Source organism: Streptomyces cylindrosporus, assembly GCF_022698165.1.
Lineage (GTDB): Bacteria > Actinomycetota > Actinomycetes > Streptomycetales > Streptomycetaceae > Streptomyces > Streptomyces cylindrosporus.
In genome coordinates, this window is sequence record NZ_JALDAY010000008.1 from 115344 (window position 1) to 227498 (window position 112155).

General features: G+C 71.0%; 109 protein-coding genes, 5 tRNA genes and 1 pseudogene (2 of these 115 running past the window's edge). 61 read left to right on the forward strand and 54 right to left on the reverse strand.

Annotated elements, in window-relative coordinates; genetic code table 11:
* The 4 genes in view from MQP27_RS26160 to MQP27_RS26175 are tightly spaced (at most 10 nt apart) and all read right to left on the reverse strand, a layout consistent with a single transcriptional unit that may run on beyond the window.
* On the reverse strand, positions 1-394 hold the 5' portion of the coding sequence (locus tag MQP27_RS26160; RefSeq protein WP_242768073.1) for an SDR family NAD(P)-dependent oxidoreductase. It extends 368 nt beyond the left edge of the window; the window shows 394 of its 762 coding nt (coding positions 1-394); the start codon lies at positions 392-394; its stop codon lies off the left edge, out of view.
* Positions 391-864 (reverse strand): cupin domain-containing protein, encoded by a 474-nt coding sequence (locus MQP27_RS26165; RefSeq protein ID WP_242768075.1) that lies wholly within the window; start codon positions 862-864, stop codon positions 391-393. Before MQP27_RS26165 ends, MQP27_RS26160 begins: the two co-directional genes overlap by 4 nt.
* A 10-nt stretch (positions 865-874) precedes the next feature.
* The gene (locus MQP27_RS26170) at positions 875-1453 is read right to left on the reverse strand and encodes a GNAT family N-acetyltransferase (protein ID WP_242768077.1); all 579 of its coding nucleotides are present in this window, start codon (positions 1451-1453) and stop codon (positions 875-877) included.
* The gene (locus MQP27_RS26175; RefSeq protein WP_242768079.1) at positions 1446-3554 is read right to left on the reverse strand and encodes a penicillin acylase family protein; all 2109 of its coding nucleotides are present in this window, start codon (positions 3552-3554) and stop codon (positions 1446-1448) included. The genes MQP27_RS26170 and MQP27_RS26175 overlap by 8 nt, the downstream gene beginning before the upstream one ends.
* 91 nt (positions 3555-3645) lie before the next feature.
* Between MQP27_RS26175 and MQP27_RS26180 the strand changes: the two genes are divergently transcribed.
* The 4 genes from MQP27_RS26180 to MQP27_RS51040 all read left to right on the forward strand — a co-directional run bounded on the left by MQP27_RS26180 (position 3646) and on the right by MQP27_RS51040 (position 5516).
* A complete protein-coding gene (locus tag MQP27_RS26180) occupies positions 3646-4239 on the forward strand; it encodes an HhH-GPD-type base excision DNA repair protein (RefSeq protein ID WP_242768081.1) in 594 nt (197 codons plus the stop codon).
* A 60-nt stretch (positions 4240-4299) separates the two neighbouring features.
* The gene (locus tag MQP27_RS26185; protein WP_242768082.1) at positions 4300-4965 is read left to right on the forward strand and encodes an HdeD family acid-resistance protein; all 666 of its coding nucleotides are present in this window, start codon (positions 4300-4302) and stop codon (positions 4963-4965) included.
* Between the two features lie 66 nt (positions 4966-5031).
* Positions 5032-5346, forward strand: coding sequence for a hypothetical protein (locus MQP27_RS26190; protein ID WP_242768084.1), 315 nt, complete (start codon positions 5032-5034; stop codon positions 5344-5346).
* A 47-nt stretch (positions 5347-5393) separates the two neighbouring features.
* On the forward strand, positions 5394-5516 hold the full coding sequence (locus MQP27_RS51040; protein ID WP_278196563.1) for a hypothetical protein: 123 nt from the start codon (positions 5394-5396) through the stop codon (positions 5514-5516).
* Positions 5517-5538: 22 nt separating this feature from the next.
* Here the strand turns inward: MQP27_RS51040 and MQP27_RS26195 are convergent, their stop codons facing one another.
* The gene (locus tag MQP27_RS26195; protein ID WP_242768086.1) at positions 5539-7104 is read right to left on the reverse strand and encodes a helicase HerA-like domain-containing protein; all 1566 of its coding nucleotides are present in this window, start codon (positions 7102-7104) and stop codon (positions 5539-5541) included.
* 106 nt (positions 7105-7210) lie between these two features.
* Between MQP27_RS26195 and MQP27_RS26200 the strand changes: the two genes are divergently transcribed.
* Both MQP27_RS26200 and MQP27_RS26205 read left to right on the forward strand, forming a co-directional pair.
* Entirely contained in the window at positions 7211-7507 is a 297-nt protein-coding gene (locus MQP27_RS26200) for a type II toxin-antitoxin system VapB family antitoxin (protein WP_003999914.1), read from the forward strand.
* A 111-nt stretch (positions 7508-7618) separates the two neighbouring features.
* Positions 7619-8269: a LytR C-terminal domain-containing protein gene (locus MQP27_RS26205; protein WP_242768088.1), complete on the forward strand. Its 651-nt coding sequence runs from the start codon at positions 7619-7621 to the stop codon at positions 8267-8269.
* Between the two features lie 97 nt (positions 8270-8366).
* Here MQP27_RS26205 and upp read toward each other — a convergent pair whose 3' ends face one another.
* The gene (gene upp / locus MQP27_RS26210) at positions 8367-9002 is read right to left on the reverse strand and encodes a uracil phosphoribosyltransferase (protein ID WP_242768090.1); all 636 of its coding nucleotides are present in this window, start codon (positions 9000-9002) and stop codon (positions 8367-8369) included.
* A 94-nt stretch (positions 9003-9096) separates the two neighbouring features.
* Here upp and MQP27_RS26215 point away from each other — a divergent pair, with 94 nt between their 5' ends.
* The 9 genes from MQP27_RS26215 (at position 9097) to MQP27_RS26255 (ending at position 14523) form a co-directional block, all read left to right on the forward strand.
* Positions 9097-9291 carry a hypothetical protein gene (locus tag MQP27_RS26215; RefSeq protein WP_242768092.1) on the forward strand — a complete coding sequence of 65 codons (195 nt, stop codon included), beginning with the start codon at positions 9097-9099 and terminating at the stop codon, positions 9289-9291.
* A 240-nt stretch (positions 9292-9531) separates the two neighbouring features.
* Positions 9532-10062, forward strand: coding sequence for a tRNA adenosine deaminase-associated protein (locus MQP27_RS26220; protein ID WP_242768761.1), 531 nt, complete (start codon positions 9532-9534; stop codon positions 10060-10062).
* 65 nt (positions 10063-10127) lie between these two features.
* The gene (tadA, locus tag MQP27_RS26225) at positions 10128-10553 is read left to right on the forward strand and encodes a tRNA adenosine(34) deaminase TadA (RefSeq protein WP_242768094.1); all 426 of its coding nucleotides are present in this window, start codon (positions 10128-10130) and stop codon (positions 10551-10553) included.
* Between the two features lie 63 nt (positions 10554-10616).
* A tRNA-Ser gene (locus tag MQP27_RS26230) sits at positions 10617-10701 on the forward strand.
* Positions 10702-10994: 293 nt separating this feature from the next.
* Positions 10995-11171 (forward strand): hypothetical protein, encoded by a 177-nt coding sequence (locus MQP27_RS26235; protein ID WP_242768096.1) that lies wholly within the window; start codon positions 10995-10997, stop codon positions 11169-11171.
* Positions 11172-11191: 20 nt separating this feature from the next.
* Positions 11192-11485 carry a Dabb family protein gene (locus MQP27_RS26240; protein ID WP_242768097.1) on the forward strand — a complete coding sequence of 98 codons (294 nt, stop codon included), beginning with the start codon at positions 11192-11194 and terminating at the stop codon, positions 11483-11485.
* A gap of 195 nt (positions 11486-11680) precedes the next feature.
* Positions 11681-12517, forward strand: coding sequence for an RNA polymerase sigma factor SigF (locus MQP27_RS26245; RefSeq protein ID WP_242768762.1), 837 nt, complete (start codon positions 11681-11683; stop codon positions 12515-12517).
* 316 nt (positions 12518-12833) lie between these two features.
* Complete coding sequence (locus MQP27_RS26250; RefSeq protein WP_242768099.1) at positions 12834-13724, forward strand: RNA polymerase sigma factor SigF; 891 nt, start codon at positions 12834-12836, stop codon at positions 13722-13724.
* A 55-nt stretch (positions 13725-13779) separates the two neighbouring features.
* A complete protein-coding gene (locus tag MQP27_RS26255; protein ID WP_242768101.1) occupies positions 13780-14523 on the forward strand; it encodes a hypothetical protein in 744 nt (247 codons plus the stop codon).
* A 9-nt stretch (positions 14524-14532) separates the two neighbouring features.
* Here the strand turns inward: MQP27_RS26255 and MQP27_RS26260 are convergent, their stop codons facing one another.
* Complete coding sequence (locus MQP27_RS26260; RefSeq protein WP_242768103.1) at positions 14533-14733, reverse strand: hypothetical protein; 201 nt, start codon at positions 14731-14733, stop codon at positions 14533-14535.
* A 195-nt stretch (positions 14734-14928) separates the two neighbouring features.
* Here MQP27_RS26260 and MQP27_RS26265 point away from each other — a divergent pair, with 195 nt between their 5' ends.
* From MQP27_RS26265 to MQP27_RS26280, 4 genes are all read left to right on the forward strand, one after another.
* Positions 14929-15438 carry a MarR family winged helix-turn-helix transcriptional regulator gene (locus MQP27_RS26265; protein WP_242768105.1) on the forward strand — a complete coding sequence of 170 codons (510 nt, stop codon included), beginning with the start codon at positions 14929-14931 and terminating at the stop codon, positions 15436-15438.
* Between the two features lie 85 nt (positions 15439-15523).
* Positions 15524-18001 carry an MFS transporter gene (locus MQP27_RS26270; RefSeq protein ID WP_504979083.1) on the forward strand — a complete coding sequence of 826 codons (2478 nt, stop codon included), beginning with the start codon at positions 15524-15526 and terminating at the stop codon, positions 17999-18001.
* Between the two features lie 114 nt (positions 18002-18115).
* Complete coding sequence (locus tag MQP27_RS26275) at positions 18116-18937, forward strand: YceI family protein (RefSeq protein ID WP_242768109.1); 822 nt, start codon at positions 18116-18118, stop codon at positions 18935-18937.
* A gap of 9 nt (positions 18938-18946) precedes the next feature.
* Complete coding sequence (locus MQP27_RS26280) at positions 18947-19420, forward strand: PPOX class F420-dependent oxidoreductase (protein WP_242768111.1); 474 nt, start codon at positions 18947-18949, stop codon at positions 19418-19420.
* Between the two features lie 70 nt (positions 19421-19490).
* Here MQP27_RS26280 and MQP27_RS26285 read toward each other — a convergent pair whose 3' ends face one another.
* From MQP27_RS26285 to MQP27_RS26330, 10 genes are all read right to left on the reverse strand, one after another.
* Positions 19491-20246 carry a TetR/AcrR family transcriptional regulator gene (locus MQP27_RS26285; protein ID WP_242768113.1) on the reverse strand — a complete coding sequence of 252 codons (756 nt, stop codon included), beginning with the start codon at positions 20244-20246 and terminating at the stop codon, positions 19491-19493.
* A gap of 42 nt (positions 20247-20288) precedes the next feature.
* Positions 20289-21689, reverse strand: a complete 1401-nt coding sequence (locus MQP27_RS26290; RefSeq protein WP_372511317.1) for an MFS transporter — start codon at positions 21687-21689, stop codon at positions 20289-20291.
* A 57-nt stretch (positions 21690-21746) separates the two neighbouring features.
* On the reverse strand, positions 21747-24005 hold the full coding sequence (locus MQP27_RS26295) for an ArnT family glycosyltransferase (protein ID WP_242768121.1): 2259 nt from the start codon (positions 24003-24005) through the stop codon (positions 21747-21749).
* 2 nt (positions 24006-24007) lie between these two features.
* Positions 24008-25534, reverse strand: a complete 1527-nt coding sequence (locus MQP27_RS26300) for a bifunctional glycosyltransferase family 2/GtrA family protein (RefSeq protein WP_242768123.1) — start codon at positions 25532-25534, stop codon at positions 24008-24010.
* Positions 25535-25548: 14 nt separating this feature from the next.
* A complete protein-coding gene (locus tag MQP27_RS26305) occupies positions 25549-27165 on the reverse strand; it encodes a sensor histidine kinase (protein WP_242768130.1) in 1617 nt (538 codons plus the stop codon).
* Positions 27162-27902 carry a response regulator transcription factor gene (locus tag MQP27_RS26310; RefSeq protein ID WP_278196566.1) on the reverse strand — a complete coding sequence of 247 codons (741 nt, stop codon included), beginning with the start codon at positions 27900-27902 and terminating at the stop codon, positions 27162-27164. The genes MQP27_RS26305 and MQP27_RS26310 overlap by 4 nt, the downstream gene beginning before the upstream one ends.
* A gap of 244 nt (positions 27903-28146) precedes the next feature.
* Entirely contained in the window at positions 28147-29022 is an 876-nt protein-coding gene (locus MQP27_RS26315; protein ID WP_242768132.1) for an amidohydrolase family protein, read from the reverse strand.
* Entirely contained in the window at positions 29015-29455 is a 441-nt protein-coding gene (locus MQP27_RS26320) for an antibiotic biosynthesis monooxygenase family protein (RefSeq protein ID WP_242768134.1), read from the reverse strand. Before MQP27_RS26320 ends, MQP27_RS26315 begins: the two co-directional genes overlap by 8 nt.
* Before the next feature lie 136 nt (positions 29456-29591).
* Entirely contained in the window at positions 29592-30470 is an 879-nt protein-coding gene (locus tag MQP27_RS26325) for a DUF2797 domain-containing protein (protein ID WP_242768141.1), read from the reverse strand.
* 59 nt (positions 30471-30529) lie between these two features.
* Complete coding sequence (locus MQP27_RS26330) at positions 30530-30913, reverse strand: HGxxPAAW family protein (RefSeq protein WP_242768143.1); 384 nt, start codon at positions 30911-30913, stop codon at positions 30530-30532.
* A 108-nt stretch (positions 30914-31021) separates the two neighbouring features.
* Between MQP27_RS26330 and MQP27_RS26335 the strand changes: the two genes are divergently transcribed.
* Positions 31022-31498: a MarR family winged helix-turn-helix transcriptional regulator gene (locus MQP27_RS26335; RefSeq protein ID WP_242768170.1), complete on the forward strand. Its 477-nt coding sequence runs from the start codon at positions 31022-31024 to the stop codon at positions 31496-31498.
* 343 nt (positions 31499-31841) lie between these two features.
* Positions 31842-32048 carry a hypothetical protein gene (locus MQP27_RS26340; protein ID WP_242768172.1) on the forward strand — a complete coding sequence of 69 codons (207 nt, stop codon included), beginning with the start codon at positions 31842-31844 and terminating at the stop codon, positions 32046-32048.
* A gap of 99 nt (positions 32049-32147) precedes the next feature.
* Here the strand turns inward: MQP27_RS26340 and MQP27_RS26345 are convergent, their stop codons facing one another.
* Positions 32148-32444 carry a zinc-ribbon domain-containing protein gene (locus tag MQP27_RS26345; protein ID WP_242768179.1) on the reverse strand — a complete coding sequence of 99 codons (297 nt, stop codon included), beginning with the start codon at positions 32442-32444 and terminating at the stop codon, positions 32148-32150.
* Positions 32445-32636: 192 nt separating this feature from the next.
* On the opposite strand from MQP27_RS26345, the gene MQP27_RS26350 reads away from it, so the two are divergent.
* The 3 genes from MQP27_RS26350 (at position 32637) to MQP27_RS26360 (ending at position 34066) form a co-directional block, all read left to right on the forward strand.
* Positions 32637-33077 (forward strand): VOC family protein, encoded by a 441-nt coding sequence (locus MQP27_RS26350; protein ID WP_242768181.1) that lies wholly within the window; start codon positions 32637-32639, stop codon positions 33075-33077.
* Positions 33078-33317: 240 nt separating this feature from the next.
* Positions 33318-33524 (forward strand): hypothetical protein, encoded by a 207-nt coding sequence (locus tag MQP27_RS26355; RefSeq protein ID WP_242768764.1) that lies wholly within the window; start codon positions 33318-33320, stop codon positions 33522-33524.
* A gap of 71 nt (positions 33525-33595) precedes the next feature.
* Positions 33596-34066, forward strand: a complete 471-nt coding sequence (locus tag MQP27_RS26360) for a hypothetical protein (RefSeq protein WP_242768183.1) — start codon at positions 33596-33598, stop codon at positions 34064-34066.
* Between the two features lie 66 nt (positions 34067-34132).
* On the opposite strand, the gene MQP27_RS26365 is transcribed toward MQP27_RS26360, so the two are convergent.
* The 4 genes from MQP27_RS26365 to MQP27_RS26380 form a co-directional block, all read right to left on the reverse strand.
* A complete protein-coding gene (locus MQP27_RS26365) occupies positions 34133-34357 on the reverse strand; it encodes a cold-shock protein (protein WP_242768185.1) in 225 nt (74 codons plus the stop codon).
* 349 nt (positions 34358-34706) lie between these two features.
* Entirely contained in the window at positions 34707-35069 is a 363-nt protein-coding gene (locus MQP27_RS26370) for a hypothetical protein (protein WP_242768187.1), read from the reverse strand.
* Positions 35070-35186: 117 nt separating this feature from the next.
* Positions 35187-35259: transfer RNA gene (locus MQP27_RS26375), tRNA-Arg, on the reverse strand.
* A gap of 187 nt (positions 35260-35446) precedes the next feature.
* Positions 35447-35537 (reverse strand) — tRNA-Ser (locus MQP27_RS26380).
* Between the two features lie 263 nt (positions 35538-35800).
* Here MQP27_RS26380 and MQP27_RS26385 point away from each other — a divergent pair.
* Together MQP27_RS26385 and MQP27_RS26390 are read left to right on the forward strand one after the other, a co-directional pair.
* Positions 35801-36418 carry an SSI family serine proteinase inhibitor gene (locus MQP27_RS26385; protein WP_372511318.1) on the forward strand — a complete coding sequence of 206 codons (618 nt, stop codon included), beginning with the start codon at positions 35801-35803 and terminating at the stop codon, positions 36416-36418.
* A 337-nt stretch (positions 36419-36755) separates the two neighbouring features.
* A complete protein-coding gene (locus MQP27_RS26390; RefSeq protein ID WP_242768189.1) occupies positions 36756-41348 on the forward strand; it encodes a hybrid sensor histidine kinase/response regulator in 4593 nt (1530 codons plus the stop codon).
* A gap of 161 nt (positions 41349-41509) precedes the next feature.
* On the opposite strand, the gene MQP27_RS26395 is transcribed toward MQP27_RS26390, so the two are convergent.
* The 6 genes from MQP27_RS26395 to MQP27_RS26420 form a co-directional block, all read right to left on the reverse strand.
* On the reverse strand, positions 41510-43192 hold the full coding sequence (locus MQP27_RS26395; RefSeq protein ID WP_242768191.1) for a long-chain fatty acid--CoA ligase: 1683 nt from the start codon (positions 43190-43192) through the stop codon (positions 41510-41512).
* A 138-nt stretch (positions 43193-43330) separates the two neighbouring features.
* Entirely contained in the window at positions 43331-43888 is a 558-nt protein-coding gene (locus tag MQP27_RS26400; protein WP_242768194.1) for a SigE family RNA polymerase sigma factor, read from the reverse strand.
* A gap of 332 nt (positions 43889-44220) precedes the next feature.
* The gene (locus tag MQP27_RS26405; RefSeq protein WP_242768196.1) at positions 44221-45387 is read right to left on the reverse strand and encodes a lipid-transfer protein; all 1167 of its coding nucleotides are present in this window, start codon (positions 45385-45387) and stop codon (positions 44221-44223) included.
* Positions 45384-45821 carry a MaoC/PaaZ C-terminal domain-containing protein gene (locus MQP27_RS26410; RefSeq protein WP_242768198.1) on the reverse strand — a complete coding sequence of 146 codons (438 nt, stop codon included), beginning with the start codon at positions 45819-45821 and terminating at the stop codon, positions 45384-45386. Before MQP27_RS26410 ends, MQP27_RS26405 begins: the two co-directional genes overlap by 4 nt.
* Positions 45818-46747, reverse strand: coding sequence for a bifunctional MaoC family dehydratase N-terminal/OB-fold nucleic acid binding domain-containing protein (locus MQP27_RS26415; protein ID WP_242768200.1), 930 nt, complete (start codon positions 46745-46747; stop codon positions 45818-45820). The genes MQP27_RS26410 and MQP27_RS26415 overlap by 4 nt, the downstream gene beginning before the upstream one ends.
* A 358-nt stretch (positions 46748-47105) precedes the next feature.
* A complete protein-coding gene (locus MQP27_RS26420; protein ID WP_242768202.1) occupies positions 47106-47417 on the reverse strand; it encodes a hypothetical protein in 312 nt (103 codons plus the stop codon).
* Positions 47418-47766: 349 nt separating this feature from the next.
* Here MQP27_RS26420 and MQP27_RS26425 point away from each other — a divergent pair, with 349 nt between their 5' ends.
* Both MQP27_RS26425 and MQP27_RS26430 read left to right on the forward strand, forming a co-directional pair.
* A complete protein-coding gene (locus MQP27_RS26425) occupies positions 47767-48636 on the forward strand; it encodes a bifunctional DNA primase/polymerase (RefSeq protein ID WP_242768204.1) in 870 nt (289 codons plus the stop codon).
* Between the two features lie 108 nt (positions 48637-48744).
* The gene (locus MQP27_RS26430) at positions 48745-49173 is read left to right on the forward strand and encodes a hypothetical protein (RefSeq protein ID WP_242768206.1); all 429 of its coding nucleotides are present in this window, start codon (positions 48745-48747) and stop codon (positions 49171-49173) included.
* Between the two features lie 25 nt (positions 49174-49198).
* On the opposite strand, the gene MQP27_RS26435 is transcribed toward MQP27_RS26430, so the two are convergent.
* The 3 genes from MQP27_RS26435 to MQP27_RS26445 form a co-directional block, all read right to left on the reverse strand.
* Entirely contained in the window at positions 49199-50083 is an 885-nt protein-coding gene (locus MQP27_RS26435) for a hypothetical protein (RefSeq protein ID WP_242768207.1), read from the reverse strand.
* Between the two features lie 184 nt (positions 50084-50267).
* A tRNA-Ser gene (locus MQP27_RS26440) sits at positions 50268-50354 on the reverse strand.
* A 111-nt stretch (positions 50355-50465) separates the two neighbouring features.
* Positions 50466-51938, reverse strand: a complete 1473-nt coding sequence (locus MQP27_RS26445) for a S1C family serine protease (RefSeq protein ID WP_242768208.1) — start codon at positions 51936-51938, stop codon at positions 50466-50468.
* 256 nt (positions 51939-52194) lie between these two features.
* Here MQP27_RS26445 and MQP27_RS26450 point away from each other — a divergent pair, with 256 nt between their 5' ends.
* From MQP27_RS26450 to MQP27_RS26460, 3 genes are all read left to right on the forward strand, one after another.
* Positions 52195-53034: a glycerophosphodiester phosphodiesterase gene (locus tag MQP27_RS26450; protein WP_242768209.1), complete on the forward strand. Its 840-nt coding sequence runs from the start codon at positions 52195-52197 to the stop codon at positions 53032-53034.
* Positions 53035-53180: 146 nt separating this feature from the next.
* A complete protein-coding gene (locus MQP27_RS26455; protein ID WP_242768210.1) occupies positions 53181-53828 on the forward strand; it encodes an ATP-binding protein in 648 nt (215 codons plus the stop codon).
* 157 nt (positions 53829-53985) lie between these two features.
* Entirely contained in the window at positions 53986-54951 is a 966-nt protein-coding gene (locus MQP27_RS26460; protein WP_242768211.1) for a DUF5926 family protein, read from the forward strand.
* Between the two features lie 244 nt (positions 54952-55195).
* Here the strand turns inward: MQP27_RS26460 and MQP27_RS26465 are convergent, their stop codons facing one another.
* Both MQP27_RS26465 and MQP27_RS26470 read right to left on the reverse strand, forming a co-directional pair.
* Entirely contained in the window at positions 55196-55753 is a 558-nt protein-coding gene (locus tag MQP27_RS26465) for a hypothetical protein (protein WP_242768212.1), read from the reverse strand.
* Between the two features lie 55 nt (positions 55754-55808).
* Entirely contained in the window at positions 55809-56474 is a 666-nt protein-coding gene (locus tag MQP27_RS26470) for a bifunctional DNA primase/polymerase (protein WP_242768213.1), read from the reverse strand.
* Positions 56475-56926: 452 nt separating this feature from the next.
* On the opposite strand from MQP27_RS26470, the gene MQP27_RS26475 reads away from it, so the two are divergent.
* The 4 genes from MQP27_RS26475 (at position 56927) to MQP27_RS26490 (ending at position 62737) form a co-directional block, all read left to right on the forward strand.
* A complete protein-coding gene (locus MQP27_RS26475; RefSeq protein WP_242768214.1) occupies positions 56927-58438 on the forward strand; it encodes a PP2C family protein-serine/threonine phosphatase in 1512 nt (503 codons plus the stop codon).
* An 83-nt stretch (positions 58439-58521) separates the two neighbouring features.
* Positions 58522-59988: an aminopeptidase P family protein gene (locus MQP27_RS26480; RefSeq protein ID WP_242768215.1), complete on the forward strand. Its 1467-nt coding sequence runs from the start codon at positions 58522-58524 to the stop codon at positions 59986-59988.
* Positions 59989-60054: 66 nt separating this feature from the next.
* A complete protein-coding gene (pdxR, locus tag MQP27_RS26485) occupies positions 60055-61422 on the forward strand; it encodes a MocR-like pyridoxine biosynthesis transcription factor PdxR (protein ID WP_242768216.1) in 1368 nt (455 codons plus the stop codon).
* A 67-nt stretch (positions 61423-61489) separates the two neighbouring features.
* A complete protein-coding gene (locus MQP27_RS26490) occupies positions 61490-62737 on the forward strand; it encodes an MFS transporter (RefSeq protein WP_242768218.1) in 1248 nt (415 codons plus the stop codon).
* Positions 62738-62843: 106 nt separating this feature from the next.
* Here MQP27_RS26490 and MQP27_RS26495 read toward each other — a convergent pair whose 3' ends face one another.
* A complete protein-coding gene (locus MQP27_RS26495; RefSeq protein ID WP_242768226.1) occupies positions 62844-63677 on the reverse strand; it encodes a triphosphoribosyl-dephospho-CoA synthase in 834 nt (277 codons plus the stop codon).
* A 170-nt stretch (positions 63678-63847) separates the two neighbouring features.
* Positions 63848-64297, reverse strand: a complete 450-nt coding sequence (locus MQP27_RS26500; RefSeq protein WP_242768233.1) for an ATP-binding protein — start codon at positions 64295-64297, stop codon at positions 63848-63850.
* Between the two features lie 223 nt (positions 64298-64520).
* On the opposite strand from MQP27_RS26500, the gene MQP27_RS26505 reads away from it, so the two are divergent.
* The 9 genes from MQP27_RS26505 (at position 64521) to MQP27_RS26545 (ending at position 74919) form a co-directional block, all read left to right on the forward strand.
* A complete protein-coding gene (locus tag MQP27_RS26505) occupies positions 64521-65357 on the forward strand; it encodes a hypothetical protein (RefSeq protein ID WP_242768235.1) in 837 nt (278 codons plus the stop codon).
* 111 nt (positions 65358-65468) lie between these two features.
* Positions 65469-66206: a YcnI family copper-binding membrane protein gene (locus MQP27_RS26510; RefSeq protein WP_242768237.1), complete on the forward strand. Its 738-nt coding sequence runs from the start codon at positions 65469-65471 to the stop codon at positions 66204-66206.
* 103 nt (positions 66207-66309) lie between these two features.
* Positions 66310-66963, forward strand: coding sequence for an SCO family protein (locus tag MQP27_RS26515; RefSeq protein WP_242768239.1), 654 nt, complete (start codon positions 66310-66312; stop codon positions 66961-66963).
* Positions 66960-67418, forward strand: a complete 459-nt coding sequence (locus MQP27_RS26520; RefSeq protein WP_242768241.1) for a copper chaperone PCu(A)C — start codon at positions 66960-66962, stop codon at positions 67416-67418. The genes MQP27_RS26515 and MQP27_RS26520 overlap by 4 nt, the downstream gene beginning before the upstream one ends.
* A gap of 13 nt (positions 67419-67431) precedes the next feature.
* Positions 67432-69987 carry a copper resistance CopC/CopD family protein gene (locus MQP27_RS26525; protein WP_242768243.1) on the forward strand — a complete coding sequence of 852 codons (2556 nt, stop codon included), beginning with the start codon at positions 67432-67434 and terminating at the stop codon, positions 69985-69987.
* Between the two features lie 8 nt (positions 69988-69995).
* Positions 69996-71321 (forward strand): iron uptake transporter deferrochelatase/peroxidase subunit, encoded by a 1326-nt coding sequence (gene efeB, locus MQP27_RS26530; RefSeq protein ID WP_242768245.1) that lies wholly within the window; start codon positions 69996-69998, stop codon positions 71319-71321.
* A 33-nt stretch (positions 71322-71354) separates the two neighbouring features.
* The gene (gene pheA / locus MQP27_RS26535) at positions 71355-72287 is read left to right on the forward strand and encodes a prephenate dehydratase (RefSeq protein WP_242768247.1); all 933 of its coding nucleotides are present in this window, start codon (positions 71355-71357) and stop codon (positions 72285-72287) included.
* Positions 72288-72847: 560 nt separating this feature from the next.
* Positions 72848-74125, forward strand: coding sequence for a serine--tRNA ligase (serS, locus tag MQP27_RS26540; RefSeq protein ID WP_242768255.1), 1278 nt, complete (start codon positions 72848-72850; stop codon positions 74123-74125).
* Positions 74122-74919, forward strand: coding sequence for an HAD family hydrolase (locus MQP27_RS26545; protein ID WP_242768257.1), 798 nt, complete (start codon positions 74122-74124; stop codon positions 74917-74919). The genes serS and MQP27_RS26545 overlap by 4 nt, the downstream gene beginning before the upstream one ends.
* Before the next feature lie 15 nt (positions 74920-74934).
* On the opposite strand, the gene MQP27_RS26550 is transcribed toward MQP27_RS26545, so the two are convergent.
* The 6 genes from MQP27_RS26550 to MQP27_RS26575 form a co-directional block, all read right to left on the reverse strand.
* Positions 74935-75022, reverse strand: a tRNA-Ser gene (locus MQP27_RS26550).
* 251 nt (positions 75023-75273) lie between these two features.
* Positions 75274-75474, reverse strand: coding sequence for an SGM_3592 family protein (locus MQP27_RS26555; protein ID WP_242768259.1), 201 nt, complete (start codon positions 75472-75474; stop codon positions 75274-75276).
* A 93-nt stretch (positions 75475-75567) separates the two neighbouring features.
* Positions 75568-76287 (reverse strand): ABC transporter permease subunit, encoded by a 720-nt coding sequence (locus MQP27_RS26560; protein WP_242768261.1) that lies wholly within the window; start codon positions 76285-76287, stop codon positions 75568-75570.
* A gap of 10 nt (positions 76288-76297) precedes the next feature.
* The gene (locus MQP27_RS26565) at positions 76298-77209 is read right to left on the reverse strand and encodes an ABC transporter ATP-binding protein (RefSeq protein ID WP_242768263.1); all 912 of its coding nucleotides are present in this window, start codon (positions 77207-77209) and stop codon (positions 76298-76300) included.
* The gene (locus MQP27_RS26570) at positions 77206-78123 is read right to left on the reverse strand and encodes an ABC transporter permease (RefSeq protein WP_242768265.1); all 918 of its coding nucleotides are present in this window, start codon (positions 78121-78123) and stop codon (positions 77206-77208) included. The genes MQP27_RS26565 and MQP27_RS26570 overlap by 4 nt, the downstream gene beginning before the upstream one ends.
* Complete coding sequence (locus MQP27_RS26575; protein WP_242768766.1) at positions 78113-79075, reverse strand: ABC transporter ATP-binding protein; 963 nt, start codon at positions 79073-79075, stop codon at positions 78113-78115. Before MQP27_RS26575 ends, MQP27_RS26570 begins: the two co-directional genes overlap by 11 nt.
* Positions 79076-79327: 252 nt before the next feature.
* Between MQP27_RS26575 and MQP27_RS26580 the strand changes: the two genes are divergently transcribed.
* The 6 genes from MQP27_RS26580 to MQP27_RS26605 all read left to right on the forward strand — a co-directional run bounded on the left by MQP27_RS26580 (position 79328) and on the right by MQP27_RS26605 (position 85516).
* Positions 79328-80170, forward strand: coding sequence for a M24 family metallopeptidase (locus tag MQP27_RS26580; RefSeq protein WP_242768267.1), 843 nt, complete (start codon positions 79328-79330; stop codon positions 80168-80170).
* 2 nt (positions 80171-80172) lie between these two features.
* Complete coding sequence (locus tag MQP27_RS26585; RefSeq protein ID WP_242768767.1) at positions 80173-81924, forward strand: SDR family oxidoreductase; 1752 nt, start codon at positions 80173-80175, stop codon at positions 81922-81924.
* Between the two features lie 31 nt (positions 81925-81955).
* The gene (locus tag MQP27_RS26590) at positions 81956-82894 is read left to right on the forward strand and encodes a MerR family transcriptional regulator (protein ID WP_242768269.1); all 939 of its coding nucleotides are present in this window, start codon (positions 81956-81958) and stop codon (positions 82892-82894) included.
* Positions 82895-83015: 121 nt separating this feature from the next.
* Positions 83016-83564, forward strand: coding sequence for an RNA 2'-phosphotransferase (locus tag MQP27_RS26595; protein ID WP_242768271.1), 549 nt, complete (start codon positions 83016-83018; stop codon positions 83562-83564).
* 82 nt (positions 83565-83646) lie between these two features.
* Positions 83647-84552, forward strand: a complete 906-nt coding sequence (locus MQP27_RS26600) for an LLM class flavin-dependent oxidoreductase (RefSeq protein ID WP_242768273.1) — start codon at positions 83647-83649, stop codon at positions 84550-84552.
* Positions 84553-84628: 76 nt separating this feature from the next.
* Positions 84629-85516 carry a Cof-type HAD-IIB family hydrolase gene (locus MQP27_RS26605; RefSeq protein WP_242768275.1) on the forward strand — a complete coding sequence of 296 codons (888 nt, stop codon included), beginning with the start codon at positions 84629-84631 and terminating at the stop codon, positions 85514-85516.
* A gap of 83 nt (positions 85517-85599) precedes the next feature.
* Here the strand turns inward: MQP27_RS26605 and MQP27_RS26610 are convergent, their stop codons facing one another.
* The 6 genes from MQP27_RS26610 to hisC all read right to left on the reverse strand — a co-directional run bounded on the left by MQP27_RS26610 (position 85600) and on the right by hisC (position 95926).
* Positions 85600-86658, reverse strand: a complete 1059-nt coding sequence (locus MQP27_RS26610; RefSeq protein ID WP_242768277.1) for a M23 family metallopeptidase — start codon at positions 86656-86658, stop codon at positions 85600-85602.
* Positions 86659-86762: 104 nt separating this feature from the next.
* Positions 86763-88448: a sensor histidine kinase gene (locus MQP27_RS26615; RefSeq protein WP_242768286.1), complete on the reverse strand. Its 1686-nt coding sequence runs from the start codon at positions 88446-88448 to the stop codon at positions 86763-86765.
* A 54-nt stretch (positions 88449-88502) separates the two neighbouring features.
* Positions 88503-92081: a thiol reductant ABC exporter subunit CydD gene (gene cydD / locus MQP27_RS26620; RefSeq protein ID WP_242768288.1), complete on the reverse strand. Its 3579-nt coding sequence runs from the start codon at positions 92079-92081 to the stop codon at positions 88503-88505.
* A 35-nt stretch (positions 92082-92116) separates the two neighbouring features.
* The gene (cydB, locus tag MQP27_RS26625; RefSeq protein ID WP_242768291.1) at positions 92117-93121 is read right to left on the reverse strand and encodes a cytochrome d ubiquinol oxidase subunit II; all 1005 of its coding nucleotides are present in this window, start codon (positions 93119-93121) and stop codon (positions 92117-92119) included.
* Positions 93122-93139: 18 nt separating this feature from the next.
* A complete protein-coding gene (locus MQP27_RS26630; protein WP_242768293.1) occupies positions 93140-94648 on the reverse strand; it encodes a cytochrome ubiquinol oxidase subunit I in 1509 nt (502 codons plus the stop codon).
* A 198-nt stretch (positions 94649-94846) separates the two neighbouring features.
* Positions 94847-95926, reverse strand: coding sequence for a histidinol-phosphate transaminase (gene hisC / locus MQP27_RS26635; RefSeq protein ID WP_242768295.1), 1080 nt, complete (start codon positions 95924-95926; stop codon positions 94847-94849).
* 419 nt (positions 95927-96345) lie between these two features.
* Between hisC and MQP27_RS26640 the strand changes: the two genes are divergently transcribed.
* From MQP27_RS26640 to MQP27_RS26650, 3 genes are all read left to right on the forward strand, one after another.
* On the forward strand, positions 96346-97458 hold the full coding sequence (locus MQP27_RS26640; protein WP_242768297.1) for a LacI family DNA-binding transcriptional regulator: 1113 nt from the start codon (positions 96346-96348) through the stop codon (positions 97456-97458).
* A gap of 200 nt (positions 97459-97658) precedes the next feature.
* The gene (locus MQP27_RS26645; RefSeq protein WP_242768299.1) at positions 97659-98735 is read left to right on the forward strand and encodes a metallophosphoesterase; all 1077 of its coding nucleotides are present in this window, start codon (positions 97659-97661) and stop codon (positions 98733-98735) included.
* A gap of 193 nt (positions 98736-98928) precedes the next feature.
* A complete protein-coding gene (locus tag MQP27_RS26650) occupies positions 98929-99792 on the forward strand; it encodes a hypothetical protein (protein ID WP_242768301.1) in 864 nt (287 codons plus the stop codon).
* Positions 99793-99891: 99 nt separating this feature from the next.
* Here the strand turns inward: MQP27_RS26650 and MQP27_RS26655 are convergent, their stop codons facing one another.
* Entirely contained in the window at positions 99892-100596 is a 705-nt protein-coding gene (locus MQP27_RS26655) for a LysR substrate-binding domain-containing protein (protein ID WP_242768309.1), read from the reverse strand.
* Positions 100597-100671: 75 nt separating this feature from the next.
* Between MQP27_RS26655 and MQP27_RS26660 the strand changes: the two are divergent.
* Positions 100672-100875, forward strand: a pseudogene (locus MQP27_RS26660) (VOC family protein); the annotation flags it as partial.
* A gap of 25 nt (positions 100876-100900) precedes the next feature.
* Here MQP27_RS26660 and MQP27_RS26665 read toward each other — a convergent pair.
* Complete coding sequence (locus MQP27_RS26665; protein WP_242768311.1) at positions 100901-101311, reverse strand: winged helix-turn-helix transcriptional regulator; 411 nt, start codon at positions 101309-101311, stop codon at positions 100901-100903.
* 94 nt (positions 101312-101405) lie between these two features.
* Here MQP27_RS26665 and MQP27_RS26670 point away from each other — a divergent pair, with 94 nt between their 5' ends.
* Entirely contained in the window at positions 101406-102344 is a 939-nt protein-coding gene (locus MQP27_RS26670) for an NADP-dependent oxidoreductase (RefSeq protein WP_242768313.1), read from the forward strand.
* A gap of 43 nt (positions 102345-102387) precedes the next feature.
* Here the strand turns inward: MQP27_RS26670 and thiC are convergent, their stop codons facing one another.
* Entirely contained in the window at positions 102388-104187 is a 1800-nt protein-coding gene (gene thiC, locus MQP27_RS26675; protein WP_242768315.1) for a phosphomethylpyrimidine synthase ThiC, read from the reverse strand.
* Positions 104188-104440: 253 nt separating this feature from the next.
* Between thiC and MQP27_RS26680 the strand changes: the two genes are divergently transcribed.
* A complete protein-coding gene (locus MQP27_RS26680) occupies positions 104441-105880 on the forward strand; it encodes a YibE/F family protein (protein ID WP_242768317.1) in 1440 nt (479 codons plus the stop codon).
* A 235-nt stretch (positions 105881-106115) separates the two neighbouring features.
* Here the strand turns inward: MQP27_RS26680 and MQP27_RS26685 are convergent, their stop codons facing one another.
* From MQP27_RS26685 to MQP27_RS26700, 4 genes are all read right to left on the reverse strand, one after another.
* The gene (locus MQP27_RS26685; protein ID WP_242768319.1) at positions 106116-106553 is read right to left on the reverse strand and encodes an SsgA family sporulation/cell division regulator; all 438 of its coding nucleotides are present in this window, start codon (positions 106551-106553) and stop codon (positions 106116-106118) included.
* Between the two features lie 98 nt (positions 106554-106651).
* A complete protein-coding gene (locus tag MQP27_RS26690) occupies positions 106652-107386 on the reverse strand; it encodes an IclR family transcriptional regulator (RefSeq protein WP_308290005.1) in 735 nt (244 codons plus the stop codon).
* Between the two features lie 512 nt (positions 107387-107898).
* Positions 107899-108111 carry a DUF5326 family protein gene (locus tag MQP27_RS26695; RefSeq protein WP_242768329.1) on the reverse strand — a complete coding sequence of 71 codons (213 nt, stop codon included), beginning with the start codon at positions 108109-108111 and terminating at the stop codon, positions 107899-107901.
* 210 nt (positions 108112-108321) lie between these two features.
* Complete coding sequence (locus MQP27_RS26700; RefSeq protein WP_200703065.1) at positions 108322-108639, reverse strand: cupin domain-containing protein; 318 nt, start codon at positions 108637-108639, stop codon at positions 108322-108324.
* A 59-nt stretch (positions 108640-108698) separates the two neighbouring features.
* Between MQP27_RS26700 and MQP27_RS26705 the strand changes: the two genes are divergently transcribed.
* The 5 genes from MQP27_RS26705 to MQP27_RS26725 all read left to right on the forward strand — a co-directional run.
* A complete protein-coding gene (locus MQP27_RS26705; protein ID WP_242768332.1) occupies positions 108699-109076 on the forward strand; it encodes a phage holin family protein in 378 nt (125 codons plus the stop codon).
* A 7-nt stretch (positions 109077-109083) separates the two neighbouring features.
* Positions 109084-109575 carry a low molecular weight protein-tyrosine-phosphatase gene (locus MQP27_RS26710; protein WP_242768334.1) on the forward strand — a complete coding sequence of 164 codons (492 nt, stop codon included), beginning with the start codon at positions 109084-109086 and terminating at the stop codon, positions 109573-109575.
* Positions 109572-110717, forward strand: a complete 1146-nt coding sequence (locus tag MQP27_RS26715) for a cystathionine gamma-lyase (RefSeq protein ID WP_242768336.1) — start codon at positions 109572-109574, stop codon at positions 110715-110717. The genes MQP27_RS26710 and MQP27_RS26715 overlap by 4 nt, the downstream gene beginning before the upstream one ends.
* A 241-nt stretch (positions 110718-110958) precedes the next feature.
* Entirely contained in the window at positions 110959-111864 is a 906-nt protein-coding gene (locus tag MQP27_RS26720) for a LysR family transcriptional regulator (protein WP_242768339.1), read from the forward strand.
* 99 nt (positions 111865-111963) lie between these two features.
* On the forward strand, positions 111964-112155 hold the 5' end (the start) of the coding sequence (locus MQP27_RS26725) for an NUDIX hydrolase (RefSeq protein WP_242768341.1). 291 nt of this gene lie beyond the right edge of the window; 192 of the gene's 483 nt are visible here — the first part of the coding sequence; it begins with the start codon at positions 111964-111966; its stop codon lies off the right edge, out of view.

The following is a 112155-nucleotide window of genomic DNA, read 5'->3' on the forward strand; positions in this document are numbered from 1 at the left end:
CCCGCATGACCTCCGCGGCCGCCTGCGTGCACGCGAAGACGCTCGACAGGTTGGCGTCCACGACCGCCCGCCACTCGCCCGCCGTCATCCCGGTCAGCTCCCGCACCGGCTGCACGCCCGCGTTGTTGACCAGCGCGTCCAGCCCGCCGCCCCACTCGGCCGCCTCTCCCACCACACGCGCGCACGCGCGCGCGTCGGTGAGGTCGCCCTGCAGGACGACGGCCCGCCCGCCGAACTCCTCGATCCGGTCCGCCACTTCCCGCGCCGCCGCCACCGCCGTACGGCAGTGCAGCGCGACCGCGGCGCCCTCCTCGGCGAACCGCAGCGCGATCCCCCGGCCGATTCCGCCGCCCGCGCCCGTGACCAGGGCGACCTGTCCTTCGAGGAGTGTCATGGACGGGAGAGTTCCAGGATCCGGGCGGCCCGGTCCGGATACCGCGCCGTCAACTCCGCCGCGTCCCCGTGCTCGTAACCCTCGAAGGTGAAGCCGGGCGCCATCGTGCAGCCGAAGAGCGTCCACGCGCCGCCCGCCCGGACCCGGGCGCCCATCCAGGTCCCGGCGGGCACGGTCAGCTGCACCTGATGGCCGCCGAGGACGTCCGGTCCCAGCACGGCCGTGGTGGACGTCCCGTCGGGGGCGAGGAGCAGGAGTTCCAGCGGATCGCCGAGGTAGTGGTGCCAGATCTCGTCGCTCGGCAGGCGGTGCAGGGCGGAGAAGTCGTCCGCCGTCAGCAGGGCGACGATCGCCGTGCCCTCCGGGCGTCCGTCGGGCCGGTCCGGACCCGCCCAGGTCTGGCGGTACAGGCCGCCCTCGCGCGGTATCGGCGTGAGGGCGTAGTGGGCGACGAGCTCTTCTGGGGTCACGCCGGGAAGGCTACTCCCGCTCCAGGAACGCCAGTTGTGCCTTCTTCTCGGGCAGGTACACGTCCGGCAGGTCGATCTCCGGCAGCGTCACCGACTCCCCGGCCACGAAGCCCTGGCGCAGGAAACGGGCGATGGCCTTCTCGTTCCGTACGTCCGGATCGACCACCACCCGGCGCCGGCCGAGCCCCGGCAGGACGTACGACACGACGGCGTCGAGCAGTTGCGCCGACCAGCCGGACCGCGCGCCGCCCTCCCCCGGGGGCGCGAGCAGCACGTGCACGCCGATGTCGCCGTCGCGCACCTCGTAGCAGTCGCCGACGCGGTCGGCCTCCGGCTCGTAGGTCTGGAGCAGGCCCACCGGTTCGCCGTCCCTGACCAGCAGGAAGGCGTGATGGGTGTCGAGGGTGTCCATGTGGGCGTAGATCTCGGCCACTTGGTCGCGGGTGAGGCCGTTCATGCCCCAGAAGGCGGCGCGCTCCTCGCGCACCCAGCGGTGCAGCACGTCCGCGTCGGCGTGCGCGTCGAGGGGCAGGACGCGGACGGCGCCCGTCTCGTGGACGGCGCCGCGGGTGGCGTACGGGTCAGACATCGCTCTCCTTGCCGAGCCGGTCGAAGTCGGTGACGACCGGGACGAGATCTCCCTTGAGCCACAAGGGGAGTTGATCGGTGTGGTGGGGCGAGCCGGGCAGGCCGGAGGCCCCGAGCGGCACCACCCACAGGCTGTCCTCGCGCCGGGCCAGGTCCCACACATAGCGGGCGGCGGGACCGCGCGCGCTCAGGTCGGTCAGCCCGGGCACGGCCGAGGTGCACAGCACGCAGTCGTGGTCGCCGGACAGACCGGGTCCTGCGTACGACGGCTGCGGCAGCGCCCGCCAGGGGGCGAGGCGGTGGGTGTCGCCCCAGGTGCCGGCGGGCGGTGCGGCGGCCACCTCCTCCAGGGCGGCCCGTACGGCTTCCGCGCGGTCGACGCCGTACAACTCCTCGGCGCGCAGCAGGTGTTTGAGGGCGAAGGCGATGCGCGGGAGCAGGGCGAGCCAGGGGAGGAGGACCTCGGGGTAGGCGGGCGGGGTGGTGAGGGCGGCGAACGCCGGGTGGGCCGCGAGCCGTCGTACGACCGCGCCGCGCACCGCCGCGTAGGCGGCCGCGTCCGTGGCGGCGGCGTCCATGCGGCGGTCCCAGCGCAGGAGGCGGTCGCGGAGGGCGGTGGCCTCGGGGGACAGCTCGGTGAGGGCCGCCAGGTGGTCCAACAGGGGTGCGGCGGAGGCGAGATGGGTGTCCATGTGGATCGCGGGCATGTCGCCGGCCGACCAGAGGTCCTGCTCCGCCAGCCGGGCGGCGATGCGGTCGGCGCGGTGCGGCGGCGCGAACTCCACGCCGAACGGGGTCGCCGGGCCGCGCTGGTTGGCCATCACGGCGACGCCGTCGGTCAACCCGGCGTGGGGCATCTCGGCCCATCCCCGCCACTCGTGCCCGGGCTCCCAGGCGGGCACCGGCCGCACCCGGTTGGCCTCGGCCCGCACCGGCACCCGCCCCGCGACCCGGTGCAGCAGCCCGCCCTCGGTGTCGGCGGCCTGCACGACGTTGACGGGCTCGGCCCACAGGTCGAGGGCCCGGTCGACGTCGGCGACGCGGCGGGCGCGCAGGAGCGGGAGGAGGGCGCCGAAGCCCAGGTCGGAGGTGACGCGGGGTGGGTAGCGGAGGCTGAGGGCGAGGGGCGCGAGGGACTCCTCCACCGGCATCGAGCCGTCCGCCCCGACCACCCCGCTCTCCAGACCCTCCGGCCCCCCGACGATCACCGGCCCCCGTTCCGTCTCGATCACCTCGACCTCGACCGGTGCCTCCCCCGCCACCTCCACGGTCTCCGTGTGCCGGGAGGCGCGGTACCAGTTGCCGTCGGGGCCGAGGGCCTCCACGCCCGCGCCCGTGCGCCGCAGTCGCTCGCGGTAGAGGTCCTGGTAGTCGGCCATGGCGTTGGTGATGGCCCAGGCGACCGTGCCGGTGTGGCCGAAGTGGGCGATGCCCGGGACGCCGGGGACGGCGAGGCCGACGACGTCGAACTCCGGGCAGGACAGGTGGATCTGCTGGTAGACGCCGGGGTCCTCGACGAAGCGGTGCGGGTCGCCGGCGATCAGCGCGTGCCCGGTCGTGGTCCGTTCGCCGCTCACCAGCCAGCCGTTGCTGCCGGAGGTGCCGGGCCCGTCGGTGGCGAAGAGCCCCACGGCCTCCTCGCCCAGGTGCCGGATCGCCTGCTCGCGCCAGAGCTTGGCCGGGAAGCCGGCGAAGAGGATGTGCGTGGCGAGCCAGACGCCGAGCGGGGTCCAGGGCTCCCAGCGGCCGGGGGAGAGGCCGGTGCGCTCGAACTCCGGCGCCGTGCTGCCCGGCAGCTCCGCGTTGATGCCGTCGACGTACGCCCGTACCCACTCGGCAGTCTCGGAGTCGCGCTCGGCCAGCGCCGCCCAGCAGCGGCGGGCGGTGTCGTCGAGGCGGGCCCGGCGGGCGAGCAGGTCCCAGTGCAGGGCCTCGGTGCCGAGAAAGGCCGCCGAGGTGCCCTGCGCGCGGTGCCGTTCGACCTCCAGCTGCCAGGCTCGGTCGCGGGCGGTGACGACGCCCTGGGCGCGGGCGAGTTCACGGACGCCGCCCGCCCGCAGATGCGGGATGCCCCAGGCGTCCCGGTAGATCCCGGTCGTCACGCTGCGACCCCTTTGCACATTAAGCTTAGCCTTACCTTATTAAGTGGTGGTGGAATCGTACGCGAGCCGTGAAAGAGGGATGATCGGGGTCATGGACGTCACCCTGCACCTCGCCCAGGACCCCGAGGCCGACGAGCTCCTCGGGCGCTCCCCGCTCGCCGCGCTGACCGGGATGCTGCTGGACCAGCAGGTCCCCATGGAGTGGGCGTTCAAGGGGCCGCGCACCATCGCCGACCGGCTCGGGCTCGACGACCTGGACGCGCACGAGATCGCCGCCCAGGACCCGGAGGCCTTCGCCGCGCTGCTCTCGCAGAAGCCGGCCGTGCACCGCTACCCGGGCTCGATGGCCAAGCGGATCCAGCAGCTGTGCCAGTACCTCGTCGAGCACTACGACGGGAACGCCGAGCTGGTCTGGAAGGGCGTCACCGACGGCCGCGAACTGCTGCGCCGCCTGGAGGAACTGCCCGGCTTCGGCAAGCAGAAGGCACAGATCTTCCTGGCGCTGCTGGGCAAGCAACTCGGCGTACGGCCCAAGGGGTGGCAGGAGGCCGCGGGCGCCTACGGCGAGAAGGGCTGCCACCGCTCCGTCGCCGACATCACGGGCCCGGACTCGCTGGCCAAGGTGCGCGCGCACAAGCAGGAGATGAAGGCGGCCGCCAAGGCGGCGAAGGCCGCCGGGAAGTAACCGTCAGCCGGGTGGGTCCCAGGGGTGGCGCCACGGCCCCCGCCGGTCCAAGCATGGAACATGACAGACCCGCCGAAAACCTCGTCCTGGGGTCCGGAGTTCGACGACCGGAAGGTCCACGCCGCCGGACCCGCCACGGGCCCCCTGCCGCCCGAACCGCCCTTCGAGGGCCCTCTGCACGCCCTGTCCAAGGCCGCCTGGCAGGTCGTCCTGCTCACCGGCGTCGCCTCCCTGATCCTCGGCGTCCTGGTCCTCGTCTGGCCGGGCGCCTCCCTCCTGGCGGCCGGCGTCCTGTTCGGCCTCTACCTCCTGTTCAGCGGCGTCTTCCAGCTGATCGCCGCCTTCGGCACGCACAAGACGACCTCGCTGCGCGTCCTGGCCTTCATCAGCGGCGCCCTTTCGATCCTGCTCGGCCTGTTCTGTCTGCGCGGCCCCATGCGCTCGATCCTGCTGCTCGCCCTGTGGATCGGCATCGGCTGGCTCATCCGCGGCATCACCCAGACCCTGGCCGCGGCCTCCGACAGCTCCATGCCGGCCCGCGGCTGGCAGATCTTCCTCGGCGTCCTCACCTTCGTCGCCGGCATCGTCCTGATCGACTCCCCCTTCGAGTCCGTCGCCGTCCTCACCCTGGTCGGCGGCATCTGGCTGGTCGCGGTCGGTGTCGTCGAGATCATCACGGCGATCCGCATCCGCGGCCGGGCCGAGCGGATTCCCCGGTCCGTGTAGCCCGTACGGGCGGATCTCGCCCCCGGCGTGCTGAACGACGGGCGTGTCGGGGGCAGATCACCTCCCGTGAGCACCGCACGCCGCCTCCCGCACAGCCGCGCCTGGCTGCGGGTGCTCGTGCTGCTGTTCGCCCTGCTGGTGCCGGGCGCCCAGGCCGAGGAGCACGCGGCGCCGGTCGCGTCCGTGGAGACGGTCGAGTACGACGTCCTGGACGCGGCGGTACGGCCACCGGCCGACGCCGTCCGCCGGGCCGCCGTACCCCTGCGCCCCGCGCCTGTCCCGGCCCCGGCCCCGCACGCCGCGCCGGGCCGCCCCCGGCCCGCGTCGCCGCAACCGCCGTACACCCTGCGCTCCTTGCGCACCGTCGTCCTGCGCTGCTGACGGACCCCGCTCCGGGAAAGGTCAGTCACGACGCGAGGAACACAGTCATGCCCACCGACCCTTACGCGGTCCTGCGCGCCCTGCTGCGCGCCGAGGCCGCCCGCAACGCACCGAAGCCCACCGAGAAGAAGCCGCAGCCCCAGCAGCCCCCGGAGAAGCGGGGCCGCTGACGGCAGGCAGGCCCGGCGGGGGTCAGCGCCTTCGCCGGGCCGTGCCGAACAGGGAACGGGTGATCTCGCGGCCGATCTGCGTGCCGACGGACCGGGCCAGGGACTTGAACATGCCGCTGCCGACGACCTGTTGGACCATGGACGGCTCCTCCTTGGCCTTGGCCTTCGGTGTCTCCTGCGGTTTTGCCGGCGCGGCGGTCAGCTTCTCGTACGCCGATTCTCTGTCCACAGCCTGTGCGTAACGTCCGTACAGCTGCGAGGACTTCACCGCCTGGTCCAGAGCCGTGTCCTCCACCGGTCCCATCAGCGACTCAGGGGCGCGCAGGCGCGTCGCGGCGACCGGGGTCGGGGCGCCCTTCTCGCTCAGGACCGTCACCACGGCCTCGCCCGTCCCGAGGCCGGTGAGGAGTTCCTCCAGGTCGTAGGCGGAGTCGGGGAAGGTCTTCACGGTCGCCTTGAGGGCCTTCTGGTCGTCCGGGGTGAAGGCCCTGAGCGCGTGCTGGACACGGTTGCCGAGCTGGGCGAGGACGTCGGACGGTACGTCCTTCGGGGTCTGCGTGACGAAGAAGACACCGACCCCTTTCGAGCGAATCAGCCGGACGGTCTGCGTGATCGAGTCCAGGAAGGCCTTGGAGGCGTCGTCGAAGAGCAGATGCGCCTCGTCGAAGAAGAAGACCAGCTTCGGCTTGTCGGCGTCGCCGACCTCCGGCAGGTCGTGGAAGAGATCCGCGAGCAGCCACATCAGGAAGGTCGAGAACAGCTGCGGCTTGTCCTGTACGGCGGGCAGCTCCAGGACCGACACGACTCCCCGCCCGTCGGGCGCCGTACGCAGCAACTCGCTCGTGTCGAACTCCGGCTCCCCGAAGAAGTCGGCCATCCCCTGCGCCTCGAAGGCGGTGAGGGAGCGCAGGATCACGCCGGCCGTGGCCGTGGACAGCCCGCCGATGTTCTTCAGCTCCGCCTTTCCCTCGTCGGAGGTGAGGAAGGCCACGACCGCCCGCAGGTCCTTGAGGTCGACCAGCTCCAGGCCCTTGGTGTCCGCGTAGTGGAAGATCAGGCCGAGGGACTGCTCCTGGGTCTGGTTGAGCTGGAGCACCTTGGAGAGCAGGACCGGGCCGAAGCTGGTGATCGTGGCGCGTACGGGGATGCCGTGGCCGTATCCGCCGAGCGCGAGGAACTCGGCCGGGAAGCCGGTCGGCGTCCACTCCTGGTGGACCTCGGCGGCGCGCCCCTGGACCTTGTCGTTCGGCTGCCCGGCGGCCGAGATCCCGGACAGGTCGCCCTTGATGTCGGCCAGGAAGACCGGGACGCCCTGCGCGGAGAGCTGCTCGGCGATCAGCTGGAGCGTCTTGGTCTTGCCGGTGCCGGTGGCGCCCGCGACGAGGCCGTGGCGGTTGAGCATGGGCAGGGGGATGCGGATCTGCGCGTCGGGCAGGCAGTTTTCGGCCCACATCAGGGCGCCGAGGTCCAGCGCCGGACCGGTGAAGGCATACCCGGACGCGATCTCCAGCGCCTCCCTCGGGAGGGCGGAAGCGCTGCCCGGAGCCTCGGGTGCGGTTGCCGGTGGCATGGTCTCGCGGTCGCTCATGTCAGACCCTCTGTTTCCTTTTTGCCCCGACTTACGGCATCTTTTCCAGCGTCGCACTCCGTCTCCATGGCTGCGCCCGGAACGTCTTGACCGGTAGGCTTTCCGTGTGATCTTCAAGCGCATCGGAAACGGCCGGCCGTACCCCGACCACGGCCGGGAAAGCACCCGGCAGTGGGCGGACGTCGCGCCGCGCCCGGTCCGCCTCGATCAGCTCGTGACGACGAAGGGGCAACTCGACCTGGAGACCCTCCTGGCCGAGGACTCGACCTTCTACGGCGACCTGTTCGCACACGTGGTCAAGTGGCAGGGCGACCTGTACCTGGAGGACGGCCTGCACCGAGCGGTCCGGGCGGCACTCCAGCAGCGCCAGGTCCTGCACGCACGCGTACTCGAACTGGACTGACCCGCCCAAGTCGAGGCCGGTCGGCAAGGGCTTGGCCCTTTCGGGTTCACCTGCGTGGCGTGGAATGATCATCTAGTAGGCATCGCCGCTCGGGCGCACTACGCTGCGCCCATGAGCATGCTGACTCCCCCAGGCATGGGCGGCAAATACCGGATCACGGGGGACAAGTACCCGCGCATGCGACAGCGCCGGCGGCGCGGCAGGCTCGTGCTCGCCGTGGTGGCCTCCGTGGTCGCGCTCGGCGTGATCGGCTGGGGCACGCTGCAGCTCATCGACGTCTTCACCGGGGGCGGCAAGAAGGCCTCGGCCGCCGGGCCCAAGGCGGACTGCGCGACCAAGGCGAGCCCGTCCGCGTCCGCTTCCGTGTCCACCGCCGCGCTGCCCAAGCCGGGCCAGATCACCGTCAACGTCTACAACGCCACGCCCCGCAGCGGGCTGGCCAAGGACACCGCGGACGAGCTGGAGAAGCGGGGCTTCAAGATCGGCGACGTGGGCAACGCGAGCAAGGAGTTCGACAAGAAGGTCAAGGGCGCGGGGATACTGCTGGGCCCGTCCTCGTCCCTGAACACGAGCCTGCCGGTGCTGGCGACGCAGCTGGCGTCCGCCGAGCGCCGTACGGACGCGGCGCGCAAGGGCACCGACGTCGACCTGATCATCGGCACGGCGTTCAAGAACCTGACGGCGAAGGCGGCGGCCGACAAGGCGCTGGCCGCGCTGGGCAACCCGCAGCCCACGCCGACTTCTTCAAAGAAGAGTTGCTGAGACGCCCTGCTTTTGAGGGGCGCGGGGAACTGCGCGACAAGCCACAGCGAGCCCGCAGCCGCCGCGACACCCGCACCCCTACGGCGCTAGCGCAAAATCACTCAGCCGCACCGTAAAGACGATCCCCGGCATCCCCCAGCCCCGGCACGATGTACCCGTGCTCGTTGAGCCGCTCGTCCACCGCCGCCGTCACCACCGTCACCGGCGTGCCCGCCAGCTCGCGCTCCATCACCTCGACGCCCTCGGGGGCGGCCAGCAGGACCACCGCCGTGACATCGTCCGCGCCGCGCTTGATCAGCTCCTGGATCGCCGCCACCAGTGTGCCGCCCGTCGCCAGCATCGGGTCCAGGACGTACACCTGGCGGCCGGAGAGGTCCTCGGGCATGCGGGAGGCGTAGGTCGAGGCCTGGAGCGTCTCCTCGTTGCGGATCATGCCCAGGAAGCCCACCTCGGCGGTCGGCAGCAGGCGGACCATGCCGTCGAGCATGCCGAGGCCGGCCCGGAGGATCGGCACGACCAGCGGTCGCGGGTAGGACAGCTTGACGCCCGTCGTCGAGGCGACCGGGGTCGTGATGTCGACCTGCTCGGTGCGCACGTCGCGCGTGGCCTCGTAGGCGAGCAGGGTGACCAGCTCGTCGGCGAGACGGCGGAAGGTCGCGGAGTCGGTGCGCTGGTCGCGCAGCGTGGTGAGCTTGTGGGCGACCAGAGGGTGGTCGACGACGTGGAGACGCATGGCCTAACAGTAACCGTGCCCAGGTGAGGCTCGCTCTGGCATCAAACCGCCCATCAGAGGGAAAGTGGGAGGGACACAGCGGGGTGGTGAGCAGATGGCCGAGCCCGAGTCCCAGGCGGACGCGTCACAACAGGAGCGGTCGGAGACCGACGCCGAGCGCAGGCGCCGCAGGGCCCAGTTCCTGCGTGACCTCGCCGAGGCCCGCGAGTTGCGGGACCGCGTACAGCCCAGACGCGCCAAGGTCGCGCGCATGCGCCACGCGATGCGCATGCGCACCTTCCGCTGGTAGACGTAAGCCGCCTCACAGCCGTCGTAACGCCGACCGGGTGCATGAGTCTCATGATTGCCGCGTACGATCCCGCTGGTGGTCGATCAAAACGGGCGGACACAGGGAGCCGAAGACGTCCCCTGAACGCCTTGTTTCTGCCACGATTCCGAGTGGGTGGGGCTCGGAGCACAGCTCTCCCCGCCCAAGCCTCCGCCGGGGGGACCCCCAACCGGCACGCCTATGACCAGTGGGAGAGTCACGGTGTACTTCGCCGCACTGCTCGCGCGCACCGAAGACGGGTGGGAAGCGAGCGACACAGAGCTCCTCGACAATGTGGAGACGCTGTCGGATCTGGCCGACCTCGCCCGGGAGGCCTCGGCCGAGGACGACACGGTGCTCGTACTCATCGAGCAGGAAGAGACATGGTTCGGCGTCGTCCGGATCGACGGCGAGGACGACCCTCGTATCTACGTCTCGGACGCCGCCGCCGCTGCCCGCAGCAGTTACGGCGAGATCCTGCTCACCGACGAACTGCTCGGCCGGGAGCCCGGTGACGACGGCCCCGACCTGGACGCCCTCGACCTCGACGGGACCGAGGACGGCGAGGACGAGGAGGACGGCGACGACGACGCCCCGTCCGCCGAGTCCGTGCCGCACAGCCCCGTCGGCGACGCGGAGATCCTCGACGACCTCGGTGTCAGCGCCAAGGAGCTGCGCGCCCTGGACGAGGACGCGCTGAGCGCGATCGCCGAGGCGCTGGGTGCCTCGGAGGTCCTGGAGACCGTCCGCTGACACCGGCGACCGAAGCCGGCGCACCGGGCGCACCGGACCCGGTACGCGACCGCTGGCGGGCCGCGATGCGGCTCGCCCTGGACCAGGCCGAGCGGGCCGGCGGGGACGTCCCCGTCGGTGCCGTGGTGCTGGCCGCGGACGGTACGACCGTGCTCGGGGCCGGGCACAACGAGCGCGAGGCCACCGGCGATCCGACGGCGCACGCCGAGGTCCTCGCGATCCGCCGGGCGGCGGCGGACCTCGGTGAGTGGCGCCTGTCGGGCTGCACGCTCGTCGTGACTCTCGAACCCTGCACGATGTGCGCGGGCGCGATCGTGCAGTCCCGGGTGGACCGGGTCGTCTACGGCGCCCGCGACGAGAAGGCCGGCGCGGCGGGCTCCCTCTGGGACGTCGTACGCGACCGTCGGCTCAACCACCGGCCCGAGGTGATCGAGGGCGTGCTCGCGGACGACTGCGCCCGCCTCCTCACGGAGTTCTTCCGGGACCGCTGACCGGCGCTCCTCTCCCCGATACCGATTTCAGAGCATGCCCCGGCGTGCTGTAAGGTCTCCCTCGGTAGCGTGTCCGAGCGGCCGAAGGAGCTCGCCTCGAAAGCGAGTGTGGCGCAAGTCACCGAGGGTTCAAATCCCTCCGCTACCGCTTGAGAAGGGCCCCGTCGCGAGACGGGGCCCTTCGTGCGTTCCGGACCCGCAAGTGCGCGTCGCCGACGGGGGAGAGCGGCGGTGCGCACCCCGCAGTGGGGTCCGTTCCGGCCCCGCGGGTTCCTGCCAGATCCGCCGGGCATGTCTCCATGGTCCCTCCCGGGGCGCCGCCCGGGAGCCGCCGAAGGCCCTTCACCTGCGGGCCGTTGGTCCCTAAAGGGGGTGTGAAGGTTACACTCGCGCCCGGCAACAGGGGGCCCTAGGGGCACATCAGTCACACAGGAGGCCGCGATGGCGGTGAACGCGAAGAAGATCGCCGTCTATTTGCTCGTGGTCTTCGTGATGTACGTGATCATCAAGGACCCGGCCAAGGCCGCCGACTACGTCCAGATAGGGTTCGAGGGCATTTCGGACGCCGCCAAGGCCATCGGCGACTTCTTCAGCTGGATCGCCGACGGCGCCCACTAGCCCGGAGCCCAGGAGCACACATGATCCGCCACCTCGTCCTGTTCAAGCTCAACGACGGCGTCGGGCGGGACGACCCGCGTGTCCTGGAGGGCGTGGACGCCTTCCGGTCACTGGACGGGAAGATCCCCGAGATCCGGTTCTGGGAGCTCGGCTGGAACCTCAGCGACCGGCCCATCGCCTACGACTTCGCGATCAACTCCGGGTTCGAGGACGCGGCCGCGCTGCGCGCCTACGTCGAACACCCGGAGCACCAGGCGGGCGTGACCCTGTGGAAGGAGTTCGCCACCTGGGTGATCGCCGACTACGAGTACTGAGGTACCCGAGCCGGACCCGCAGAGCCCTCCGCGCAACCGCGGAGGGCTCTCACGCGTCTTTCGCCCCAAATCTCCCAACTCTCCCTCAACACGGTGTTATGCGGTGCTTGCACACAGTGCACATGTCTTGTGATGCTATGACCGCTTTTGACGGATGAGTTGACCGATGGTGACCGATGGGTGACCGATGAAGAGGTGGCGTTGACGGTGTCGGCCAGTACTGCGCCTCCCCAGGAAGTCGCCGAGCCCCCGGCGGCAGCACCCCGCAGCCGCGGTGCCGACACCCGGGCGCTCACCCAGGTGCTCTTCGGCGAGCTCAAGGCGCTCCGGCCGGGCACGCCGGAGCACAACCGGGTGCGGGCGGCGCTCATCGAGGCCAACCTCCCGCTCGTGCGCTACGCGGCCGCCCGCTTCCGCTCCCGCAACGAGCCGATGGAGGACGTGGTCCAGGTCGGGACCATCGGACTGATCAACGCGATCGACCGGTTCGACCCGGACCGGGGCGTGCAGTTCCCGACCTTCGCGATGCCGACCGTCGTCGGCGAGATCAAGCGGTACTTCCGCGACAACGTACGGACCGTGCACGTGCCGCGCCGGCTGCACGAGCTGTGGGTGCAGGTCAACAGCGCGACCGAGGACCTGACCACCGCCTTCGGGCGCACCCCGACCACCGCCGAGGTCGCCGAGCGGCTGCGCATCTCCGAGGACGAGGTGCTGTCCTGCATCGAGGCCGGCCGCTCATACCACGCGACCTCCCTGGAGGCCGCCCAGGAGGGCGACGGACTGCCGGGACTGCTGGACCGGCTCGGCTACGAGGACCCGGCCCTGGACGGCGTCGAGCACCGCGACCTCGTCCGCCATCTCCTCGTACAACTCCCGGAGCGCGAACAGCGGATCCTTCTGCTGCGCTACTACAGCAATCTCACCCAGTCCCAGATCAGCGCCGAACTCGGTGTGTCGCAGATGCACGTATCGCGGCTACTCGCGCGTAGCTTCCAGCGGCTGCGATCCGCGAATCGGATCGAGGCATAAGAGGCGCACGGGCGCACGCGCGGAATCACGCGCGGAACACCGCAGTTCGCAAGCAGGATCGAGTTGTCACCGGCGCGAGCGAATCGCTCACCAGGGCCGTTCCCGACAGTTCTGGGCTGAAAAAGGCTCAGACCCCCTCTTTCCAGGGCCGATTCGCATCTCGCATGTCGACATGTCACTACAGCGTGTTGCCGACATGTGACATTCTTCCGGCAACGCGTTTGCCGTGGCTTCGGCTCCGGTATTCAGGTGAAGGCTGAACTCCTCGCCGAGGGGAGCGTCGGCCGCGACCGTCCCGCGACCCAGAGGGGGTGGCATGTCCGCAGATCAGGGCAGCTCCAAGGTGCTCACGCTCACGAAGAGCGACTCCGCGCCCGACGACGCCGTTCTCGACGTTTCGACCCTGGAGGCCGTGCCGGCCCCGGCCCTCCCCGCCTCGTCGGGAGCCATCGACACCCGCACCCTGTCCCGCTCCCTTTTCCTGCGGCTCGCCGCACTGGACGAGAACAGCCCCGAGCGCGCGTACGTCCGGGACACGCTGATCGAGCTCAACCTCCCGCTGGTGCGCTACGCGGCGGCCCGCTTCCGCTCGCGCAACGAGCCGATGGAGGACATCGTCCAGGTCGGCACGATCGGCCTGATCAAGGCGATCGACCGGTTCGACTGCGAACGGGGCGTGGAGTTCCCGACGTTCGCGATGCCGACGGTCGTGGGTGAGATCAAACGGTTCTTCCGCGACACCTCCTGGTCGGTGCGCGTCCCGCGCCGCCTCCAGGAGCTGCGGCTGGCCCTCACCAAGGCCAGCGACGAGCTCTCGCAGAAGCTGGACCGCTCCCCGACCGTCCCCGAACTCGCCGCCGTGCTCGGCGTGTCCGAGGAGGACGTGGTCGACGGCCTCGCGGTCGGTAACGCGTACACGGCGTCCTCGCTGGACTCGCCGGCCCCGGAGGACGACGGCGGCGAGGGCTCGCTGGCGGACCGGCTCGGCTACGAGGACACGGCGCTCGAAGGCGTCGAGTACCGCGAGTCGTTGAAGCCGCTGCTGGCCAAACTCCCGCCCCGCGAGCGGCAGATCATCATGCTCCGCTTCTTCGCGAACATGACCCAGTCGCAGATCGGCGAGGAGGTCGGCATCTCGCAGATGCACGTCTCCCGCCTGCTGACCCGCACGCTGGCGCAGCTGCGTGAGGGTCTCATCTCCGACTGACCCGGAAACCCGCCCGGGGGTTCCTATTTGACGGAGTGTCAGCCACCATGGCGCGATGCTGCGTGGAACTCCTGGGACCGCATGGACGGCACGGAAGACCCGGACGACCCTGACACATGGCCGTCGAGGCGCCGCGATCGGCGCGTCGGCGGCCGTCGTCTGCCTGGCCGCGGCGCTGGCCGCGTGCGGGGGCGGCACGCGCGAGGGTTACGTCGCGACCGGCGTGGTCGGCGGCCCTCAGCCTTCCGGTACGGCGGTGCGGCCGACGGGGAGCGTGACGCTGGTGCCGCTCGACGGGGACCGCGCGGCGAGCGGACGGGCCGGCACCGCCACCGACTCCCCTGCGGGCAGCGGCGATACGGAGAGAGGCACACCGGAGGCGGAGGCGACGGCGAAGGCGACCGCGGGCTCCGGCACTTCCGCCGACGGCCCCAAGTCCGGTCGTACGACCACGGGTTCACCGTCCGCGACCACAGCCCCCAGCCCCGCCACCCCCGCCGCCCTCACCTGGGGCGATCCCACCCGCAAGGCCACGGACAAGCGGTGGTGCGAGGACGTGACGCTGGAGTTCGCCAACTCCGGGGGCACCGCGGTGCGTTCGGGCGAGGTCACCTTCGGGACGCACATCATCGGGGCGCTCGGGCTCGACTGGGGGACGGTCGAGTCGACCGCCGGTCTTCCGGTGCCGATCGAGGCCGGCGCCAGGAAGGAGAAGACCTGGACGGTGTGCGTCGAGTCCTGGCGCGTGCCGCTGGGCATGCACATCGAGACGCGGGACGTCGCCGTCCGGTGGAAGTAGTGCCGTGCGTTACTTGAGCGCGAGCCAGGCCACCGCGGCCACGACCGCCACGGCCACCACGATGCCGACGATCAGGCCGATGCGGGGGCCGGCCGGCGCGGGCGCCTGCTGCTGCTGACGGCCCTGCGGACCCTCGTCCACGAACGCGCGGAACATCTGGGTGCTGCCGGCGGGGTCGTAGTTGCCCTGGGGGTTCTGGGGGTTAGCCATAGCTGGAGACCCTAGCGAATACGCGTGTGCAGCCCAAGTGGGGGTCCGCAGGTGCCCGTAACCGCCCCCACCTGCGTGTTTACACGCGCAATACTTGTCTTTGCCAAGTTTTTATGCCGCTCACACCCCAGTTTGTTTGCCTGTAGCAACCAACGACTCTTATGGTTGCCCTAAGCAACGAATGCGGGAGGTGTGATGGCCGAGCGGGCGCAGTACGAGGAGCTGGTACGTCAGTTCAGTGCCTTCGGCGCCGTGAAGCGGGAGCTGGGACGGATCCTGCCGTCCGACTGCCCGAGCGGCAGCGCTGCCGTGCTGACGCTGCTGGGCCGCCACGGCGACATGCGCATGAGCCGGCTCGCGGAGCTGCTCGCGGTGGACATGTCGGTCACCAGCCGCCATGTCACGCACCTCGCCGAGCGCGGCTGGATCGACCGCTCCCCCGACCCCGCGGACAAGCGGTCCCGGATCCTGCACCTCACCCCGGACGGCACGACCCGCCTGGAGGCGCTGTCCGAGCGGACCACCCAGCTGCTGGCCGAGCGGCTCGCGGACTGGAGCGACGAGGAGGTCGCCCAGCTCACCCGGCTGATGGCACGCCTGCGCTCCAGCTTCGACGACAGCCGCGCCGCCGCCGTACCGCCCCGGCTGCCGCCTCCCGCACTCGAGGCAACCGAACCGACCACCCGTACACCCGCGAACACGTAAGAGAAGGAAGCCCATGGCAACGACCACACCAGCCGGTGTGCGGGCTCATGCCAAGCACGGGGGAGGCTCCGCCGAGTACGCCCCGATGACCCATCGGCAGATCATGGAGGCCATCTCCGGTCTGCTGCTCGGCATGTTCGTGGCGATCCTGTCGTCGACGATCGTCACCAACGCCCTGCCGCACATCATCAGCGACCTCGGCGGCGGCCAGTCCGCCTACACCTGGGTCGTCACCGCCGCCCTGCTGTCGATGACCGCGGCCACCCCGCTGTGGGGCAAGCTCGCCGACCTGTACAGCAAGAAGGCCCTCGTCCAGATAGCCCTCGTCATCTACGTGCTGGGGTCCGCGGCGGCCGGACTCTCGCAGAACGCCGGCATGCTCATCGCCTGCCGTGTCGTCCAGGGCATCGGCGTCGGCGGTCTGTCCGCCCTCGCCCAGATCGTCATGGCCGCGATGATCTCCCCGCGTGAGCGCGGGCGTTACTCCGGCTACCTCGGCGCCACCTTCGCCGTCGCGACCGTCGGCGGCCCGCTGCTCGGCGGTGTCATCACCGACACCTCGTGGCTCGGCTGGCGCTGGTGCTTCTACGTCGGTGTCCCCTTCGCCGTGATCGCGCTGATCGTGCTGCAGAAGACGCTGCACCTGCCGGTCGTGAAGCGGGACGTGAAGGTCGACTGGGCCGGCGCGTTCTTCATCGCCGCGGCCGTCTCGCTGCTGCTGGTCTGGGTCACCTTCGCCGGTGACAAGTACGACTGGATCTCGTGGCAGACGTACGCGATGGTCGGCGGATCGATCGTCCTCGGGCTCGTCTTCGTGCTCATCGAGTCGAAGGCCCGCGAGCCGATCATCCCGCTGCGGCTCTTCCGCAACCGCACCATCACGCTCGCGTCGCTGGCCTCGCTGTTCGTCGGTATCGCGATGTTCACCGGCACGGTCTTCTTCAGCCAGTACTTCCAGCTCGCCCGCGACAAGTCCCCGACGATGTCCGGCGTGATGACGATCCCGATGATCGGCGGCCTGTTCGTCTCCTCCACCGTCTCCGGGCAGTTCATCACCCGCACCGGGCGCTGGAAGGCGTGGCTGGTCAGCGGTGGCGTGCTGGTGACGGCGGGCCTGGGCCTGCTCGGGACCATCCGGTACGACACGGCCTACTGGAAGATGTCGATCTTCATGGCCCTGCTGGGTCTCGGCATCGGCATGATGATGCAGAACCTGGTGCTGTGCACGCAGAACCAGGTCGAGCCGGGCGACCTCGGCTCCGCGAGCTCGACGGTCACCTTCTTCCGTTCCCTCGGCGGCGCGGTCGGCGTCTCGGCGCTGGGCGCGGTGATGTCCCACCGGATCACGCACTACGTCACGGACGGCATCGCCTCCCTCGACCCCAAGTACCGGGCCGCGCTGGCCGGTTCGAGCTCCTCGACCGACAGCATCCCGGACCTCGCCAAGCTGCCCGCCCCGATCCGCACGCTCATGGAGAGCGCGTACGGCCACGGCATCGCCGACGTCTTCCTGATCGCCGGCTGCCTCGCGGCCCTGGCGTTCCTGATCACCCTGTTCATCAAGGAGGTCCCGCTGAGGACCAAGGGCGCGCTGGCGCAGGCCGCGGCGGCGGAGGAGACCCCGGCCGAGACGCCGGCCGAGGCGGAGACCGCTCCGGCCGCCGCCGAGGCGCAGGCTCCGGCCGCCGAGCACGTGCCGAGCTGGGCCGTGACCGCCTCCGAGACCGAGACCGCCGCCGACGGCACGCAGCGGCTGGCCGCGGTGGCCACCATCGCGCGGCCCGAGGAGTCCGCGGGCAGCGGTGGCATCCCGGTGCGCGGCTTCGTCCGCGGCAACGAGAGCGCGCCGGTCCCGGGGGCCGCCGTCACCCTGATCTCGCTGGCCGGACGCCAGCTGGGACGGTCGGTGGCGCAGGCCGACGGGTCGTACGCGGTGGACGCGCCGAGCGTCGGGTCGTATGTGCTGATCGCGGCGGCGGACGGGTTCCAGCCGCAGGCGTCCACGGTGGTCGTCAACGGCGAGCCGGTCTCGTACGACGTCCTCCTGAGCGGCACCAGCGGGCTGAACGGGCTGGTGCGGGTCGCGGAGAGCGGGCTGCCGGTCAAGGACGCGATGGTCATCGTGACCGATGTGCGCGGGGATCTGCTGGCCACCCAGGCCACGGGCGAGCAGGGCGAGTTCTCGTTCGCCGAGCTGGTGCCGGGGTCGGTGACCGTCGCGGTGAACGCCGCCGGGTACCGGCCGCGGGCGCTGCCCGTCGAGGTCGGCGGCGCCGGGGTCACCCGGATCGAGGTCGACCTGGACTCCGGGGCCCAGCTCCAGGGCGTCGTACGGGCGCCGCACGGTCCGCTGGCCGACGCGCGGGTCACGCTGGTCGACGCGGCGGGCAACGTGGTCGGCACCGCGACCACCGGTCCGGACGGGGCGTACGCCTTCACCGACCTGAACGGCGGCGACTACACGGTCATCGCGACGGGTTACCCGCCGGTGGCGACGGCGCTGACGGTGAACGGCCGTGGCGTCGACGACCACGACATCGAACTGGCCCATCCGGGCGAGTAGTTCGGACCCCGGCCCGTGGCGGGCGGTGTGTGCGCGCTCTGAGCGGAGGCGCGCGCCCGACGCCACGGGCCGGTTCTTTTCACGACCATCGCAGCACCGCAGGGAGAGAACGGGATGGGACTGACCGCGAAGATCCGTACCAGGGACGGATGGGCCGTGTCGCACGCGGTCGTCACGGTGACCGACATGAGCGGCACGCAGGTGCTGCGGGCCGAGGCGGACGCCGAGGGGGCCGTGCGGGACACGACCTCGCTGACGCCCGGGCCGTACGTCGTCATCGTCACCGCCGTCGGGTACGCGCCGGCCGCCTCCACGGCGATCGTCACCGCGAGCGGGCGGGCCGAACTGGGGAACGTCACGCTGGCCCGGCAGGGCGGTACGGAGCTGCCGCCGCCGGGACCGTGGACCGTCGACCCGGCGCACTCGAGCGTGGCGGCGGTGGCCCAGCACCTGGGGATCTCCAGTGTGCGCGGGCGTTTCACCGACTTCGCGGGGCGGATCGAGATCGCGCCGGACGAGGTGGAGAAGTCGCGGGTGGAGGCGGTGATCCGGGCGGAGTCCATCGACACGGGGAACGGGATGCGGGACCAGCATCTGCGGTCGGCGGACTTCCTGGACGTGGAGCGGTTCCCGCGGATCACGTACCGGTCGAGCGGTCTTACGGCGGCGGGGGCCGACCGGTGGACCGTGCACGGGGAGCTGACGCTGCACGGGGTGGTGCGGCCGGTGGACCTGGACCTGGCGTACCTGGGGACGGGGTCCGACCCGTGGGGCGGGACGCGGGCGGCCTTCCGCGCCACGACCGAGCTGCGGCGGGAGGACTTCGCCATGAACTACAACCAGGTGGTGCAGGCGGGGATCGCGGCGATCGGTACGACGCTCAGGGTGGAACTCGACATTCAGGCGGTGCAGGGGGAGTCGCTGCCCCAGGCCTAGGCTGAGGGCATGGCACCCAACATCGCTACGAACACGACTGTCTCCCTTGAAGAGTTGCTGGACTTCGTACGGCCGCGGCACCGGGCGATCCTGCTGACGCGACGGGCCGACGGCAGCCCGCAGGCCTCGCCGCTGACCTGCGGGGTCGACGACTCGGGGCGGATCGTCGTCTCGACGTATCCCGACCGGGCGAAGACGCGGAACGCGAAGCGGGACGAGCGGGTCAGCGTCGTCGTGCTGAGCGACGAGTGGAACGGGCCGTGGGTCCAGGTGGACGGGACGGCCGAGGTCATCGACTCGCCGGAGTCCGTGGAGCCGCTGGTGGAGTACTTCCGGAACATCTCGGGGGAGCATCCGGACTGGGACGAGTACCGGGAGGCGATGGTGAAGCAGGGGAAGTCGATCATCCGGGTCACGCCGGTTAAGTGGGGGCCGGTGGCTACCGGGGGCTTTCCGGCCCGGCTGGCTTCGCCGGACGCCTAGGAGCTCGAGGCCATCGGTGGTCGGGCGAGTGCGGGTTCGGTGTGGCTGGTCGCGCAGTTCCCCGCGCCCCTTAAGGGCGTTGCACCATAGCCTCGATTCCAGCCACCAGTAGGTCCAGGGCGAACCTGAAGTCCCGTTCGCGCATCTCCTCCACCGTGTCGCCCCCTCGGGCCGCCATGATGTCGGCGTTCTCCTCGATGATCGCGGCGGCCTCGGGGGCCTGGGTCACCGCGCTCATCGCGTGCTGGAAGTACTCGTCCTGGGACATGCCCGCCGTGGCGCAGCGCGCGATGAAGTGGCCCTCGATCGTGCCGAAGCCGTACACGAACTGGAAGACGGCCGAGATGGCGCCGGACAGTCCGTGCACGGGCAGGCCCGTCTTGCGGAGGACCTGCTGGACGACCCGGGAGAAGGCGAGGCTGTTCGGCCCGATGTTCAGGAACGTGCCGGCCAGCGGGGACAGCCACGGGTGGCGGACCAGCAGGGCGCGGTACTCCGTTGCCACGGTGCGCAGTTGGTCGCGCCAGTCCTCGTCGGCCTCCGGGGAGGGGAGGGCCAGCTCGCCGTAGGCCGCGTCCAGGGCGAGTTCGAGGAGGTCGTCCTTGGTGTCGACGTACCAGTAGACGGACATCGCGGTGACGCTCAGCTCCGCGGCGAGGCGCCGCATGGAGAACTTGGCGAGTCCCTCGGAGTCCAGGAGACGCACGGTGACCTCGGTGATGCGGTCACGGTCGAGGCCGGACGGCTGACCGCCGCGCCCACCTCGCCGGACCTTGCCCTCCAGCCACACACTGGTCCGCGCCGCCCGCTCGGCTGCCCTCACCATTGGCGCACCTTCCTCGACTTCCACGGTTCACTGATCAAGATGCTAGGCCGCAGCCATCTCCGAGTCTGCCCGCTGCGCGCGGCGCAGCAACGCCGCGGCCACGAACCCGCCCAGCAACACGGCCACGGCACCCACCAGCTGACCCGCCCTCAGCCCCTCCGCCAGCTCCCCGGAGGAGCTCAGCACCGCCCCGAGCACGGCTACCCCGAGCCCGTTCCCGAACTCGGCCAGGGTGCCGTTGATCCCGGCCCCGACCCCCGCCTTCTCCGGCGGGATCGAGCTCATGATGGCGTGCGCCATGGCCGGGTTGGCGATCGCGCAGCCACCGCCGATCAGCAGGAGCCCGAGCAGGGTCCCGCCGTAACCCCCGGCGTCGAACACGGCGATCGACACCAGCCCGCCCGCCATCAGCACCATCCCCAGCGCGATCGACACCGGCGTCCCGAGCCGCGCCGCCCACTTAGCCGACAGTCCCGAGAAGTTCAGGACGACCACGGTCAGCGCGAGCGGTGCCGTACGCAGACCCGCCTCCAGGGGGCCGTAACCCAGTACCAACTGCAGATGCTGGGTGAGGAGGAAGAGCGCGCCGCCCATGCCGAAGGTGATCAGGACCGCTCCGGTGACCGCGCCCGTGAAACGGCGGTCCCGGAAGAAGTTCAGGTCGAGCATGGGGCACGGGATCTGGCTCTCCCAGTACGCGAAGGCGCCGAGGACGGCCACGGCGACCGCCGCCGTCAGCAGGACGCGGGGCGACAGCCAGCCGTGGTCCGGGCCGGAGATGATCGCGAACACCAGCGAGGCCATGCCGATCGTGGAGAGCAGGGCGCCGAGGACGTCCGGGCGGTCGCCGGCTGGATTCTTGGATTCCGGGACCAGGGCCACCACCGCCACCAGGCCCAGCGCCGCCACCGGCAGGTTGATCAGGAAGATCGCGCCCCACCAGAAGTGGTTCAGCATGAAGCCGCCGATGAGCGGGCCCGCAGCGAAGCCGAGCGCGTTGACCGCCGCCCAGACGCCGATCGCCTTCGGCTGCTCCGCGGGCGCGAAGATCTGCATCGCCACGGCCAGGGTGGTGGTCAGCAGCAGCGCGCCGCCGACGCCCATGCCGGCCCGCGCGGCGATCAACTGGCCGGTGGAGCCCGCGAATCCGGCGACCAGTGAGCCGATGCCGAACAGGGCGAGTCCGGCCAGCAGCATCTTCTTGCGGCCGTAGCGGTCGGCCGCGCTGCCCGCCGTGAGCAGCAGGCCGGACTGGACGAGCGAGTACGCGTTGATCATCCACTGGATGTCGGAGGTCTCGGCGTGCAGCTCCCGGGTGAGGGAGGGGATCGCCACGTTCAGGACGGTGTTGTCGAGCAGCACGGTGAGCTGGGCCAGACAGATGACACCGAGGATCAGCCAGCGTCGCGGGTGACCGTGAGGGGACGTAGACATGCCGTACACCGTATAGCTGGCTGCTATACGGTGTACAACGCGTTTCGTTCGACCGGCTGCCGGCTGCTAGCTGCTCGCCTTCTGCGTCAGGTCGTAGAAGGTGGACGAACCCACCGTCACCTTCTTGAAGTTCTTCTCGACCCACGAGGTGATCTGCGAGGACGTGCCGTTGCTGCTGCCGCCCATGCCGCCGCCCGTGCCGGACGAGATGAAGTAGTGGATCTTTCCGTCCGCCACGTACTGCTTGAACTGGGCCAGTGTCGGGGACGGGTCCGTGCCGTTGAAGCCGCCGATCGCCATGACCGACTGGTCGGTGGCGAGCTGGTAGCTCGCGGCGTTCTGGGCGCCGATGGCCGCGGCGACCCAGGTGTACTTCGAGGAGTCCGCCTCCAGCAGCTTCTTGGCCTCGGAGCTCACGGTCGCGCCGTTCAGCAGGCCGCCGACGCCGCCGCCCATGCCGCCGCCGTCGCCCATCCGACCCGGGCCGCCCTGCTGGTTCTGGGTGGTGCCGTTGCCGTTCTGCTGGCCCGGCATTCCGCCGCCGAAGCCGCCGTTGCCGTTGCCGGTCGTGCCGCCGCCCGGGAAGCCGTTGCCGTTCTGGGTGGTGCCGCCGGTGCCGTTCTGGCCCTGCTGACCGGGCATACCGCCGCCGAAGCCGCCGCGGTTGCCACCGCCGCCGGGACCGCCGCCCATGCCCATCATGCTCGCGCCGGCCGGACCGGCCGTCGGGATGGAGCCGGTGTGCGCGGAGTTGACCGTGCTCAGCGTGTACGCCGCCGGGCCCGCCAGCGCGGCCACCAGGCCCACCGCTGCTGCCCCGAGGGCGAGTTGACGCGAGATACGGCCCGCGAAGATCAGGCCGAGCGCGGCGGCCAGACCGCCGATCAGGACCAGGTACTTCAGCCAGGGCAGGTAGGTGGAGGTGCGGTTGAGCAGGACGTAACCCCAGACCGCGGCCGAGACGACGGCGGCGGCGAGGGTCATCGACGCCCACAGCTCGGCGCGCTTCTCCCACAGGAGCCCGGCGCCCATGCCGATCACCGCGGCGATGTAGGGGGCGAGGGCGATCGTGTAGTACTGGTGGAAGATGCCCGCCATGTAGCTGAACACGATCATGGTCATCAGCAGCGAGCCGCCCCAGACCAGGAACGACGCCCGGGTCACCGAGGTCCGCTTCAGCTTGCGGGTCGCCACCAGGCCGCCGGCGAGCAGGATCAGCGCGGCCGGGATCAGCCAGGAGATCTGGCTGCCGATCTCGGAGTTGAACATCCGGTCCCAGCCGGTCGCGCCCCACTGCCCGGTGCCGCCACCGCCGCCACCGCCGCCGACGCTGCCGGTCTCGTCGCCGCTGAGGCGGCCGAGGCCGTTGTAGCCGAAGGTCAGCGACAGGAAGCTGTTGTCCTGCGAACCGCCGATGTAGGGGCGGGAGGAGGCGGGCCACAGCTCGACGATCGCGACCCACCAGCCGCCGGAGACGACCAGCGCGACCGTGGCCAGGGCGAGCTGTCCGATGCGCTTCCTCAGCCGGTGCGGGCCGACGGCCGCGTAGACGAAGGCCAGCGCCGGCAGGATCAGGAAGGCCTGCAGGGTCTTGGCGAGGAAGGCGAAACCGATCGCCACGCCCGCCCACACCAGCCACCTGGTCTTGCCGTCCTCGACGGCCCGTACGACGAAGTAGCAGGCCAGCGCCATCAGCAGGGCCAGCATCGCGTCCGGGTTGTTGAACCGGAACATCAGCGCCGCGACGGGAGTGAGCGCGAGTACCGCACCCGCGATCAGACCTGCCCCGGGGCTGAACCGGCGGCGCACGGAGGCGTAGACGACGGCGACCGTGCCGACGCCCATGAGGACCTCGGGGCCGAGGATCGTCCAGGAGTTCAGGCCGAAGATCCTGGCCGCGATCTCCATCGGCCACATGAACGCCGAGGGCTTGTCGACGGTGATCGCGTTGCCCGCGTCCAGCGAGCCGAAGAACATCGCCTTCCAGCTCTTGGTGCCGGCCTGGACGGCCGCCGAGTAGAAGGAGTTGGCGTAGCCGGACGCGCTCAGGTTGTAGAAGTACAGCAGCGCTGTGGCGAGCAGCAGGCCCCAGAACGCGGGGCGCGCCCAGCGGGGATCCTCGGGGCGGCCGCGCCACAGTCTCTGCCCGAAGGGCTGCTTGGGCTCACCGGACCGGGGTTCGGCGGGCAGGGACTGGTCGGGAAGGGGCTCGGCGGGGAGGGCCGGCTCCCGCACCGGGGAGTCGATCGTCTGCGACGGCCCCCAGGAGGACGGGCCGGGCCCGGACCCTCCCTGATGGGTCGTCCGGTCGTAGTGGGTGGTCATCGTCAGTCCCTCGGATCGGTGTCGGTCGGGCGCACCGGCTGCAGATGCATGGTGGCGTCCTCCCAGCGGCGGTCCGCGACTTCACCGGCGCGGAACTGGGTCGTCTCATGGCTCTGGTACGTGCCGTTCGGGCGGCCGACCGGCCGCTGCGGCAGCGGCGGCTGCGGGCTGTACGGCTGCCGGAACTGGTCCTGGTGCTGGTACTGCGGGTGCGCGGGCGCGGTCGTCGCGTACGTCGGCGAGGACGGGTTGGGGCTGTGCGAGGCAACCACCGTCGACGGCTCGCCGTCCCTGCGGTCGGAGAAGACCCAGGCGCGGAAGAGCAGGAAGCGCAGCACGGTCGCCGCGAGGTTGGCGGCGATCAGGACCGCCAGCTCGGTGGAGTGCGCGGGGTCGGAGGTCGCCGCGTTGAGGGCGGCGAGCGAACCGGCGGTCAGCGCGAGGCAGATACCGAAGACGACGAGGCCCTGAGCCTGGTGCCGTACGGCGCCGCCCCTGCCGCGCACGCCGAAGGTGAGGCGCCGGTTGGCCGCCGTGTTGGCGATCGTCGAGACCAGCAGGGCGAGCGCGTTGGCGATCTGCGAGCCGGAGAAGGTCCTGAAGCCGCTGTAGAGGAGGAGGTAGAAGAGGGTCGACAGACCGCCGATGACGCAGAACCCGACGAGCTGGCGGGCCAGCCCCTTCGGCACGTCCTGGATCTCGCGGTCGCGCGGGTCGTCGCCGAACGGCCGGGCGATCCGGTCCAGCGGCAGCGAGCCGGTGGCCAGGGCCTTGCCCACCCGCCACACCCCCTTGAGGTCCTCGGTCGCCGTCTTCACGATGTGGACGGTGGAGTTCGGGTCGTCGACCCAGTCGACGGGCACCTCGTGGATACGGAGCCCCGCGCGCTCGGCGATGACCAGCATCTCGGTGTCGAAGAACCAGCCGGTGTCCTCGACCAGCGGCAGCAGCACCTGGGCGACGTCACGGCGGATCGCCTTGAACCCGCACTGCGCGTCCGAGAAGCGGGCCTGCAGCGAGCCGCGCAGGATGAGGTTGTACGAGCGGCTGATGAACTCCCGCTTCGGTCCGCGCACCACGCGCGAGGAGCGGGCGAGCCGCGAGCCGATGGCCAGGTCGGAGTGGCCCGAGATCAGCGGGGCCACCAGCGGGAGCAGGGCGTTGAGGTCGGTGGACAGGTCCACGTCCATGTAGGCGAGGATCGGGGCGTCCGAGGCGGACCACACGGTGCGCAGGGCGCGACCACGGCCCTTCTGCTCCAGGCGGAAGTTGCTGACCTCGGCGATCTCCGCCTCCAGCCGTGCCGCCACCTGGGGAGTGGTGTCGGTCGACGCGTTGTCCGCGATCGTGATGCGGAACGCGTACGGGAACGTGCGCTTGAGGTGCTCGTGCAGTCTCAGCACGCACGGCTGGAGGTCCTTCTCCTCGTTGTAGACGGGGATCACTACGTCCAGGACAGGCGTACCGGCGTCGCCGGCCGGGAGGTGCTCCCGCGCCGGCAGGGTGCCGGGAGAAGAGTCGGTTCGCATGGCATCGACTCTGGTCAAGTGCCCTGTTGCACCCATGTGGTGGCACTGTGCTGTACCTGTGAGTGCGATTGCCAATTCGTTTCGGGGGCGGGCTGCGGAATCGCGGGGGCAAGCGCCGGCAAATGCACGGTAAACACGGTGCACCCCGGAACGCTGTCCACGGTTACGGCACCGCCGTGCGCGGTCGCGACGGCCTGCACGATGGCGAGCCCGAGGCCGGTGGAGCCGGTCGCCCGGGAGCGCGCCGAGTCACCGCGCGCGAACCTCTCGAAGACGTGCGGGAGCAGGTCCGGCGGGATACCGGGGCCGTTGTCCTCGACGTCCACGCACATCCACGGGCCGCGCCGCTGGACGCGGGCGGTGACGGTCGTACCGGGTGGGGTGTGCTTGCGGGCGTTGCCGAGCAGGTTGACCAGCACCTGCTGGACCCGGGCCGCGTCGGCCGAGACCAGGGCGGGCTCGTCGGGCAGGTCGAGGCGCCAGTTGTGCTCCATGCCGGCCGCGCGCGTGTCGCTGACGGTGTCGACGACCAGCGGGATGAGGTCGGTCTGCTCGAACTGCAGCGGACGGCCCGCGTCCAGCCGGGCGAGGAGGAGGAGATCCTCGACCAGCAGGGTCATCCGCCCCGCCTCGGACTCGATACGGCCCAGGGCGTGCCGGGTGTCCGGGCCGACCTGCTCTCTGCCGCGCCGGGTCAGCTCGGCGTACCCGCGGATGGAGGCGAGCGGGGTTCTGAGCTCGTGGCTGGCGTCGGCGACGAACTGCCGTACCCGCATCTCGCTCTGTTGCCGTGCGTGCAGGGCGCCGTGGACGTGGTTCAGCATCCGGTTGAGCGCGGCGCCGACCTGGCCGACCTCGGTGTGCGGGTCGGTCTCGGACTCCGGGACCCGCTCGCTGAGGTTGACCTCGCCGGTGTGCAGGGGCAGTTCGGAGACACGGGTCGCGGTGGCGGCGACGCGGCGCAGGGGGCGGGTGGCGACGCCGACGAGGACGTAACCGGCGATGACGGCGGCCCCGAGACCGGCGGCGGTGACGCTGACCTCGACGAGGATCAGCGTGTTGATGGTGCTGTCGACCTCCGTCGTGGGGAGGGCGACGTAGTACGAGTACTTGTCGTTGCTGGTGTACGTGACCTGGTAGGTGCCGAGGCCGGGCAGGTCGACCGTGTGGATCTTGTTGTCCTGGGGGACGGTGTTGAGCACCTTCTTCTGCTCGTCCGTGAGCGACGTGTTGCTCATCGCGAAGTTGTCCGAGGAGTCGGCCTTCACACCGCGCTGGGCGTCGGTGATGGTGCCGTTCACGATCTTGGCCGCGATCATGCCGTCGCTCTGCGGCCCCCTGGTGACGAACGTGCTGAGCGTGGTCTCCGCCGGGCCGTTGTTGTCCTGCCCGCTGGGATCCTTGCCCTGGTTCGGCCCGCCGAATTCCCGCGGTGCCACCCGCGCCGCGACCTCGCCCAGCTTGTCGTTGAGCTGGTCGTACAGATGCGACCGCAGCGCCAGCGTCGTCACCGTGCCGATCACCGCACACACCACGGCGATCAGCACCACGGATGCGACGACGAGCCGCGTCCGCAGGGTGCGCGGCTGTCCCCGTCGCTTCTGCGGACGTGGTCGTCGTCGCCCGCTCATGAGGCGGCGGGCTTGATCAGGTAGCCGGCGCCACGCCGGGTGTGGATCATCGGCTCCCGGCCGGCGTCGATCTTCCGGCGCAGATACGAGATGTAGAGCTCGACCACGTTCGCCTGGCCGCCGAAGTCGTAGGACCAGACCCGGTCGAGGATCTGCGCCTTGCTGAGCACGCGCCGCGGGTTGCGCATCAGGAAGCGCAGCAGCTCGAACTCGGTGGCGGTGAGGTGGATGGACTCGCCGGCCCGGCTGACCTCGTGGCTGTCCTCGTCCAGCGTCAGGTCGCCGACGACGAGCACGGAGTCCGAGCGGCGGTCGGCGGCACCGGAACGGCGGATGAGCCCGCGCAGCCGGGCCACGACCTCTTCGAGGCTGAAGGGCTTGGTGACGTAGTCGTCGCCGCCCGCCGTCAGGCCCGCGATGCGGTCCTCGACGGCGTCCTTGGCGGTGAGGAAGAGGACGGGGACGTCGGGCAGCTCGCGCCGCAGGCGGCCGAGGACCGTCAGGCCGTCCATGTCCGGCAGCATCATGTCGAGTACGACGGCGTCGGGCCGGAACTCCCGGGCGGTCTGGATGGCACCCGTGCCATCTCCGGCGGCCCGGATCTGCCAGCCCTCGTAGCGGAGGGCCATGGAGAGGAGTTCGGTGATCGACAACTCGTCGTCCACCACAAGCACTCGGACGGGGCTCCCGTCCGGCCTCAGCAGTTCGGTGCGCCCCTGGGGCGAGGTCGTGGTCATGGTGGACACACTGTCTGGATCCTCTGAGAGCACCCTTTCGACAACCTGTGATTTCCCTAAGAAACGCACAGGCGCCTCTCAGGGAACGCTTGGGAATCTCTTGACCAGCGATACCAGGAGGCACTTCTGCGGACTCGGATACATCATGTGCGGGTCAAGGTGATCAGGGCGTAAAGGGTGGCTGTGAGGGGGCTGGGCGTGGGGCGCGCTGGGGTGGGGCGGGCTGAGGTGGAGCGACTGGGCCTCACAGTCCGAACAGGCTCGCCGCGTTGTCGTGGCACACGGCCCGCAGCCAGTCGTCCCCGAGGCCCAGTCGCTCCAGGGCGTGGAGCTGATGGATGTACGGGTACGGGATGTTCGGGAAGTCGGTGCCGAGGAGGATCCGGTCCCCGAGATCCGCGAGCCGCGGCAGCGCCCGGCGCGGGAACGGCGCGAACCGCTCGCAGAAGTCGGTGAACGCCGACGTCGTGTCCAGCCGCACCTCCCCGAACCGCTCGGCCAGGTCGAGGAAGTCCTCGTACTCGGTCATCCCCATGTGCGCGATCACGAGCCGCAGCCGGGGGTGCCGGGCCAGCACGCGCGCGACCGGCTCGGGCCCCGTGTGCTTGCCGGGCGCGGGCCCGGACCCGCAGTGGATGACCACGGGCACCCCGGCCTCGGCGAGCAACCCCCAGGCAGGGTCGAGGAGTTCACTGGCCGGGTCGTACGCACCCACCTGCACATGCGCCTTGAAGACCCGGGCGCCGGCTTCCAGGGCCTCCCGGACGTAGACCTCGACTCCCGGCTCGGGAAAGAGAGTCGAGGTGTGCAGGCAGTCGGGCGTACGGGCGGCGAACTCCACGGCCCAGCCGTTCAGCCACTGCGCCATCCCCGGCTTGTGCGGATAGAGCATGGCGGTGAAGCCCCGCACCCCGAACTCCCTTATCAGCGCGACCCGTTCCGCCTCCTCCTTCCGATACGTGATCGGCCACTCCAGCCCACCGGTCAGCGGCCCGAGCGAGTCGAAGTACGCCCAGACCTTGCGCAGCACCCGCTCCGGCATGAAGTGCGTGTGCACATCGACGAGCCCGGGCAGCCCGAGCCGCCCCCAGAACCGCCGGATCTCCTCGGCCTCAGTCATGGGACACCCCTCGGCCGACGGCCCGTTCGAACCCGTGGCTGTGCTCGACCCTGGCGATGTGCAGCGAGTACCGCTCGTACCAGTGCTCACGCCCGTACGCCTTGGCCGCCCGGTGCTCCTCGTGCCGACGCCACGCCTCGATCCCGGCCAGGTCGCGGAAGTAGGCGACGGTGACGCCGAGCCCGCCCGGCGTACGCGCGGAGTCCTCTCCCAGGAACCCCGGGATGTCCTTCACCAACTCCCCGAGCCGCTCGGCGGTCCGGTCGTACCCGTCGTCGATGTCTCCCGCTGCCTCGGTGCGCAGGGAGGTGAAGACGACGGCGTAGTAGGGCGGCTCGTGGGCGGCGACGGGCCCATCGACTGGCGCACTGGCCGGCGCACTGGCTGGCGCATCGACAGCCACTCCGACAGGTGCTATCCGGTGATCACTCATGTCCTTCACGATCGTCCGCGCTCCGCCCCCACGTCCACCTCCTTGCCGAAAGGGATCCGGAAGGGATCCAACTCTTGACCGTGCCCAGCAGTACGACCAGCCCCGCAGTACGGGCACTGGCTACCGCCGGCGGCAGTCAGAACAACCCGTCCTGAACCCCCGCGGCCTCCCTGAACTCCCGTACCGGCACTGTGAATCCGGCCTCACCCCCGGCCGCCGGCACCAGGTCCCAGCCCGTCATCAGCCGGGTGTCGAGCACGACGACCCCGCGGCCGGTCGCGAGGTGGAGGTCCGGTCCCGCGGCGGCGACCAGTTCCCCGCTCACCCAGCCGCCCGCGACCAGCTCACCCACCTCCCCGACCGCGCCCGGCAGCCCCGCCAGCCCGAACACCCCGACGTGATCGACCACTTGGCACGGCTCCCGCGTCAGCGACTCCGGCCACTCGGCCAGCCCCACGGCCCGCCCGTGCAACGCCTCCACCTCGGCCGCCCGCTCCGCCTCCGACGCCGGCAACCGGGACCGCACGGCCCGCTTCTCGCCGTACGGAATCCGGTCCGGTACCCGGAGCGCGGCCCGCAGCAACTCCTCCGTGCGCCGGGCGGCCATCAGCGGTCCGAGCCCCAGCCAGCTGAAGCAGACGGCCCCCTGCTCAAGCAGCCGCGCCGAGCCCCGCTCCTCGGCGGTGATCCCGACCTTGACCATGCCGGGCCCGAACCAGGCCAGATATACGTGGTACGGCCGCGGATCGTCCGCGATCGTGTCGGCGGCCACCGAGTGCGCCCGGTCCAGCCGCGCACACTCCTCGCACCGCGCCCCCGTACTCCGGCCCGGCACCACCGCCCGTACCGGACACGCATGCCCGCGCGCTCCCACACACGTCCGCACACCCCCGTCCGCGGCCCCGAAGGCCACCCGTTTCCCCCAGGTCAGCGCGGAGCGCCGACCGCCGTCCCACAGCAGCACGGGACCACCAGCCGCCCACCGCAGCCCCGAGCACTTCCATGCCTGTGCCATTGCTCCCGAGACTAGAGGCCGCCACTGACAACGGCCTCAGAGGCGGGCATTCGCGCAGTTCAGCGGCTGTCTTCGACGGAGAGGGCGGGTGCGGGTTCCGGGCTGCCGGCCACGACCGGATCGCCGTACGACTCCGCCGTACGAACCCGCCGCCCCGCCAGTCGACACCCCACGCACCCGGGATGCCCCTCCCGCGCCGTCAGATCCCGCGCCCGCCACCCCCACTGCTCCTGCGGCCGCCGGCCCGGCGGCTTGCCCCAGCCCGTGAGGTGGAGCGCCCAGGTGACGAGGACGCTCACCACCACGATCCCGACCCCGCCGGCCAGGATCGCGGCAGAGGCCGTACACACGCCCAGCCCCAGCACCACCGTCCCGACGGTCGCGACGGCGAAACCGGTCCACCCGGCGACCGTGTGCCCCTCGTCATACTGATGTGCACTCATGTGTCCGCCTCCAGATCACGGGAACCGCGGCCCATCTCCCAAATCTCTCACCACCTAAGAAATTTAGCCCAGAAACCTCTCACAAGCTAAGGGAATCAGGGAATCCGGATGCAAGCGAAGCCGCGCCCGTCCGCGACACCGGCCCAGGCGCTGTCGGCCATGGACCACCTCATCGCGACCAGCATGATCGGCCAGCAGGAGATGGCCCAGCGGGTGGGCCTGAACGTCACCGACCTGACCTGCTTCGCCTACGTCATCGAGGCCGGCGAGAACCTCCTCACGGCCGGTGACCTGGCGGCCCGCGCACACGTCACGACCGGCGCGGTCACCGGAATCCTCAACCGCCTCGAACGCGCCGGTTACGTCACCCGCCGCCCCGACCCGAACGACCGCCGCCGGGTCCGCGTGGCGGCACAACCGGAGGCGGAGGCCCGCGTACGCGAGCTCTACGAGCCGTACTACGCCCGCCTGATGACCCTCTTCGCCGACTACTCCCCCGAGGAGATCGCGGTCCTGACGGACTGGTTCACGCGCGCGAGCGCGTTGGCGGCGGGGTATCTGGAGGAGCACTGCGGGACGGAGTGAGGCGGGGCCGGCCGTGGTTGTCCCAGATCCGGTATCCGCCGGGCACGCCTCGGGCGACGTAACGCCTCCGACCCACCTCCGCAACCCCCTGACCCCTCGTCGTTCCGCGCACGAAGGTACGTATGGTGGAGGGGATACGGCGCGCGAGTTCTGGCGCGTGCCGGGAAGCCTCAGGGGGAGGGCAGCCCCCCTCGGGGGTACGGCCAGCTCCACCATCGGTCCGGTAGGACGCTTCATGGTGGGGAGGGGCCGGCCGACGGCATCGTAGAACCCATCGACCCATCGAGGAACCGAGGAACCGATCGAGCCCCGGCCTCCACCACTTCCTGGAAGGGAAACCCCGATGAAGCCGCTGCAGCCCACCAAGCCGAACACCACGACCGGCGAAGCGCCCAAGGCCCCCCACGAGAACGACCTCGCCCCTCTCCTCACCGCCTGGGACCAGGCCCACCCGTCCCCCACGGACCCCGACTGGCGCCACCTCCTGGACGAACTCGCCCACCCGCACACCACGCAGGCGTTCCACCGCCTGGCGGAGGCGGCGGCTTGATCCCGTACGCGACCGTTTCCAACTGCCCACACAGCGCCGACGCAAGAGGCCCCGGGGAAGATCCGCCAGATCTCCCGGGGCCTTTTCGATGCCGTCCCCTCAGACCCCAGGGTGCTGGTACGGCTGCTGCGGCTGGCCGTACGGCTGCGCACCGGGGCCACCGACGGCCTGGGCCTGGAGCTGCTCGGCCTGCTCCTTCGTGACCTTGTGCTCGGCGCCACAGAAGGTGCACTGCGTCGCGTACTTCGTGGACAAGGGGAACAACGGCACGAAGAACAGCGTGAACTTGGTGACGCGCTTCCTGAGGGTGTGCGCGGCGGGGTTGCCGCAGTTGCCGCACACCAGCGTCAGTATCGCGAGCTGGTACAGGTATCCCTTGGTGCCAAAGATGATCACGAGATCGGCCCTTCCCGGGTCAGTGCCTACCACTCATAACGCACGAGTCCCCGGAATCTCTCCGGGCCTTTCGAGGACGGACGCTACCGGACGAGGGCATGCCGCTCTTCATGTCGAGAATGACTCGTCGGTTCCGTCCCAGAGGCAGGTGCGGCCGGAGAAGCCGGCCGTTGCGTGCGAAGGAGGTCCAGCATGGCGATCAAGCGGATGGACAACGTCCTCATCGTGGTCGACGATCTCGACGCCGTGATCGCGTTCTTCGTGGAACTCGGCATGGAGTTGGAGGGCACAGGACCGGTCGAGGGCCGCTGGGTGGAGCGGATCATCGGGCTCGACGACGTACGGCAGGACGTCGCGATGCTGCGGATCCCGAACGCCCCCGGACGGATCGAGCTGGTGAAGTTCCACCAGCCGAAGCCCATCCGGCCCGAGCCGAGGGACGCGCCCGCGAACACGCTGGGCATCCGCCGCATCATGTTCGCCGTCGACGACATCGAGGACGTCGTCGCCCGGCTCCGGCCGCACGGCGCGGAGCTCGTCGGCACGGTGGAGCAGTACGAGAACATCTTCCGGCTCTGCTACGTCCGCGGCCCGGAGGACATCGTCGTCGGCCTCGCCGAGGAACTCGGCTGACGGGCGAGGGCCAGCCCCCTCCGCACGGGCGGGGCCGACTCACCAATGGACGCGCAAATCGAACACGTGCTTGAATTCAAGCATGCGACCGTTCCCTTCACCCGTCCGAACAGCAGGGGCCACCGGATGACTGGCGGAAGCGCGGGAGGGCCGTACGACCCGGACGGCCCGGAGGGCGCCTACGGCCCGGACGGCCCGGACGGCGCGTACGCCCCGGAAGGCACGTCCGGCCCAGTACACGTGACCGTCCACCCACCGTCCCCCGCCGGCGGCCGACGCGTCCGCGCGGACGGCGAACTCCTCGGGCTGGCCCACAACATCACCGACCTGACCGAGTTCCTCCGCCGAGCGGGCCTGGAGATCGACCCCGCCGAGATCGCGGGGGCACCGTGGATCGACTGGCGCGGGGTGGCGCCGGACCGATGGGGCCCGGAGACGGCCGACTGACATCACCCGGCCGTTATTGGATCACCGGCCAGGGGTAGAGCATCGCATCGGTATCTGCGGCGGGGGGCCAAGTGACCAACATCTTCGGGCTGATCGCGTCGGTAGGTGTGGTGGTCTCGTTGCTGGTCGCGGCATGGCAGACACGGGAACTCACACGGCAGACCGCCATCAACAACGGCATCGCCGCAGCGACCGCCATCTACAACGGAATGGAGCGGATACAGGACTTCGAGAAGTGCCTCGCCGCGGAACACTGGCTGCACGCCCACTTCTACGAGAACGCCGGCATCCCGTCGGACAGAAGCCGCCGTATCCACGTCCTCTGCCTGGCCCGCATGCTCGCCGACATACTGTCGTACGGCCTCGTGATCTCGGCACGCAACCCCGAAGTACGAGGCTACGGCGGCTGGGAGAACTACGCGCTGGCCATGCGAGACACCTGCCCCGCACTGGTCGAGGTCGTGAACCAACACCCGGAATGGTGGCCGGCGCTGGCGGAACACTGGTCGGCGAACCCTGTTCCGCGCGGAACGGCCGCCTGATCTCCTCCGACCGGATCCGGTACGACGTCCGGCGGCCCGGCTTGCCGCGTTGGCCCGAGCCGTCGCTCAGACGGGCCGAGGCACGATGCTCACCGCGCGGTAGTCGTACCCGTCCTGCTTGAAGCCGGGGGCCTCCCACGTGAGGTCGACCCGTTGTCCGGGCGAGAGCGTGCGGAACCCGGGCATCTGGATGTCGGAGTAGTGACCGAAGCAGCCGCCGGGAGTCTTGGGCGAGTCGAGCACACCCCACCCTTCCTCGTCGCGCCACTCACGGACCACGGCAGTCACCATGAACGAAACCTTACGGGCACTGTCGGGTGCCGAGTGGACCGAGCACCGGTCGCGGAGGGGCCGTCAGCCGGTCAGCTGTCCCGCGACGGGTCCGGCACCTCGGCTGCTCCGGGTTCCAGGACGACCACCGCCGTCACGGACGACCGCCGCGCCGCGTAGGCGTCCAGGTTCCTGTCGATCTCGCGCCACCGGGCCCACAGCCGCGACCGTTCGTCGCCCGTTGCGGCGCGGCCACGCGGCGGGAGGCGCGGTGCCTACGGCTGCTGACCTCCGGTCATGGCGGCCGACGCGTACGTGCTGTCGTACCAGCTCCCGGCGACCTGATCGCATGAGCAACCGCGCAGTACTACTAGGCGGTCGGAGCGTCCTCATCCTCGGGGCCGGGCGCGAACCAGTGGCCGATGCTGGTCCACGTGAAGCCCTCCCGCCAGGCGGGCTTGTCGGCCACCCAGCCGAGGAGCGCTTGAAGGACCTCCTCCTGCGACTCCGTCTGCGTCTGGTAGTGCTCCGCGGGAACGCCGTCGCGGTACTCCAGTTGGTACGTGTTCTCGTCACGGAACCAGACCTGGACGTACCAGTTGCCCTCCCGGTCCTCCTCCTGCCGCTCAAGGATCAGGTGATCCCCCTGATCCAGGCCGGCGAGCATCGTCCCTATCGCCGCCGTCGAAGGGCCCTTCACCGTGTGGCCCCGACCGTTGGTCGCAATCAGCATGGGCAGAGCATGGCGGAAGGGTCTGACACCCGGGCAGGCAAGAGACATCCCGAACTCGTGCGCTCCGGTTGATGTCAAAGGCCCCTTGGGATCATCCCAAGGGGCCTTTGGCTTGTGTGCACTCGGCAGGATTCGAACCTGCAACCTTCTGATCCGTAGTCAGATGCTCTATCCGTTAAGCTACGAGTGCTTGTTTTGTTTTTCTGCCGGTTCCTGGCCTTTCGGCCGCTCGCGGCGACAGGAAGAACATTACATGACTGCCGCCGCCATGTGAAATCCGTTTGGTCTACCCCTTGTGAGCTGCGGAAACGCGCCTCTGGGCGGTCTGGGAACGATGAAGCCCCGGTCGGGTGGACCGGGGCTTCGGTGATCAAGCGCGGAGGCGGAGGGATTTGAACCCTCGATGGGCTTTAAGGCCCAAACCGCATTAGCAGTGCGGCGCCATAGACCGGACTAGGCGACGCCTCCAGCACAGCCGCTCGCGCGAGCGCGAGTGGTGCGTGCAGATGATGACACAGTCGAGCGTGCTGTCACCAATCGGCCTCCACGGTACTAGGCAGGCGGGCCGCAGAGCAAAGGCCTTGTCGGGGGTGGAGGGGTGGTGGAGGGGGCAGGTCGGGGTGGTGGAGAGAGGGGGGGCGATCATCGGGGTTCGGTGGTGCCGGTAGTGCGGGCGGTGCGGTCCCCCACCCCCGCCGCAACATCCCGCCCCGACCCGCGTTAGTCAGGTCATGTTGCAGGTCACCCCCAGCAGTACTCGGCCCGGTCCGCGTTCCGACCTCGGCCGCCCCCGCCGCTCTCTCCATCCGCACCTCACCCGCCTCCGTGTCCGCCTCCTCCTCATCGCCACCGCCGCAACCGCCGCCGCCTCCTCATCCGTCCTGCCCGCCGTCGCCCACGCCGACGTCTCGCCCACCGGCATGACACCCACCGGCGCGAACCGCCCGGACATCGCCCCGGCCTCGCTCCTCCCCCTCGCACCCCCGCCCGCCCGAGACGAGGACCGTCCCGGCGATCACCTCACCGTCACCGTGCGCGATGCCGGTGGTGGGAAGGACGGGACGTACCAGCTGTACTGCCACCCCGGCGGCGGCGATCATCCCGACGTGGCCGGTGCCTGTGCCGCGCTCGATCGGCGGACCCGGTGGGGTACCGACACGTTCGCCCCCGTTCCGGGCGGCAGCATCTGCACCATGCAGTACGGCGGCCCCGCCACCGCGCACGTCACCGGCGTCTGGGCCGGGCGGCGCGTCAACGCGTCGTACGACCGCAGCGACGGCTGCCAGATCGCGCGGTGGGACCGACTCGTACCCCTGCTGCCCGACCTGCGTCCGCAAGGACGGTCGTAAAGCGGCGGGCGTAAGGGACGGCGGAAGCAGCCATGAACGGGCCCGTACGGGCGTCCCCCGCCCACAGCCTCCGCACCGCGTTGACACCGGGTCCGTAAAGGTCCCGCGAGGGTTTCGGGGAGTTCGGGGCTGGTCGGGGGTGGGGTGGGGTGCAGGCCCGGTGGTGGGGCGGTGATGCGGTCACACGTTCTGCTTCACTTCGTCGTGCGACCTCCCTCTCATCCGACGCCCCGAGCGCAAGCACTGCGCTTAGACTCCCTCGCGTGACACGTCGCGGGCCGGTTGGCAAGATGGCCCGAGCGGCCGGCAAGGTGCGGTAACAGGGAGGAAGCGTCTCGTGAGCAGCAGGCCATCCCGAGGCGCTGCTCGCCTCGCAGCCATACTCGACGCGCTTCCCGATGCGTTGGTGCTGGTCAACGCCAACGGGACCGTCGTCAACGCGAACACCATCGCGCTTGAGGCCTTCGAGGCGCCGGGGACGGCGTTGGTCGGGCGCGGGCTGCTCGATCTGCTGCCCCAGTTCGACTCCAAGCTCATTCCCGGGTCCATGCGGCGGCCCGACCACATGGACCCCGCCGGGCGGACCAAGCCGACGCGGATGATCGCGCGGCGCACCGACGGCGTCGAGTTCCCCGTCGAGGTCACCAGCGCCAATCTCGAGAACGGGCAGCAGGCCTACGACGGTTACGGCTACAGCGGCGACGAGCTGCTGATGCTCGTCGTACGGGACCTGACCGGGACCGTCGACACCGAGGCCGAGCTCGCGCGCTCGCAGCGGCAGACCGAGATGATCCTGCGGGCAGCCGCGGAAGGGGTTGTCGGGACCGATACCGACGGGCGGATCGTGCTCGTCAATCCGGCCGCCGCCCAGATCCTGGGGTACCGGGCCAGCGACCTCGGCGGCAAGGCGCTGCACGACCTCGTGCTGCACTCGCGCGCCGACGGCACCCCGTTCCCGTACGAGGAGTCCCCGCTCGCCGACACCCTGCGCTCCGGTCGCAAGCACCGGGTGCGCGGGCAGGTGCTGTTCGCCAAGGGCGGGCAGAAGGTCTCCGTCGACCTCACCACCGCGCCCGTGCGCGACGGCGACCAGCTCGTCGGCGCCGTGATGACCTTCACCGACCGGCGGCCGTACGACGCCCTCCTCGCCGAGAAGGCCGCGCTGGAGAAGCGTCACGCCGAGGAACTGGAGCGGCTCGACGAGGACCACGCCTCCGAGCTGACCGCCCTGCGCCAGAAGCACGTCACCGAGATCGAGGACCTTCAGGAACAGCACGACGAGGAACTCGCCGCCGGCGAGGAGCGCTACGCCGCCCTCGGGGAGCGCGAGGCCGACCGTTACGAGGCCCTCGCCGCCCGGTACGACCAGCTGTCGACGCTGCTCGGCCGGTCCCTGCGCGGACCGCTGGACGAGCTGCGCCGCGAGCTCGCCGCGCTGGCTGCGGACGACGCGGGGCAGTTGTGGCCCGAGGCCAATCAGGTGCTGCACCACCTCTCCGCCGGTTATTCGCGGATCACGACCCTGATCGACAACGTCCTCGGGTATCAGCGGCTCGACGTCGGCAGTGAGCAGATCAGTCGTACGAAGGTGATGCTCGACGCCGTCGTCGCGGCCGGTGTCGACGGAGCCGTCGAACTGATCGGGCCGGGGCGGGTGCAGTTCGCCGTGCACGCGCCGCCCATCGAGGCCGAGGTCGACCCGCAGCGGCTCGCGAGCGCCCTCGCCCACCTCGTCGCGGACGTCGCCGGCGTCGACGCGACCGGCAACGCGCCCGTGTCCGCGGGCGGTTACATGGACAACACGGTGGTCGTGGCCGCCGCGCAGCGCGGTGAAGTCGTACGGATCGAGGTGCGCGGGCCGTACGCCGGGGGAGACCCGGTGCACGAGCCGATCGTGCGCGGGATCGTGCGGGCTCATGGTGGCGTGCTGCAGACGCACGAAGTGCCCGGCATGAGCGGCAGCGCTTATGTGCTGGAGGTGCCCATCGGGGGTGGGGCCGGGGCCGTCCCGGTCGAGACGCCCGTCGAGACTCCCGAGGCCGAGGAGACGTCCGGCGGACGGCGGCGGGCCCGGCGGTCCTCCGTCGACGCCTTCCTGGAGAGCGGGGCTCCGGGGGAGGGCGCGGACGCGGTTACGGCGCCCGAGGGCGAGGCCGGTGTGCCCACCGGGCGGCGCCGGCGGCGCGCGGTCGAGGAGTCGGCGGCCGCCGCGGCTGCCACGGGCAGCGCCGTGGAGGTGGCCGGCGGGACCGGGCGGCGGCGCGGTCGGTCGGCCGAGGGCGGTGGTGACGGGGTCGCCGCCGAGGGTGCGGTGGTCACGGCCGCCGAGCATGCGGCGGGGGCCGCGGCCGTGGGTACGGGGCTGGGCGGCACCGTACCGCCGCAGGGCGTACCGGCGTCGCCGCAAGGTGTGAACGCTCCGGCCGGCGGACGGCGTGCCCGGCACGGCGGCGGCGAACAGCACGCGCTGCCCGCGGCACTGCCCGCCGGGTCGGCCGCCAACGATCAGTCGATGACGCCGGGTTCGGGTGCGGGTGCGGGTGCGGGCTCGGGTGCGGGGGCGCCTTCGGGTGCAGGCCCGGGGGCGGGTTCCGCTGCGGTTGCCGGTGGCCAGGGGGGTCCCGCCGATCAGCCGGTACCGGGCAATCAGCCTGTCCTTGCCAACCAGCCCGTTCCGGTCGAGGGTGGTCAGCCGACCGGGCGGCGTCGACGTGCGCTGGCCGCGGCGAATGAGCGCGCCGCCGCGCAGGAGGCTGGTCCCCGTACGGTGTTCGCCCTGCCGCCGGCCGAGGCGGACCGGGCGCCGGGTGGGGTGGTGCCTGGTGTTCCCGGGGTTCCAGGCGTTCCTGGTGCTCCTGGTGGGGTCGGTGGGCAGGCGCCGGTGCCGGCACAGGCCCAGCCGCAGATTCCTGGGCAGGCGCAGGCCGTGCCCGCGCAGGCGCCGGTTCCACCGCAGGGGCAGGGGCTTGGGCAGCCTCAGGTGCCGGGCCAGCCTCAGCTTCCCGGGCAGAGCGGTCAGGAACTCTCCGGTGACGCCCTGATCGAGGACGGGCGGCACGACGCCGTATCCCACGATCAGTCCGGCGACCACACTCCGCCCCAGCCGCACCCCACCACCGCACCGACGGGGCGCCGTCGGCGGGCCGTGGCGCAGCCGGGCGCGGTGGCCGGGACGCCCGCGCAGGGGGTTCCGGCGCAGGACGCCGGTGCGCAGGGGGGCGTGCAGAACGCTGCCCAGGCCGCCGGTCATGGCCACGGCCATGGGGTTACGGCGGCTGGTCAGGCCGTACCTCAGATCGCGCAGCCCGCTGCCACGGGCGTGCCCGCTCAGGGCACCGTCGCCCCGGGCGGGCAGCCGGCTCCCGGGCAGTTGGCGCCGGGGCAGTTGGCACCCGGTCAGCCGGTCCCCGGACAACCCGTCCCGGCCCAGCCCGGCCTCGCGCCGGTGGCCCAGGCCCCCGGCGTCCCCGGCCAGGTCCCGCCCGGGCAGCCCGCCCTGCCTGCACAAGCCGCGGGCCAGGTCGGCGCCCAGGCCGCCCCGGGCCAGCCGCTTCCGGCGCCGGGTGCGCAGCAGGTCCCCGGTCATCCCCTCCCCGCCGACGCCGCCGGCACCCCCGTAACCCCGCAGCCCGCGCAGGCGACGCCGGCTCCCGGTGTTCCGCAGGGCGGTCAGGCCGCCGTCGCTCCCGGTGCCGCGCACCCCGCGCAGAGCACGCCCGCTCCGGGCACGCCGTTGCCCGCCGAGGCGCAGGCGCAGCCGCGGGTCGCTCAGCCGCTTCCCGCCGAGTCGGACGCCCCTGCCGTCGACCCGAACTCCACTCAGGGGCGGGCGATCAGTGTGCGGACGTTGGGGCAGGGGGTGCCGTTCACTCGGCAGGCGGCGCAGGTGCAGCAGCCGACGGCGACGCCCGCGCCGCACAACCCGAGCGGTTCCGGTCGGCGGCGCAAGCTGGGCCAGCGGACCGACTCGGGTCAGGAGCAGGCCGCCCGGCCGCACCCGACCGCCGCCGAGCAACAGGTGCCGGCGCAGGCGCAGCCCTCGTTGGCGGGGCAGTCGCGGCTCGCGCCGATGACCGAGGGGGCCGGACGTTCGTACGCCATAGGGGCACCGGACGAGAACGCCGCCGAGGGGCCCGAGCCGCTGGACGGTCCCGGCGGGGCCGTAGAGGTCGCCGATCCGCCGCGGCCGGTGCCGATGGACGACGAGCTGCCGCCCGAGCCGCTCGACAACCCGCGCCGGCTGCTGGTGTGGCCCGCGCCGGACGTGACGACCCAGCAGGCGCTGAGCGATCGCGGGTACCGGCCGGTGATCGTGCATTCGCGCGAGGAGGTCGACGCGCAGATCGCCGCCTTCCCGGCCGCGCTGTTCGTCGACCCGTTGACCGGGCCGATCACGCGGACCGCGCTGCAGTCGCTGCGGCAGGCGGCGGTCGCCGCCGAGGTGCCGGTCATGGTCACGGCCGGGCTCGGACAGGCGACGCGCGAGGCCGCCTACGGCGCCGACCCCGCCGTACTCCTGAAGGCGCTTGCGCCGCGGGACAGCGAGCAGCATCCGCCGCGCGTGCTGCTGATCGAGGAGCACGCGGAGATCGCGCTGGCGCTGACCGCGACGCTGGAGCGGCGCGGGATGCAGGTGGCGCGGGCCGCGAGCGATGCGGACGCGGTGACGCTGGCGGGGCAGCTCAGGCCCAATCTGGTGGTCATGGACCTCATGCAGGTGCACCGGCGGCAGGCCGGGATCATCGACTGGCTGCGGGCGAACGGGCAGCTCAACCGCACCCCGCTCGTCGTCTACACCGCCGCCGTCGACCAGGCCGACCTCCCGCGGCTGGCCTCCGGCGAGACCGTCCTGTTCCTCGCCGAGCGGTCCACCAGCAACGAGGTCCAGGCCCGGATCGTCGACCTGCTCGCCCGGATCGGCACGAACTGAGCCACTGGCGCGGGAGCTCGGGTTGCTGCTGGGCCGGCACGTCACTCGTGTACGTTCGCGTGCGGCGGGGCGCCGGGCCGGGGCCCTTGGGGCATCCCGCCCGGCGCACGTAGGCAATTGGCGCGTGGGGTCTGTGGTTCGGTCTGTGGTGACCGGGCGGATCAGAGCTTGGTCACGTCCAGTTCGCCCTCCGCGTACCGCCTGCGCAGCACCTTCTTGTCGAACTTGCCCACGCTCGTCTTCGGCACCGCCTCGATGATCGTCCAGCGCTCCGGGAGCTGCCACTTGGCGATCTTGCAGACATCGCTCGCGAGGAAGGCGCGCAGGGACTCGAAGTCGGCGGTGGAGCCCTCCTTCAACACGACCGTGGCGAGCGGGCGTTCGCCCCACTTCTCGTCCGGTACGGCGACGACCGCGGCCTCGGCGACGTCCGGGTGGGACATCAGCGCGTTCTCCAGGTCGACCGAGGAGATCCACTCGCCGCCGGACTTGATGACGTCCTTGGCGCGGTCGGTGAGGGTGAGGAAGCCGTCGGGGGAGATGGTGCCGACGTCGCCGGTCTTCAGCCAGCCGTCCTCGCTGAACTTGTCGGCGGGGCGCAGGGGTTCGCCGTCGGGGCCGTTGTAGTACGCGCCGGCGATCCAGGGGCCGCGCACCTCCAGCTCGCCCGCCGACTCGCCGTCCCAGGGCAGGCGCTCGCCGCCAGGGCCGCTGAGCCGCGCCTCGACACCCGCCGGGAAACGGCCCTGCGTGAGCCGGTACGCGAACTCCTCGTCCGTGCCGACCGCGTGGGCCGGCGGACGGGCGACCGTGCCGAGCGGGGAGGTCTCCGTCATGCCCCAGGCGTGGCAGACCCGCATGCCGAGCTTGTCGAAGGCCTCCATGAGGGAGGGCGGACAGGCCGAGCCGCCGATGGTGACCTGGGTGAGGGAGGACACGTCGCGCGGCTTGGCGGTGAGCTCGGCGAGCAGGCCCTGCCAGATGGTCGGGACGGCTGCCGCGTGCGTCGGCTTCTCGCTCTCGATCATCTCGGCGAGCGGACCGGGCTGCAGGAAGCGGTCCGGCATCAGCAGGTTGACGCCGGTCATGAAGGTCGCGTGCGGCAATCCCCATGCGTTCACGTGGAATTGCGGCACCACGACCAGCGAGGTGTCCTGGTCCGTCAGCCCCATCGACTGGGTCATGTTCACCTGCATGGAGTGCAGGTAGATCGAACGGTGGCTGTACACCACGCCCTTGGGGTCGCCCGTCGTCCCGGACGTGTAGCACATGGCGGCGGCCTGCCGCTCGTCCAGCTCCGGCCAGTCGTACGTCGTCGGCCGGCCCGCGATCAGCTCCTCGTACTCGTGCACCTGCGCGTGGGCGCCATCGAGGACGGAACGGTCGCCCGACCCGGCCACCACGATGTGCTCCAGCGTCGGGAACTTGTCCAGCAGCGGCGCGAGCAGCGGCAGCAGCGAGCCGTTGACGATGACGGCCTTGTCGGCCGCGTGGTTGACGATCCACACCAGCTGCTCGGGAGGGAGCCGCAGGTTGAGCGTGTGCAGGACCGCGCCCATGGAGGGGATCGCGAAGTACGCCTCGACGTGCTCGGCGTTGTTCCACATCAGCGTGGCCACGCGATCGTCGCCCCGGACGCCCAGCTCGTCGCGCAGGGCGTTCGCCAGCTGTGCGGCGCGGGCCCCGATCTCGGCGAAGGACCGGCGCTGCGGCTCGGCCTCCCCTGTCCAGGTGATCACCTGTGACGTGCCGTGGATGCTTGACCCGTGGGTCAGGATCCTCGAGATCAGCAGCGGTACGTCCTGCATGGTGCTCAGCACGGCGTCCTCCCGGGGCGGCGACATTGCCTACGCGGTAGTAGGGGTTGCCGCTGATTCTGCGCACATACCAAGTGGTATGTCACTAGGTGCCGATGATCGATCGCGTCACGCCGACCCCCAATAGCCACCAGGTCGGCCCGCGACCGGCCCCAGGTGGGCGCATTACCGCACAAGCCCCAGCTCAGGGTCCTCGCGCAGTTTCCCGAGCGCCCGGGACACCGCCGACTTGACCGTGCCCACCGACACCCCGAGCACCTCGGCCGTCTGGACCTCGCTGAGGTCCTCGTAGTACCTCAGCACGACCATCGCCCGCTGCCGGTCGGGCAGCTTCATGATCGCCCTCCACATCGCGTCGTGCAGCGCCTGCTGCTCGGCCGGGTCCTCCCCGTCCGGCAACGGCTCCGGCTCGGGCAGCTCCTCGCACACGAACTCGTCGACCTTGCGCTTGCGCCACTGCGAGGTGCGCGTGTTCAGCAGCGCCCGGCGCACATAGCCGTCCAGCGCCCGGTGGTCCTCGATCCGCTCCCAGGCGACGTACGTCTTGGTGAGCGCGGTCTGCAGCAGGTCCTCCGCGTCGCTCGGGTTCGCGGTCAGCGACCGGGCGGTGCGCAGCAGCACCGGCTGCCGGGCCCTGACGTACGAGGCGAACGACGGGTACGGCAGGGTCTGCGTCGCCGGGCCGGCGGCGGTCGAAGCGCTGGTGCAGACGGGTGTGGTCATGGCTCCACGCTATGAGCGAGGGCACCTCCGGCTCATCGGCCGCAGGTCCCGAAGGCGAGTCCGCCTCAGGTTGTAGGGGTGGGGCTGACTCCACCTCCTGAAGGTGGACGGACGGGGCCGGACTACTGCGGGATGACCCCTGGGGGGCGCTCGGGGGTGCGGGCGGGCGGAGGCCAGGCGGGAGCCATCTGGGTGCCGGGGCGGGAGCCATCTGGGTGCCGGGGCGGGACCCGTCTGGATGTCGCCGCGGGACCCGTCTGGATGGCGGGGCGGACACTCTCCCGTCGGTTTCGTCCGAGGTCAGGACGGTCAGTCGTCCGAGGTCAGGACCGTCAGTCGTCCGCGGCCAGGACCAGGCCCGACGTGGGCACGCCGGTGCCGGCCGTGACCAGGACCCGCTCGGCCCCGGGTATGGGGTTCACCGCCGTACCCCGTAGCTGCCTCACCCCCTCCGCGATCCCGTTCATCCCGTGGAGGTACGCCTCCCCGAGCTGTCCTCCGTGCGTGTTGATCGGCAACCTCTCCTCGGCCACGAACTCCGCCGCCTCCCCCTTCCCGCAGAACCCGAACTCCTCCAGCTGCATCAGCACGAACGGTGTGAAGTGGTCGTACAGGATCGCCACGTCCACCTCGGCCGGCCCCAGGCCCGCCGTCCGCCACAGCTGGCGGGCCACCACGTCCATCTCCGGCAGGCCGGTCAGGTCGTCGCGGTAGAAGCTGGTCATCTGCTCCTGGCCGCGGCCCGCGCCCTGGGCGGCCGCCGCGATGACGGCCGGTGGGTGCGGCAGGTCACGGGCCCGCTCCACCGAGGTGACCACGATCGCCTGGCCGCCGTCCGTCTCCTGGCAGCAGTCCAGCAGCCGGAGCGGCTCGACTATCCAGCGCGAGGCCGCGTGGTCGGCGAGGGTGATGGGACGGCCGTGGAAGTACGCGGCGGGGTTCGTCGCCGCCCACTTCCGGTCCACCACCGCCACATGCCCGAAGGCCTCCGGGGTCAGCCCGTACGTGTGCAGATACCGCTGGGCCGCCATCGCCACCCAGGACGCCGGGGTGAGCAGCCCGAACGGCAGGGACCAGCCGAGCGCCGCGCCCTCCGCCGACGGCTCCCGGTGCTGGACGCCGGAGCCGAAGCGGCGGCCGGATCTCTCGTTGAAGGCGCGGTAGCAGACGACCACTTCCGCGACCCCCGTGGCCACCGCGAGCGCCGCCTGCTGGACCGTCGCGCAGGCCGCGCCGCCGCCGTAGTGGATGCGGGAGAAGAAGGACAGCTCTCCGATGCCGGCCGCCTGGGCGACGGTGATCTCCGGGCTGGTGTCCATCGTGAACGTGACCATCCCGTCCACGTCCCCCGGGGTCAGCCCCGCGTCGTCGAGCGCGGCCCGCACCGCCTCCACCGCCAGCCGCAGCTCGCTGCGCCCGGAATCCTTGGAGAACTCGGTGGCCCCGATGCCGGCGATCGCGGCCCGGCCGCCGAGGGCGTCCCGCTTGCGCACGCTCACCGGGCACCCCCCGAGGGGACGCTGACCGTGACCGTGACCGTGCCCGTGACGTGTCTGCCGATGCCGTTCGCCCCGACCACCTTCACGGTCGCCGTCGCCGTCGCCGTGACCGCGTCGGTCTCCTCGGTCACTTCCTCGACCGTGCCCGTCAACACCATCGTGTCCCCCGGGTAGTTGGGCGCCCCCAGCCGTATGGCCACCTTGCGGAGCACGGCCGTCGGACCGAAGTGGTCGGTGATGTAGCGGCCGACCAGGCCGTTGGTCGTCAGGATGTTCATGAAGATGTCCGGGGAGCCCTTCTGCCGGGCCAGCTCGGCGTCGTGGTGAACGTCCTGGTAGTCGCGGGAGGCGATGGCCCCGGCGACGATCAGGGTGCGGGTGATCGGGATCTCCAGTGGCGGCAGTTGCTCGCCGGCCCTGACCTGCCTGCTCATGCGACCTCCTCCCGGGCGCGGAACACGGGCAGCACCAACTCGTCGTCGTACCGCTGGAATTCGAGATGGACGGGCAGGCCTATGTGCACCTTGTCGTAGGGCGTGCCGATGACGTTGCTGATCATGCGGACGCCTTCGGCCAGCTCCACCAGGGCGACCGCGTAAGGGGGGTCGAACGCCGGGAAGGGGGGGTGGTGCATGACGACGTACGAATAGACCGTGCCCTCGCCGCTCGCCTCCAGCGTGTCCCAGTCCAGGGCGCCGCACGCGTTGCAGCCCGGGAGCCAGGGGAAGCGGAGGGTGGTGCAGGACGTGCAGCGCTGGATGAGGAGGCGGTGTTGTTCGACTCCTTCCCAGAAGCCGGCGTTGTCACGGTTGACGACCGGGCGCGGGCGGCGGGGCTGCTCCTGTGGCCGACTCCGGGCCGCGGGGGCGTACTTGAGGATGCGGAAGCGGTGGGTGCCGGCCAGGGCGCGGTCCGGGCCCGCGCGGACGTCCGTGCGTGTCGTGACGAAGTAGCCCGTGCCGAGTTTGGTCGTCTTGCGCTCCGAGACCGACTCGATCACCGTGTCGAAGGTGACCTCGTCGCCCGGGCGCAGGGCTCTGACGTACTCCTGCTCGCAGTCGGTGGCGACGACCGAGGTGCAGCCCGCTTCGTCGAGCAGGCCGAGGAGTTCGTCGAACGCCGCGGAGCGGCCCGAGTGGCCGGAGAGGCCGCCCATCGTCCAGGCCTGGAGCATGGTGGGCGGGGCCATGGCGTCCGGGCCCTCGTACGCCGGGTTGGTGTCGCCCATCGCCTCGCACCAGTGCCGGATCATGGGCAGGTTGACGGGGTCCTTGCCCTGGCCGGCGACGGCGGCCGCGCGTCCTTCGTACGTCTTCAGCCGCATCCCCAGCTCATCGCTCGCCTCCGGCCCACCGCTCATCGTCGCCCCCTCGTGCCGTGCCGCATCGCATTGACACTTCTGGTACACCGCAGCCGCCGGCCGGGTTCCCTCGACTCCGACAGGAGTTTCTGACTGTCCGTCAGATTTGATGCACTGTCAAGGTGGGCCTCGGCCAGGCGAAAACGCCTGTGCCCGCCACACGCGAAAACACCTGTGCCCGCCATCTGTGAAAACACCTGCGCGCGCCATCTGTGAAAACCCCGCGCCCGCCACACGCGAAAACGCCTGCGCGGCGATGCCGAAGCACCGCCGCGCAGACGCGTTACACCCCACGGAGCACACCCCTCGGGTCCCTTCCTCCCGGGCCCTCCGACGGCCGGGAGTCAGGGACGGCGGCTCACCAGAGGTTGGTGAAGTTGACGGCGACGTTCTCGTTTCCCTGGTTGATGGCCGTGAACGCGGAGCCGTTGACCTGGGCGGTGTTGCTCTGGTTCGAGGCGCCGGAGCCGACCGCGTTCTGCTGCGTGGTGGACGAGTTGCCGTTGTTGTCGTGGCCGACGCCGCTGCCGACGATGCTCGCGACACCCGCGTTCGATCCGTCGTCCGCGAAGCCGCCGTTGTCCGCCGCCGCGACGCCGGTGAACAGGGCGGCTGCCAGCGGGAGGGCGGAGACGGCGGCGATGACGCGGGCGGTACGGATGCTTGCCATGTTTCTTCCTCCAGAACCCGGCTTCTTGCCGGAAGTACGTCAAGTAAGGCTGTTACCAGGGCAGTTGGCCGACCGCCTCGGTGTTGTGCACGACGTCGCGAGACCAGAGTTGCCCACCGAATCCCCGGCGAACCACCCCGGAAGCCCCGATTCCCACTCAAGTGCTACGACAAGTCGATAAACCCCTTTCACCACTTCCAACGCCCAGGTCGGGGCAGTACGGGCGAGTCGGCCCCAAGCGCCGCAGGCGGTGAAGCGTTCCGGCAGATTTCCGGCCAATTCGTTTCGGCCCGGCGAGTCGCGGCCGAGCCCTCTTCCCTTTTTCGAACATGCGTACGAACATGGAGTCATGGCCACCATCGACCGGCAGGCCACGACGCTGGCCCTCGCACACGCTTTGTCAGCCGCCGAGCGCGGACTGGCCGTCATCCCCCTGTCCCGGACCAAACTCCCGGCCCTGCGCTCCCCCCACCGCGACGACCCCGACCCCCACCGCTGCCACGGCGAGTGCGGCCGCCTCGGCCACGGCGTGTACGACGCCTCGACCGACCCGGCGCGCATCCGCGAACTGTTCGCCGCCGCGCCCTGGGCGACCGGCTACGGCATCGCCTGCGGGCTGCCCCCGCACCACCTGATCGGCATCGACCTCGACACGAAGACCGGCACCGACTCCTCCACGGCCCTGCGCGAACTGGCCCTGCGGCACCTGTTCACCATCCCGGACACGGTGGTCGTGCTCACGCCCAGCGGCGGCCGCCACCTCTGGCTGACCGGCCCGTCCGACGCGGCCGTACCCAATTCGGCCGGCCGCCTCGCCCCCGGCATCGACATCCGCGGCGCCGGCGGCTACCTCGTCGGCCCCGGCTCCCGTACCGAACACGGCGTGTACGCGACCGCCCCCGGCACCGCCCACCTCGCACCCGCCGTCTGCCCGCCTGCCCTGCTGCGCCTGCTCCTGCCGCCGCCGCGCCCCGTCCACCCCGCGACCCACCCCTCGGCCGGCGACCACGGGCAGGGCCTGGTGCAGTTCGTGCTCGCCGCGCACGAGGGACAGCGCAACACCCGCCTGTTCTGGGCCGCCTGCCGCGCCTACGAGAACGGCATCGGGCCGGCCCTCGTCGCCCCGCTGGTCGACGCGGCGCTCAACACCGGCCTGTCGGAACGGGAGGCGCGGGCGACGATCGCGTCGGCGGCACGGATGACGGGGCACCGCCCCTGAGGCCAGGCACACCCAGCACCCAGCAGGCAGGGCGGCGGCAGGCAGGCCCCAGGAAGGCGCCGGAAGAACCGAAGGAACCAGATGCAAGACCGCCCTAGAGTGCGGATCATGTCGCTGACCCGCGTGATCCTCACTTCCGGCCGCTCCGTCGACCTGTCCGAGGTGCGATTCTCGTCGACGTACGGAGGGATGCTGGAGGGTTATCCCTGCAAGCCGGTCAACGAGATGAAGATCAAGGGTCTGCTGCACACGGCCGAGAGCGCCTTCCGCGCGCCGGTCCACCTGGTGCCGCCCGAGCGCGAATACCCGGACCAGTACGCCGGCGCGTTCGGGCCGGTCGAGGTGCTGCCGCCGGTGGCCTGTGTCGGCGCCTTCCGCTCCACGGCCCTCGACCCGGCGCACGACCCGGTGCTCTTCCGCTCGGCCCTGACGGTCATATGGTTCCAGTCCACGCCCCGGGTGCCGTCGGACTGCGACGCGGTCACGGCACTGCGGGACGTGGACTGGGAGGGGCTCGCCGAGGACTACGAGCTGTAGGCCCCGAGGACTGCCTGGGCGCGGGTCAGCCGTTGCCGCCCCGGCAGCGCTCGGTCGCCTCGCAGCCCCGCTGGTACGGGTTCGCCTGGACGGGCGGGATGTTCAGGCCCGTGTCCCAGGAGAAGTGGGCGTCCCGGTCGGTGATCGGGTTGTAGCGGAAGTTGCGGTTGTAGTTGGGGTTCGCCACCCAGCGGTCGTAACGGAAGGTGACGCTCTGCGGCATCAGGATCGAGCCGTTGGCCCGGCCTTCCATCGTGTAGATGTGGACGCCGGTGATCGCCTGCGGCGGGATGCGGCGGAAGAAGGCCCACTCGTCCTGGCTCGCGTAGTGGTCGTGCAGCGACCTGTCGCCCCGCAGCTGGTCCGGGACGTGCAGGATGAACTGCGCGAACTGCGGGTTGATCGTGTACACGAAGGTCCGGTCGGTGATCACCGAGTGCTGGCAGCTGGACGTCACCAGCCAGCCGACGACCGGGATGGACTGGCCGATCGACCACCCCACGCCCTGGCAGCGCGGCTGGCTCGCGGACGCGGCGAGGTTGCGCATGCCCTGGCTGCGCGCGAACTGCTCGGCCACGCCACGCGTACCCGACGTGGAGATGTAACCGCTGTTGTTGGCCCGGTCGCCGCGGACGTGCGCCACCAGGTCGTAGTTCGTCCCGCGCGAGACGAAGCCGTTGGCGAAGATGTCGTTCGGGTAGCGGGAGTCGCCGCGGTACATCACGCCGGGCAGCGAGCCCTGGGACAGTGCGCCGTTCGGCTCGTCCTGCGCGCTGGCCCTGCCCGTGTTCGTCACGAGGGCGCCGGCGGCGACGATCGCGACGAGCAGCAGCTGCATGACGAGGAGGACGGGCCGCGACATCCTCCGAGACGCCTGGCGCCGGAAGGACCCGGCGTTGGTGTGGGACATGCGTGCTTCTCCAGTGTTCGGTCTGCCGGAAACCGGCCTGACCCGACCGAATCTGGCGCACCGGAAGTTGATCCTCACCCCCTTCCACCAGGGCAATCAATCCCATGGCGGGCCCGGACGAACGCCGATGGGGTGCCTCTCGGTGAGAGACACCCCATCTGACGAGCACGGTCTACGGCCTGTGCGGAGGCGGTGGGATTTGAACCCACGGTGACATCGCTGCCACGACGGTTTTCAAGACCGTTCCCTTCGGCCGCTCGGGCACGCCTCCCCGCGCCGCCCTGGAGATCGGCGGCGCGGGGACAAGAGTAACGGGTTGGTCCACGCGCGCGTGGGGCAGTTGTCGCCGAACCGGGGAGGTACGCGCGCGTGGGTCGAGGGATCAGCTGTCGCCGGTGCGGGAGCCCAGCGTGAGCTGGACCGTGTGGGACTTGCCGTCCCGCTCGTAGGTGATCGTGACCTTGTCGCCGGGCTTGTGGGTCCAGATCTCACCGATCAGGGTCGGGCCGGAGTCGATCACCCGGTCGTCGAGCTTGGTGATGACGTCGCCGGGCTTGAGGCCGGCCTTGTCGGCGGGGCCGCCGGACTCGACCGCGGAGGCACCGCCCGCGCCCGTGTCGGTGATCTTGGCGCCGCCGCTGGAGTCCTCCAGGGAGACCGAGGCGCCGATCTTCGCGTAGACCGGCTTGCCGGTCTGGATCAGCTGCTGGGCGACGTACTTGGCCTGGTTGATCGGGATGGCGAAGCCGAGGCCGATCGAGCCGGACTGGCTGGTGCCGCCCAGGCCGCCGCTGCCCGTGGACTGGATCGCGGAGTTGATGCCGATCACGTTGCCCTGGGCGTCCAGGAGCGGGCCGCCGGAGTTGCCCGGGTTGATCGACGCGTCGGTCTGCAGCGCGCTCATGTACGAGGCGTTGGAGCCGGTTCCGTCGCTCGAGGCGACCGGGCGGTTCTTGGCGCTGATGATGCCCGTCGTCACCGTGTTGGACAGGCCGAAGGGGGCGCCGATCGCGATCGTGGAGTCGCCGACGGCCACCTTGTCGGAGTCGCCGAGCGTCAGGGGCTGGAGGTCCGACGGCGGGTTCTTGAGCTTGATGACCGCGACGTCGTAACCCTGCGCGTGGCCGACCACCTCGGCGTCGTACTTCTTGCCGTTCGGGAAGGTCGCCGTCAGCTTGCCGCCGTCGAGGGCGTCGGCGACGACGTGGTTGTTGGTGACGATGTGGCCCTGGGTGTCGAAGACGAACCCGGTGCCGGTGCCGCCCTCGCCGCTGTTCGACTCGGCCTCGATGGTGACCGTGCTGGGCAGCGCCTTGGCGGCGACGGCCGCGACCGTGCCGGCGTCACGCTTGACCTGGCCGCCGCTGGTGGACGAGGAGACCGTCGTGGAGCCGGTGTTGTCGTCGTTGTTCTTGGCCAGCGTGTAGCCGAGACCGCCGCCCAGGCCGCCGGCGACCAGCGCGGCGACCAGGATCGCGGCGACGAGTCCGCCGCGGCGGGACTTCGGGGACGGCGGCTGCTGCTGGTACGAGGATCCCCAGTCGGAGCCGGAACCCGCGCCGCCGTCGGAGTACGACGGGGTCGCGGGGGGCGGGGGCGGCCAGGAGGCGTCCGGGGCCGACCCGCTGCCGGGCTGGGGGTTGTTCGACTCCGTCGACGCGTACGCGGGCGCGTGGCCCGCGTGCACCAGCTCCTGCTCCTGCGCGCCGGGGGCGCTCGGGGGCACCGGCGGGAGCGGAGCGGTGGGCGCGCTCCCCTCCGGGGCGGCGGGTGCCGAGGGAGCGGGAGCGTCCACCGGCACGGGGGGTGCGGACGGGGCCGGGGGTACCGGGGTGCCCTCGTTCTCGGTGCTCACAGCTTCTCTCCTCGGTCCACGGCTGTTCTTCTGGGTCGCACTCGGTCACGCCCGTTCTCGTTGTCGACGGTCCGGCGCGCTGCAGCTGTGCATGTCCTTTTGTATGCCGTCAGCTTTTCCCATGAGCCGTCAGGGCACCATAAGCGGTGCCTGTGGGTCTGGGGCAGTTCCTTATATAGGTCATGACACGCAAAAGGGGTGCAATCTCTGACCCTCCGACCGCACGACTACCCCCGTGCGGTGGCACCATGACGCGGTGACCCACGCACGGCAGCACTCGATCCAAGTCGTCGCCCACCGGGGCGCCTCCGAAGAGGCCCCGGAGCACACCCTGGCCGCGTACAAGAAGGCGATCGAGGACGGTGCGGACGCCCTCGAATGCGATGTACGCCTGACGGCGGACGGCCACCTCGTCTGCGTCCACGACCGCCGCGTCAACCGTACGTCCAACGGCCGCGGCGCGGTCTCGGCGCTGGAGCTCGCCGAGCTCGCCGCCCTGGACTTCGGCTCCTGGAAGACGCGGGACGCCTGGAAGGGGCGGGACGAGGAGCCCGACTGGGAGTTCCGGCCGGAGGACCGCGAGGACACCTCCGTACTGACCCTGGAGCGGCTGCTCGAACTCGTCGCGGACGCCGGGCGGCGGGTGGAACTCGCCATCGAGACCAAGCACCCCACGCGGTGGGCGGGGCAGGTGGAGGAGCGGCTGCTGGTGCTGCTGAAGCGGTTCGGGCTGGACGCGCCGGCCTCGGCCGCCGAGTCGCCGGTGCGCGTGATGAGTTTCTCGGCGCGGTCGCTGCATCGCGTGCGTGCCGCGTCGCCGACGCTGCCGACGGTCTATCTGCTGCAGTTCCTCTCGCCCCGGCTGCGCGACGGACGGCTGCCCGCGGGTGTCCGGATCGCGGGCCCCTCGATCCGGATCGTGCGCAACCACCCCGCGTACATCCAGCGGCTGAAGCGGGCCGGTCACCAGGTGCACGTGTGGACGGTGAACGAGCCCGAGGACGTGGACCTCTGCGTCGAGCTGGGCATCGACGCCATCATCACCAACCGCCCGCGCGCGGTACTGCGTCAGCTCGGGCGGGATGCCGGTATCTGACGGTGTGCCACTGGTAAAGACCTGTGAAGAACCCTTGACCCTTCCGCCCCTCTGGCACCATTCTCCCTTTCCGGACACCGTCGAAATCAAGCCACGCGACTACGGGGAGTGCACCGGCGCGTTCGGTCCGTATTCGATCGTTGCGAATGCGTCACCGAACGTGGATTGGCCGGTTTCCGGTACAGGCCAATGGGGCATCCACACCGTGGCGTGGGGCAAAGGAGGTCTCGGGGGTGGCGTTGGTGGTGGCACAGGAGGTGCCCACGTCGTCGAGCATGGCCGTACCCCATGGCCCTGCGGGCGTGGGGGAGGCGAGACACCGTATGCGCGAGCAGCTGCGCAGGGGCGGTGTGTCGGAGTCGGTCATCGACGATGCCGTACTGATTCTTTCCGAACTCTTGAGCAATGCGTGCAAGCACGGCCGGCCGCTTGGCGACGCCCTGGCCGGGGACGGCGACGTCCGGGCGGCCTGGCGGGTCGACCGCGGCGGCAGGCTCACCGTGGAGGTGACGGACGGTGGCGGACCCACCCGTCCGGCTCCGGCCACTCCCTCGGTCACCGCGCACGGCGGCCGCGGGCTGAACATCATCACCGCGCTTGCCGACGACTGGGGAGTACGGGACGACGCGCGCGGCGAGGTCACCGTGTGGGTCGTGGTGCACGAGGACGTTCATGATCCGGACGCGGGTCACCGTCGCGACGACTTCGCTACGCGCGTCACGGCGCCGACGGTCTCGCGGGTGCCGGGGATGCCGGGGATGGGGTACGTGGAGGCGTTCGACGACCTGGACTAGGTCGCGGACCTTGTCCACAGGCTGCCGCCGTCCACAGGCTTCCGCTGTCCACAGGTCCGTCATCCACAGCCCCGTCATCCACAGGCTCCCGTCGCCGATGGCGTGAACGGCTAGGCTCCCGCCGTACGAGACGAGCCGTAACCGGGAGACACCCACGATGGCCAAGAAGCGACCTCAGACCAAGGCCAAGCAGCCGCAGCTCACCGATGGGGAGATCCCGGTCGTCGGTGCCCGTGAGCCCTGCCCCTGTGGCAGCGGCCGGCGGTACAAGGCCTGTCACGGCCGGGCCGCGGCGCAGGCCTCGACCGAGCTGGTGCACCGGCCCTTCGAGGGGCTGGCCGGTGAGTGCGACTGGGTGGCGCTGCGCGAGCTGGTGCCGGCGGCGACCGTCGAGCTGACGCTCAAGGGCGGCCTGCCCGAGGGAGTCCCGTCCGTCACGCTCGCGACCGTGCTGCCGATGGCCTGGCCGGCGCTGCGCCGCGACGACGGCTCGGTGCTGCTCGGCCTGCAGAACGACACGGCGTCCGGCGACATCAGCCGCGACCTGGCCGACACCCTGCAGCGCGCGCTGACCGCCGAGCCGGGCACGCCGGTCGAGGGCCGTCGCGCGCCCGCCGAGGGTCCGCGGCTGCAGGATCTGCTGGATCCCGAAGGCACGTTCGAGCCAGTTGTGCACGAGGGCTTCGAGTTCTGGGTGCCGGACGCGGAGAACGCGACGCCTGATGTGACCGCTTCTCTGGAGCGTGCGAACGCCGCGGCGATCCCGACCGTGAAGCTGACGGGCGTGGACGCGGCGTACTGGTGCGAGACGCCGGAGAAGAACCACCTGCGCTGGGTCATGCCGCACCCGGAGGAGCAGCTTCTGGACGCGCTCGCCCGACTGCACGCGGCGGGCCGCTCCAACCTCGGCGAAGGGACCCGCCTGGTGGGCTCCTTCCGCGCTCACGGGCTCACCGTGCCGGTCTGGGACCTGCCCAGCGGCGTCGGCGCGGAGGACATCGAGAAGCCGGCCGCCGAGTTCGCGGAGCGCCTTGCCGGTGCCCTCGCCGCGGACGCGCCGCTGACCGCGGACGAGCGCCGGGCGCGCGGCGGTCTCACCAACCGGCAGGTCACGCTCAGTTGACAGACCGTGACGAAATCGGGTGCGGCTGACCGACCGGTCAGCCGCGTCCGATCTCGTGGCACCGGTGACTCCGCTCACAAGTCCCGTCAGGGACAAGCAAATACGTGACCGGAAACCCCGGATCGAATTTGCGAACCGCCGATCTCTTGTTACCGTTCCAGTAGCCCGGTTGCTGGTGCATCCCCCGTCGCCAGCAACCGGGTCTTTTCATGCCCGGGTTCCTTTTACGGAACTCCGCCGGACGTCAACTGCCGTTCGAGGCCCCGGAGTTGCTTCCGGACCTCAGCAGGAGCGGCCCGCGTCCGCCCCGCGCCGCGAACTCCGCGAAGGCCGTGTACGCGTCCGCCCCGCCCCGGGTGCGCTCCCGCGGCGTCTCGCACGTCCCCGGTTCGTCCCCGGCGCCCACGGCACAGTTGATCTGCACGGTGCGGCCCTCGGGTCCCATGAGGCTCAGTACGGAGTCCAGGGCGTCGCCGGTCGCGTTGCGGTAGTAGGTGCGCGCCCAGGTGTCCGCACCCTGCGTGAGCACACAGGTCTGCGCCTCGATGCCCTCGGGCGAGGTGAGTTCGGGACCGCAGCGGGCGGCGGTGGCCAGGCCGAGGCCCAGCAGCAGCGGCGACTCGGTGGGTGCGACGGTGGGCGCCTTGGCGTCGGCGGAGGGGGAGGAACGTACGGGCTCGCGCGCGGGGGCGCGTACGACGGCGCGGCCCTCGTCGCCCGCCGGTCCCGCGGACGCCACGGCCAGCGGCAGCGCGACCGCGCACGCCACGACGCCCGCGAGGGCGAGCAGACGAAGGTTCATACAGCGGAAGATAACGACCACACGCGCGTGTACCGTCCGCGCGCGCTCGACACCCCTACAACTCGGGCGCGCTCACACCCGTACGAGTGAGGGCCTCGACCGCGGCGTCCACCACGGCCTCGACGTCGGGGACCCAGGGGGAGGCGGAGCCGGGCAGCGGTGCGCGCTCCCAGCGGATCTCGCCCTCGCCGGTCTCGGACGGGGGCAGGGCGAGGTAGCCGCCCTCGCCGTGGAAGCGGAGCGAGCCGGGGACGAAGTCCTTGGCGTACAGCAGTTCGCCCAACTGCTCCATGGAGTACGGCTTGACCAGGATCGCCCAGCGGCTGGGCGAGGCCACGACCGGACCGAGACGCATGCCCATGCGGTCGAGGGCGGTCAGGGCCTGCGCGGCCGCGAGGGCCGGCAGGCTCACCGCGCAGGGGGCCTTGCCACCGGTGGCCAGGACGATCGGCGCGGTGGGGCGGTTGGTCCACCACCAGCGCACCATGCGGGCGTCCGTGGTGGCCGCGAGCAGACCGGGGTCGAAGGGGTGTGCACCGGGCACCGTGCAGTCCGGGTCGGGGCAAGCGCAGCGGGAACGTCCCTGCGGGTCCGCCGCCGCACCCGGGAGTACGGGCCACTGCCATTCCGCCGCGAAGGTCAGGGCCGCGCTGATCAACTCAGGCCTCCCGTCGCTGCGCTGGGACAGGAGCCTGCGTCGCCTTCCGAGGATCTCGCGCATGAGCGCTCGTTCCTTTCCGTTGCACCGCTGGCAACACCGTGGGCCACATCACACCATGTGTCGATCACTTCACTGTGCGTACCTGTTGGCGCATCACACCCGCGTCCAGAACACGGGGAACCCCATACTGCGTCTATCAAAAGCATGGGCGTGGCGTGGGGTGGCGAAGTCTGGCGTTTTGCCGTCCCGCGTATTTCTCTCCGCCTCCGCCACGGGAGGATGGGGCACGGTCGTCGGTGGATAGGACGCCGGGGTCGGTCACCAGGTTCCGGGTGACTGTCAACCACCCCTGGCCTTCTCCGAGTACGTACCCATCACGACCGCTGTGACGCTCTGTGGAGCAAGGCCAGTCGACCGCAATACCCCGTTACCCGAGTCAGTTTTAAGCCAACTTTGCTTTATGGCAAGGGGTGCACCGGTGACCCACGGACACCAGGAATCCCAGCAGGACAATGCTGGACATCCCCTTACGAGTGCGTGTACATGTGGAGACACTGCTAGCGGCGCAGAATGACATGGGGGTTTGCGATGCTTTTGAGCAATACGCACCGGTCGGAAAGCCGGACGCCATGAACGCCCCTCACCCTCCGAAAGTGGCCGGAATCGATTCAACGGTTCCCTCGCCCGCACACACTGTCGCGCCCGCGCCCGTGGCCCCGGACACCCCTGCGGTACCCCCGCCGAACCCACCGGGAGCACTGCTCCAGGACCGTCTCGCCGGCTGGGTCTCGGACCTCACGACACTCCACGAACTCACCGAACGCCTGGCCCGCACGGACGCACTCCGCGAGGCCCTGACCGAACTGCTGCGCGCCGGAGCCGCCCTGGTGGGCGCCCGGCGCGGTCTCGTCGTACTGGAACCCGGCGACGGTCTGGGACCGGACACCACGATCGGCCTCGGCCTCGCCCGCGCCGACCTCGGTCACATCGAGACCGTGCCGCGCAGCGCGATGTCGTACGGCCGCATCCTGGACGGACTGCCGGGCGCGGACGGCGAGATCGCCGAGCCGGACCTGCTCGCCGAGGACGGCCTCGACCCCCGCCACCGCGAGGTCGCCGCCCGCCTCGGCTACGCCGCCTGCTACGCACTCCCCCTGGCCACCGAGGGCGCGGGCCGGATCGGCGCCGCCGTGTGGCTCTACGACGAGCCCGCCGAGCCGGTCGAACGCCAGCGCCATCTGGTGGGCCTGTACGCGCGTTACGCCGGTGAGCACCTGGCGCGGCTCGTCGAGGTGGAGCGCACGCGCGCGTGCATGGCGACCATGGCCGAGGAGCTGCTGCCGTCCCGGCTCCCCCGCGTCGCCGGTGTCCAGTTGGCCGCACGTCATCGCACCGGGCCGCGCGGGGGCGGCGACTGGTACGACGCGCTGCCGCTGCCGGACGCCGCGCTCGGTCTCGCGGTCGGCTCGGTGACCGGTTCCGGGCCGAGCGCGGTCGCCGCGATGGGCCGGCTGCGCGCCTCCCTGCGCGCGTACGCCGTGATGGAGGGCGAGGACCCGGTCGCAGTCCTGTCCGATCTCGAACTGCTGCTGCGCCTCACCGAGCCCGCCCGCTCCGCCACCGCCCTGTTCGCCTACTGCGAACCCGCGCTGCGCAAGATCACCCTCGCGGGTGCCGGGCACTGCCCGCCGCTGCTGGTCGGCGAGCGCCGCACCGAGTACGTGGAGACCTCGGTGTCCGCGCCGCTCGGCATGCTCGCCTGCTGGGAGGCGCCGAGCGTGGAGTTGCAGGCCGAGCCCGGCGAGACGGTACTGCTGTACACCGACGGCCTGCTGCACCGCACCGGCGACCCGACCGACCGCGCCTTCGCCCGGCTGCACTCGGCGGCGGCGAGCGTGCCCAGGGCGCTGCGGCACGACCCGGACGCGATCGCCGACCACGTGCTGCGGACCGTGCTGCCGGACGGACTGGACCAGGCGGACGGCGAGGAGGACGTCGTACTGCTCGCGGCGCGCTTCGAGTAGGTGGTCGGTAACAGGTCCTTCGCCCCTGGGCCCCCTTCCGTACGACCGTACGATGGAGGGGGTCCAGTGCCGTAACTAGGAGGATGACCGTGGCCGACGAGCTCACCCCGGAGACCCCGGAGACTGAGTCTGAAGAGCCGATCAAGCAGCGCAAGAACGGCCTGTACCCGGGCGTTTCCGATGAGCTGGCCGAGAGCATGAAGTCCGGCTGGGCCGACACGGAGCTGCGCGACCTGGAGCCGATCGCCCAGGCCGCCGAGACCGCGGCCCGCCGCGCCGCGCTGTCCGCGCGCTTCCCGGGCGAGCGTCTGGTGATCCCCGCGGGCAACCTCAAGACCCGCTCCAACGACACCGACTACCCTTTCCGGGCGTCCGTCGAGTACGCGTACCTCACCGGCAACCAGACCGAGGACGGCGTCCTCGTGCTGGAGCCGAACGCCGAGGGCCACGACGCGACGATCTACCTCCTGCCCCGCTCCGACCGCGAGAACGGCGAGTTCTGGCTGTCGGGCCAGGGCGAGCTGTGGGTCGGTCGCCGCCACTCCCTCACCGAGGCGGCGAAGCTGTACGGCATCCCCGCCTCCGACGTGCGCGAGCTGGCCGACAAGCTGCGCGAGGCGACCGGCCCGGTGCGGGTCGTGCGCGGTTACGACGCCGGGATCGAGGCGGCCCTGACCGACAAGGTCACCGCCGAGCGGGACGAGGAGCTGCGGGTCTTCCTCTCCGAGGCGCGGCTGATCAAGGACGAGTTCGAGGTCGGCGAGCTGCAGAAGGCGGTCGACTCGACCGTCCGCGGCTTCGAGGACGTGGTGAAGGTCCTCGACAAGGCGGAGGCCACCTCCGAGCGCTACATCGAGGGCACGTTCTTCCTCCGCGCGCGCGTCGAGGGCAACGACGTCGGCTACGGCACCATCGCCGCGGCCGGCCCGCACGCCTGCACTCTGCACTGGGTCCGCAACGACGGCCCGGTCCGCTCCGGCGACCTGCTCCTGCTGGACGCGGGCGTCGAGACGCACACGTACTACACCGCCGACGTGACGCGCACACTGCCGATCAGCGGACGGTTCAGCGAGATCCAGAAGAAGATCTACGACGCTGTGTACGAGGCCCAGGAGGCCGGCATCGCGGCGGTCAAGCCGGGTGGCAAGTACCGGGACTTCCACGATGCCGCGCAGCGGGTGCTGGCCGAGAAGATCGTCGAGTGGGGCCTGGTCGAGGGACCGGTCGAGCGCGTCCTGGAGCTCGGGCTCCAGCGCCGCTGGACCCTGCACGGCACGGGCCACATGCTCGGCATGGACGTCCACGACTGCGCCGCCGCGCGGACCGAGACGTACGTCGACGCGACGCTGGAGCCGGGCATGGTGCTCACGGTCGAGCCCGGCCTGTACTTCCAGGCCGACGACCTGGCGGTCCCCGAGGAGTACCGCGGGATCGGCGTCCGTATCGAGGACGACATCCTGGTGACGGAGTCCGGGAACCGGAACCTCAGCGACGGGCTGCCCCGGCGGTCCGACGAGGTCGAGGCCTGGATGGCGGAGCTCAAGCACTAATACGAGACTGATGGCCGGGTACCTGTGGGGTGCCCGGCCATTCACGTGCCTAGGGGGAGGGTTTTCGTGAACGACTTCTGGTCCGGAGTCGGCGTCGATCTGCATCTTGAGCCCGATGCCGGTGACGGACGGCGGGTGGGGCTCGAACGGGCGCTGCGGGACGCCGTGCGGGACGGGCGGCTGGCCCCCGGGACCCGGCTTCCGGCCACCCGGCGGCTGGCGACCGAGCTCGGTGTTTCACGTGGAACAGCGAAAGCCGCCTACGACCAGCTCGTCGCCGAGGGATATCTGACCGCGCGGCAGGGATCGGGCACACAGGTCGCCTCCTTGCCGTCCGCCTCCTCCGACGCTCCGGAGGCGACGGCACGCGCGCGTACCCCTCGTTTCGACCTGCGGCCGGGGAGCCCGGACGTCGGGGCCTTCCCCGCCGCGGCCTGGCTGCGGGCGCTGCGGCGGGCCATCGCCACCGCGCCCCTCCTGGCGTACGACTACGGGGATCCGCGCGGGCGCATCGAGCTGCGGACGGCGCTCTCGGGGTACCTGGGGCGCGCGCGGGGTGTGATCGCGCCGCCCGAGCGGATCGTGATCACCTCCGGGTACGTCCAGGGGCTCGCGCTCCTCACGCGCGTGCTGGAGGGCGGCACGGTCGGGATGGAGGACCCGGGGCTACCGTTCCACCGTGAGGTCGTACGGCGCAACGGGGGCAGCGTGGTGCCGGTGCGCGTCGACGAACGAGGGGCGTGCGCCGAGGAGTTGGGGGACTGCCGGGCCGTCGTCGTCACCCCCGCCCACCAGTACCCGACCGGCGTGACACTGCGCCCGGAGCGGCGGCGCGCACTGACCGACTGGGCACGCGCGCGTGACGGACTGATCGTCGAGGACGACTACGACGGGGAGTTCCGCTACGACCGCCAGCCGGTGGGCGCGTTGCAGGGCATGGCGCCGGGGCAGGTCGTCTACCTCGGTACGGCGTCCAAGACGCTCGGGCCCGCCCTCCGCCTCGGCTGGATGGTGCTGCCGCCGCAGCTGGTCGACGCGGTCGCCGACGCCAAGCTGCACAGCGACCACCACACCGAGTCCATCGGCCAGCTGGCGCTCGCCGAACTCATCGACAGCCACGCCTACGACCGCCACGTGCGCGCGTGCCGGCTCAGATACCGGCGCCGACGCGACCAGCTCCTCGACCGCCTCGGCAACCGGCACACGGTCCACGGCATCGCGGCCGGACTGCACGCGCTCGTGGACGTCGCCGACGAGGCGGAGGTACTGGAGCGGGCCGAGGCGGAGGGGCTCGCGCTGGGGCGGCTCGGCGACCACTGGCACGGGTCGGGCGAGGGGCGGCCGCAGGGGCTGGTCGTGGGGTACGGGACGCCTCGGGAGCGGGTGTATCCGGAGGCGTTGGAGGTGCTCGGGAAGGTGCTCGACAGGAGCTGATTGGGCCAATAACAGGCGCGAGTATTGGATCTGTAGAGGGGTCCATTACGGCTCTAGTGTCGTACGTATGACACCTCGCCTCGTCCCGCCCGCCGGACCTCAACGCGTCCTGGCGCTCGCCCAGTTGACGAACTCCGTCGGTGACGGCGCCTACTACGTGACCTCGGCGCTCTACTTCACCCGTGTCGTCGGGCTCGCGCCCTCCCGCGTGGGCCTCGGGCTGACCCTCGCCTGGGCGATCGGTTCGCTCGCCGGGGTGCCGCTCGGGCGGCTCGCCGACCGGCGCGGGCCGCGCGGCACGGCCGTGCTGCTGGCGCTGGGAACCGGGGCGGCGGTCGGATCGTTCCTGGTGGTGCGGGGGTTCGTGCCGTTCGTCCTCGCGGCCTGTGCGTACGCGACGGCGCAGTCGGGGCTGGCGGCGGCCCGGCAGGCGCTGCTCGCGGGGCTGGTGACCGCCGGGGAGCGGACGGGACTGCTCGCGCATCTGCAGGCGACGCTGAACGCCGGGCTGGCGGTGGGGGCCGGGCTCGGCGGGCTGGCGTTGCAGGCGGGGACGCGGGGCGCGTATCTCGGGATGTTCGCGCTGGACGCGGTGAGTTTCCTGGTGTGCGCGGGAGTGCTGCTGCGGCTGCCGGCGGTTGCGCCGGTTGCCGTCCGGGAGCCGGGCCTGTCCGTGCGGAAGGAGCGGCTCGGTGTGCTGCGGGACCGGCCGTATGCCGTGCTCGCGCTTCTCAACACCGTTCTGCTGCTGCGGATGCCGTTGCTCAGCCTGGGGCTGCCGCTGTGGGTCGCCGAGCGGACCGCGGCGCCGACCTGGGTGGTCTCCGCGCTGTTCGTGCTCAACACCGGGGCCGTGATGCTGTTCCAGGTCCGCACGGCACGCGGCGTCACCGGGCTCGCGTCGGCCACACGCGCGGTGCGGCGGTCGGGGTGGGTGATGTTCGGGGCATGCGCGGTGTTCGCGCTGTCGGCCGGGGTGTCGCCGTGGGTGGCGGTGGGGGCTCTGGTGGTCGGGGCCGTGCTTCAGGTCGTCGCCGAGATGGGGCAGTCGGCGGGTTCCTGGCAGCTGTCCTTCGACCTGGCGCCGGCGGACCGGGTGGGCGAGTACCAGGGCTTCTTCGGGACCGGCGTGACGGTGGCCCGGACCCTCGGCCCGCTGGTGCTGACCTCGCTGCTGGTGGGGTGGGGGACACCGGGGTGGCTGCTGCTGGGCGGGGCGACCGTGGTGGCGTCGTACGCGATGGGGCCGGCGACCCGACGGGCCGCCGGCCAGGTGGAGGAGGAAGAGGCCAGGCAGCCTGTGCTCGCGCGCTGACCCGCGCCAAGGGCTCCTGCACGCCGCCGGTCCTCGTCAACAGACCCGCGCCACCGACTGCCTCACACCGCCCGTCCACATCAACAGACCCGCGCCACCGGCTGCCTCACACCGCCCCCGTCATCGCGGCAACCGGCAGCGAGTCCAGGAACAACGCCCCCGCCAGCAAGCCCGCACTCCCCCGCGGGCTCCAGCCGCGCTCGTGCAGGTCGGCGTCGAGGGCCGTCAGGGCGTCGCGGCCCGCCCGCGTCGCCGTACCGCCCGATTCCAGGACGCCGCGTGCGCCCGCCTGGACATGGCGCAGGCCCAACGGGCCCGCGGTGTACAGGAGTTCCGTGTCCTGGAGCGTGGACATCACCGTGAGCAGGGCGTCCAGCCGGGCCTCGGCCTCCGTCGCGCCGGCCGAGCGTGCCGTGGTGAGGGCGTCCAACGCCCGCCGTACGTGCGGGAATCCGGCGCGGGCCTCGCCGCGGGCACCGGCGGCGCCGTACTTCGCGGAGATCGTCGAACCGCGTGAGGGGCGGCGCGGGGCGCCCTTGTCGTTGAAGGCAGCGAGCTTCTTGGCCGCGGCGGCCACGTCCCGGGCGCCGGCCCGGGGAAGCAGCGCCGCCGCCGCGACGAGGAAGCCGAGCGCCCACAGGGCGCCCTTGTGGCCGCCGCCGGCCAGGCCCACCGAGTGCTCGGTGGACCGTCCGATCGCGCCCAGTTCCGCGCGCAGCTGCGGGGTGGGCTCGCCGGTGCGGCGGGCTGCGGCAGCCATCGCCGCGAGGCCGGGCGCGAGCGCCTTGGCCGACCAGCGCAGGGAACAGTGGTCCCGGCGGCCGGCGAGTACACCGAGGTCACGCGGGTCGGGCAGGCCCGGCTTGGGGGCCAGGTCCAGCTGCCCGGTCAGCGCGGCCACCGCGGCCTGCGCAAGCGTCTCGTCCTCGCGGCTGCTCACTACCGGCACCTCAGGGCGAACGTGGTTTCCCGTCACGATCGGGAACGTAGGGACGGCGGCCGTCAGGGATGTGGGGCTCGACTGAGAACGCGCTGTGAATGCCGAGGAAGCTGAACTCCGTCCGGATCCTTGCGCTCGGCGGATGTCACACCGCGATCAGCGGCGCGTAGTCATACCGCGATGAGCGGCGCATCCTCGCGCCACTTGAGGATCTTGTCGAAGCTGACCACCGTGCCCCCGCGGCCGGGCTTGCTGCCGATGTGGACGTGGTCCGCGAGCTCCCGGATGAGACACAGGCCTCTGCCGTGCTCGGCGTCCGCGCGGGCCGGACGGGCGGTGGGGGTGCCGCCGGAGAAGCCCGGGCCGGAGTCGGTGACCTCGATACGGCACTTCTCGCCGTCCAGATAAGCCGTGACCCGGTACGCCTCCGAGGACCGGCCGCGCGCGGCGTCGCCGCCGTGCTCGACGGCGTTCGCGCAGGCCTCGCTCAGGGCGACCGAGAGATCGTACGAGACGTCGGGGTCGACGCCCGCCGTCTCCATCGTGCCGAGCAGCAGCCGCCGGGCGAGCGGCACGCTCGCAGCTTCCCGCCGCAAGTGGAGTGACCACCAGATGCTCATGCTCCAGCCTCCCGGCCGCGGCTCGACATACCGTTTGTTATTGCCGCGAGTACCCGGGTGTAAGCACGGAGTTGACGTGATGCCGCCCATATGGGCGATGCATCCAAAACAGAATCGGTGTATGTGTGGGCGGCTCACACCAGAGGATGACGTTCCGGTTCGTACCTCACCTTGTGGACCTGCCGTATGGCGTCGATAAGCGCAGTGCGATGATGAGCCCGCCATGACTGCCCCCCACCAGCGCAGGGCGCGCTCCGGACCGGACGTCCGGATTCTGCGGGCCGCGGTGTTCGCCGCGGTCTGCGTCGTGCTGGCCGCGGCCGGTCACACGCTGGCCTCCTGCGCCACCGTCCCGCTGTGGACACTGGGCGCGGGATTCCTGGGGGTCTTCCTGGTCGCGGCGCCGCTCACCGGATGCGAGCGCTCGCTGCCCGGCATCGTGACGCTGCTCGCCACCGGACAGACCGTGCTGCACACGCTGTTCGGGCTCGGGCAGCACCGGGCCGCGTCCGGCAGCATGTCCATGGCCTCGATGGCGTCCATGTCCGACGCCACGCTGGTCGAGCGGGCCGCACGCCTGGTGTGCGGGACCACCGCGGCGGCCATCACCCCGGCGCACGCCCGCCGGATCCTCGCCGACGCCCGGCTGAGCCCGGACACGGCCATGGACATGGGCTCCATGAACCACTCGGCGGACGCCCTGTCCGGCACCGCCTCCCCGGTCGCGCTGCTGCCCTCCCTGCCGATGCTGCTCGGCCACGTCCTCGCGGCGATCGCCGCCGGCTGGCTGCTGCGCCGCGGCGACCTGGCCCTGCTGCGGCTCATCCAGCTGTCCGGGCAGTCCGCGGACTCCCTGGCGGAAGGGGCGGTCGTACGGTCCCTGCGCGCGGCCCTCGCCCTGGTGCGCGCCCTGCGTGCCGGGCTCCCGGGCGCGCCCGAGGCCGGTCCGTGTGCGCCGCGCACCGCGCTGCTCGCGCCGCCGAAGCCCCGTACCACGGCACTCCAGCACTCCGTGATCAGGCGCGGCCCGCCGGCCGCCGGGTTCGACCTCGCCGCCTGACGCGACACGACCAGCACTCCGTTCCAGCGAGGGGCCGGGCGCCGTCGCGCGGCCACACGCGCGTGCGCGCGTCCCTCACCGGAACTCACTCGAAGTGGAGTGCTCCCTGCCATGAAGGCTTCTCGTCTCGCCGCCTCCGGCGCCCTCGCCGGCACCGCCGTACTCGCCCTGTCCGCCCCGGCGTTCGCACACGTCAGCGTGCAGCCCGAGGGCACCGCCGCCAAGGGCGGTTACGCGGTCGTCGACTTCAAGGTCCCCAACGAGCGCGACGACGCCTCGACCACCAAGGTCGAGGTCACCTTCCCCACCGACCACCCGCTGGCCTCCGCCATGCCGGAGCCGATGAACGGCTGGAAGATCCAGGTCACCAAGGCCAAGCTGGCCAAGCCGCTGGAGATGCACGGCGAGAAGATCACCGAGGCCGTCTCCAAGATCACCTGGACCGCCGAGGGCAAGGGCGTCGAGCCCGGCTACTTCCAGAAGTTCCCGGTCTCCGTGGGCGCGCTGCCCGAGGACGCCGACGAACTCGTCTTCAAGGCCGTGCAGACGTACTCGAACAAGGAGGTCGTGCGCTGGATCGAGGTCCAGCAGGACGGCCAGGAGGAGCCCGAGAACCCGGCTCCCGTGCTCACGCTGTCCGCCGCCTCGGAGGAGGGCCACCACGGCTCGGCCACCGCCGAGGACGCCTCCGACGAGTCCGAGTCCGCCGAGAACACCGCGGCCGACACCGGCGCCTCCGCCGACAGCAGCGACACCACCGCGCGCGTACTGGGCGTCGTGGGCATCGTCGTCGGCGCGCTGGGCGTGGCGTACGGCGTACTGGCCGGCCGTCGGCGTACCAACGCCTGAGGTCTTCGATCCGCCCTGTGCACCGGGGGTCGAACCGGGGCCGTATCGACGTCGGTACGCCCCCGGTGCACACCGGGGCTCACAACATCTGGGACATTTTTCTATGCGCAAGAAGACGTTCGCCGCGGCCGCGCTGATCGCCGCCGCCACCCTCACCCTCTCCGCCTGCGGCGGCGGTGGCGGTGACGACTCGCCCGTCGCCGTGGTCTCCGAGGACGGCTCGCAGAAGGCCGCGACCCTCCTCGACCAGCCCTTCGAGAAGCCGGACCTGGTGCTGACCGACACCCAGGGCAAGAAGTACGACTTCCGCAAGGAGACGGCCGGCAAGCCGACGCTGATCTACTTCGGCTACACCCACTGCCCCGACATCTGCCCGCTGACGATGAACAACCTCGCCGTCGCCAAGAAGCAGCTGTCCAAGGCCGACCAGGACAAGCTGCGGATCGTGTTCGTGACGACCGACCCGGCCCGCGACACCCCGTCCGAGCTCGGCAAGTGGCTCAAGGGCATCGACCCCCAGATCGTCGGCCTGACCGGCGACTTCGCCACCATCCAGGCGGGCGCCCGCACCCTCGGCATCTCCATCGAGCCGACCCACAAGGACAAGAAGACCGGCAAGACCGTCTCCGTGCACGGCACCCAGGTCATCGCGTTCTCGCCGAAGACCAACGGCGGTTACGTCCTCTACGGCGAGGACGCCACCGTCGACGACTACACCAAGGACCTCCCCAAGATCATCAAGGGGGAGAACCCGTGAGGCAGCTCGTCGTGCCCGCGGCACTGATAGCGGGCGCGCTGGCCCTGACCGGCTGCGGAGGCTCCGGCTCCGGCGGCTCCAAGGCCGAACTGTCGGTCAGCGCCTCCTACATGCCCCAGCCGGTCACCGGCGACATGGCCGCGGGCTACTTCACCATCGCCAACAAGGGCGGCGCGAAGGACGAGCTGACCTCGGTCACCAGCGACGCGGCGGCCACCGTCACCATGCACGAGACCGTCGGGCAGTCCATGGAGGAGGTCACGTCCCTCGATGTGCCCGCACACGGTCAACTCGTGTTCAAGAGCGGCGGCAATCACCTGATGTTCGAGAAGCTGAAGCGCAAGCCGAGGCAGGGCGAGAAGGTGACCGTCGAACTGCACTTCGCCAAGTCCGATCCGATCACGGTCGAGATGCCGGTGAAGTCGGCCACGTACAACCCTGCGACCGGCCACTGAGGGAGGCACGACCGTGACACCGACCATCACCCCCCGCCGTATGCGCATCCTGGTGCTGCTGTTCCTGGCCGTCGTGGGCGCGCTGCTCGCCGGCGCCGGACCGGCCTCCGCGCACGCGGCGCTCACCGGCAGCGACCCCGCTTCGGGGGTGGTGGTCGACAAGGCGCCCACCCAGGTCTCGCTGACCTTCTCCGAGAAGGTCGCCACCTCCGGCGACTCCGTGCGCGTCCTCGACCCCAAGGGCAAGCGGGTCGACACCGGCAAGGCGACCGACGTCAGCGGCACCACGTACGCCGTGCCCCTGCACAGCGGTCTGCCCGACGGCACCTACACGGTGGCCTGGCAGGTCGTCTCGGCCGACAGCCACCCCGTCGCGGGCGCCTTCACCTTCTCCATCGGCGCCCCCTCCCAGACCACCGTCTCGGTCTCCGGCGACACGGCCGGCGGCGGGGTCGTCGGCTGGCTCTACGGCTTCGGGCGGTACGTGTCGTACGCCGGCTTCATCGTCCTGGTGGGCGGCGCCGCCTTCGTGCTCGCCTGCTGGCAACGCGGTTCGGGGGTACGGCCGCTGCAGCGGCTCGTGGTCTCCGGCTGGCTCGCGCTGACCTCGGCGACCCTTCTGCTGCTGCTCCTGCGCGGCTCCTACACCAGCTCCGGCAAGGTCGGCGACATCTTCGACCTGAGCCTGCTGGGGCAGGTGCTGCAGACCAAGACCGGCGCGGCCCTGGTCTCCCGGCTGCTGCTGCTCGCCGCGGCGGCGCTGTTCATCGCCGTGCTGTTCGGCGCGTACGACAAGCGGGAGGACGAGGAGAAGCGGGACCTCACCTTCGGGCTCGCGATCGGCGGGTTCGTGGTGTCGGCGGGGCTCGCGGCGAGCTGGGCGATGGCCGAGCACGCCTCGACCGGGCTCCAGCCGGGGATCGCGATGCCGGTCGACGTCGTCCATCTGCTGGCCGTCGCGGCCTGGCTGGGCGGACTGTGCGCGCTGCTCGTCGCGTTGTACCGCGCGGAGACCCCGATCGAGACCGCGGCGGTACGACGCTTCTCGGCCGTCGCCTTCGGCAGCGTGTGCGCGCTGATCGCGACGGGCGTCTACCAGTCCTGGCGCCAGCTGGGCTCCTGGTCGGCGTTCACGGACACGGCGTACGGCCAGCTGCTGCTCGTCAAGATCGGGCTGGTGACGCTGCTCGTGGGCATCGCGTGGATCTCCCGACGGTGGACCGGGCGGCTGGCGGACGGGGTTGTGGGGGCGCCGCGCGGGGCGGCCGGAGAGGGCGCGGAGACGGGGGAGGGCGTCGGGGAAGGCGTAACGGGTCGCGTAGAGGAAGGCGTCAGGGGCGGCGTTGAGGAAGGTGCCGAGGAAGGTGTCGACGAGAGTGTCGAGGAGGGTGTCGGCGCGGGCGAGAAGCAGCATGCGGGCGCGCGGGCGGGTGCCGGGGCGTCCACGGCGTCGGGCGGCTCGTCCAGGGCGTCCGCCGATTCGGCCAGTACGTCCGCCGACTCGGCCAGTACGTCGGGTGACTCGGCCAGTGCGTCCGCCGGCTCCGCGACCACCGGGGGCGCGACCACCGGGGGCGCGACCACCGGGGGCGCGAAGACCGTGAGCTCCGCGACCACCGGGGGCAGGAAGACGGTGACCTCCACGATCACCGGGGGCGTAAATGCCGTGAGCTCCACGACGGCCACCGGCTCGGAAACCGCGAGCGCGACGGCCGGCAGCGGCACGACGGCCACCGCCAACTCGACCACCACCCACAGCTCGACCGCAACCACCACCGACTCGACCGCCACCCACAGCTCGACCGCAACCACCGCCAACTCGACCCCCGCCGACAGCTCGACCGCCGCCGACAGCTCGACGACCAGCGGCTCCACCGCCGGCGGTGACGCCAAGCGCTCCGGCGAGTCCGAGGCCGCCGAAGCGTCCGAGGTCACCGGCGCTTCCAGGACCCCCGGCGCCTCCAAGCCCCCCGCCGACCGCAAACGTGCCGCCCAGCTCGCCCGGCAGCGGGCCGCCGTCGACACCGCGCGGCAGAAGCGGCAGCGGGATGCCGACCCCGACCGGTTCGGGCTGCGCCGCTCCGTGCTCGCCGAGGCCGCTGTGGCCGTCGTGCTGCTCGCCGTGACCACCGTGCTGACGCAGACCGAGCCGGGCCGTACCGAGGAAGACGCCAACGCGGCCAAGGCAGCCGCGTCCTCCTCTTCCTCCGCGTCGGACTCCTCGTCCGGCGCGGTGACCCTGACCATGCCCTTCGACACCGGCGGCACGGACGGCAAGGGCGTCGTCTCGGTCGACCTCGACCCCGCGCGCGTGGGCGGCAACGAGATGCACGTCTACGTCACCCGGCCCAACGGGCGGGCCTTCGACATCCCCGAGGTGAAGGTCGCCTTCACCCTGGAGGCCAAGAAGATCGGTCCGCTGCCCGTCGCGCCGGACCATGTCGCCACCGGTCACTGGGCGGCGAGCGGAATCCAGATCCCGATGGCCGGCGACTGGAAGGTCGCCGTGACCGTGCGGACCTCCGACATCGACCAGGTGACCGTCTCCAAGAACGCGCAGATCGGCTGAATCGCACCATGGCTGACCAGTCCATCCCCGAAGCCTGCACGTCCGGGGCGGCACCGGCCCCGGAGGAGACCCTCCCAGGGAACGGCACCCGCGGGGAAACCCCCGTCCAGGACGGCTCCGGCATCTCCCGCCGCACCCTCCTCGGCACAGCCGGCGCCACCGGCCTCGTGCTCGGCACCGCCGGTGGTGCCGTGGGCTACGCCGCCGCGCCCTCCGAGGCCACTCCGCTCTCCTCCGTCGGCGCGGACATGGCAATGTTTCACGGGAAACATCAGCCCGGGATCACCGAGGGCCTCCAGGCCAAGGGCCACCTCGTCGCCTTCGACCTGGCGGCCGGCGCGGGCCGCAAGGAGGCGGCCGCGCTGCTGCGCCGCTGGTCGGCGACGGCCGAGCGGCTGATGGCGGGCGAGGCCCTCACCAGCGACGACACGGATGTGGCCCGTGACGCCGGGCCGTCCTCGCTGACGATCACCTTCGGCTTCGGGCACAGCTTCTTCGCCCGCACCGGCCTGGAGAAGCAGCGCCCGGTCTCCCTCGACCCGCTGCCCGACTTCTCCTCCGACCATCTCGACAAGGCGCGCAGCAACGGCGACCTGTGGGTGCAGATCGGCGCCAACGACGGTCTGGTCGCCTTCCACGCCCTGCGCGCGATCCAGAAGGACGCGGGCGCGGCGGCCCGCATCCGCTGGCAGATGAACGGCTTCAACCGCACGCCGGGTGCCACGGCCCACCCCATGACGGCCCGCAACCTCATGGGCCAGCTGGACGGCACCCGCAATCCGAAGCCGACGGACTCGGACTTCGACAAGCGGATCTTCGTGCCGTCCTCCGGCTCCAACGACCCGTCGTGGATGGCGAACGGCTCCTACGCCGTCGTACGCCGTATCCGCATGCTCCTCGACGACTGGGAGAAGCTCTCGCTCGCCGCCCAGGAGAACGTCATCGGACGCCGCAAGTCCAACGGGGCCCCGCTGTCCGGCGGTTCCGAGACGACCGCGATGGACCTCGACAAGACCGACGCCAAGGGCGAGTACGTCGTCCCGGTCAACGCCCACTCCCGCATCACGCGCCCCGACCAGAACGGCGGTGCGGCGATGCTGCGGCGCCCGTTCTCGTACCACGACGGCTTCGACGCGAACGGAGTTCCGGACGCGGGTCTGCTGTTCGTGTGCTGGCAGGCCGATCCGCTGCGCGGCTTCGTCCCGGTCCAGCGCAAGCTCGACCGCGGCGACGCCCTGTCGAAGTACATCCGGCACGAGGCCAGCGGCCTGTTCGCGGTGCCGGGCGGTGCGGCGAAGGGCGAGTACGTGGGGCAGCGGCTGCTGGAAGGGTGAGCCGTGCCCCCGTGAGGCCATTAGGGTGAGGGCATGCCAGCGAGCTATGCCTACCTCGGTCCCGAGGGCACTTTCACCGAAGTCGCGCTGCGGACGCTGCCCGAGGCGGCCACCCGGGAGCTGATCCCGTACGTGTCCGTGCAGTCCGCGCTGGACGCGGTCCGTGCCGGTGAGGCCGAGGCCGCGTTCGTGCCGATCGAGAACTCCGTCGAGGGCGGCATCACCACCACCCTCGACGAGCTGGTCGCGGGCGCGCCGCTGATGATCTACCGCGAGGTGCTGCTGTCGATCACCTTCGCGCTGCTGGTCCGGCCGGGCACGAAGCTGTCCGACATCAAGACGGTCTCGGCGCACCCGGCCGCCCAGCCGCAGGTGCGCAACTGGCTCAGGAACAACCTCCCGGACGCCCACTGGGAGTCGGCCGCCTCGAACGCGGACGCCGCCCGGCTGGTCCAGGAGGGCCAGTACGACGCCGCGTTCGCCGGTGAGTTCGCGGCCGCCCGGTACGGCCTGGAGGCCCTGGAGACCGGGATCCACGACGCGGAGAACGCGCAGACCCGCTTCGTGCTGGTGGGCCGGCCCGCCCGGCCCGCGGCGCCGACCGGCGCGGACAAGACGTCCGTCGTGCTGTGGCAGCGCGACGACCACCCGGGTGGTCTGCGCGACCTGCTCGGCGAGTTCGCCACCCGCGGCATCAACCTGATGCTGCTCCAGTCCCGCCCGACCGGCGCCGGCATCGGCAACTACTGCTTCTGCATCGACGCCGAGGGCCACATCTCCGACCGCCGGGTGGCCGAGGCGCTGATGGGGCTCAAGCGGATCTGCCTGGAGGTGCGGTTCCTGGGCTCGTACCCGCGGGCCGACGTGGGCGTGGAGGACGTGAGCGCGCCGCGCCTCGGGACCTCGGACGAGGAGTTCGTCTCCGCGTCGGACTGGGTGGCCCGCTGCCAGGACGGGCGCTTCTAGACGGCCGCTTCTGGACGGCCCCTTCGAGCACCGGTCTTACCTGCAGATTTTCGTTATCCACAGAAGTTATCCACAGGCGCGCTTCTCGACCTGGGGACAAGTCGACACCGAGACGCGACCCTGTCGACAAATCGGCCCTGGAGGCCCTCCGCCGTCCACCGGCGCGCACATCACCCTTCGTCCACTCTTTTCCTTTAGTCAATCCTTTGGAGCGACCCCTTTCCACTCGAAAGTAGTGGTAAGGCATGGTTTGAACCGGGAATCCCGGGCGTGACGCACCGGTTTCGGAGTGATCAATTCCGAAATCCACAGATGCTCCGCACACCCTGTGGATAACTCCTCGGCGGGTGTGGACCGCTGTGGACAACGGAACCCCAAGTCCCGCTCCGCACAAGGGAATCGGGTCAACACGGCGCCCGCCGCCTGCCCCGTACCAGGGAGTGGGACGCTTTTTATTGACACGCTCGGCAATTCCCTCATAGCGGAACGTAAGCGACAATTCGGCACGGTTGTGAATGCTGAGTCGTGAGGCGTATGCCCGCACCGGTAGCCTTGACCGCGTGATTGACCTTCGCCTGCTCCGTGAGGACCCCGACCGTGTGCGCGCGTCCCAGCGCGCCCGTGGAGAGGACGTCGCGCTCGTCGACGCTCTCCTGTCTGCCGACGAGCGGCGCAGGTCCTCCGGCGTCCGCTTCGACGAGCTGCGCAACGAGCAGAAGTCGCTCGGCAAGCTCATCCCCAAGGCCTCCGGCGACGAGAAGGCCGAGCTGCTGAAGAAGGCGAGCCAGCTGGCCGCCGACGTCAAGGCGGCCGACGCCGAGCAGACGGAGGCCGACGAGGAGACCAAGCGCCTCGCCCTCCAGCTCGGCAACCTCGTCCACCCGGACGTGCCCGTCGGCGGCGAGGAGGACTTCGTCGTCCTGGAGACGCACGGCACCATCCGCGACTTCGGCGCCGAGGGCTTCGAGCCCAAGGACCACCTGGAGCTCGGCGAGGCGCTGGGCGCCATCGACGTCGAGCGAGGCGCCAAGGTGTCCGGCTCGCGCTTCTACTACCTCACCGGCGTCGGCGCCCTGCTGGAGCTGGCCCTGGTCAACGCGGCGATCGCGCAGGCCACGGAGGCCGGCTTCATCCCGATGCTGACCCCGGCCCTGGTCCGCCCGCGCGCCATGGAGGGCACCGGCTTCCTCGGCCAGGCCGCGGAGAACGTGTACCACCTGGAGAAGGACGACTACTACCTGGTCGGCACCTCCGAGGTCCCCCTCGCCGCGTACCACATGGACGAGATCCTCGACGCCGACAAGCTGCCGTTGCGCTACGCCGGCTTCTCGCCGTGCTTCCGCCGCGAGGCCGGCACCTACGGCAAGGACACGCGGGGCATCTTCCGCGTGCACCAGTTCGACAAGGTCGAGATGTTCTCGTACGTCGCCCCCGAGGACGCGGAGAACGAGCACAAGCGGCTCCTGGACTGGGAGAAGCAGTGGCTGACCGGCCTTGAGCTGCCCTTCCAGGTCATCGACGTGGCCTCCGGCGACCTGGGCGCCTCCGCCTCCCGCAAGTACGACTGCGAGGCGTGGATCCCCACCCAGGGCAAGTACCGCGAGCTGACCTCGGCGTCCAACTGCGACAGCTTCCAGGCCCGCCGCCTCTCCGTCCGCCTGCGCGACGGCAAGAAGGTCCAGCCGCTGGCGACGCTGAACGGCACGCTGTGCGCCGTACCGCGCACGATCGTGGCGATCCTGGAGAACCACCAGCAGGCCGACGGCTCGGTCGTCGTCCCCAAGGTGCTGCGCCCGTACCTGGGCGGCCGTGAGGTCCTGGAGCCGGTCGCCAAGTGACGTTCCCCTACCGGCTGGTCGCGACCGACCTCGACGGGACGCTGCTGCGCTCCGACGAGTCGGTCTCGCCCCGCACCCGTGAGGCGCTCACCGCGGCGACGGCCGCGGGCGCCGCGCACATCGTCGTCACCGGCCGCGCGGTCCCGTGGACCCGGCACATCCTCGACGACCTCGGCTACGAGGGCCTCGCGGTCTGCGGGCAGGGCGCGCAGGTGTACGACGCCGGCGCGCACCGCCTGCTGACGTCGGTCACCCTGGACCGGCAGCTGGCGGGCGTGGCGCTGGCCAAGATCGAGGCTGAGGTCGGCCCGCTGCACCTGGCGGCGAGCCGGGCCGGGCTGGAGGGCGAGGTGCTGGTGGGGCCGGGTTACGCCCTGACCGGCGAGCTTCCCGCGACGCCGCTCATGGACGCGTCGGAGCTGTGGGCCGCGCCGCTGAACAAGATCTACATACAGCATCCCGAGCTGACGGACGACGAGCTGGCGGAGGCCTCACGGCAGGCGGCGGGCGGTTTCGTGACCGTCGCGATGGCGGGCCCGGGGATCGTCGAGCTCCTGCCTCTCGGTCTGTCGAAGGCGACGGGACTGTCCCTGGCGGCCCGTCGGCTGGGCATCAAGGCAGCGGAGACGATCGCTTTCGGCGACATGCCGAACGACGTGCCGATGTTCGGGTGGGCGTCGTACGGCGTGGCGATGGCCAATGCCCACGAGGAGCTCAAGGCGGTGGCGGACGAGGTGACGGCCTCCAACGAGGAGGAGGGGATCGCGGTCGTGCTGGAACGGTTGCTGGGCTAGTTCTTCGGTCTCTTGCGGAGGATGCACGGATCGAACGTGCGCGGGCTTTTCAGGCCCGACCACGGCTTAGCAAGCCGGTGCCTTACCACTCGGCCAATCCTCCGGGTGGGCGGCCCACGCGAGAGCGACATCGCGTGCTCGAAGCGGCCGCCCCGGGCAGCTACATGGCGATCCGCCGCAGGCTGCCCTGTCGGGAGCGGGACGTACTGTCGTGCATGGACATCGTCCGGCTCCTCTCCCAGAACGTGGCGCCGGACTCACCGCCCGGCGGGATGGACACAACCATCGTCCCTGTACGGCGAATTGGGCGCCACTGATTAAAAGGTCGGCCGGGGCTCTCCTACCGCCGCTCGCCTACCGCCTGCGCCACTTCCGCCGGCGCGCCTTGCTGAAGAACCACCCCGCCGGCGGCTCGTCGGAGCGCCACGGCTGCGGCTCGGGTTCCTCGGCGCGCCAGCGGGCGGCGAGCATGCGGGCGCGGGCTGAGGGCTCGGCCGTCTCGGCGGACCGTATGAAGTCCTCGTCCAGGACGAGGTCGTCCCAGTTGTCTGCCATCCCCGTTCCTCTCAGCCCACCATTTCCCTTATGCCCAGTGTGCCCGGACAGAGGTGAAGTCCCTGTCAATAAAGGCGGCGTCCGGGACGGCGCCTACTCCTCGCCGGCCAGCGTCAGCGACCGCAGCTTCTGCCCGGCGTACCAGGTGGCGAGGACGGTGACCACGATCAGCAGGACCGTCGCCGTGGGAAGGCTGACGTCCGAGGTCACCAGGTCGCCGCCGGCCACCTTGTGGGCGACGGCCAGCGACCACTGCTGGACGCTGAGCGTGCGGGCCCCGGAGACCAGGGAGCCGAACAGGGCCTCCCAGACCAGCGCGTAGACGAGCCCGAAGACCACGGCGTGCCGTGACACCGTGCCCAGCAGCAGGAAGAGCGCCGCGTAGGCGATCGACGAGACGAGGGCCGCGACCGTGTAGGCGACGGCGATCTGCTGGCCGTTGCCGTTCAGGATGAACCCGGCGACGAGCGTCGGCAGCGCCGAGAACACCATCGTCACCGCGATCGCCACGATCAGCTTGGTGAAGATGATCGTGGGCCGCTTCAGCGGCTTGGACAGCAGGTACACCACCGAGCCGTCGTCGATCTCCGGTCCGATCGCGCCGGTACCCGCGATGACGCCGATGATCGGCACCATCGTGGCGAGCGCGAGCCCGCCCAGCAGGTCGGAGGCGGTCTGGTCGTCGGCGCCGGCCAGGCCGCGGACGACGACCGAGATCGCGATCAGCAGCAGCGGCAGGGCGCCCAGGATGAGGGCCCGGCGCCGGCCGAGCAGGGCCCGGTAGGTGAGTCGGGCGACTGTGGGGTCGTACATCTTCGGCCTCCTACGCCGCGACCAGGTACGAGAACACGGACTCGAGGGACTCGTCGGACGGCGAGACCGTCAGCAGCCGGATGCCGTGGTCGCGGGCGACCTTCGGCAGCAGCGCGGTGAAGCGGCCGAAGTCGACGGCCTGGATGCGCAACGCGCCTTCCTGCAGGTCGACTTCGATGCCCGACGTCGACGGGTCGGCGATCAGCGCGGCCGCGAGGGCGCGGTCGTCGCTGGAGCGGACCAGGTAGCGGTGCGGGCGGTCGGTCATCAGGCGGCGGATCTTGCGGAAGTCTCCGCTGGCCGCGTGCCGTCCGGCCACCACGACCTCGATGTGCCAGGCGAGCTGCTCGACCTCTTCGAGGATGTGGGACGAGAACAGCACCGTGCGGCCCTCGTCGCCCATACGGCGCAGCAGATCCATGAGCTGCATGCGCTGGCGCGGGTCCATGCCGTTGAACGGCTCGTCCAGCAGGAGCAGCGAGGGGTCGTGCACCAGGGCGGAGGCCATCTTCACGCGCTGGCGCATGCCCTTGGAGTACGTGGAGATCTTGCGGTCCTGCGCGTACTCCATCTCGACCGTGGCCAGGGCCTTCTGCGCCGCCTTGGCGCCCAGGCCGTGCAACTCGGCGTTGGCGACGACGAATTCGCGGCCGGTGAGGAAGTCGTACATCGCCTCGCGCTCGGGGACGATGCCGATGTGCTTGTAGATCGCCTCGTTGCGCCAGACCTGCTCGCCGTCGAGGGTGACGGAGCCGGTCGAGGGGGCGAGGAAGCCGCCCATCATGTTGATGAGGGTGGACTTTCCGGCGCCGTTGGGGCCGAGCAGGCCGGTGACGCCCGGGCCGATGGTCATGGTGATGTCGTTGACGGCGACCACGTTGCCGAACCAGCGGGAGACATGGTCGATGTTGAGCGTGGTCATAGTCCCACCTTCTGGTAGCGCCGCATCAGGAGGCCGTAGCAGGCGGCGATCAGGCCGAGGACCACGAGGACGTAGACCACGCCCTCGCCGTTCGTCGGGCCGACCGCGCCGGGGAACGCCGAGCTCGCGCCGAGGAAGGCCGACTGGACGCCGTCGATGAGCGTGACGGGCGAGAACAGGCCGATCCAGGGGATGGCGCCCGTGCTGTTCTGGGCGTCGGCGATCGCCTGGAGGGTGGAGACCGCGCCGTAGGAGATCGTCAGTACGGCGATGACGGCGGCGATGCCGAAGCCGCGCCGCGGGGTCACCGAGGCGATGACCAGGCCGATGCCGGCGAAGAGCAGTGAGAGCAGTGCCACGGAGACGAGTCCCTGCGCGAATCCCTTGGTCTGGTCGGCGAAGTCGAGCTTGGCCAGCAGCGCGCCCACATAGAGCACGATCAGCGGGGCCGCGGTCAGGACGAACATCGCGGAGGCCAGCGCGGCGTACTTCGCGCGTACGTAGTCGGCGGTCTCGATCGGCCGGGAGAAGTACAGCGGCACGGTCTTGAAGCGCAGGTCGCGCGAGACCGACTGGGGCGCCTGCGAGGCGACGTACAGGCTGATGACGGCCTGCATGATGATCGCGTAGCGCGTGTAGTCGACGGGCAGGTCCTTGGCCTTGGTGGCGACCGCGACGGCGACCATGATGGCCGCGGGCACGCACATCACCACGAAGAGCAGCATCGGCAGCACCTTGGACTTGACCGAGCGGCCGAGGCCGTAGGCGCCGCGCAGGGACTGCGAGTAGAGCGAGCGGGTCGCGTACGAGCGGCCGAGCCGGGGGCCGTCGTAGTTGCGGTAGCCGATGTTGTGGATGCGGGTCTGGTCACCCGGCGTAGCGGCGGATGTCGGCACGGGCTGCTCAACTGCCATGGACGGCCGCCTCCTTCCGCTGCTCGTCCTCGGTGGTGAAGACCTCCGAGATGTGGTGCCGGCGCTGCTCCATGCGCACCAGGCCGAGACCCAGGTCGGCGACGACGTCGCGCACCAGGTCGTACGTCTCCTCGCCCTGCGCGGTCAGCAGCAGGATGTGGCCGGCGCCCGGCAGGCCGCTGCCGGCCTCGACGCTCACCCCGCGCGCGTGCAGCGCCTCACGCATCACGCGCGTGCCGTCCGGGTGCTCGTCGGTGTCGGTGACCTCGATGGCGATCGTCGTCGTGGTCTGGGTGAAGTCCGTGGTGGAGCTGGAGCGCAGGAGCTTGCCGCCGTCGATGACGACGACGTGGTCGCAGGTGCGCTCCAGCTCGCCCAGAAGGTGCGAGGTGACCAGGACCGAGATGCCGAAGTCTGTGTAGATGCGCCGGATGAGGGCGAGCATCTCGTCGCGGCCGACCGGGTCGAGGCCGTTGGTCGGCTCGTCCAGGAAGACCAGCTGCGGGTCGTGCACGAGGGCCTGGGCGAGCTTCACGCGCTGCTTCATGCCCGTCGAGTAGCCGCCGATGGGGCGGTAGCGCTCCTCGTACAGGCCGACATGGCGCAGGGTGTCCGCGGTGCGCTCGCGCGCGGCCGTCGGCGGCAGGCCGGACATGCGGGCCATGTGGACGACGAACTCGGTCGCCGAGACGTCCGGCGGCAGGCAGTCGTGCTCCGGCATGTAGCCGACGCGCTCACGGATGGCGGCACCCTTGGTCGCGACGTCGAGCCCGAGCACTTCGGCTCGGCCCTCGGAGGCGGGGGACAGACCCAGCAGGATCTTGATCATGGTGGACTTGCCGGCTCCGTTGGCTCCGACGAGCCCGGTCACACCGGGTCCGACGTCGACGGAGAGCCGGTCAAGCGCGGTCACCCGGGGGAACCGCTTGCTCAGGCTTTCGGTCGCGATCACAGTCACGCTTCGAAGGTAGTGACCTGGACCACGCCGGTCGTCAGACCGCAGAGCTGTCTTCGTCTCAGACTCCAGATGTACGGGTCCGTAGGGGAGACCCCTACCTGAGAGCTACGCACAGTTACCCGTCACCCAGGGTTGTCCACAGCCCGGACCCCGCCTATTGACGCAGCCTCTAACAACTGTCACATTCGCTGGTGTCAAGTTACGGGCACGTACCGCAGTCGGCGTGGACGAGGGTGGGGCGGTGGCATGACGACGGCAGTGACAGACGAACTCTCCGTGGAACTGCGGGGATTCAGGCAGGTGCAGCGCCTCGCCTACGAGTGCGCCGAGGCGGTCGCCGCCCAGCTGCGGCCGGGGGTGACCGAGCGCGAGGCGGCCCGTATGCAGCGGGCGTGGCTGCGCGAGCGCGGGGTGCGGGACTGGTTCCACCTGCCCTTCGCCTGGTTCGGCGACCGCACGGCCTTCGTGAACTTCCGCGTCCCGCTCCAGTTCTTCCCCACCGACCGCCGCCTGGAGCCCGGGATGCCGTTCATCCTCGACATGGCTCCCGTGTACGACGGTTACACGGCCGACATCGGCTACTCGGGCTCGCTCGGCGTCAACCCCGTGCAGGACCGGCTCATGGCCGACCTGGAGGCGCATCGCGAGCTGATCCTGCGCGAGGTGCGCGAGCGGCGCCCGCTGCGCGCGATCTACGAGGACGTGGACCGCCTCATGGTCCGCCAGGGCTACGCCAACCGGCACCGCGCCTACCCCTTCGGCGTCATCGCCCACAAGGTCGACCGTGTGCGGCAACGCCGCTTCTCACCGCACCTGTTCGGATTCGGCACCCAGTCCCTCAAGGGCCTTGCCGCCGACGCGCTGCACGGCCACCGCGAGGGCTGGTCCCCGCTCTGGTCGCCGTACCGCTTCTCCGACCACCCGCCGCGGCCGGGCCTGTGGGCCGTCGAACCCCACCTCGGATTCCGCGGCACCGGGGCGAAGTTCGAGGAGATCCTGGTCGTCACCGACTCCAGGGACCCGGTCGAGAGCGCCTTCTGGCTGGACGACGATCTGCCGCACGTGCGGCGCTGGGCGGAGGAGAAGTGAGCATGCTCAAGGGCGCGCGCGAGCGCCGGGTGCGGACCGGCGGCGTCGAGCTGTGCGTCGCCGAACTGGGCGAGACCGGGCGGCCGACGGTCGTCCTGGTGCACGGCTACCCGGACAGCAAGGAGGTCTGGTCCGAGGTCGCCACGCGGCTCGCGGACCGCTTCCACGTGGTGTTGTACGACGTCCGGGGCCACGGCCGCTCGTCGGCGCCGCAGCCCCTGCGCGGCGGCTTCACCCTGGAGAAGCTCACCGACGACTTCCTCGCGGTGATCGACGCGGTCAGCCCGGACCGGCCGGTGCACGTGGTGGGCCACGACTGGGGCTCGGTCCAGTCCTGGGAGTTCGTCACCGTCCAGCGCACCGAGGGGCGCATCGCGTCGTTCACGTCGATGTCCGGCCCGTCCTTGGACCACTTCGGCCACTGGATCAACAGCCGCCTGAGGAAGCCCACTCCGCGCCGGGTCGGCCAACTCCTCGGCCAGGGAGCCAAGTCCTGGTACGTGTACGCGCTGCATACGCCCGTGCTGCCCGAACTGGCCTGGCGCGGCCCCCTCGGCAAGCGCTGGCCGGCCGTCCTGCGCCGCTTCGAGAAGGTGACCGGCGACGGCTACCCGACCACCTCGCTGCCCCAGGACGCTGCCCACGGGGCGTGGCTGTACCGCGACAACGTCCGGGCGAGGCTGCGCAGGCCACGCCCCGACGTGTACGCGCACGCGCCCGTGCAGCTCATCACGCCCCTGGAGGACGCCTTCCTGTCCCAGCGCCTCTACGACGACCTCGACACCTGGGTCCCGCGGCTGACCCGCCGCACGCTCCCCGCCAAGCACTGGATACCGCGCACCCGGCCCGACCAACTGGCCTCCTGGATCACGGAGTTCGTGACGGCCACCGAGGGAGGCCGGACCGAGGTGGCGGCGACCGGCAAGTACGCCGAGCGCTTCGGCGGACAGCTCGTCCTGGTCACCGGTGCGGGCAGCGGCATCGGACGGGCCACCGCGTTCGCGTTCGCCGAGGCCGGCGCGCGCGTGGTCGCCGTCGACCGGGACGCCGAGGCCGCGACCCGCACCGCCGAACTGTCCCGCCTGGTCGGCGCCCCGGAGGCCTGGGCGGAGACCGTGGACGTCTCCGACGAGCAGGCCATGGAGAAGCTCGCCGACAAGGTCGCCGCCGAGTACGGCGTGGTGGACGTCCTGGTGAACAACGCCGGGATCGGCCTGGGCGGCTCCTTCTTCGACACCACACCGGAGGACTGGAAGAAGGTCCTCGACGTCAACCTGTGGGGTGTCATCCACGGCTGCCGACTCTTCGGGAAGCAGATGGCCGAGCGCGGCCAGGGCGGCCACATCGTCAACACCGCGTCGGCAGCCGCGTACCAGCCCTCCAAGGCGCTGCCCGCCTACAGCACCTCCAAGGCGGCCGTGCTGATGCTCAGCGAGTGCCTGCGCGCCGAACTCGCCGGGCAGGGTATCGGCGTGAGCGCGATCTGCCCCGGCTTCGTCAACACCAACATCACCTCCACCGCGCGCTTCGCGGGCGTGGACGCCGAGGAGGAGAAGCGCCGCCAGAAGAAGTCCGCGCGCCTGTACGGGCTGCGCAACTACCCGCCGGAGAAGGTCGCCGACGCCGTCCTGAAGGCCGTCGTCCGCAACCAGGCCGTCGTGCCGGTTACTCCGGAGGCCCGGGGCGCCCACCTGATGTCCCGCTTCACCCCGCGCGCGTTGCGGGCGATAGCCCGGCTGGAACCACCGCTGTGAGCGCGCCGAGCCGAGTGGGGAGGGCGGCGGCGTGAGCGACGCGGCGGTGTATCGGATCGAGGACCTGGCCCACGCGAGCGGCGCCACCGTCCGCACCATCCGTGCCTACCAGGACCGCGGCCTGCTCCCCCGCCCCGAGCGGCGCGGCCGCGCCAACCTCTACTCCGAGACCCACCTCGCCCGGCTGCGCCGGATCGCCGACCTGCTCGACCGCGGCTACACCCTGGCCTCCATCAAGGAGCTCCTGGAGGCCTGGGACGCGGGCCGCGGCCTCGGCGGGGTGCTCGGGCTGGTCGCCGAGGTGGACGGCCCGTGGACCGACGAGGAGGCGGTACGGATCTCCCGCGCCGAACTCGACGAACGCTTCGGCGGCTCCCCCGACGCCGCAGCGGTCGCGGACGCCGTGGAGCTCGGCATCCTGGAACCGGTCCCGGGCGACGAGGACCACTTCCTCGTACCGAGTCCCCAAGAGCTCGCCGTGGCCGTGGAGTTGCACTCGGCGGGCGTGCCGCTGTCCGCGATCTCCGGTCATCTGCGGGAGTTGAGGGGGCAGGTCGAGCACATCGCGGCCCGTTTCCTGGAGTTCACCACCGAGCACGTCTTCGCGCGCTACCTCGAAGGCCCGCACCGCCCGACCGACGCGGACGCGGCGGAAGCGGCCTCGCTGGTACGGCGGCTGCGGCCACTCGCGCAGCAGACGGTGGACGCGGAACTCGCGCGGGCGATGCGGTTGTTGGCGGTCCGGCATCTGCGGCAGCACCTCGGCGGGCAGGGCGCTGCGTCGGCCCGGCCGATGTCACGCTCCGTGGTTCTGCCCGAGGAGACGATTCGGGCGGTGGAGGAGCTGGTTGGCGCTGAACGGGTGGCGGAGTTCGTTGGGCTGGCGGCTGAACGGGAGGTGCGGGCAAGGGTGTTGGACGTGCTCGCGTCAAGGGGAGGCCCCCCAGGCGATCTTGACGAAGGGGGCTGACATGTCGGGGAGTTGTCCACAGAACCGCCAAGTAGCCTGTGGATAACTACAGTTGGTTGTGGATCAAACCTCGGAACAAAAAAATTAGCGTGACGCACGTCTCTCCCCTCATGCTGATCGCATGGATGAAAGACGCACCGTAAAGGTGTCGAAATACCTCTCGAAGCACCTACGGCATCAACCCGAACGAATCGGGCTGACCCTCGACGACGGCGGCTGGGTCGAGATCGACGAGCTGATCGCCGCGGCCGCCGCGCACAACTTCCGCTTCACCCGCGACGAACTGGACCACGTCGTCGCCGCCAACGACAAGCAGCGCTTCGCGATCGACGGCACCCGGATCCGCGCCAGCCAGGGCCACAGCGTCGACGTCGACCTGGGACTGCCCCCGGCGACCCCGCCGCCGTACCTCTACCACGGGACCGTGGACCGCTACCTGGACGCCATCCGCACCGAGGGGCTGCGCCCCATGAACCGGCACGACGTGCACCTCTCGCCCGACCGCGAGACGGCCACGCGCGTGGGCGCGCGGCGCGGGCGGCCCGTTGTGCTCTCGGTTGACGCGGGCGCCATGCACCGGGACGGGCACGTGTTCCACGTCAGCGCGAACGGGGTGTGGCTGACACAGGGCGTGCCCCCGCGGTACCTGCGCTTCCCCGAGTCGCGCTGAGCCCCTGCTCACGCCGTGGCCGGGCAGCCGCGCACCGTGACCGTTTCGTCCGTTGTCAGAGGGTGCGCTTAGTCTCGTACGCATGAGTCTGCGTTTGAGCACCGTGATCCTTCCGCACCGCCGCTGGCACGAGGGCGGCCGTTCGGCATGGCAGCGGGCCGAGCAGCTCGGCTTCCACACCGCCTACACCTACGACCACCTCTCCTGGCGCGTCCCCTTCCGCGACGGCCCGTGGTTCGGTGCCGTGCCCACCCTGACCGCCGCCGCGGCCGTCACCGAGCGGCTCCGCCTGGGCACCCTGGTGACCTCGCCGAACTTCCGGCACCCGGTGACCCTCGCCAAGGAGCTGATCTCCCTCGACGACATCTCCGGCGGCCGCGTCACCCTCGGCATAGGAGCGGGCGGCACCGGCTTCGACGCCACCGCGCTCGGGCAGGAGCCCTGGACGCCGCGCGAGCGGGCCGACCGGCTCGCCGAGTTCGTGCCGCTCCTGGACCGGCTGCTGACCGAGGACTCGGTGTCGTACGAGGGCAACTACTACTCGGCGCACGAGGCCCGCAACATCCCCGGCTGTGTGCAGGGTCCCCGGCTGCCCTTCGCGGTGGCCGCGACCGGCCCCCGCGGACTGCGGCTCGCCGCCCGGTACGGACAGGCCTGGGTGACCACCGGCGACCCCAAGCTGTACGAGGACGGCACTCCTGAACAGTCGATTCAAGCCATTCGCGGACAGGCCGAGAGGCTCGCCGACGCCTGCGCCGAGATCGGGCGGGACATGGCCGGAATGGACCGGACCCTGCTCACCGGGTTCACCCCGGACCGGGCCCGCCCGCTGGAGTCGCTCGACGCGTTCGTGGACTTCGCCGGCCGCCACCGCGAGCTGGGCTTCACCGAGATCGTGATCCACTGGCCCATCCCCGGCACGGCGTTCGCCGCCGACCAGAAGGTCTTCGAACAGATCGCCATGGAGGCGCGGGCACAGCTCGGCTGAGCCGACAGAGGGTGACGGTGCTGATGAGGACGGTAACCACTCACATGTGCGCGGTCCCGCACGGCCGTGCGGGCATATGCGGGAGAATGGCCGGGTGACCTCAGCGACTCGACAGCCCGAGACCCCGGCCGCCGCCGTTCCGCCCCGGCTCATAGCCACCGATCTCGACGGCACCCTGCTGCGCGACGACAAGTCCGTCTCCCCGCGCACGGTCGCCGCCCTCGCCGCCGCCGAGGAGGCGGGCATCGAGGTCTTCTTCGTCACCGGCCGCCCGGCCCGCTGGATGGACGTCGTCAGCGACCACGTGCACGGCCACGGCCTGGCCATCTGCGGCAACGGCGCGGCGGTGGTCGACCTGCACGGCGGCCCCGGCGCCCACCGCTTCGTGAAGGTGCGCGAGCTGGCGAAGGACAACGCGCGGGACGCCGTACGACTGCTGCGGGACGCGGCGCCCGGCACGGTGTACGCGGTCGAGCAGACGTACGGCTTCTACCAGGAGCCGGACTATCCCAAGCTGCACATGGAGATACCGGACAACCTCGCGCCCGCCGAGGAGCTGCTGGCGCCGGACGGGCCCGCGGCCGGCGAGCCGGTGCTCAAGATCCTCGCCTACCACCCCTCGCTCGACCCGGACGGCTTCCTCACCACCGCCCGCCTCGCCATCGGCGACCGCGCCAACGTCACCCGTTCCAGCCCCAGCGCCCTGCTGGAGATCAGCGGCCCCGGCGTCTCCAAGGCCAGCACGCTCGCCCTGTGCTGCGCCGAGCGCGGCATCTCGCACGAACAGGTCGTCGCCTTCGGCGACATGCCGAACGACGTCGAGATGCTGACCTGGGCGGGCCGCTCGTACGCGATGGGCAACGCCCACCCGGACGTCATCGCCGCGGCCTCGGGCCGGACGGTCGCCAACAACGAGGACGGGGTGGCGGTCGTGATCGAGCGGATGCTGGCGGAGCGGGGGTAGCGGAGGCCGACGGACGCTTGTAAGGGGCGTCGGCCATTGAGCGCGCCTCTTACATCGCGTCTCTTGCATCGAACGCCGCGCCGCTATCCGACCGGCACGCCCCGTGCCGCCAGCCACGGCAGCGGGTCCACCGCCGAGCCCAGCTCCGGGGTGACGCGGACCTCGAAGTGCAGGTGCGGGCCGGTGGAGTTGCCGCTGGTGCCGGACTGGGCGATCCACTGGCCGGCGCCCACCCGCTCGCCCTGGTCGACCGTCACGGCGGCCAGGTGGGCGTACTGCGTGTAGTAGCCGCCGGGATGCTCGATCACGATCTCGATGCCGAAGGCGCCCCCGCAGGACACCCTCACCACGCGGCCCGCGCCGACCGCCCGCACCGGCGTCCCGATCGGCACCGCGAAGTCCTGCCCGGTGTGCCGGTTCGCCCACCGCTCGCCGCCACTGCCGAAGCCCGCCGAGAGTTCGTACGTCTCCACCGGCGTGACCCACGCCTGCGTGACCTGCGTATTCGGCTGGTCCAGCCGGACCGCGCCACGGCAGCTGCCCGCCGCCACCGACGCGTCCGCCCGGCCCTGCAACTCCCACCGCGCCTGTTCGAGGCTGCGCTGGATGCCGTCCTTCATGGCCGCGAGCCCGGCGTTCCGCTTCTCCAGGGCCTGCCACTGAGCCGCCGCCTTCTTCTCGTCGGCGGCCAGCCGCGCCTCGGCCCGGCGGCTCTTGCCGACCGCGTTCTCCAGCGCCAGATTCGCCTGCGAGAAGACATGCTGACCGCGCATCAGCTCGTCCGGGCTCTTCGCGAGGATGATCTGCGCGGTCAGCGGGAGCCCGCCGCCGGTGCGGTACTGGGCGCGGGCGATACGCCCCAGGTCCTCGTGCATCACGGCGATCTCCTGCCGTTCGCGGGCGAGCAGCGCCTCCGCCCGGCCTGCCCGCGCCCGCTGCAGCTCAGCCTCCTGCCGGCCCGCCTCGTACCGCTGCGTCGCCACCGCCGCGTCCTGGTAGAGCCGCGCCACCTGCGCACTCACGTCCGAGTCGCCGTCCTGGTCGCCCGGTTCCCCGTCGGCCGCCGTCGGGCGGGCCGCCAGCACGGCGAGAGCGCACAGCAGCGCCGGAACGAGCAGCGGGTGACGGCGAGGTGAGCGCATGTCAGCGATCGTGACCCGGCACCCCGGTTCCGGTCCTGTTCAACTCGTACGCCCGGGGGACCCGTTGCTGCGGACGGGGCACGGTCGGCCTTCCGGTGCCCGGCTCAGTACGGCGCCTCCCACACCACCGTCGTACCGCCGCCGCCCTCCCCGATGCCCGGCCCGTGTCTGCTGTCGCCGCCCAGGGACTCGGCCCGCCGTTCGAGGTTGTTCAGGCCGCTGCGGCGGCCGCCGGCCGGGATCCCGACGCCGTCGTCCGCGACCGTCAGCCGTACGCCCGGGCGTCCGTCCGGCAGGGTCACCGTCGCGTCGACGACGACGTCGATCCGGGAGGCCCGGGCGTGCCGGAAGGCGTTGGAGAGGGCCTCGCGCAGGGCGGCGATGAGGTTCTTGCCGGTGAGGTCGCCGACCAGGGTGTCGACCGCGCCGACGAAGCGGTGCGCGGGCCTGAAGCCGAGCGGCACGGCGGCCATGGCGATCTCGCGCAGCACGCGCGTGCTCAGCCCGGAGGGCACCTCGGCGGGGCCCTGCTGGAGCGCGAAGACGGCCGTGCGGATCTCCTGGATGGTGACGTCGAGCTCGTCGACCGCCTTGCCGACCCCGTCCCGCACCTCGGGCACGCCCGACGCGCGCTGGGCGCTCTCCAGCATCATGCCGGTCGCGAACAGCCGCTGGATGACAAGATCGTGCAGGTCACGGGCGATCCGGTCGCGGTCCTCGTACACCGCGAGCCGCTCCCGGTCCCGCTGCGCCTCGGCCATCATCAGCGCGAGCGCGGCCTGCGAGGCGAACTGGGCCGCCATCGTCCGCTCGGCCTCCGTGAACGCGGGCTCCCCTTGCGCCCGCGGGGTGACAAGGGCCCCCAGGACGCGTCCGTCGCTCTGCAGCGGCAGCATCATGACCGGCCCGTACACGCGCCCGTGCGGGGTGAGCATGCGCCGGTCGGTGGCCGCGTCGTCGATGAACACGGCCTGCCCGGCGAGGAGTTCGGCGACCAGCTCGCTGTCCGGCGGGACGACCGAGCCCAGCATCGTGGAGGGCCGGTCCGCGGCCACGGCCACGATCTCCAGGCCGCCCTCGTCGGCGGGCAGCAGCACGATCCCGGCCGCGGACCCGGACAGCCGGCGCGCCTGCTCGGCGACGACCTGGAGCGCGTCGTCGGTGTCCCCGCCCGACAGCAGCGCCGTGGTGACCGCCACCGACCCGTCGATCCACTGCTCCCGCTGCCTTGCCGCCTCGTACAGCCGCGCGTTGCCGACGGCGATACCGGCCTCGGTCGCCAGCACCCGGACCATGGCCAGGTCGAAGTCGTCGAACGGCCGGCCGCCGTGCTTCTCCGTCAGATACAGATTGCCGAAGATCTCGCCCTGCACCCGGATCGGCAGCCCCAGGAAGCCGCGCATCACGGGGTGGTGCTCGGGAAAGCCGCACGATCGCGGATCCCGCGTCAGATCCGCGACCCGCACCGGCTCCGGGTCCCGGATCAGCGCCCCGAGCAGCCCCTTGTGCCCGTCGGGCAACCGCCCGATCCGACGCGCGGTCTCCGCGTCCACCCCGCGGAAGACGAAGTCGGCGAGCCCGTCCCCGTCCTCGTCGACGACCCCGATCGCCGCGTACCGGGCACCCGTCAGATCGGCCGCGGTCGCGCAGATCCGCTCCAGTGTGGAGTGCAGTTCGAGCCCACTCCCGACGGACCGCATCGCCTCCAGGAGCTGTGGCACATGCGCGGCCAGTTCGGCGGAGAGGCCTGACAGGGGACGCCCGGGGCCGGACGACGGTGCGACGGACATGCCCCGAGCGTAGTTAGTCCCCTTTGTCACGGAAACTTGAGACGGGGTCGCGTCCTACGACGCTCCCACCAGCGACTCCGCCTCCGCCTCCCGCTCCACCATCGCCCGCAAGGGCCCAGGCACAGCGGCCAGCTCCGCGTACGACCCGCGCTGCACGACCCGCCCCTGATCGAGTACGACGACCTCGTCGACCGTCTCGAGACCGGTCAGCCGGTGCGTGATGAGCAGCGTCGTGCGGCCCTCGGTGGCGGCCAGCAGGTCGGCCGTCAGCGCGTCGGCCGTGGGCAGGTCGAGGTGCTCGGCGGGCTCGTCGAGCACCAGTACCGGGAAGTCGGCCAGCAGCGCGCGGGCCAGCGCGAGTCGCTGCCGCTGCCCGCCGGACAGCCGTGCGCCGTGCTCGCCGACCAGCGTGTCGAGCCCGTCGGGCAGACCGTCGGCCCAGTCCAGCAGCCGGGCCCCGGCGAGCGCCTCGCGCAGGTCGTCCTCGGTGGCGTCCTTCCTCGCCAGCAGCAGGTTCTCGCGCACCGAGCTGTCGAAGAGGTGCGCGTCCTGCGCGCACAGCCCGACCAGCCGTCGTACGTCGTCGCTGTCGAGCGCGTACGCGTCGACGCCGGCCAGCGTGTAGGAGCCGGCCTCCGCGTCCAGGAACCGCAGCAGGGTCTGGGCGAGGGTGGTCTTGCCGGAACCGGACGGTCCGACGACGGCGACCCGGCGCCCCTGGTCGAGGGTGAGATCGAGACCCGTGAGCGCGTCCCGGTCCTGCCCCGCGTGCCGGGCGGTGAGGCCCTTGAGGGCGACCGGGAAGGGGGAGGCGGGCGCCTGCCGGGGCCGCTCGGGCTCCCGTACCGGCGCGGGCGCGTCGAGCACCTCGTACACGCGCTCGGCGCTCCTGCGCACCCGCTGCCGGTACTGCACGGCGAGCGGCATGCCGAGCACGGCCTCGAAGGCGGCCAGCGGAGTGAGGACGACGACCGCCATCGCGACGCCGCCGAGCCGCCCGTCGGCGACACCCTGGGCGCCCGCGAGGGCGGTGGCGGCGACGGTCAGGCCGGAGATCAGAGAGGTGAGCCCGTCGCCGAGCGCGGTGGCGGTGGCCGCGCGGGAGGCGATCCGGGTGAGCGTGCCGTCGGCCCGGCGGGCTTCGGCCGTACGGGCGGGCAGGGCGCCGGCGACGGTCAACTCCGCGGTGCCGGTGAGCAGGTCGGTCACCCGCGTGGCCAGCACCCCTCGGGCGGGGGCCAGCCTGCGTTCGGCGCGCCGGGCGACGGCGCCGGTGATCAGCGGGACGCCGACGCCGGCCGCGAGCAGGCCGAGGGCGAGCATGGCGCCGGCCTCGGGCAGCAGCCACGCCGTGAAGCCGACGGAGGCGGCCGACACGAGCGCGGCGGCACCGGCGGGCAGCAGCCAGCGCAGCCAGTAGTCCTGCAGGGCGTCCACGTCGGCGACGAGCCGCGAGAGCAGATCGCCCCGGCGGGTACGGCGCAGCCCGGCGGGCGCCAGTCGCTCCAGGCGTCGGTAGACGGCGACCCTGGTGTCGGCGAGCATCCGCAGCACGGCGTCGTGCGACACCAGCCGCTCGCCGTACCGGAACACGGCCCGCCCGATCCCGAAGGCCCGCGTCGCCGTCACGGCCACCATCAGGTACAGCACGGGAGGCTGCTGGGAGGCCCGCGAGATGAGCCAGCCGGAGGTCGCCATGAGTCCTACGGCACTGCCGAGGGCGAGGGTGCCGAGGAGGAGGGCGAGGGTCAGGCGGCTGCGGCGGGGCGCGGCCATGGCGCGGACCCGGGCGAGGACGCCGAGACGGTGCCCGGACAGGCCTCGGGCATGAGTGAGGCTGCCGTCGGCGGCCGCCAGAGGTGGAACGGGTTCCGCGGCGCGGGAGGTCTGGTGGGCGGAACCCTCCGTGCGCCCAACCGCGCCCTCCCCGTCGCTCGCGCCTGCCCCCGCCGGCTCTACGGCGGTTGCCGCGCTGCTCACGCCAAGGCGCGGGTGGGCACGGGCCGGTTCCGCCACCCGCACCACTCGATCCGCCACCCCGAGCAACGCCGGGCGATGCACCACCAGCAGCACCGTCCGCCCCACCGCAAGCCGCCGTACCGCCTCCACGACCTCCGCCTCGGTGGCGCCGTCCAGCGCGGCCGTCGGCTCGTCTAGGAGCAGTACGGGCCGGTCCGCGAGGAACGCCCGGGCCAGCGCGAGCCGTTGCCGCTGGCCCGCGGAGAGTCCGGCACCGTCCTCGCCGAGCACCGTGCCGGGCCCGGCGGGCAGCGCGTCCACGAACTCCAGCGCCCCGGCGTCCCCCAACGCCCGCCGTACGGCGGCATCGTCGGCGTCGGGGCGCGCCAGCCGTACGTTCTCGGCGATGGTCCCGGCGAACAGGTGCGGCCGCTGCGGCACCCAGGCGATCCGCGACCGCCACTGCTCCAGGTCGACCTCGGCGAGATCGACTCCCCCGATCCGCACCCGCCCCTCGGTCGCCGGCACGAATCCCAACAGCACGTTCAGCAGCGTCGACTTGCCCGCCCCGCTCGGCCCGACGAGAGCCACGGTCTCCCCGGACTCGACGGCGAAGGACACGTCCGACACGGCGTCCTCGGCCCGGCCCGGATAGCGGACGGTGACCCCCTCGAAGGCCACGGCGCCCGCCGGCACGGCACCGCTGCCCGAGGCCGGGACAGGCGTCTCCAGTACCGCGAAGATCTCCTCGGCGGCCGCGAGACCCTCCGCCGCCGCGTGGTACTGCGCCCCGACCTGGCGCAGCGGCAGATACGCCTCCGGCGCCAGCACCAGGATGACGAGGCCGACGTACAGGTCCATCTCGCCGTGCACGAGCCGCATGCCGATGGTCACGGCGACCAGCGCCACCGAGAGCGTGGCGAGCAGCTCCAGGGCGAAGGAGGAGATGAAGGCGATCCGCAGGGTCCGCATGGTCGCCTGCCGGTACTCGCCGGTGATGCGCTTGATCGACTCGGCCTGTGCCTTGGCTCGCCCGAACACCTTCAGGGTCGGCAGTCCCGCGACGACGTCCAGGAAGTGCCCGGACAGGCGGGACAGCAGCTGCCACTGACGGTCCATCCGGGACTGCGTGGCCCAGCCGATGAGGATCATGAAGACCGGGATGAGCGGCAGGGTCCCCACGATGATGGCCGCCGAGACCCAGTCCTCGGTGACGACCCGCGCCAGGACCGCCACCGGCACGACCACCGCGAGCCCCAGCTGCGGCAGATAGCGCGAGAAGTAGTCGTCGAGGGCGTCGACTCCACGCGTGGCCAGGGCGACCAGCGATCCGGTCCGCTGTCCGCCGAGCCAGCCGGGCCCCAGCGCGACCGCCCGCTCCAGCAGCCGCCCCCGCAGCTCCGACTTCACCGCCGCGCTCGCCCGGTGGGCGGCGAGCTCGGTGAGCCAGGAGACCAGGGCGCGACCACCGGCCACGGCCACCAACAGCAACAGGGGAGTGCGCAGTTCACTGACCGACATCCCGTGCTGGAAGGCGCCCACCACCACTTCGGCGATGAGCATCGCCTGCGCGATGACCAGGAGGGCACCGAGGACGCCCAGGCCGACCACGGCCGCCATGAACAGGCGGGTGGCACGGGCGTATCGGAGCAGACGCGGATCGATTGGTTTCACGTGAAACACACCTCAGTGCACGGTCTCGGCGACGTTCAGTGCACGGACTCAGCGATGTGCTGCGTACCGATGCGCTTGCGGAACACCCAGTAGGTCCAGCCCTGGTAGAGCAGGACGAGCGGGGTGGCGATCGCCGCCAGCCAGGTCATGATCTTCAGGGTGTACGCGCTCGACGAGGCGTTGGTGACCGTGAGGCTCCAGTCCTCGTTGAGCGACGACGGCATGACGTTCGGGAAGAGCGACAGGAAGAGCATCGCCACCGCGGCCACGATCGTGACGCCGGACAGCGCGAACGACCAGCCCTCACGCCCGGCCTGGTTCGCCGCCAGCGCCGCGACCAGGGCGGCGACGGCCACGATCAGCGCGACCAGGCTCTTGCCGTCGCCGCTGTCGACCTGCGTCCAGAGCAGGAAGACCAGCGCCAGTACGGCGGTGAGCAGACCGACCTTCGTCGCCAGTGCCCGCGCGCGGACCCGGATGTCGCCGACGGTCTTGAGCGCCGTGAACACCGCTCCGTGGAAGGTGAACAGCGTCAGCGTGACCAGGCCGCCGAGGAGGGCGTACGGGTTGAGCAGGTCCCAGAAGGTGCCGACGTACTCGAGGTTCTTGTCGATCTTCACGCCCCGCACGATGTTGCCGAAGGCCACGCCCCACAGGAACGCCGGGATCAGCGAGGTCCAGAAGATCGCGGTCTCCCAGTTGCGCTGCCAGTTCTCCTCGGGCCGCTTGGCGCGGTACTCGAAGGCGACCCCGCGCACGATCAGGCAGACCAGGATGATCAGCAGCGGCAGGTAGAAGCCGGAGAAGAGGGTGGCGTACCACTCGGGGAAGGCGGCGAAGGTCGCGCCGCCCGCCGTGAGCAGCCACACCTCGTTGCCGTCCCAGACCGGGCCGATGGTGTTGATCAGCACCCGCTTCTCGGGCCGGTCCCGGGCGAGCAGCTTGGTGAGGATGCCGACCCCGAAGTCGAAGCCCTCCAGGAAGAAGTAGCCGGTCCACAGGACGGCGATGAGCACGAACCAGACGTCGTGAAGTTCCATGACTCGATCTCCCTCGGCCTAGTACGAGAAGGCCATCGGCTTGTCGGCGTCACGGGTGTCGCCGCCGATCTTCGTGGGCGGGTTGAGGTCTGCCTCGGTGAGCTCGGGCGGGCCGGCCTTGACGTACTTCACCATCAGCTTGACCTCGACGACGGCGAGGACGGCGTACAGCGCGGTGAAGGTGATCATCGAGGTGAGGACCTCGGCCTGGGAGACACCGGGGGAGACCGCGTGCCGGGTCTGCAGGACGCCGTAGACGACCCACGGCTGGCGGCCCATCTCGGTGAAGATCCAGCCCCAGGAGTTGGCGATCAGCGGGAAGCCCAGGGTCCAGATGGCCACCAGCCAGTACAGCCTGCCGAGCTTGGGGCTCAGCGCCTTGTTGCGGAAGAGCACCAGATGCGGCACCTCGTCGTCGCCGACCCGCAGATGCTGGGGCAGCATGAACTTCTTGCGGGTCAGCCACAGGCCGAGGATGCCGATGGCGAAGGACGCCATGCCGAAGCCGATCATCCAGCGGAACGCCCAGAAGGCGACCGGGATGTTGGGCCGGTAGTCGCCGGGGCCGTACTTCTGCTGCTCGGCCTTGTTGGTGTCGTTGATGCCGGGGACGTACGAGTTGAAGTCGTCGTCGGCGAGGAACGACAGTATCCCGGGGACGGACAGCTCGACGGTGTTGTGGCCCTTGCTGACGTCGCCGTACGCGAAGATCGAGAACGGTGCGGAGTCCTGGCCGTCCCACAGCGCCTCCGCGGCGGCCATCTTCATCGGCTGCTGCTTGAACATCACCTTGCCGAGGGTGTCGCCGCTGATCGCGGTGAGCATTCCGGCGATGACCACGGTGACCAGGCCGAGGCGCAGCGAGCTCTTCATCACGGAGACGTGCTTCTTGCGGAAGAGGTGGAAGGCCGCGATGCCGACCATGAACGCGCCACCGGTCAGGAAGGACGCGCTGAGCGTGTGGAAGGCCTGGGCCAGCGCGGTGTTCTGGGTCAGCACGTGCCAGAAGTCGGTGAGTTCGGCCCGCCCCTTGGCCTTGTTGATCTTGTAGCCGACGGGGTGCTGCATCCAGGAGTTGGCCGCGAGGATGAAGTACGCCGACAGGATCGTGCCGATCGAGACCATCCAGATGCAGGCCAGGTGGATCTTCTTGGGCAGCTTGTCCCAGCCGAAGATCCACAGGCCGATGAAGGTCGACTCGAAGAAGAAGGCGATCAGCGCCTCGAAGGCGAGCGGGGCGCCGAAGATGTCACCGACGAAGCGCGAGTAGTCGGACCAGTTCATGCCGAACTGGAACTCCTGCACGATGCCGGTGACCACGCCCATCGCGATGTTGATCAGGAAGAGCTTGCCCCAGAACTTGGTCGCCCGGAGGTACTTCTCCTTCTCCGTACGCACCCAGGCGGTCTGCAGGCCGGCCGTGAGGGCGGCGAGCGAGATCGTGAGCGGGACGAAGAGGAAGTGGTAGACGGTGGTGATACCGAACTGCCAGCGCGCCAGCGTCTCCGGCGCCAAAGCCAGGTTCACGTCGCCGCTCCTTACATGCGCTTGTGAAAGCGTTCACATTCACAAGCAATTATGGACCATACCCGTTCGACACGGGATGGGCGGGGGGTCCCTAAGCGGGTCCGATAGGTCACACCTGTACAGGACCGGTCGGCCTATAGCGCACAGGGCGCGTCGGTTTCACGTGAAACCGACGCGCCCCGCAGCTCGCGACGACTACTACAGCTCCTTGCGGAAGGCCTCCGTCACCTTCAGGAAGATGTCGTTCGCCTCGGTCTCCCCGACCGTCACCCGCACGCCCTCGCCCGGGAACGGCCGGACCACCACACCGTGCTGCTCACAGGCCTGCGCGAAGTCGACCGTGCGCTCCCCCAGGCGCAGCCACACGAAGTTGGCCTGGGTCTCGGGCACCGTCCAGCCCTGGGCCCGCAGCGTCTCCACGACACGGTTGCGCTCGCACACCAGCGAGCCGACCCGGCCGAGCAGTTCGTCCTCCGCGCGCAGCGAGGCGATCGCCGCGTCCTGGGCGAGCTGGCTCACGCCGAACGGCACGGCCGTCTTGCGCAGCGCCGCCGCCACCGGCTCATGGGCGATCGCGAAGCCGACCCGCAGCCCCGCGAGGCCGTACGCCTTGGAGAAGGTGCGCAGGACGCAGACGTTGGGGCGCTCGCGGTACAGCTCGACGCCGTCCGGGACCTCGTTGTCGCGGATGAATTCGCGGTAGGCCTCGTCGAGCACGACCAGCACATCGCTCGGCACCCGGTCGAGGAAGCGCTCCAGCTCGGCCCGCTTCACGACCGTGCCGGTCGGGTTGTTGGGGTTGCAGACGAACACGAGTCGCGTGCGGTCGGTGACCGCGTCCGCCATCGCGTCCAGGTCGTGCACGTCACCGGGCGTCAGCGGCACCTGCACCGAGGTGGCTCCGCTGATCTGCGTGATGATCGGGTACGCCTCGAAGGACCGCCAGGCGTAGACGACCTCGTCGCCGGGGCCGGCGGTGGACTGGATCAACTGCTGGGCGACGCCCACCGAACCGGTGCCGGTGGCCAGGTGGGAGAGCGGGACGCCGAAGCGCTCGGACAGTTCGTTCATCAGGCCCGTGCAGGCCATGTCCGGGTAGCGGTTGAAGGAGGAAGCAGCGGCCGTCACGCTCTCCATCACACCGGGCAGCGGCGGATAGGGGTTCTCGTTGGAGGACAGCTTGTAGGCCACCGGCCCACCGGCCGCGGCGGGCTTCCCCGGCTTGTAGGTCGGGATACCCGCCAGCTCGGCGCGCAGCTTCGGGCTCGTCTCGCTCACCGCAGTCCTCCTCATGACCACCGGCTTCCAATACTGCTCACCTTATGAGGATTCGGCGCCGCTGCGTACAGGTGAGCGCGGACCGGGTTCGCCGGGAGGGCCGACCTCATCCGTCACACCAACATCAGGCGCATCACCGTACGAACGCAGACGAATCGGGGGGCGCGGCTACATATATCTATGCGCCGGTGGCTCACGCCCTGGCGCGCATCACCCGTGCAGGTGAGTTGAGACCTCTTCGAAACATCCAGCCCTTGGCAGGCTCATACGTGCCGACAAGTCACGTAGTGCCCTTGGATCATTCAACTGACTTTGTTTCAAAGGTAGTTGACGGCATATGACCTTGCAGAAACGTGCCTGTCAACGCGTGCATATGCGTCCGCCCTACCCCACCGCATGAGCCCTACTATCGGCTCGCCATGACAGCAGCAGGGAAGCACCAGGTGAGCCGCGCGGAAACCTCCCGTCGAGGCAGCCGGCCGGGCCGGGCGGGCATCAGGGATGTGGCCGCCGCCGCCGGAGTCTCCATCACGACCGTCTCCGACGCCCTGAACGGCAAGGGCAGGCTCCCGGACGCCACCCGCCGCCATGTCCGCGAGGTCGCCGACCGGCTGGGCTACCGCCCGTCAGCCGCGGCCCGCACGCTCCGTACCGGCAAGTCGGGCCTCATCGGCCTCACCGTGACGACGTACGGGGATGAACCTTTCACCTTCACCGAGTTCGCGTACTTCGCCGAGATGGCGCGGGCCGCCACCTCGGCCGCGCTCGCCCGCGGCTACGCGCTGGTGATCCTGCCCGCGACCTCGCGCCACGACGTGTGGTCGAACGTCGCCCTGGACGGGACCGTGGTGATCGACCCGTCCGACCAGGACCCGGTGGTCAGCGAACTGGTCAGGCAGGGTTTACCGGTGGTCTCCGACGGCCGTCCGGCCGGCGCCCTGCCGGTCACCGCGTGGGTCGACAACGACCACGAGGCCGCCGTGCTCGGGATCCTCGACCACCTGGCCGACGCCGGCGCCCGCCGCATCGGCCTGCTGACGGGGACGACGACGGACACGTACACCCATCTGTCGACCACGGCGTACCTGCGCTGGTGCGAGCGCGTCGGCCAGGACCCGGTGTACGAGGCCTACCCGGCGCACGACCCGTGCGCGGGCGCCGTCGCCGCCGACCGGCTGCTGGCCCGCCCCGACCGGCCCGACGCCGTCTACGGGCTGTTCGACCCGAACGGCACCGATCTGCTCGCCGCCGCCCGTCGCTACGGCCTGCGCGTACCGGACGACCTGCTTCTGGTCTGCTGCAGCGAGTCGACCGTGTACGCCAACACCGAGCCGCCGATCACGACACTCTCACTGAAGCCGCGCCGGATCGGCACGGCCGTCGTACAGCTGCTCATCGACGCGATCGAGGGGGTCGAATCGGACCAACCGGTCGAGCAGGTGATACCGACGGAGCTGATCGTGCGCACCTCGTCCGAGCGAAGGTCCCCGCGCACGACGGTCAGCCCCCCGCGTTCGCCCGAAGAGGAGTAGAACAAGCGCTGTCAGCGGCGGCCCAAGCTCTGCCCAATCGGGGCGAAAGCCGCGGTGAACTGGACTCTTGCTCCGATTCACCACCCCTGGGTCATCACATGGCGCGATCCGCATTCCTATGATGGGCCCACGACACCGCGGGCCGCTGCGACCAGGCAGTCCGAAGCGGTGCAGATGCGGCGTGATGGTGGAGGGGTCTGATGACTCAGGGGGCCGGTCAGGGACCCGAGGCGGAGCGGACGGCGACGTTGCCCGACTTCCGGGTGCCCGCGTACGTCCACGAGACCGGTCCGTACGGCCAGAGCACGCACCCCGGTGACGTCGTGCCGCCGCACGAGGAGACATACCCCGATGGGTACACCCCGACCGAACGCGACCTGCCCGTGATCAACCGCGGTGACACGCTCCGGACGGGCGTCGACCCGGCGTCCCTCGCCGCCCCGCAGGACGCGGACGGCGCGGGTCCGCTCTACGTCGTCGGCGATGTGCACGGCTACCTCGACGAACTGGTGGCCGCCCTGCAGGCCCAGGGCCTCATCGACGCCGCGGGCAACTGGAGCGCGGGCACCGCCCGGCTGTGGTTCCTCGGCGACTTCACCGACCGCGGCCCGGACGGCATCGGCGTCATCGACCTGGTGATGCGGCTGTCCGCGGAAGCGGCCGCGGCCGGCGGCTACTGCAAGGCGCTCATGGGCAACCACGAGCTGCTGCTGCTCGGCGCCAAGCGGTTCGGCGACACCCCCGTCAACTCCGGCGCGGGCACCGCCACCTTCCAGGCGGCCTGGCTGCTCAACGGCGGCCAGAAGACCGACATGGACCGCCTCCAGGACCACCACCTGCAGTGGATGGCACGCCTGGACGCGGTCGAGGAGGTCGACGGCTATCTGCTCGTCCACTCCGACACCACCGCCTACCTCGACTACGGCGACTCGATCGAGGCGGTCAACGACACCGTGCGCGAGACGCTTACACGCAACGACGCCGACGAGTGCTGGGACCTGTTCCGCAAGTTCACCAAGCGGTTCTCCTTCCGCGACGAGGGCGGTGCAGACGCCGTACGCTCCCTGCTGGATACGTACGGCGGCACCCGCATCGTTCACGGGCACAGCCCGATTCCCTATCTGCTGGGCGAGGTCGGCTCCGAGGACGGCGAGGACAACTCCGGTCCGGTGGTCGAGGGACCGCACATCTACGCGGAAGGCCTGGCCATCGCGATGGACGGCGGAGTGACCATGGCCGGAAAGCTGCTGGTGCAGGAACTTCCCCTGGATATCTGAACGTTCACAGGGAAGGCGTCACCTCTCGGAGGAATGACGACAAACGGCGCAGGCCAGGGCCCAATTTCCGGAAACCCCCTGTCACCGCGTGCCGTACCCGCTCTACCATCGGCTTATCCGTAGCAGGCTCCCCTCCGTTTCTGCCCGACGGCTCGTTGGCATGCGAGCCCCAAGCCCTACGGAGCATCGGGGGATGCACATGAACAGCGTTCCGCAGCACCTGCTGAGCGAGGACCGCCAGGAGTACGAGCGGGTCCTCGATGAGGCGCTGCGCTCCGCACCACACCGCCCGGAACTGGCCGCTGTCGGACAGCGGCTGAATCCCGAACAGCTGCGCACCATGGCGCTGAACGCCACCGCACTCATCACGGCGGCCGCGGCGACCGAGTACCAGCACTACGTGAAGGTTCGCGAGGAACTGCGCCGCCCGGCGCCGTCCACCCCGGCGACCGCCCGCGAAACCGGCTCCGAGGAGCCGGCCACGGGCGTGATGGGGCTCGCCACCACCCTCGGCGAGGCGGCCGAGCCGGCCGGCGCGGGCGCCGTCGCCGTCGCCGCCGTCCTCACCCCCGTCCTCGCCGGAACGGCCGCGGCGATCTTCCTGCTCGTCGGCTACATCCTCAGGTCGCTCGCTCCCAAACAGGCGTTCGGTAAAACCATGCTCACCGCGGGCTGGGTGTTCGGCGCCATGACGGCGATCGCGATCCTGGTCGCCGCGGTGGGGCTGCTGCTCACCGCCCTGCGCAACCGGCCCTCCCCGGAGTCGGGCCCGTACGGCGAACTGAGCGAGGAGGTGACCCGGGCCAGGGACGCCTGGCGCGAGGCGCTTCTGGAGCGCGGCATCCTGCCCTTCCTGCGGGAGGCGCTCTCCGACCCCGGCTCCGCCGCCCTGCACCGCACGGCACCGGCGGCGCCGAGCCGTATCCCGCACCTCGGCTACGACCGGCCGGGCTTCAGCAGCCCGGAGGACGGCCCGGCCGCCGGTCCGCGCCCGAGTTTCTCCAGCCCGGACTACACCAGCCCGGACTTCGGAGGCCCGGACCACCAGCTGGAGTGACCGACGGCTTGTGCCTTCCGCCTACGCGTCGGCGGGGGAGCGCAAGCCGAGTACCGGGCAAATCCGCCGGACGTCCGCGCACACCGCCCCGGCCCGCATTCAGGCCGCCGGCAGTGTGTCGGCGACGTCCGCGGTCGCCCGTACGAATTCCCGTACGCGTTCTGTGGTGTTGCCCTCCAGCCAGACGGGTCCCCGTTCGAAGAACGGCGCGTCGTGGAGCGGCACATGGGCGACGTCCGGCCTCGGGTAGTAACGCCGGGCGTGTTCGCCGACCGGGAGCACACCCTCGCCCATCGCGACGAGCGTGAGCATCTCGGAGAACGACCCTCCGGCCGGCCCCTTCGGCACCGGGCGGCCCGAGGGTGTGCGGTCCGGGGTGCGGTCGCGCTTGAAGCCGACCGAGGTCGCCTCCGGATACTGCACGACGGGGTGCTCCGCGAGCACCTCCAGCGACACCGCCTCCTCGCCGGCCGGCGGATGCCCGGCGGCCACGGCGAGCACCCGACGCTCCCTCAGCAGTACGGGACCCCGCGCCATGCCGTCGAAGGGGTACGAGGCGATGAGCACGTCGACCGAGCCGTCGAGCAGGCTCGCGCGGGAGTCGGACAGCTGAGCCTCCCGTACCTCGACCTTGCAGTCGGGGTGCCGCTCGCCGAACAGAGCGACCGCCTTGAGGAGTGCGGGGGCGGTGCCCTCGCCGAGGAAGGCGACCCGCAGCTCACCCGTCACCCCGCGACTGGCCTCGGCGGCCCTGCGCAGCGCCTCCTCGATCCCGGCGACGAGGGGAGCGAGGTCGTCGGCCAACTGCCGCCCGATCGCGGTGAGCCGGACGCCCTCCCGGAGGAATCCCCATGCCGGCTCCCTGGACCACTACGTCGGCCAGCGGGCCTGGAGCCGGTACGCGTCGCCGAATGGCGGGCCGGGAAGGTGCCGTTCCCCTCGGTGCGGATCACCCCGGAAACCATCGTGGACCTGATGGCCCGTCCTCGCGGCGAGTCCAACGTCGACCACATCTGCCTGACCGTGGACCCCCTGGACCGGGACGAGTTCACCGCCTCGGCCGACTTCACGGTTCTCGAAGGCACGACAGCCTGACCGCGGCCCGCGGTCACGCCTCCGAAGTCGCCGCCGCCGTGCGCTCGTCGAAGTCCTTGCGCGCGGCCTGGATGGCCACGATGTTCGCCTGCGACCAGTCGGTGATGCTCTGCAGCAGGCCACCGACCTCCCGGCCCAGCTCGGTCAGCCGGTACTCCACGCGGGGTGGGACCGTCGGATAGACCTGACGGGTCAGCAGTCCTTCGCGCTCCAGCGCGCGCAGCGTCTGCGTCAGGACCTTGGACGTCACGCCGTCCAGCCGCCGGCGCAGTTCGGCGAAGCGCATCGGGCGGCCGTCCTCCAGGGCGACCAGCACCAGCATGGTCCACTTGCTCGCGATGAGTTCCAGCACGGCACGCGTCGGACAGTCCCGCAGGAAGACGTCCACGCCGCCGTGTTCTCTCAGGTCGAAGCCGGTATCCATGAGGAACCTCGATATCAGAAAAGTGCCTTCTTCCGTGGGGTGATCGCTCGGGCCGACGATGGGACGCATCGCGCCCGACCGATGGGGAGTCCTGATGTCCACCCGTATGCACGCCGTCGTCCAGACCTCCTTCGGCGGTCCCGAGGTGCTCGCCTACACCGAGACCGACGTACCCGAACCCGGGCCCGGTGAGGTCCTGTTGCGGGTCGCCGGAGCCGGGGTCAACCCTGGCGACGCGGTGCTCCGGGCCGGCCGCGTGCCGGAGCTGGTGACCCTGCCGTGGACGCCGGGCAACGACGTGTCCGGAGTCGTCGAGCGGGTCGGCGAGGGCGTGACGCGGTTCGTGCCGGGGGACCAGGTGTACGGCATGCTCGCCGTCAGCCGCCGTGGTGCGTACGCCGAGTTCACCGCCGTATCCGCCGACGCGCTGGCGTTCGCGCCCAAGAACCTCGACCTGGCGCACGCCGGGGCCGTACCGCTGGTCGCGGTCACCGCCTGGCAGGCGCTGGCCGTACTGGCACGGGTCCGGCCGGGCGACCGGGTCCTGATCCACGCGGCGGCGGGCGGCGTGGGCCATGTCGCCGTGCAGCTGGCCAAGGAGCTGGGCGCGCACGTCATCGGCACCGCACGCGCCGCCAACCACGACCGCCTGCGCAAACTGGGCGCCGACGAACTGATCGACCACACCGTCACCGACTTCGAGACCGCCGTGGCCCCGGTGGACGTGGTCCTCGACTTGGTCGGCGGCTCCTACGGCCCGCGTTCCCTGGACGTGCTGCGGCCGGGCGGCCTTCTCATCGGCGCTTCGATCGACCCCGGAACGGACGAGGAACAGGCCGCCGCCCGTGGGCTGCGCTACACCTGGGTCACCGCCGAGCCCTCCAGTGACCTGCTGCAACAGGTCACCGGACGCATCGAGACCGGCCGGCTGCGGGTCCACGTCCAGCGGACCTACCGCCTGGCCGAGGCCGCCGAGGCCCACCGCGCCATCGAGGCCCGGCGCACCACCGGCAAGATCGTCCTGGTCCCCTGACCATCCCGCCGGCGGTGACCGCTCGGGCCCCGCTGTCCGGACCTCAGTCCGCGATCGGCAGATACACCCGGTTCCCGCTCGCCGCGAACTCCTTCGACTTCAGCGCCATGCCCTCCTCGATCTCCGCCCGACTGCCGCCGTGTTCGCGGCGGATGTCCTGGGAGATCTTCATCGAGCAGAACTTCGGCCCGCACATCGAGCAGAAGTGGGCGGTCTTGGCGGGCTCCGCCGGCAGCGTCTCGTCGTGGAACTCCCGTGCCGTGTCCGGGTCGAGGGCCAGGTTGAACTGGTCCTCCCACCGGAACTCGAAGCGGGCGTCGGACAGGGCGTCGTCCCAGTCCTGCGCCCCGGGGTGGCCCTTGGCGAGGTCGGCCGCGTGGGCGGCGATCTTGTAGGTGATGACGCCGGTCTTGACGTCGTCCCGGTTGGGCAGGCCCAGGTGCTCCTTGGGCGTGACGTAGCAGAGCATCGCCGTGCCCCACCAGGCGATCATCGCGGCCCCGATGCCGGAGGTGATGTGGTCGTACGCCGGTGCGACGTCCGTCGTCAGCGGGCCGAGCGTATAGAACGGAGCTTCATCACAGATCTCCTGCTGAAGGTCGATGTTCTCCTTGATCTTGTGCATCGGGACGTGTCCCGGGCCCTCGATCATGGTCTGTACGTTGAAACGCTTGGCGATCGTGTTGAGTTCCCCGAGCGTGCGCAACTCCGCGAACTGCGCCTCGTCGTTGGCGTCGGCGATCGAGCCGGGCCGGAGGCCGTCGCCCAGCGAGTACGTGACGTCGTAGGCGGCGAGGATCTCGCACAGCTCCTCGAAGTTCTCGTACAGGAAGGACTCCTTGTGGTGCGCGAGGCACCACGCGGCCATGATCGAGCCGCCGCGCGAGACGATGCCGGTCTTGCGGTTCGCGGTGAGCGGGACGTACGGCAGTCGCACGCCCGCGTGGACGGTCATGTAGTCCACGCCCTGCTCGGCCTGCTCGATGACCGTGTCCTTGTAGATCTCCCAGGTCAGCTCCTCGGCGCGGCCGTCGACCTTCTCCAGGGCCTGGTAGAGCGGGACCGTGCCGATGGGGACGGGGGAGTTGCGCAGCACCCACTCGCGGGTGGTGTGGATGTTGCGCCCGGTGGACAGGTCCATGACCGTGTCGGCGCCCCAGCGGGTCGCCCAGGTCATCTTCTCGACCTCCTCCTCGATGGAGGAGGTGACCGCGGAGTTGCCGATGTTGGCGTTGACCTTCACCAGGAACCGCTTGCCGATGATCATCGGCTCGATCTCCGGGTGATTGACGTTGGCGGGCAGCACCGCGCGACCGGCCGCGATCTCCTCGCGGACGACCTCGGGGGACACGTTCTCCCGGATGGCCACGTACTCCATCTCGGGCGTGACCTCGCCCCGGCGTGCGTACGCGAGCTGCGTGACCGCCTTGCCGTCACGGCTGCGGCGCGGTTGCCGCGGGCGCCCCGGGAAGACGGCGTCGAGGTTGCGCAGACCGCCACGCGGCGCGGTGTGCTTGATCCCGTCGTCCTCGGGGCGGACGGGCCGGCCCGCGTACTCCTCGGTGTCGCCGCGGGCGATGATCCAGTTCTCCCGCAGCGGGGCGAGCCCCCTGCGGACGTCCGTGTCGATGAGCGGATCGGTGTACGGGCCGGAGGTGTCGTACAGCGTGACCGACTGCCCGTTGGTGAGGTGCACCTGACGGACCGGCACCCTCAGATCGGGGCGCGAACCCTCGACGTATGCCTTGTGCCAGCCGCTGGACTTCCCGGCCTCCTGGGACTGTTCGCCCTGGGACTGTTCGCCCTGGCTGGAGGCAGGCGTGCGTGCGTCCTTGATGGTCATGAGACCTACTCCCTACGCCGGCATTACCCGGTAACAGGTTCGGCGGTCGACGCAGCGATTTCCGTCTGTCGATGCCTCGTGGCGAACATCACTCGATTTCGGTGATGTTCCACGTGAAACATCGCTGGGACGGAGGTCAGCGCCCTCTCAGCCCGGTGCTCCGAGCTCCCGCGTGTGCAAAGGTGCCTCCACGCTAGCGTCAATTCGGGCGCGGTGAACAGGGGGCCCCTGTCGTTCTTGCGATGATCGGGCGGTGACCACGACACATGAGCCCCCGGAGCCACCCCACGTCCACGGGTCAGGGCACGACCGTGGGCACGGCCACGGCGGCGGGCATGGGCACGCACCGGGTGGCGGGCACGCACCCGGTGGCGGGCACGGCCACAGTCACAGCCATGGCCCGGCCGCCCCCGTCTCCAAGCATCTGCGCAAGGTCATCGCGGCGATCCTCATCCCGTTCGCCGCGGCCGTGGTGGTCGGCCTCGCGGTGCTGTGGCCCGGCGGCGCACCGGCGCACGAGCGCACCGGCGTGGGCTTCGACCGGCAGACCCAGCAGGCGACCGTCACCAAGGTCGTCAGCGTGAGCTGCAAGTCGGTGAACGCCTCCAGCGGGTCCTCGACCGGTGACACCTCCACCACCGGGGACTCCTCCGCGAAGCAGGAGGAGAACGGCACCTGCAAGAAGGCGACGATCCGCGTCGACTCCGGCAAGGACAAGGGCCGTACGTTCACCGAGATCGTGCAGCCGGACCAGTCGCGGCAGTTGCACGAGGGCGAGAAGGTCGTGGCCGCCTACGAACCCTCCGCGCCCAAGGACCTGCAGTACTCGGTGACCGACGTGAACCGCCGGTTCCCGATGGCTCTGCTCGCTGGCATCTTCGCGCTCGCCGTCGTCGTGGTGGGGCGACTGCGGGGCGTCATGGCCCTGGTCGCGCTGGCCATCAGCTTCCTGATCCTGAACTTCTTCATCCTGCCCGCGATCCTTCAGGGCTCGAACCCGCTGCTCGTGGCGGTGATCGGCTCCAGCGCCATCATGCTGATCGCCCTCTACACATGCCACGGACTGTCGGCCCGCACCTCCGTCGCCGTGCTCGGCACGCTGATCTCCCTGATACTGATCGGCGTTCTGGGCTCGGAGTTCATCGACTGGGCGGCCCTCACCGGCAACACCGACGACAACACCGGCCTGATCCACGGCCTGTATCCGTCGATCGACATGAGCGGTCTGCTGCTCGCGGGCGTCATCATCGGCTCGCTCGGCGTCCTGGACGACGTGACGGTGACACAGACCTCGGCCGTCTGGGAGCTGCACGAGGCCAACCCGGCGATGGGCTGGCGCGGGCTGTACCGCGCGGGCATCCGGATCGGCCGCGACCACATCGCCTCCGTGGTCAACACGCTCGTCCTCGCCTACGCGGGCGCCGCGCTGCCGCTGCTCCTGCTCTTCTCCATCGCCCAAAGCAGTGTCGGCACCGTCGCCAACAGTGAACTGGTCGCCGAGGAGATCGTGCGCACGCTGGTGGGCTCGATCGGCCTGGTCGCCTCGGTACCGGTCACCACACTGCTCGCGGCGCTGGTGGTCGCGGCTGACCGACCCGAACCCGGGGCGGTACCGGCGACGGCGACGGCAACGGCCGGTGCGGCACCGGCGGCACCCGCACGCGCGGGCAGGGGCAGGCGCCGTAAGCACTGAGGCGGCGAGGCCGACCGTACTGGCACGGGGAGGACCGACCGACAGCACTGCGGCGGGGAGGACCAGCTCCGGCCCGCCGCGGGCCGACTCCGGCCCGCCGTAGGCAGACGCCGGTCCGCCACGGGCAGACTCCAGCCTCCTGCACGCAGACCCCGGCCCGGAGCGGAGCGGACTCCGGTCGCCGCAGCCCCGGCCCACTTCCGCAGAAGCGTTCCTTCGGCCTTGTCTCCCCGCGTCAGCCCGCGCTCTGTTCCTCCGCCAGGATGCGGTCCAGCGCCTCGTCGAGATGGGCGTCGAAGTCCGCGAGGGCGCCCTCCTGGCCGAGCGGCACCAGCTTGTCGGTGCGGTCGAGAAAGGCGATGAGGGGCGCCGTCGAGGAACGGAACAGGGCCTGGTCGCGCCCGACCTGAAGCCGGATCAGGACCTCGCACAGCGAGTCGGGTTCGGCGGGCGAGACGCGCACGTCCCCGTCCCCGCACGGCCGGCCCACCCCGTCGATCAGCAGCTCCCGGCCGAACGCCCAGGTCACCGGGGCGTCGCCGGGCAGATGGAAGGTCAGCCGCACGGCATACGGATCACAGGGCTCGTAACGCAGCTCCACCGGGATACGGAAGGAGAGCTCCTCGGAGACGAGAAAGCTCATCATGACCTCTGCCTGTACGGACTCGCTCATCGCCTACCCCGTCATAGGAAGCCGTCTGGCTGGGAATCATCCCCTGACACTGATGAAATCTTGCTGAAAGTACACGGCAGATCACAAGGAGTGAGTTTTCAGATACTGATAGAGATCGCGAGCGACCCCAGCAGGCGTCCCACCTCGCGTTGCAGTTGCTGCGCCGCTGACACCAGCCGATCGGCCTGGTGCGCGGGCAGGGAGATCGCCATCGTGGCGGCCGTGGTGCCCAGGGTGATCGGGATCGCCGCGCAGACCGTGCCCAGCGCGTACTCCTGCCGTTCCATGACCGGCTCCATCCGCCGCGTCCGCTCCAGCCGCCGCAGCAGTGTGTGGTCGTCACGCACCGTGTACGGGGTGATGGACTGCACGGGGTAGCGGTCGAGGTGGTCGCGGCGGGCGTCCTCGTCGAGCTGGGAGAGCAGGCACAGCCCGATCGCGTGCGCGTGGGCGGTCTCGCGGAAGTCGGCCCACTCCTCGACCGCCGGATTGCCCGGGGTGTCGGAGACGCACATGACGTCGATCTCGCCGTCCCGGTACACCGCGTAGTACACGGGTACGCCGATCGCGTCCCGCCAGTCGGCGAGTGCCTCGACCACCGTGCTGCGACGTTTCTGCTGGGCGCCGCTGCTGCCCAGCCGCTCGGCCGCTTCGCCGAGGAAGAACAGCCCTTTGTCGCGGCGCAGATAGCCCTCGTGCACCAGGGTGCGCAGCAGGTGGTAGGCCGTGGGGAGGGCGAGGCCGGTCTCGCGGGCGAGTTGCTTGGCGGGGGCGCCGTGCGCATGCTCGGCGACGCATTCCAGAAGGCGCATGGCGCGCTGCACGGAGCCGATGAGGGTCGCGGACTGGGGCTGTGCGGCCGGGGATTCCGGGTGCGCCGTCGTCGGGACGTCCGGGGGCCGTGTCGAAACCGGCCGAGGTGCCGTCCTCCGGGTCGGCTGCGGCCGCGCGGGGGTCGGGGGGCGCGGCCGGGCCGGGGGTGCGGCCGCCGGTGCGGCCGTCGCACGCTCCTGCGTCGCGGGGCCGGGCTGCTCGGGCGGCCGGAGGTGCCCCGGGGGCGGTACGGAGGGCTGGGCCGATCCTGGCGGTGCGTGGGGGTCGGTGAGTGCGGTGTCCGTGGCCAAGGGTCACTCCCGAAGCGCGAGGGGGCAGCCCGTGCGGGGGAACACGGGAGGGGGTGTACGCCGCTCGCGGGGGTCGTCCCCGCGTCGAGTTCCGGACTCTAACGGCCCGCGACCGTCCTGGGACGGCCTGCCCGGAAAACTTCCCTCGCGCGAGGGAACCGATGATTCCTGTTACCGATCACCGACTTCCGCGGCCACCGGTCACCGGCTCCCCGCGCCCCTCACCAGTCGCTGCGCGACGAGGAGCTCGACGTGAACTTCCGCACCACGTAGATCAGTCCGCCGACCAGGGCCACGAAGACCAGCACCTTGAAGAGCAGCCCGATGACGAAGCCGACGACGCTCGCTATCAGGCCGCCGAACACGACCAGGGCGATGACCGGCACCGCGATCCACTTCACCCACCAGGGAAGTCCCGCGAAGATCTCTCCCATTGCTCTCGTCCTTACCTCTCCGCCCGTCGCTCGCACCGGGTCCGTCGATGACCCGGGTCTTGGATGCCGGATCCTTCTGATGTCCTGCACTCGATGCTAGGGCCGGGAGGGTGCCCGGCGGGGGCCTCGCATCCCTTGTCCTCCCCTGATCGAACCCCTAGGGAACCCCGAGGCGGCGGATCGGCTTCGCGGTGGAGACCGGCTCTCGGCTCAGCTCTCCGGCGGCGAGAACACCACGAGCACCCGCAGGTCCTCGCTGATGTGGTGGAACTTGTGGGCGACCCCGGCCGGCACGTAGATCACGCTGCCGCGCGCCACCTGGGTGGTCTCCAGGCCGACGGTGATCGCGGCGCGGCCGCTCACAACGAAGTAGACCTCGTCCTGGTTGTGCGGCTTCTGTGGATCATGCTCACCGGCGTCGAGCGCGTACAACCCGACCGACATGTTCCGCTCCCGCAGAAACTGCAGGTAGGCGCCGTCGTTCGCGGCGCGCTCCGCCTCCAGTTCGTCCAGCCGGAATGCCTTCATCGCCGTTGTCGCCCTCGTCCCGCTGCTCGTATCCGATCTCGTCTGCCACGATCAGACACATGAAGAATTTCGTAGTCAAGACGATCGCCAACGCGGGGGCCCTGGCGGTCGCGGTATGGCTGCTGGACAAGATCACCCTCACCGGTGACAGCACAGGCAAGAAGGCCTGGACCCTGATCCTCGTCGCCCTCGTCTTCGGCCTGGTGAACTTCCTGGTCAAGCCGATCGTGAAGGTGCTGTCCTTCCCGCTCGTCATCCTGACGCTCGGCCTGTTCACGCTCGTCGTCAACGCCCTGATGCTGCTGCTGACCTCATGGCTGGCCGACAAGCTCGACCTCAGCTTCCACGTCGAGGGCTTCTGGACCGCCGTCCTGGGCGGCCTGATCATCTCGATCGTCTCCTGGGCGCTGCACGTCGTCCTGCCCGACGAGGACTGAGCAGGCCATGACCTATCGCGTCTGCTTCGTCTGCACCGGCAACATCTGCCGTTCCCCGATGGCGGAGTCGGTCTTCCGCGCCCGTGTGGCGGAGGCGGGGCTGAACGACCGGGTCGAGGTCGACAGCGCCGGCACCGGCGGCTGGTACGAGGGGGACGGTGCCGACCCGCGCACCGTCTCCGTCCTGGAGGCGAACGGCTACGACGGCACCCACACGGCCCGTCAGTTCCAGCCGTCGTGGTTCGCCCGCCTCGACCTCGTCGTCGCCCTCGACACCGGCCACCTCAAGGCCCTGCGCCGCCTGGCCCCCACCCCGGAGGACGCGGCGAAGGTCCGGCTGCTGCGCTCGTTCGGGCCCGTGGCGGGTGACGACCTCGACGTCCCGGACCCCTACTACGGGGGCATGGACGGCTTCGAGGAGTGCCTTGAGATGGTGGAGGCGGCGAGCGAGGGTCTGCTCGCCGCGGTACGCGAGCAGGTGGAGGGACAGGCGGCATGAGTGATTCGGGTACGTCGGTGGGCGAAGGCGACGGCACGCGCGCGGTGCGGGCGGGACTGCCCGAGGCGGTCAAGAACGAACCGACGCTGCCCGGCCCGGTGTTCGCCGCCCACTACCACCTGCCGGGCGACGTCAGCGGCCCGTACACCTACGGCCGCGACGACAACCCCACCTGGACCCTGCTGGAGCGGGCCATCGGCGAGCTGGAGGCGCCCGCACGGGAGGACGTCGAGACGCTCGTCCTCGCCTCGGGCGTGGCCGCCGCCTCGGCGGTGCTGTTCTCCCAGGTGCGCGTCGGCGACGCCGTCGTACTGCCGAACGACGGCTACCAGGTACTGCCCCTGCTCCGCGCCCAGCTGGAGGCGTACGGCGTAGAGGTGCGCACCGCGCCGACGGCCAACGACGCCCAGCTCGACGTCCTCGACGACGCCAAGCTGCTGTGGATCGAGACGCCGTCGAACCCCGGACTCGACACGTGCGACATCCGGCGGCTCGCGGAGGCGGCACACGCGCGTGGCGCGCTCGTCGCCGTCGACAACACCCTCGCGACGCCCCTGGGACAGCGCCCGCTGGAGCTCGGGGCCGACTTCTCGGTGGCCAGCGGCACCAAGCAGCTGACCGGGCACGGGGACGTGCTGCTCGGTTACGTCGCCGGCCGGGACGGCGAGGCCATGGCCGCCGTACGGCGCTGGCGGAAGATCGTCGGGGCGATTCCGGGACCCATGGAGGCCTGGCTCGCGCACCGTTCGATCGCCACGCTCCAGCTGCGGGTCGACCGGCAGTGCGCCACGGCCCTCACCGTCGCCGAGGCGCTGCGGGAGCGGCCCGAGGTGACCGGGCTGCGCTATCCCGGGCTGCCCGACGATCCCGCGCACAAGGTCGCCGCGCAGCAGATGCGCCGCTACGGGTGCGTGGTGTCGTTCACGCTGCCCACGCGCGCGCGTGCCGAGCGTTTCCTCGACGCTCTGCGGCTGGTGGACGACGCGACGAGCTTCGGGGGTGTGCGGTCCACGGCCGAGCGTCGCGGACGCTGGGGCGGGGACGCGGTGCCGGAGGGCTTCATCCGGCTCTCGGTCGGCGCCGAGGATGCCGAGGACCTGGTGGCGGATGTGCTGCGGGCGCTGGACGAGTCGGCGGAATGACCGCTTCAGGGCCTGCTTCACGGACACCCGGCCGGTGTTCCGCTACGTACAACGGACGGTCCGAGCCTCCCCCCTCGTGGCTCGGACCGTCCTCGGTTCCGCGCGCGAAGAACCGCGCGAACAAGGCTAGTTGACTCTGTGTCAGTGTCCAATCACAGTAGCGACAGAGACCTATCGACTTATTTATAGTTGGGCCCTGCCTGGGGGCGGGAGAAGGGCAGGGAACCGGGGAGGGCGAACGATGGATCTGGCCTTGCTGCGCACCTTTGTGACCGTGCATCGGGCCGGCTCGTTCACCCGCGCCGCCGCCCTGCTCGGCCTGTCGCAGCCGGCCGTGACCTCGCAGATCCGCACGCTGGAACGGCAGCTGGGCCGCCCCCTCTTCCTTCGGCAGGCCCGCGGAGTTACCCCGACGACCATCGGCGACGAGCTCGCGCACAAGGCCGCCCCGCATCTCGACGCCCTGGTGGAGATCGCCGAGACGGGCCTCGACGACGAGTCCTCGTTACGGACCCTGCATCTCGCCGGTCCCCCCGAGTTCACCGCGGAACGCGCGCTGCCCGCCCTCACGGAGCTGACCGGCGAGGACGGCCAGGGTTTCGCCCTGCGCGCCTCCTTCGGGAACGCCGAGGAGACCCTGGAGGGGCTGGCCGCCGGGCATCACGATCTGGCCATCAGTACGGCCCGTCCGCGCGGCGCCCTGCTCACGGCGACTCCGCTCTGCGACGAGGAACACGTCCTGGTCGCCTCTCCGGCGCGGGCCGAGCAGATCGGCCCCGAGAAGCCGCGGCGCAAGGGAGCACCCGCGCTGGAAGACGTCCCCGTGGTCGAGGTGCACGAGTCGCTGCCCTTCGTCTCGCGCTACTGGGCCTCCGTCTTCGACTCCCGCCCCGCCGCCCCGGGCACCGTCATCGTCCCCGACCTGCGCGCCGTCCTCGCCTGCGCCGCCGCGGGCGCGGGACTCGCGGTGCTGCCCCGCTATCTGTGCGCCACCGCCCTCAAGCGCGGCGATGTCGTCGCTCTGCACGACCCCGCCGTACCGCCACTGCGCACGTACTTCCTCGTGGTCCGCACCGGCACTCTCGCGATGCCGCATATCGCGCGGGCTCACGAATGGCTGCTGCGGGCGGCGGACGACTGGTGCTGACCTGGGCTTTTCCTGTCTCGTTTCCGTCGTCACGGGCTGAGCTCGGCCGATGACAACACGCGATGTTTCACGTGGAACCATCCGGGCCACATTCCACCCATGACCGTCCGACCCGTGGTCAAGCGCACCGCACGCGCCGTCCTCCTCGACGGCGACGACATGATCCTGATCAAGCGCACCAAACCCGGCGTCGATCCCTACTGGGTCACCCCCGGTGGCGGGGTCGAGCCCGGGGACACGACCGTCGTCGACGCCCTGCACCGCGAGGTGTACGAGGAGCTCGGCGCCAAG

Bases quoted from the DNA above. Each gene is read 5' to 3' on its own strand.
- MQP27_RS26330 (WP_242768143.1), bottom strand. From the start codon at position 30,913: ATGAGTGCACATCAGTATGACGAGGGGCACACGGTCGCCGGGTGGACC.
- MQP27_RS26605 (WP_242768275.1), top strand. From the start codon at position 84,629: ATGCGGGAGAATGGCCGGGTGACCTCAGCGACTCGACAGCCCGAGACC.
- MQP27_RS26260 (WP_242768103.1), bottom strand. From the start codon at position 14,733: ATGGCTAACCCCCAGAACCCCCAGGGCAACTACGACCCCGCCGGCAGC.
- MQP27_RS26600 (WP_242768273.1), top strand. From the start codon at position 83,647: ATGAGTCTGCGTTTGAGCACCGTGATCCTTCCGCACCGCCGCTGGCAC.
- MQP27_RS26320 (WP_242768134.1), bottom strand. From the start codon at position 29,455: ATGAGTGATCACCGGATAGCACCTGTCGGAGTGGCTGTCGATGCGCCA.
- MQP27_RS26370 (WP_242768187.1), bottom strand. From the start codon at position 35,069: ATGCTGATTGCGACCAACGGTCGGGGCCACACGGTGAAGGGCCCTTCG.
- MQP27_RS26595 (WP_242768271.1), top strand. From the start codon at position 83,016: ATGGATGAAAGACGCACCGTAAAGGTGTCGAAATACCTCTCGAAGCAC.
- pheA (WP_242768247.1), top strand. From the start codon at position 71,355: ATGCCAGCGAGCTATGCCTACCTCGGTCCCGAGGGCACTTTCACCGAA.
- MQP27_RS26480 (WP_242768215.1), top strand. From the start codon at position 58,522: ATGACCGTGGCCGACGAGCTCACCCCGGAGACCCCGGAGACTGAGTCT.
- MQP27_RS26585 (WP_242768767.1), top strand. From the start codon at position 80,173: ATGCTCAAGGGCGCGCGCGAGCGCCGGGTGCGGACCGGCGGCGTCGAG.
- MQP27_RS26670 (WP_242768313.1), top strand. From the start codon at position 101,406: ATGTCCACCCGTATGCACGCCGTCGTCCAGACCTCCTTCGGCGGTCCC.
- MQP27_RS26170 (WP_242768077.1), bottom strand. From the start codon at position 1,453: ATGTCTGACCCGTACGCCACCCGCGGCGCCGTCCACGAGACGGGCGCC.
- MQP27_RS26650 (WP_242768301.1), top strand. From the start codon at position 98,929: ATGCACATGAACAGCGTTCCGCAGCACCTGCTGAGCGAGGACCGCCAG.
- MQP27_RS26470 (WP_242768213.1), bottom strand. From the start codon at position 56,474: ATGCGCGAGATCCTCGGAAGGCGACGCAGGCTCCTGTCCCAGCGCAGC.
- MQP27_RS26205 (WP_242768088.1), top strand. From the start codon at position 7,619: ATGAGCATGCTGACTCCCCCAGGCATGGGCGGCAAATACCGGATCACG.
- MQP27_RS26315 (WP_242768132.1), bottom strand. From the start codon at position 29,022: ATGACTGAGGCCGAGGAGATCCGGCGGTTCTGGGGGCGGCTCGGGCTG.
- MQP27_RS26185 (WP_242768082.1), top strand. From the start codon at position 4,300: ATGACAGACCCGCCGAAAACCTCGTCCTGGGGTCCGGAGTTCGACGAC.
- MQP27_RS26415 (WP_242768200.1), bottom strand. From the start codon at position 46,747: ATGAGCGGTGGGCCGGAGGCGAGCGATGAGCTGGGGATGCGGCTGAAG.
- MQP27_RS26275 (WP_242768109.1), top strand. From the start codon at position 18,116: ATGGGACTGACCGCGAAGATCCGTACCAGGGACGGATGGGCCGTGTCG.
- efeB (WP_242768245.1), top strand. From the start codon at position 69,996: ATGGCTGACCAGTCCATCCCCGAAGCCTGCACGTCCGGGGCGGCACCG.
- MQP27_RS26465 (WP_242768212.1), bottom strand. From the start codon at position 55,753: ATGAACCTTCGTCTGCTCGCCCTCGCGGGCGTCGTGGCGTGCGCGGTC.
- MQP27_RS26340 (WP_242768172.1), top strand. From the start codon at position 31,842: ATGAAGCCGCTGCAGCCCACCAAGCCGAACACCACGACCGGCGAAGCG.
- tadA (WP_242768094.1), top strand. From the start codon at position 10,128: ATGCGGCTCGCCCTGGACCAGGCCGAGCGGGCCGGCGGGGACGTCCCC.
- MQP27_RS26695 (WP_242768329.1), bottom strand. From the start codon at position 108,111: ATGGGAGAGATCTTCGCGGGACTTCCCTGGTGGGTGAAGTGGATCGCG.
- MQP27_RS26685 (WP_242768319.1), bottom strand. From the start codon at position 106,553: ATGAGCGAGTCCGTACAGGCAGAGGTCATGATGAGCTTTCTCGTCTCC.
- MQP27_RS26410 (WP_242768198.1), bottom strand. From the start codon at position 45,821: ATGAGCAGGCAGGTCAGGGCCGGCGAGCAACTGCCGCCACTGGAGATC.
- MQP27_RS26295 (WP_242768121.1), bottom strand. From the start codon at position 24,005: ATGACCACCCACTACGACCGGACGACCCATCAGGGAGGGTCCGGGCCC.
- MQP27_RS26180 (WP_242768081.1), top strand. From the start codon at position 3,646: ATGGACGTCACCCTGCACCTCGCCCAGGACCCCGAGGCCGACGAGCTC.
- MQP27_RS26500 (WP_242768233.1), bottom strand. From the start codon at position 64,297: ATGAGCATCTGGTGGTCACTCCACTTGCGGCGGGAAGCTGCGAGCGTG.
- MQP27_RS26580 (WP_242768267.1), top strand. From the start codon at position 79,328: ATGACGACGGCAGTGACAGACGAACTCTCCGTGGAACTGCGGGGATTC.
- MQP27_RS26505 (WP_242768235.1), top strand. From the start codon at position 64,521: ATGACTGCCCCCCACCAGCGCAGGGCGCGCTCCGGACCGGACGTCCGG.
- MQP27_RS26710 (WP_242768334.1), top strand. From the start codon at position 109,084: ATGACCTATCGCGTCTGCTTCGTCTGCACCGGCAACATCTGCCGTTCC.
- MQP27_RS26420 (WP_242768202.1), bottom strand. From the start codon at position 47,417: ATGGCAAGCATCCGTACCGCCCGCGTCATCGCCGCCGTCTCCGCCCTC.
- MQP27_RS26305 (WP_242768130.1), bottom strand. From the start codon at position 27,165: ATGAGCGGGCGACGACGACCACGTCCGCAGAAGCGACGGGGACAGCCG.
- MQP27_RS26615 (WP_242768286.1), bottom strand. From the start codon at position 88,448: ATGTCCGTCGCACCGTCGTCCGGCCCCGGGCGTCCCCTGTCAGGCCTC.
- MQP27_RS26570 (WP_242768265.1), bottom strand. From the start codon at position 78,123: ATGGCAGTTGAGCAGCCCGTGCCGACATCCGCCGCTACGCCGGGTGAC.
- MQP27_RS26555 (WP_242768259.1), bottom strand. From the start codon at position 75,474: ATGGCAGACAACTGGGACGACCTCGTCCTGGACGAGGACTTCATACGG.
- MQP27_RS26215 (WP_242768092.1), top strand. From the start codon at position 9,097: ATGGCCGAGCCCGAGTCCCAGGCGGACGCGTCACAACAGGAGCGGTCG.
- MQP27_RS26250 (WP_242768099.1), top strand. From the start codon at position 12,834: ATGTCCGCAGATCAGGGCAGCTCCAAGGTGCTCACGCTCACGAAGAGC.
- MQP27_RS26240 (WP_242768097.1), top strand. From the start codon at position 11,192: ATGATCCGCCACCTCGTCCTGTTCAAGCTCAACGACGGCGTCGGGCGG.
- MQP27_RS26385 (WP_372511318.1), top strand. From the start codon at position 35,801: ATGTTGCAGGTCACCCCCAGCAGTACTCGGCCCGGTCCGCGTTCCGAC.
- MQP27_RS26310 (WP_278196566.1), bottom strand. From the start codon at position 27,902: ATGACCACGACCTCGCCCCAGGGGCGCACCGAACTGCTGAGGCCGGAC.
- MQP27_RS26430 (WP_242768206.1), top strand. From the start codon at position 48,745: ATGTCGCTGACCCGCGTGATCCTCACTTCCGGCCGCTCCGTCGACCTG.
- MQP27_RS26455 (WP_242768210.1), top strand. From the start codon at position 53,181: ATGCGTCACCGAACGTGGATTGGCCGGTTTCCGGTACAGGCCAATGGG.
- MQP27_RS26255 (WP_242768101.1), top strand. From the start codon at position 13,780: ATGCTGCGTGGAACTCCTGGGACCGCATGGACGGCACGGAAGACCCGG.
- MQP27_RS26265 (WP_242768105.1), top strand. From the start codon at position 14,929: ATGGCCGAGCGGGCGCAGTACGAGGAGCTGGTACGTCAGTTCAGTGCC.
- MQP27_RS26195 (WP_242768086.1), bottom strand. From the start codon at position 7,104: ATGAGCGACCGCGAGACCATGCCACCGGCAACCGCACCCGAGGCTCCG.
- MQP27_RS26325 (WP_242768141.1), bottom strand. From the start codon at position 30,470: ATGGCACAGGCATGGAAGTGCTCGGGGCTGCGGTGGGCGGCTGGTGGT.
- MQP27_RS26400 (WP_242768194.1), bottom strand. From the start codon at position 43,888: ATGACCACACCCGTCTGCACCAGCGCTTCGACCGCCGCCGGCCCGGCG.
- MQP27_RS26560 (WP_242768261.1), bottom strand. From the start codon at position 76,287: ATGTACGACCCCACAGTCGCCCGACTCACCTACCGGGCCCTGCTCGGC.
- MQP27_RS26705 (WP_242768332.1), top strand. From the start codon at position 108,699: ATGAAGAATTTCGTAGTCAAGACGATCGCCAACGCGGGGGCCCTGGCG.
- MQP27_RS26665 (WP_242768311.1), bottom strand. From the start codon at position 101,311: ATGGATACCGGCTTCGACCTGAGAGAACACGGCGGCGTGGACGTCTTC.
- cydB (WP_242768291.1), bottom strand. From the start codon at position 93,121: ATGGAACTTCACGACGTCTGGTTCGTGCTCATCGCCGTCCTGTGGACC.
- MQP27_RS26335 (WP_242768170.1), top strand. From the start codon at position 31,022: ATGCAAGCGAAGCCGCGCCCGTCCGCGACACCGGCCCAGGCGCTGTCG.
- MQP27_RS26280 (WP_242768111.1), top strand. From the start codon at position 18,947: ATGGCACCCAACATCGCTACGAACACGACTGTCTCCCTTGAAGAGTTG.
- MQP27_RS26460 (WP_242768211.1), top strand. From the start codon at position 53,986: ATGGCCAAGAAGCGACCTCAGACCAAGGCCAAGCAGCCGCAGCTCACC.
- MQP27_RS26475 (WP_242768214.1), top strand. From the start codon at position 56,927: ATGCTGGACATCCCCTTACGAGTGCGTGTACATGTGGAGACACTGCTA.
- MQP27_RS26300 (WP_242768123.1), bottom strand. From the start codon at position 25,534: ATGCGAACCGACTCTTCTCCCGGCACCCTGCCGGCGCGGGAGCACCTC.
- MQP27_RS26270 (WP_504979083.1), top strand. From the start codon at position 15,524: ATGACCCATCGGCAGATCATGGAGGCCATCTCCGGTCTGCTGCTCGGC.
- MQP27_RS26720 (WP_242768339.1), top strand. From the start codon at position 110,959: ATGGATCTGGCCTTGCTGCGCACCTTTGTGACCGTGCATCGGGCCGGC.
- MQP27_RS51040 (WP_278196563.1), top strand. From the start codon at position 5,394: ATGCCCACCGACCCTTACGCGGTCCTGCGCGCCCTGCTGCGCGCCGAG.
- MQP27_RS26350 (WP_242768181.1), top strand. From the start codon at position 32,637: ATGGCGATCAAGCGGATGGACAACGTCCTCATCGTGGTCGACGATCTC.
- MQP27_RS26510 (WP_242768237.1), top strand. From the start codon at position 65,469: ATGAAGGCTTCTCGTCTCGCCGCCTCCGGCGCCCTCGCCGGCACCGCC.
- MQP27_RS26715 (WP_242768336.1), top strand. From the start codon at position 109,572: ATGAGTGATTCGGGTACGTCGGTGGGCGAAGGCGACGGCACGCGCGCG.
- MQP27_RS26235 (WP_242768096.1), top strand. From the start codon at position 10,995: ATGGCGGTGAACGCGAAGAAGATCGCCGTCTATTTGCTCGTGGTCTTC.
- MQP27_RS26610 (WP_242768277.1), bottom strand. From the start codon at position 86,658: ATGCGCTCACCTCGCCGTCACCCGCTGCTCGTTCCGGCGCTGCTGTGC.
- MQP27_RS26365 (WP_242768185.1), bottom strand. From the start codon at position 34,357: ATGGTGACTGCCGTGGTCCGTGAGTGGCGCGACGAGGAAGGGTGGGGT.
- MQP27_RS26285 (WP_242768113.1), bottom strand. From the start codon at position 20,246: ATGGTGAGGGCAGCCGAGCGGGCGGCGCGGACCAGTGTGTGGCTGGAG.
- MQP27_RS26490 (WP_242768218.1), top strand. From the start codon at position 61,490: ATGACACCTCGCCTCGTCCCGCCCGCCGGACCTCAACGCGTCCTGGCG.
- MQP27_RS26640 (WP_242768297.1), top strand. From the start codon at position 96,346: ATGACAGCAGCAGGGAAGCACCAGGTGAGCCGCGCGGAAACCTCCCGT.
- MQP27_RS26700 (WP_200703065.1), bottom strand. From the start codon at position 108,639: ATGAAGGCATTCCGGCTGGACGAACTGGAGGCGGAGCGCGCCGCGAAC.
- MQP27_RS26425 (WP_242768204.1), top strand. From the start codon at position 47,767: ATGGCCACCATCGACCGGCAGGCCACGACGCTGGCCCTCGCACACGCT.
- upp (WP_242768090.1), bottom strand. From the start codon at position 9,002: ATGCGTCTCCACGTCGTCGACCACCCTCTGGTCGCCCACAAGCTCACC.
- MQP27_RS26435 (WP_242768207.1), bottom strand. From the start codon at position 50,083: ATGTCCCACACCAACGCCGGGTCCTTCCGGCGCCAGGCGTCTCGGAGG.
- MQP27_RS26565 (WP_242768263.1), bottom strand. From the start codon at position 77,209: ATGACCACGCTCAACATCGACCATGTCTCCCGCTGGTTCGGCAACGTG.
- MQP27_RS26645 (WP_242768299.1), top strand. From the start codon at position 97,659: ATGACTCAGGGGGCCGGTCAGGGACCCGAGGCGGAGCGGACGGCGACG.
- thiC (WP_242768315.1), bottom strand. From the start codon at position 104,187: ATGACCATCAAGGACGCACGCACGCCTGCCTCCAGCCAGGGCGAACAG.
- MQP27_RS26395 (WP_242768191.1), bottom strand. From the start codon at position 43,192: ATGTCGCCGCCCCGGGAGGACGCCGTGCTGAGCACCATGCAGGACGTA.
- MQP27_RS26515 (WP_242768239.1), top strand. From the start codon at position 66,310: ATGCGCAAGAAGACGTTCGCCGCGGCCGCGCTGATCGCCGCCGCCACC.